Origin of the sequence: Lysinibacillus zambalensis, from assembly GCF_040183165.1 — a bacterium.
Classification (GTDB): Bacteria; Bacillota; Bacilli; order Bacillales_A; family Planococcaceae; genus Lysinibacillus; species Lysinibacillus zambalensis.
In genome coordinates this window covers 1-115,343 of record NZ_JBEGDG010000013.1, presented here as the reverse complement: position 1 = coordinate 115,343, position 115,343 = coordinate 1, and the positions used below count along the sequence as shown (strand labels likewise).

Below are 115,343 nucleotides of genomic sequence, written 5' to 3'. Positions count from 1 at the left end.
GTAGTAGCATCTGAAATACAGAAAATGTCGCAAAGTAGTACGGATAGTGCCGAAAGCATTACAAACCAATTAGAAAGCATTAAACAATCTATTGATCAAGTCAATGAATTTGCAAATCAAATCGCAATGTTTACCCAGCAATTTTCTGTGAGTATGCATGAATTAACAGATGCTTATAAAGGAATTAATAGCACAGCAGAAAAATTAATGCATATAAGCGAAGTAAAGGCCTAATAACTTCAAGCAATTATGCCTCAGCATAATTGAAAAGGATAATAGCAAATTAATCGCTATTATCCTCTTCGTCTAAATAATATTCAAAATTTCTTGTGGTGTAGCAACTTTGTAATCGGGTTCTTCTTGTTGCACAACTTCAAAAGAGTCATATCCCCAACCAACCCAAATAATAGGCACTCCCGCTTTTTTGCAGGCTGCGATATCTCTTTGTTCATCACCAATGTATAAAACTTCTGATGGTGTAATGCTTGTGTCCTTTAAAAATTTCTTGATCACTTTATCCTTTCCAAAAATTCGGTTTGAACAAAGAACATCCGACACACAATGAATGCTATTCATTTTTAGAAATTCTAAAATATTCTCCTGTGAATTGGAGGAAATGATAAGTATTTTATAGCCTCTTTTATCAATTTCCATTAGGACTTCCTTCATACCGTTATAAAGATGAACATCATTTAATGACTGACGATATAAGCGATAAAATTGAGGTAAAATCATCGGCAATTTATACATAGGAAAGTCAAATAATTTACTTCGTTCCGCTATAGATAATTTTTTCAACGATTCAATTTCCTTTAACTCTATTCCTTTAAATTTATATTTTTGCGCAATTGTATTCCAAGCTGATGCTAACACTGCCGTAGAATCTGCCAATGTTCCATCAAAATCAAAGATAATATATTTCATGTAAACTAACTCCTTTATAATCTAGTTGTAAAGACGTTTATTTTTTGAAAATGTTACTGCCTATACTTAAAAAAATGACATGATTATACAGGATATGAAACAACGGAGTACAAATAACTCTAGATGAGCAATTTTTTCACTAATAATTATTTTTGGATCATCACCATAATTTGTGGTTGAATCGGGCGCTTTGTTGTTGTTGTTGCTGTCGCTACGCTTTCGAACAGAGCAAAGCTTCCTGGGCATCCGATGAGCTGCTTAAGGCAACAGATGTTTATTGTGCGAAAGTGAAGTGCTAACGTAACGACAGCAAAAACGGGATGGCCACAAAGGTCAGGACGTGATGTAGTCTAGTCCTACATGTGAATGGGGCATCATGACAGAAACTTACAATTAATTTTGAGATTTATCTGGATAAATTAATTAAGTAGTGGTATCGTAAGAAATAGCTAAATAAAAATATCCTTCAGGGTAGGGTGAAATTCCCAATCGGCGGTGATGAAGCAATTCAAAGTCCGTGAGCGCAAGCTGATTTGGTGCAAATCCAAAACCGACAGTTACAGTCTGGATGGGAGAAGGGTAAAAGTAAGACCTTTTTAAATTCGCTTGAGTTTATAAGGTTTATTTGATTATGCTTTTATGTAAACTACTTCCCATCGTTTAAGTTGGGAAGTTTTTTTATCTTCATTCAGTAGGTGTTTGGACACCCACTAAATAAAGATAAAGCCTCCGGTGGATATCACGGATTTTGAATTGTGCAGGCACAATTCAAAATCCGGACGTAATTACGCCAAGGCGAAATTGATTTATTATTTAGCTAACAAATTGAATAGCAGTAGTTCTTCGGGGTAGGGTGAAATTCCCAATCGGCGGTGATGAAGTAATTCAAAGTCCGTGAGCGCAAGCTGATTTGGTGCAAATCCAAAACCGACAGTTATAGTCTGGATGGGAGAAGAACGATGAGATGGTAGCCTAAGGAAAAATTTTGTATCCTTATGGTTTATTTGTTGACGTCTTATTTATATGAACTCCCAAACCCCTTTAATCAAAAAGGGGTTTTTTATTTGAACAGAAATTTTTGATTGAGGGAGGAGGTACATAGGGCTCCAAAAATGGATAGATAAACTTAGACCAATGAATGGAAGTGGGTGAAAAAATGTTTACAGGAATTATTGAGGATATTGGTACCGTAAAAACCTTGCAAAGCGATAGAAAAAGTATGAAAATCACTGTTATTTCAAAGAAAATGGTTGAGGATGTAAAGCTCGGGAATAGTATTGCGGTCAATGGTGTTTGTTTAACAGTCATATCTTTTAATGATCAGGAGCTTACGATGGATGTAATGCCTGAAACGGTAAAGGCAACAAATTTACAGCAGCTAGCAATAGGAGATCCAGTAAATTTAGAGCGCGCTATGTCAGCGAATGGGCGATTCGGTGGTCATTTTGTATCTGGGCATGTAGACGGAGTAGGGAAAGTAGTACGAAAGCGGCCGTTAGCAAATGCAGTTTATATTGATATAGAGCTATCAAAGGAGTTAACGAGCTTCTGTATTCCAAAGGGCTCCATCACAATTGACGGAACGAGCTTAACAATCTTTCAAGTTGAGAAAAATGGTGTCACAGTATCATTGATACCCCATACGTACAAGGAAACAATTTTAGGTATGAAGAAAATTGGTGATCTCGTCAATGTCGAAACCGATTTAGTAGGAAAATACATTTTACATCAACTTAAGTATGGTCAGGAACCGCCGGCCATCACAAAAGACTTCTTAGCACAAAACGGATTTTAACCAACAAGGAGGTGGCGAAATTGCTACATTCGATTGAAGAAGCAATTGAGGATTTAAAGCAAGGAAAGATAATTATTGTAGTAGATGACGAGGATCGGGAAAATGAAGGGGACTTACTAGCACTTGCGGAATTTATGACACCTGAAACGATTAACTTTATGGCTACCTATGGAAGAGGCCTTATATGTACGCCAATTTCCCAGCAGCTAGCACAAAAATTAGCATTAAACCCTATGGTTAGTGTGAATACAGATAATCATCAAACAGCATTTACCGTTAGTATTGATCATGTTGACACAACTACTGGAATTAGCGCCTTTGAACGGGCAATGACTATACAGAAAATGCTCGAACCACAAGCTAAAGTTGCGGATTTTCGTAAACCAGGCCATGTATTCCCACTAATAGCAAAGGAAAATGGTGTATTAGAGCGTAGGGGACATACGGAAGCTACAATAGATTTGGCAAAGCTTTGTAATAGCGTTCCAGCAGGAGTTATATGTGAGATTATGGGCGACAATGGCAAAATGCTACGCTTTAATGATCTCGTTAAATATGCAGCACAACATCATCTAAAAATGATTTCAATTGAAGCGTTGGCAACATATCGTCAACAAATAATGGAAGAAAACACAATGACTATATAAAAAAGGTTATCACCAAAAGTTGTGGATGATTTTTGTTAAAAACGTATAAAGTTAATCTTCGTTCTGGCTTGTTAACTCCTTGGGAATCAACGAAGGCTAAAAGAATCACGTCCTGTGATAAGACCTTCGAGACGAACCTCGGTGCCGCTGCACGAAAATCAACCACACGAAATGGTGATGAGCCATAAAAAAGGAGAAAAGAAAAATGGTTAAAACATTTGAAGCACAATTAATTGGTACGGATTTAAAAATAGCAGTAGTAGTAGGTCGTTTCAACGAATTTATTACAAGTAAATTATTAGACGGTGCATTAGATGGTTTAAAGCGTCATGGTGTTGATGAGAATTCTATCGATATTGCATGGGTTCCTGGAGCATTTGAAGTTCCATTCATCGCTAAACAGTTAGCTGAAACAAAGAAATATGATGCAATTATTGGGTTAGGTACGGTTATTCGTGGCTCAACAACACATTATGATTATGTATGTAATGAATCAGCAAAAGGAATTGCAAATGTGTCACTAACTACAAATGTACCTGTTATTTTTGGCATTGTTACTACTGAAAATATTGAACAAGCAATTGAGCGCGCAGGGACTAAATCAGGAAATAAAGGCTATGACGCAGCAATGTCAGCTATTGAAATGGCAAATTTAAAGAAGATGATTGGATAAATCTTTCTAATAATAGGTTGGAAATTGCAACGCTAAATTATTCTGACAAAGCATTTTAAACAGTATATATTCTTGAATATTTTTTTAAAGCATGGAGAAAATATCCGTAAGTGTATTTATGTTATTTTTTATAAATGTACTAATTTGGAGCTGGCTCAGTAGGAGATGAGGGATATTTCTTCGATAGAACAAGAATTAAATTTGAAATCTTTGAAGTCACTATTTCAACGCTCTGCTGATGTGGTATTTCAGGAGTATTTCTTTCAGCAACATAAAGTACATTTGATAAAATGCGAAGAGATGATTAATGAACGGTTACTGCAGACCGTTATTGTGCAACGAATACAATCTTTATTTACTGCAACATCGGATGAATTGTTAGCGGAGCATATACAAAATCATTTACACATTCCCCATCTTCAGAGAATAACAAGTAAAGATGAGGCCATCACGAGAGTCTATAAAGGGCATGTTTTACTATATTTCGAAGATATGAATTTGCTGTATTCAAGTTATATCGCAAAAAAACCAAATCGAGAGCCTAAAGAAACAACTCTTGAATTGGTTATCAAAGGTCCGAGAGATGATTTTATTGAGGATGTTTTAATTAATATTGCTTTAATACGAAAACGATTACCGACTAATTCATTAAGTGTTGAAACATATGAACTTGGCACACGATCCAAAACAACCGTAGCTGTACTTTATCTAGAAGATGTCGTAAATAAAAAGATGCTTGAGAAAATAAAAATACAGCTCCAGCGAGTTGATGCGGACGTTATATTTAGCGGGGATATATTGATGGAAAGGATTGAGCAGAGCGATAAAATTCTGCCTAAGCATGATTATACTGGACGTCCGGATTTTGCTGTACAAGCTTTAAGTAGAGGGCGTATTATCATCGTAGTTGATGGAGTCCCTTATGCGATTATTACACCTGTTAATGTAATGTTACTTTTTAAATCTGGTGAGGATAATGAGTATCCGATTATTGTAAGTTCTATGGAGCGTTTACTAAGAATAGTTGCCATTTTAATAAGTGTACTTTTACCAGGCTTATGGTTTGCACTTACAACCTTTCATCAAGAGCAATTGCCATTCATCCTATTGGCAACAGTTGTTGAATCAAGAACGGGGCTCCCATTTCCATCTATTCTTGAAATATTAATGATGCTATTTATGTTTGAATTATTTCGGGAAGCTAATATACATCTACCTAATGTTATCAGTGGTTCCATAAGCGTTGTTGGGGGATTAATTATTGGAGATGCAGCGATTAAATCGGGGGTTACGAGTCCTTCCATGATTATCGTTATAGCTACTTCAAGTATTGCAGCTTTTACACTCGTCAATCAATCCTTTGCATCAGCAATGAGTATTCTCAGGATAATCGTTATTTTAGCATCTGCCTTTTTTGGATTATTTGGATTCTTCATTTCGGTGTTTTTCATACTTCTATATATTGCAAATTTACGAGTATTAGGTGTTCCATACTTAAATATGGGAGCGAATTTAGATTGGCCGGACATTAAAAAATCTTTAGTTCGCCTTTCTCCTTCAGGTTACAGTAAGCGACCAAAATTTTTAAATGTACAGGATGAGACAAAGACATCGAGTAGGAAAAAATAAATACTTAAAAAGAAAAGATCAGGTTTTTATAGGCCTGATCTTTTTTCATTTCCCAACAGACCCCCATTTCAACGATGAGAAGGACATAGCCCAAAAGTAGGAGGCGAAGGTTGAGATAGTCAAAACGGGCTTGAGATGATAAACTAAGAACCAATATTCTTATTTAAGAATCCTGAATCGTATTTCTGAACAGTGTGTTTAGGAAGGATGTACAGGGGGGAGATAGCCATTGTCGTTCAAACTTCTAAATATCTTACTTCTCTTCATCTGATTATCGACAGGAAGAGCATTTCACTACGCAAATAAATGATTTTTAAACAACCATAAAAAAAGAAGTATATTGTAGTATAATAGGGTTGTTGGATATGAAATTGTTTTCTAGGATGAAAGTATGAGATGATGTCAACTACGACTAACAATTATTATGGAATGCGAAAGCCAAGCTCAATTAAATTAAGATATTATTCATGTCAATAGATGAGGAAGTACCAGTTTGTATGAAAACACGAAAAATAAAACTAATTTTAATACTATCAACTCTCTTATTAGTATTGTTTACAAGTTTAAACATCTTTACATCCTATGTAAAAATGAAAAAGACAGTAGAAGAGTCAATAGCGAACCAAAGTCTGAAAGCGGCTATTTCTATCGCATCTACTATTGATGTAGAGGCGTACAAACAATTTTTAGAAAACCCCGAGGAAAATGAGTATTATTGGCAAATAAGAAGCTACTTAAACGATGCAAGAGTAAAAATAGGTGCTTTATTTGTTTATACATTAGATATTGAAAATCCGAAGGTATCCAAAGCAATGATCATGGGTTTACCAAGTGAAGTTAAAGGCTTTTATATCGGAATGGACTGTACTGTACCCGAGACACAAGTGCAAAAAGCTTATAATGGAGAAACATTTATAACAGATGTAATACAAGATTCTATATATGGTTCCTACTTAACTGTTGGTGCACCGATTAAGGATGAAACAGGGGAGGTTATTGCATACATAGGCATTGATATTAGTGCAGACACATTAAATGACATTAAGGGAAAAGTGATCGAAGACAATCTTTTAGTCTTTATTTTTAATGGTGTACTCATTTTAATGGTTACCGGCTCAGTTTTCTTCTTACAGAGATGGTATCAAAAAGAAGTAGCAGAAGAAGTTGAAGCGACAGAAGATACATATCAAGCGGAAATTAAAACTTTAATCACTTCCGTGTCTTCTTTAAGACATGATTTCACAAATCATATACAAGTATTGCATGGATTCCTACAATTAGATGAACCTGATCAGGCAAAACAATATTTATCTTCATTGTATAAAGAAGTTCATGATATTAAGTCTCTTAAATTAAATATTGATCATCCTGGATTGGCGATTTTATTGCAAACAAAAAAACTAACGGCTCAAAATCATAATATTGATATGGATTTCACAGTCTCTCAGGATGCGTTTAATAAAATTAGAACAACGGATCTAATTAAAATCTTATCGAATTTAATAGATAATGCGATTGATGCTGCAAATGAATTATCGGAAGAACAACGTAAAATAACAATTAGCTGTGAAGCTGATGACACGCAATATAAATTACAGGTTACAAATACTGGACCAAATATTGTAGAAGCAGGGCAAATATTCAAGCGAGGATTTTCTACAAAGAAACCGGAAAATGGTAAAACAAGAGGGCAAGGCTTGTTTATTGTGAATGAAATAGTCAATAAGTACGACGGTCAAATTTCTATCGATTCATCAAAACATCTAGAGACAACCGCTATAGTAACTATTCCAATAAAGTAAATTTCGAAACTTCCTACAGAAAATTGTAGGAAGTTTTTTTGTTTCTTTAAACTAAGTTCGATATAGGCAAAGTGAAATATATGCCAGTGGAATGGCTCCTTCTCTATTCGAAAAGCAGTTTCAACTTTTAGTTTTACATTTTTTGAGTAATTCATTTCATATAGTACTAATAATCGATGGTATTCTATTAGGGGGGAGTTGAAATATTTGGATAAATCAATCCTTGATCTATTGAGAAAGGGTGGATTTGTTTTGTATGCAAGGCATGGTCAAGCAACTGTCGGAGTAGATCAGCCATATTTAAATTTCCAAGATTGTGTTACGCAAAGAAATTTGTCTGAATTTGGGCGGAGGCAGGCCGTTTACTTTGGACAACTGTTACGTCATTTACAAATTCCGATTAGTTCACCAGTAGTCGTAAGTCCTTTTTGTCGTACAGTTGAAACGGCACAGCTCGCATTTCCTTATTCTTATATTCAAATTGACCCAATTGGTTATGAAATATATAAATTGGGTGGGGCTATTCCTTTTGTTGAAAAAAGTAATATTTTATCAAATGCGCAATCAGTGTTAGAAAGAAAGCCATCGCAAGGAATGAATCAAGTGATCGTTGCCCATAGTTTTCCTGAAGATGTTGGACTAGGGGAGATTTCGAATATGGGAATGGTTATTGTTAAGCCAAATGGTCCTGGAAATGGTTATGAAATAATAAAAAAATTAACTTTAGAAGATTTATCACTTTTAAATTAACGTAGGGATGGGAGAAAAATATGAAAATAAAAACAGTCTCACAGTGCACGTTAAATGAAACTTTAAAAGCTTGGAATAAAGGCTTTGAGGGGTATTTTGTACAAATAGAAATGAATGAAGAGGTGTTTTTAAACCGACTAGTTGGGGAAGGACTATCGCCAGAGCTTTCAATCGTCGCATTTGATCAAAATAATCCTGTCGGTATTGTATTAAATGGCTTTAGACAAATAGATGGTAAGAAAACCTCTTGGAATGGAGGAACAGGTATCTCTCCAGACTTTCGCGGTAAAGGTGTTTCTCGTGTTTTAATGGAAGAAACCATCGCCATCTATGAAAGAGAGAATGTGGAAGTTGCAACGCTGGAAGCTATTAAAGAGAATAAGGTAGCAATTTCGCTATATGAGAAGTATGGCTATACCGTTACAAATCAATTGCTCTTTTTAAGTGGCGAATATGAAGAAAAAGTAGAGAAGCCAGTCGACATTCATGTGGAAACTATTCGGCCAGAACAGCTACCGCATTTATCTTTTTATCAGGAAGATGTTCCTTGGCAATGTAGCTGGCAAAGCAATAAACACGGAGAAGCTAAAGTTTTTTATAATGAGAATAATGAAGCAATTGGCTATATGTTATATAAAACTGTATGGAATCAGGAGGGAGCCATCGACAGCATAGTGCTGTATCAATTAGAGCTATTAGGGAATGGTAATGTTGAGCATATTCCACACTTTATCGCAAGCATTACAAAACACAAGGTAAAACTGGCAACAGTTAACTTTTTAGCAAGTAATCCAGCTACGAGTTATTTGATGGAAAATGGGCTAGAAGTGAAGACGGAGCAAGTGCAGATGAAGAAGAAAATGGATTCGTAGTTTGCGAGATGAGAAGAGTCAATTTCGATGTGAAGCTATGTAAAATGATGTTGCTTAAATTTGGGGAGTTATAGATGTGAAGAATTTATATTGAACCTTAATTGTTCCAAGTAGTTATAAAAAGAAGGTGTTATTAGTTATGAGGAAAATACTCATATGTAATTTACTAATATTGGTGTTGGTAGGTTGTACATCGACTATAAATACCACTCCCACTGCAAAATCTATTCTTACAGAACATTCTCAAGCGGATATTCTTCAATATAATAATTTGATCTACATTAATACTACAAGTTTGGAATCGATGAAACAATTAGAATATACGAAATATGAGATTATAGGGGAAATTATTAAAACTACAAATTCCTCTAAAAATTTCAATGATTTTTATGCTACTAAATTGGAAAGTGGAACAAAGATTTTCTCTACAAATGGTAAAAATACGGATACTATCATTGCGGATTTAAATGGGCAATATATACTTTATACGGTTTTGCTTGAAGGCTAGGTTGTAAACAATTGAGAATTCCAGTATACTAATCCGATAAAGAATGAAAATAAAGGATGAATTTAAATGACGTTTGAAGAAATTTTACCTCGCTTAAAGGCGGGCGAAAAAGTAATTCGTAAAGGTTGGGGCGGTGCCGAATTATATGTGAAGCTTGTTGGACAAAGCGAACATGATGGCGAGACTTTGAATCCTTATTTTTTAATTAATGTACGCGGTGAGGGCTATACAATGTTTACGCCGACTGTCTGTGATTTATTAGCGGAAGATTGGATAATTGTCAATTAATAGGAAGAGCCATCTCAAATGAGGTGGTTTCTTTGTTTTTAGAGGAGAGAGATCGATGACGTTTGAAGAATATAAGGGCAAGGCGGTATTTGTGACGGGGGCTGGTTCAGGTATTGGTCAAGCTCAAGCTATTGCATTTTTAGAAAATGGGGCAAACGTATTCGGGCTTGATTTACATGAGCAAGGGTTAGGAAAACTATATCACCAATACCCTGAACAATTTGCCTATAAAGTAGGTAGTGTATGTAATAAGGACGATGTAGAGCAAGCATTTGTAGCTGCAATTTCAAAATTTAAGCAGGTAGATATTTTATTAAATACCGCGGGCGTTTTAGATGGTTTTGCAAAAACACTGGATACAGATGAGGCGCTTTGGGATAAAATTATGAATACCAATGTTAAGGGTACTTTTTTTGTAACGAATACGGTATTACCTCATATGGTAAAACGAAAATCAGGCGTCATTGTTAATATGGCATCTATTGCAGGACTTGTTGCTGGCGGTGGTGGTGCAGCGTATACAGCATCTAAACATGCGATTGTCGGCTATACGAAACAGTTGGACTTAGATTATTGTCGTGAAGGAATTCGCGCCAATGCCATTGCACCTGGGGCCATTCAAACACCGATGAATAAGGCGGATTTTGAAGGTGATGGAGAAATGGCTAAATGGGTCGCTAATGAAACGCCTGCTGGACGCTGGGCACAACCACATGAAGTAGCGAATTTAACACTTTACTTAGCAAGTGCGGCTGCTGATTATATTCATGGAGCTATTATGCCAATCGATGGTGGCTGGCTAACGAAATAAGATTGTTCAATCGTAAATTCTTCTGATATAATACGCAAGTAAGCAAAATCTGCTTGCACTACGGCACTTCAGATAGGGCGAAAAGCTCTCTTCCTTTGGCCGTAGTTATTACTAAAATAGCGGATGTGCTATTTTACAAAGGAGAATAAAATTGAATACATCTATTGTAAAAGATTCAAGCCGTACTTCTGTAAGCGAGCTTACAAAGATGGCACTTGTTGCAGCTTTATATGTGGCTGTAACTGTTTTATTGTCAGTCATCAGTTTTGGGGCAGTTCAATTACGTCTATCGGAGATGTTTAACTACCTGGCCCTCTACAACAAACGCTATGTAGTAGCCGTGACTCTAGGAGTAGTACTCGCTAATTTCATGTCACCAACGTGGATATTAGATGTACCCATTGGTGGAATTGCAACATTCCTCGTTTTAGTACTTTGCCGAAGAGTAACGAAAAATATAACAAATGATCTTGTGAAAATGGTTATAACTGCATTGATTTTTGCTATATCAATGTTCACCGTTGCAGGACAATTAACAATTCTCTATGATCTTCCGTTTTGGGCAACATGGTTTACGGTTGGAATCGGAGAGCTATTGTCAATGACTGTTGGTGGTATGACTATTTATTTATTAAATAAAAAAATAGATTTATCGAAATAGTTTAATGCATAAAAAAGCGAGTCTCTTTTATGAAGTAAGGGTGCTCAGTTTTGACCACAATTTTACCTAGTACACCTTGGGTAAGTTCATCAGCTCAAATACTTCAGCCTGAATCAGACAATATAAACCTCATCGCCCGGATTCTTACTGGTATATCCCAACACAAGATCCGGGCGATGATTCTTTTCGAAGAGGATCACGACTCCCAGTTCTTTAGCAATATTCCACAGCCGTTCATTAAACACTTTTGGACCCCGCGCCTCCACAAATTGTATTTTACTCATCACTAAACTACCTTTTTCATAAATCTATGTCTACATTTCCCTAGATTTTAGTACTATTGTTTGTCTTATTATTGTCCATCAACTGATTATCTAAGTCAGTATAGACCAGACATTCCTAGAAACAGTCGGAGGGCACATGAGCTGTGCACAACAAGAAGGGACTCCTCTGATGGCCCATGAAGCACCACCTGAGGAGTCCCTTTTTGTGAAAAAGTATTGCTTATCTCTTAAGATTGAGTGTCAGATGGGGCAGGCTTTACCTCTTCTGGCGGAGTATTATCTTTTTTAGCCTGAAGTTTGAACTGAGGAGACGGTTCAGATAATATATTATAATTATCTCCCATTTTGGCTAAGGTCATTACTACGGCATGATAATAAGTAGACGTATTGATTTCTTTACCGTATACATCATTTATTAAGTCTAATGAATATTCACTGATTGTATTTATGTTCAACGGGATTGAAGTGTAATTCTCTAAATTGACTGTATTCGCAAAAGAAACCTTGAAATCTACTACTTTATCTGTAGGAACCAAGAATACTCGATATCCTGTTACGTTATTTTCATTGCTTCCTTTATTAAAGCTAATCCGGATATCTTTATATGTGCCAGTATTCCCCACGTTTGAGAGTCTTACTTTAGTTACCGCTTCTACTGCGGCAGAATTGGTTAACGTAATTTCATTCGAAACACCAGACAATGCAAATGTGCCGGTTGCACTGTTTCCAACTGACAATACGTAGACGTTATACGACGTACCATTAGTGATAGAATTCCCATCTATATCTGTTGCCTTAATGTCAAGAACCCGGTTAGTACTGCTGCCAGAAGTTCTTACGGCTGTATAATTTGAAGTCTGAATGTTGCTTGCTATTGAAGCATTGAAAGGTTTATTTTTAGGAACAACCATAATTCGATATTCACTTATATTCGATGCATCAGATGCATGATTGAACGATACCCGTAAATCACGGCCATCTCCAAAATCACTCACATCACTTGCAGTAACATTGCTGACCGCTTGAACTGCTTTGTTCTTAGTAAGCGTAATCACCGACGAATCAGAAGATAAAGCATTGACGCTTGAAGAATTTCCATTCGCTACAGTTAGTACATAGATACGGTAGCTTGTGTTCTCCGTAATGTAATTACCGCGAACATCTCGAGCCCTATCTAATGTTCTAGTTAACGACTTGTTTCCGCCTTTGCTCTCTGTGATGTAATAAGAGCTGCTATTGGCTTGTGATAAGTTGAAGCTGCTGTAATAAGCTGTCGGTACGACAAAAATCCGATAGTGATTGACATTTGTTTCATCGGAAGGCTTCGTGAACGTTACCTGCAAATCACTACCATCCCCATAATCATTTACATCAGCAACATTTAGATTGGTTACAGGCTGCACATTGATGTTCTTACCGAGCGTAATCGTAGACGTTGGCGAGGACAGCGCATTGCTGCCGGAATAATTGCCATAGCCTACCGAGAGAACATAGACACGGTAGCTAGTTCTATCCGTGATATAATTGCCGCGAACATCCCGAGCATTTCCCGAGAGCGTCATCCCGTAATTGTTATTTCCTGACTTGTTCACAGTTGTATAATTACTGCTGGATACATTATTAGCATCCGACAGACTGAAGCTACTGTAATAAGTTGTTGGCACAACCATGATGCGATAGTGACTAATATTAGACTCATCTGCCGCTTTAGTGAAAGATACATTGAGATCACGACCGTCGCCATAATCATATACATCGCTGGCGTTGAGATTCGATACTGCACCTACATTGCTACTATATAGCGTAATCGTATTGGAAGCCGATGATAATACGTTTTTCCCTGAGTTTTTAGCTACGGCCATAACGAATACACGATAGCTGACCCCATTCTGAATGGCATAACCGTCTGTATCTCGAGTCCCTGAAGAGAGTACTTGAGAAATATTGTAGCCCGTCTTGTTCACTTGTGTGTAATTAGAGCTGGACAGACTGTTCGCCTTGGTCAATGAAAAGTTCGAATAGTTGTTTGCTCTTACAACAAAGATCCGGTATGCGCTAATGTTAGACTCATCGGATACTTTGTTGAAGCTCACTCTCAGATCGCGTCCATCTCCATAGTCGTTGACATCATCAACTTGAGTAATAACAGGAGTAGCCGCTGTATTTGGACGTAGTGTTACGGATAAAGAAGGGAATGACAGCATATTAACAGCTGAATCAGTGCTGCTAACTAACAAGACGAATGCTGTATAAGGTACGCCGTTCTTAATGAAATCACCGGCAGAATCACGTGCTGAGGAAGACAGAGTTCCTGTCACCGTACCGCCGTTGCTTCCCGATTTATTCATTGTCGTATAGTAGCTACTGGATAAATTATTCGCAGTAGTAAGACCGAAATTGTCAGCGTCTTTACTCTTTACGATAATTACACGGTAACTCGAAACATTGTTGTCATTCTTCGGACGAGTGAAGCTAATCGAGAGATCGCGTCCGTCGCCGAAATCGCTAATATCGCTAATTTTCAAATTTGTTATTTCTACGATTGGAGACATGCTCGTTAAGGTAATCTTCTGAGAAGATTTCGATAATACGCTGGAATAAGAACCTTTTCCAACTGCAAGTACATACGCTACATAAGGCTGGTCATTTCTAATATAGTCACCGTCCACATCCCGCGAACTTTGATTTAATACGATAGAACGATCCGAGCCGGCAGGTGATACTTTCGTATAATTTGAAGCGGAGACCTTCAGGGCCGACGCCTGATTCAAGCTTTTTGAAGCCTTCACAACGAGAACCCGGTAATGATCCACAAGTGATTCAGTAGACGAATGGGAGTAGGTAACCTCGAGGTCACGCCCATCTCCTTGATTACCAATATCTCTAAGCGACACATGGCTCACTGGAGAAATACTGATATTGCTCGGAGTATCAGATTTAATAGATACGATCTGATTATACGAGTTCCAGTCAACTTCCTGATCAAGCGCTTCACTCACAAAGCGTACTGGTACCATTGTTCTGCCATTTATGATCTGTGCAGGTACATCAAGCGTAACGCTCTTGGCATTAATAGTAGCTACCTTCGATTTAATCTTGAGAACTACCGTTGAATCTCCTTTAATTCCTGTAACGGTTTGATTTTTTTGATCCCAATACACTCTTGCATCCAATGCCTCAAAAATTGCTCTAAGCGGTAGCATAACGCGCCCTTGAACCATCACTGGCGGTTGATCGGTCTTTAATTGAACCCCGTCTACAAAAATCGTGATGGCCTTTGCCGCTTGAGCGGTCGCTGGTTGCAGCAATAACGGTACAATAAGTATTGCTGCTAGAAATAAAGTCCATATTTTCTTCATAAATTCCACCCCTCCCGATGCCCTTATATTAATCTGGCAATGATAAATATCATTGTATAATTAGTACGCACAACAGATAAAAAAGTTTCGTATTTTTACCTAAACAAGAAAATTTAACCATGATAGTGATGTCACATCAGTCTTATTGGGCATTTTCCTATAAGAAATAATAAATGTACCTTCGTTGTGTCTTTTTCGACGTATTATTCATAGTACGAATGGAGAGGAAGTCATTTTTGTGATAATAAAACGAATCATTATGTAGGTATGATAGCTTCCTTCATAATATGGGGGTCAGGTAAACGGAGACAGATTATTGCCGTAGTGAAAGCGCTGCCTATTATCTCGGTAAAGCAGGTAGACCAGAACAATAGCAATACGACTGCAAACAAAAAGCTTGTCGCAAAGATTAGCGACAAGCATTGCCGAGGAGTACCTTTTAAAATCTGACTCGCTTTTACCGTTTTATTCCACCGTCACTGATAGCTCCTTCACAAGGAGGGAAGGGGAGCCATACCCATCTGGTAGGAAGAAAAGCTCTGAGCTAATTTCTTCGATAGCATTTAAGAAATCAAAGAAGTTTCCGGCTATTGTCAATTGCTTCACGGGTGATGCAATTTTGCCATCTTGAATATGGAAACCTTTTGCTGCGACTGAAAAATCTCCAGAAACCGTATTCGTACCAGAGTGAAGGCCAGATAATTCGGTACTAAGTACTCCTTCAGAGACTAAGGTCATTAACAAGTAAATTAATATATATTCTAATGAAGACGTTTTATGATAGGAGCGTTGGTAGGTAGGGAAGATTTTTAATGAACATCTATACGAAAATCAAATATTAATTATAATTTACTGCTTCTATCACCAAACTAATGGAAAATCAGAGGAAGGTGATGGAATGATGCAGCAATATAATGTAGGGGATATTGTTTATATTTTTTATCGTCATCCATATTTTCAAGAAGTTGCGAACATACAGGAAGCGGCAGTTGTGAATAATCCGAATCATCCAAATGAACTGGCGCTTTTTCTATTTGAGACATATTATCCGCTAACAAACGATATTCTAATATTTACAAGCGAAATGGCTGCTGAGCAAGCTTATCATCAGTATTTTCATTGATGAATCTTATATTCAAATGCTTTTCAACACGCTAATGAGAGAAAACAAATTATACTTGTTAAATAAGTTTTCTCTCTAAAGCTTATTTTAACACTAACTGTGATACATAAGGTTCAATATATCTACTATCGATTCCACTTGGTAAATTTAATAGTGAGAAATATTGCATTGTCTCTGATTCTTTATAATCAATTACTAAATCACCTTTAACATTTCTCGTATAATAGACGGCTGTAACGGAGTAGAATTCATCTCCATTAGAAACTTTAAGGTAATATTCTGGACCAGAAAAAATATCTAATAACTTCATGTCCTCTATTATCAAACCTGTTTCCTCTAACACCTCTCTTTTTGCGGTATCTTCTAAGCTTTCCCCTAATTCCATCAAACCACCTGGAAGCCCCCAACCTCCATCATATCTCTTTTGTAACAATAGCTCATTCTCATTATTTAAGATTAATACAACAGCACCTGGCAAAATAATAGGTTGGTGACCAACATATTGACGTAAAAATTTATAGTATTCCATCGTTTCACTCATTTCTAATTGAATAAATTTATCTGTCCTTGTTTTAATTACACAAATACCAGGGATTTCCTTCTTTAAATATTAATCATGCGGATCTTCATTTACACATTGTCTGTATAATCACAGTTTTGATGGTAACGCTAAGCCGAGATAGTCATTCAAAAAGGGGAGAATCTATTTGTACTCATTTCAACCGAATTGTTGGTCGGAGCATGATGAACTTAAGGTTGTTATGCTTTGTGCACCTTCAAAATTAGATGTAACAGATTTAACAATAGCTGAAAATGTAGGATGGGACGCTACTGTCAATCATGTGAAAGCAATGGAGAATTTCATGGAATTTAAGACAACGCTAGAAAATGCGAGTGTAGAGGTTATAGATTATTCGAAAGAGCTACCGAATGATATGAAAACTTTAAGTGAGCAGCTTATTAATAGGTACTTTGTACGCGATCTTGCTTGTGTTATAGGAAATAGTATTTTCCTTGGTGAGGCAGGTAGTTCACTAAGACGTCCAGAGTATCCACATGCGCACTCATTATTAGAAAAGTGGTTTCCAGAAAAAAATTTGAAAGTTAAACAACCTTCTACTGCATTAGAATGTGGAGACGTGCTCATTTTAAATAAGGATGCTGTACTTATTAATATTGGAATGAGAACAACGTTAGAGGCTGTTGAAAGTATCAAGAATCGTATCTTCCAAGAAGGATTTTCGGAAATTGCAATCATTGATTTGCCAAGACGCGCCGATACACTTCATTTAGATATGAATTGTAATGTAACGAACGCTAATCTGCTAATAGCTAAAAATTTTATGCGTTATTTTCCTGTACAAGTGTTCACGCCTCAAACAAGTCGTTTCGAAATGACCGAGCAATTTTTAAATCATCATGGCTTTGATGTCTACTGGCTTGAAAAATATAATACAATCCCTGATATCAATTTTATCAATCTTAATCCTGAAACACTGTTGATTAGTAAACAAGCAACGAAGCAGCGATGGACGAAGCATCCATTGTTGCAAAAAAAGAACTTAATAGAAATTGAAGTCACAGAACTTGAAAAAGGCGGTGGTGGCATTCGTTGCATGACATTGCCACTGTTAAGAAAGTAAGCAAAAGTCAGGAGGGTTGATCAAAATGACATCGAAAACAAGTAAAGGAAGATTGTCTTGGTGGCAGCTTTCGCTTCTCGGTATAGGTTGTACATTAGGAACAGGATTTTTTCTTGGGACAAGTATGGCCATTCATAAAAGTGGTCCTGCTGTTTTAATTCCTTTTTTGTTAGCGGCGATTGCTACGTACATTGTCTATGATGCTCTTGTTAAGATGTCAGTTGATAATCCAGATAAGGGATCATTTCGTACTTATGCAAAGCAAGCTTTTGGAAATTGGGCAGGATTTAGTAATGGTTGGATTTACTTGATTTCTGAGATGCTTATTATGGGCAGTCAATTGATGGCGCTTGGTATTTTTACAAAGCTTTGGTTTCCAATGCTTCCATTATGGGTTGCTGCATCTATTTATGCAGCACTTGGATTAGTCGTTATTCTTATGGGCATGAAAGGCTTTGAAAAATTTCAAAATATTTTTGGGGCGTTAAAGGCTGCAGCGGTTGTCATGTTTATAATAGTAGCGGTTGTAGTAATAATAAAAGGATTTAATACGGAAACTACTACACTCGATGCGCTGTATGCAAATTACGAGGAATTTTTCTCTCAAGGTGTGAAAGGAATTTGGCTCGGACTGCTATACGCCTTTTATGCATTTGGAGGAATTGAGGTTATGGGTTTAATGGTCATTGACTTAAAAAATCCTAAAGAAGCGCCGAAAGCTGGAAAAGTGATGATTATTACTATTACTGTCATTTTTATAATAGCTATTATGCTTGCCTTGGCACTTATTTCTTGGAAGGACTTTACTATTGAGGAAAGCCCATTTATTACAGCGCTTACTGGTTATCACATACCTTTTTTTGCAGATATTTTTAATGGTGTGTTAATTATTGCAGGTTTTTCAACAATGGTAGCATCTTTATACGCGGTCATAACGATTCTCATTACACTCGCAGAGGATCATGATGCTCCAGCTTCTCTGGCGAAGAAGGGGAAAATGAAGATTCCATTTCCTGCATTTCTCTTTTTAGCTAGTGGTTTAATCGTAACGATTGTTATAGGCTTCCTCATGCCAGAAAAGATATTTGAATATTTGGTTACAGCTGCAGGCTTAATGCTAATTTATAATTGGCTCTTTATATTAGTGACCTATATGAAGCTAATGGAGCTGTCAAAGTGGGAGCATGTGAAGAATGGAATAGGGATGTTACTCATTGCGGTGACAGTGTCTGGAACGTTAGGGGAAAAAACAAGCAGACTCGGTTTTTTCGTGAGCCTGCTTTTTATCATCTTAATAGGGATTGCGACTTGGATTGTAATGAAAAGGCAAAAACAAAGTAAGAAAGCTTAATGTTCTTTGTTCTGTGGAAAAATCAGAGAATTTTGCATACGTAAAAAAGGACATTTCGATGGACTATCATTATCATCGCTTAAAAAATACTGCTTCCATTCATTACTTCCTTTTTGCCCATACCATTTTAAATCAGGATGAGCAGGAATATCATCGTATTCGTTAATGCGTTGCCGAATAAGTTTCTTTAATTTTCGACCAAATGCAGTAGAGTCGTTTATTTCTTCAAATATCCAGCGTGGCTGGAATGCCATTAATAAAGTAGAGAAATGCCGACTCTTTCTTAATTTGTGTGCGGGCGTTGCACAAGACACAAAATAAGGCTCGCCGTTAAAACAAAATTCCCATTCATTATGTGATGGATCGGTTGGAATTTCCATTGGCCAATCAATATCATCGAATTTAGTTAAATTGTTTAAAACTGACCAAAATAAATTATTATAATCCGCAACTTCGAATTTATGCATATCATCGGGCGTTTTAAAGAAAATGGTATGTGTTGTATAGTTGCCGAATGTTTGACAGTGCTTATTGTATTCCTTTAAGCAAAGTGCTAATGTCCTTATCGATTGTTCCTCTCGTGGATCTCCGATAAAACTGTAGCGAAGATGGTTCGATAAGAAACCTTTTCTAGCTGGAATACAGGGAAACGAATTTGCTTCATCTGCAACTATGGCAGCGAAGTCGGTATATGCTGTCTGTTGCCATAATGGAAGTGTTTCAAAATGTTCTTCTATCCACTTCTTGTCTAACACTGCTACTTCCACTTGAGTCTCCTCCTTCTATACATCTTTATATTATTAAATAAAGTGCAGATGAGTGACGATGTATTTGCAAACTAAATAGGCTCATTACCATAATGTGTGGTTGATTTCTGTTCCGACTGAGCGCTTTTCCGCTGCTGCTTCGCTTTCGCACAGAGCAAAGCTTCCTGAGGACGTCCGATGAGCGCCCTGCTACTCCAATCAACCTTCGTTTTTTAACAAATATCATTCTCTATTTTTGGTAAAAAGTAAATAAACGGTCTCGATTTTATTTATCATAAAAAACATGATTAATGATATGATATAGTCCTAATATTTCAATTGTTTAACGTGAAGATTATTTACTAAGTGTTATAAATTAAGAAGTTGAAAAGAATCCAAGAAAGGGTGGTCAGGCATTTGATTTCAACTAATATAAAATTAACAAATCGTATGTTAAGGATTATAAAGAATGCAGAAGAAGAAGCTTCCTCCTCACAACAAAAATTGTTACGACCTATTTATTTCCTGCTTGCTTGTTTCAAAGAAAAAGAGGGAGCACTTGGTGAATTAGTATTAAAATGCACTATGGATGAAGCGTCTTTAAGAAAATTGGTGAATGAATTTGATCAAAAACCAGAAATGAAAGCTACAAGCCATAGCTTATTTTCTGTTCCAATATCAAATGATGTTTTAACAGTATTGGAACAAGCAATTTGCTATATGCAAAACTATAACCAAGTTTATTTAAATGAAGGTCACTTTCTTAAAGCACTTATAAAGACGAAAATGCTTGAGGAATTCGTTTCAGAAGAGGATACAAAACTGATTTTAAAGCTTGCTACGACTTCGCGGGATATGGTTACTCATCTTCGCCATTACAATTTCCCTGATGCGATTTCTACTAATATTCGTAGAGTCAATCGAGATGATAAGAACAAGCTCATTCATTTTGTAGAAAGTCATTTTTCTCAAGAGTGGTCAGAAACGATTAAGCGTGCATTTTTAAATACTACACCTCCCATATATGTAGCTTTTGATAATAAGGGAGATCTTGTCGGATTTGCTGGATTTGACATTTATCAAAATAAAAAATGTTATTTTGGCCCAATGGGTGTAGCAAAAACTAATCGAGTGAAGGGGATAGGATATTCCCTCCTCCATTATTGTTTAAAAGATATGAATGAGATGGGATATGAATATGCAATTATCGGAGGAGCGGGGCCAATCGAGTTTTATGAAAACGCTTGTCATGCTGTTGTCATTCCTGCTCCCAATTTTTAAGGAGATAAGAGATGAATATAGTTCAAGCAAGCACTATTTCTCCAGCTATTAGAAAACTACTTTCATTTGCAACTTCGGATAAAAAAGTTCAACAAGAGTATGAAAAATATATACTTTTATCGAATAGGACTTTATATAGCTTCGTAGTTGAGGGTGAAATAGTCGGTTGTATTGGGATAGAACATATCAGTTTATCAGAGTGTGAGATTAAACATATCGCCGTTTTAGTTGATCAAAGAGAAAAAGGTATTGGCAGTAAAATGATAAATTTTATGGCATGTAAGTACTCATCAATTGTTGCTGAAACGGATTATGAGGCTGTAGATTTTTATCGTCGCTATGGTTTTTTCATAACTAGCCTTGGGGAGAAATACCCTGGTGTGGAACGCTTTCTATGTCAATATAATAAATAATGAAAAAACCTGCAATGCTTGTCTTATAGTGAAAAGCAATGCAGGTTCTTTTTATAATTTTGGATTAAAGACCTTTTCGTCAAGAATGTTTAATGCATGATGAATATCCTCTAAATCATTTGTAGATGCATGTTGAATAAGTTGATGAAAGCGTTCTTCAATACAGGCGAATGCTTCCTCCATTATTTTTTCTCCATCCTCTGTAAGGCAAATATAGTGCTTTCTTCGATCCTCAGTATCGCTAATTTTTTCAATAAACTTTCTTTCCTGTAGTTTTCGTAATTCACGACTTGTATTAGGTAAGGACATATGCAGACAATCACTAATTTCAGTAGGTGTAACTGGCTGGCTTACTTTTATATATTCTAAAATTTTATATTGTACAGGTGTAATATTATCGATTTTAACGTTTTGAGTTAGTTCGTGCGTTACTTGGTGTACCGCTGCTGTAAATGCCACGAACTGATGAAATAATTGTTTTTTGTCCAAATGGGTTCACCTCTTACTGACAAGATAACAAAAAACTTATCTTAAAACAATTATCATTTGACAACTAAAATTAAATAGTTTACTATTTTGTTATCAAATGATAACTAATGGAGGCGCTTAATGAATACATTAATTATTTATACATATCCCAATCATAAAAGTTTGAATTATGCTTTTTTGCAGGAGGTTATTAAGGGTTGTCATGACAATCCTTCCATAAAGGAGACTCAAGTTTTAGATTTATACGAGGAACAATTTAACCCGATTTTAGAATTTCATGAACATAAACGTCGTCGTGATATGTTTCGTGATACAAAGCTTGAGAAATATCGTGAACAAATTAAGTGGGCTGATAAAATCATTTTTGTTTATCCGATATGGTGGGGAAGACCACCTGCAATGCTGTTAGGTTATATTGATCAATTGTTTGCGGCCAATTTTGCTTATAAAGATAAAAAGGGGCTATTTCCTGAGGGGCTTTTAAAGGGAAAATCAGTAGTGTGTATTTCAACAATGAAGGGGCCAACAAAATATCCACTCCTATGGCTGAATAATGCGCATAAAATATTAATGAAAAGAGCGTTATTTAATTTTGTTGGCATTAAACAAGTGAAGTTTTTTGAGTTTGGCAATATGGAAAGTAAGAAGGGGAGACAAAGAAAAAAACTCGAAAAAGTTTATCAATATTTTAGAAAAGTAGCTTACTAGTGCATCTGCCTAATAGACTCGTGCAAACGAAGTAGGAATCTCCTATTCGTTTGCACGAGTCATATTAATTTCTAGTGGCAGTGTTACAAAAAATGTTGTGAATTCAGCAAGCTTGCTTTCAACAGTAATTGTACCGTTATGCATATCGACGATTTTCTTGACAATAGATAGTCCTAAGCCACTTCCACCATTCTCAGCTGTCCTCGATTGATCCGCCTTATAAAATCGTTCGAATATATGATTTTGTTGTTCTTCTGTTAAACCAATTCCATTATCATGAATGGCAATAGTAATCGTATCTATTTGCTTCGTCATAGATATTGTAATAATGCCAGCAGCTGGCGTGAATTTAATGCTGTTGCTTAATAAATTCATCCATACTTGATTCATTAAGTCCTCATCCGCCATTATCGAAATGTTTTCAAGTTGAAGATCCATGTCGATATTTTTAGCTAGCCAATTTGGCTCTAGCGTTAATACGACGTTGCGCAGTTGCTTATCGAGCCGGTAATGACTTGGCTCGAAGGGGTGATGTTGTGATTCTAATGAAGTAAGCTTTAGTAAATTGTCACTTATTTTTGATAGTCGATTACTTTCCATCTCAATGATTGCTAAATAATGCTGTCGCTTATCCTCTGGTAGGTCAATGTTTTTCAATGCTTTAGCAAAGCCATTAATAGAAGTTAGAGGTGACTGAATTTCATGCGATACATTCGAGATAAATTCTTGGCGCATTCTTTCCATTTCACCTAACTCAACCGCCATATGGTTGATGCCATGTATTAATTGACCAAATTGATCTTCGTCATCTGCTTTAAGATCTAATTTGACAGTAAAATCGCCTTTAGCAATACGACTTAATGCATCTACAATCGTATTCCAATAGTTCCGTTGTTTTTTTAGCCCAATTAAAAAGGTGATGATAACAGTGCAAGCAAAAAGAACAAAAACACCGACTACGGTCCATAATTGGAGCAAGAAACCTTGTGGATGCTTGCCTAACCAATCATAAATCCAGGACGTTATGTGGTAGGAAATAAAAGCAAATACGATGCTAATGGTAAGAAGAAGCATTAAAATTAAAAAAAGCTTTAAACTATTTTTTAATCTTTTCATGAAACAAGTTCCAATCGATAGCCTAGGCCTCTAATTGTACGAATAACAAATCCACTTGTATCTTGTGGGAAACGTTGACGAAGTCTTTTAATGTGAACATCAACAGTACGTTCATCACCTTCATAATCATAACCCCAAATTTCTTCGATTAACTGTTCACGGGAAAAGGTTTTTCCAGCATAGCTTGCTAATGTAAATAATAGTTCAAATTCCTTTAAACGAAGTGTTAAAGATTTACCGTTATACAAGACTTCATGTGTATTACGATTTAACTTAATATTGCCGGCCTCCACAAGTTGAGAAAGGGAGATTTGGTATCTTTTAAGTATTGATTTCACACGAACAATCAGCTCTGCTGGCTCAAATGGTTTAACAAGATAATCATCTGTTCCAAGATTAAAACCTTTTACTTTTTGTGAAGTTTCTCCCTTTGCAGTTAACATCAAAATCGGTAGATTATCATTAAATGAACGTATTTCTTCGCATAATTCCCAGCCATCCATATTTGGCATCATAATATCCATAATAATCATATCCACCTTATCAGAATCCAATTTGGACAGTGCATCCACACCGTCCGTAGCTTCAATTACTTCTAAACCTTCATTTTGTAAAAATATCTTTATCAATTCTCGAATATGGGCGTCATCATCTACAACTAATAATTTTGTCATGCTAACAAATCCCTTCATTAATCCTCTTTAATACGTAATTGTTGTTTGGCAAACTCTCGGTACATATCATGCGTCTCAAATAAAGTCTCATGTGTGCCACTGCCTGTAATATGTCCTTTCTCTACAAAAAGGATTTGGTCTGCATCTACTACTGTTGAAAGGCGGTGTGCAATGACAAGCGTTGTTCTACCTTGCATTAAATTATCCAATGCTTTTTGAACATAGATTTCCGAATTACTATCTAGACTAGATGTTGCTTCATCTAGCATTAATATTTGAGGGTCGCGTAAAAGTGCTCTGGCGATCGAAATTCGTTGTCGTTGACCGCCAGAAAGCTTAATGCCGCGTTCTCCAACTTCTGTATCGAATTGTTCTGGTAGTTCATTAATAAATTGATCAGCATAGGCCATTTTGGCAACTTTTTCAAGCTCTTCATCCTGCACCTCTCTGTCAATACCGTAGCAAATATTTTCGCGAATCGTACCTGACAGCAGTGCACTCTCCTGAGCAACATAACCGATTTGGCTTCTCCAAGAATGTAGGGAGTACGTGTTGATAGTGGTTTCTCCGAGTGTAATACTTCCGTTAGTAGGTTGATAATATCTTTCTAACAGAGAAAATGTTGTTGTTTTTCCTCCACCACTAGGCCCGACGATAGCCGTAACTTTACCAGGTTCAATTGTAAAATTAATATTCGATAAAATCAGTTCTTCTCCATAAGCAAAGTCAACGTTTTTTACATAAATCGGCTGATTTACTTTTTCTAATGTTTTTCCTTCGAAAATATTCTCTTCTTCATGCTCAAGTAAAGCACTGATTCGCTCTGTAGCACCCATTGCTTTTTGAAGCTGTGTAAAGAACATCGTTAATTGAGTCATCGGCATAATAATTTGGATTAAATATAAAATAAATGCTACCATGTCGCCAGCTGTAAGTTCTCCTGAAGAAACTCGTACACCACCATAACCAATAATGGCTACAAGGACTGACATTAATACAAACGAAATTAATGGTGAAATAAGTGCATGGATTTTTGCTTCTTTTAAGCCAAACGTAAAGAGGTTTGTAATGCCCTTTTTGCCACGCTCATATTCAATATTTTCGGCATTTGAAGCTTTTACTAATCGTGTTTCAGGTAAAACTTGATTGAGCACCGACGTAAATTTTGCTGTCTCATCTTGCATTCCTTTTGAAATGACAAACATACGTCTTCCTAGAAGCATTAAAATAACCATAGCAAGCGGAACAGCAATTAGCATCACTAATGTCATTTTCCAATCTAAGATTAATAGAATGATGATGGAGCCAATAATGGAAATAACACCAGATAAACAGTTTGCAAGGTGTTCTGTAATAAGCTCCTTAACGACAGCTGTGTCATTCGTAACACGACTTAATGTTTCACCTGTATCGTTCTCATCATAATAAGGGATAGGTAAATGAAGAAGCTTTCTCCAAAGTTGATCGCGTAATTTCGCGACAACATGATGTCCGACACGATTTAAATAATAGATTGAAAGTCCACTCGCGATAGCTTGCGCGATAAAAGCAATGCCTAATATAATAATTTGCCAATAATCAAGTGATTCTAATGAAAAGCCATCGACTAATTTTTTTGTGAATAACGGAACGATAAAGCCAACGCCTGTAGTCGCTAAGCTCATAATTAATGAAATAATTAAAAGCCACATCGGTGGCTCAGCCTGTCTGACTAAGCGAACAAAGCGTCGCCAATCCTTCGTTTTAGTAGTATCTTTTAATGTCTCTTGCAACGTTAAAATCTCCCTTCAATTTCTTCAACTAAAATATGAATCCTTTATGTTTCTTACTATAACATGACTTTATGAACTGAATATGAAATGAGGTGGGATAATAAGGAAAAAGGTTACTCAAAATTCTGAGTAACCTTTTGTGTGTTCATGATGTACTTATAAGAGCATTTTAAAACACTCATTTTATTAAACTATTAACCAGTAAAATCCTCCTTATAGTTACTAAGAAATATAAGCAGTATTCACCCCGCACTAACTCCCCTTAAATGATTAAGTGTCACTTTATCCCGCATTAACGGGCAGTAGGACTCCCCTATTAAAGTTCAGCGCAAGATAAGAAGTAAGATATAAGATAAACTGCCCGTAAAAGCCCGATTGGTGAAGACTAATAATCAGTGGGGGGAAAGAAACCCCACTGATTAAGTTTCACTTTATTTGCTGGTGCTTCTGATTACCAATTTTAATCTGAATGAGGATCATGGCAATGACGATGACCAACATACCAATAGTTGCGGCTGTAAAACTGCCTGTATAATCTCGGACAAGACCAACAAAAAATGGGCCAAGTGCGGCAAAAATGAAGCCGACCGATTGAGTCATAGCTGCTAAAATACTTGCTTCCTTAATGTTTTTGGCTTCATCAATTGGTAATGTTAATCCTAATGAGAATAAGCCACCTGCACCTATGCCAATGAAAAGACTACTGAGCCAAGGGTTTACGGAAAATAGAAGCATGGATAGACCGATTAATTCTAACAATGAACAACCCACTAACCATACAGCTCTATGTTGAAAACGATTATTTAAAATCGGTACAAAAAAAGTTGCAGGCATTTGGGCAACCGTTAATAGTGTCAACATCATGCCAGCCTGTTGTTTACTATAACCCATATCTTCTACTATAGGTGGCAACCAGGCCATGATTGTATAAAACATGAAAGCCATTAAGCCAAAAAAAGCAGTTAATAACCAAGCTTTTTGATCTGTAAAAAGTTTCTTTAAATTATTATCAGAACCTGAAGCGTCTGAGCCAGTGTTAGTGAATGGCTCTTTCTCAATTGGTTTCCACCAAAAGAAAACAGCGATGATAGCAAGAATAGCCCATGATGCAGCAGATGCTTGCCATGTATGAAAAAGGGCGCTTAAAGGTAAGGAAAGCCCTGAGCCAAGTGAAGCTCCTACAACTAATGCTAACGAATAAATACCAACAATACGAGAAGGATTCGTGAAATTTTGTTTAATAAAGCCTGATAGTAAAGGCCCTGCAATAGCGATACCAATACCAGCAAGAAAGGCTGTTAGTAGCATCACCCATGCAGAGTAGGCAAAAAACCTTGCAGCTGTTGCCAGCCCAATAAGAATAAGTGAGTAAGCAATGGCTCGTTCGATGCTAAAGCGATTGGCAAGTTTTATTGCAAATGGTGCAAATAAGCCCATACATAGTACTGCTAGTGATGTTAATAAACTTGCAGTAGCGGCGCTCATTTGTAATGACTCTCGTATGGTTCCTAACAAAGGCGAAACGGAAGTTATCACGGGTCTTAGATTAAAGGAAGCTAAAATAATAGCGATAATTGGTATAATCGTTCGTTTTACATTCATTCTCTTTCAACTCCATCTATAGCTAATAATAATTACAAATTGAAGTCTATAACAATACAAATGATTGAACAATACTATTATTACTATTATGATGATAGCTACAAACTATGATAGGTAGTGATATAGTGGAAATTCGTCATCTTCATTATTTTATGGCTGTTTGTGAGGAGTTACATTTTACAAAAGCAGCTGAAAAACTTGGTATTTCCCAGCCGACTCTAAGTCAACAAATTCGCGTACTTGAAGACGAGGTTGGTATGCCGCTGTTTGATCGGATTGGCAAAAAAATTGTACTCACTGAGGCAGGCTCAATGCTATTAATTTATGGAACAGAAATATTAGATACGTTGCAAAATGTCAAAGACGCCATTAAAGATTTACAGGATATGAAAAGTGGTCATATACGAATAGGAATTATGCCATCTGATCTAGACTATCGAATTACACAGCTTGTCATCGATTTTCACCAAAAGTTTCCTAAAGTTAAATTAAAGATTATGTCGTCCATCGAAATTGTGCGACAAGTTCTTGAAAATGAAGTTGATATTGGCATTGGTATTAACGTCCTACCAAATGACCGACTCGTTACGATTCCTTTATGTAGGGAGCAGTACGTGCTAACTGTATCGAAAGAGCATCCAATGGCAAATCGAGAAAGCATAGATATAGCAGAGTTGAAAAATCTACCAGTGATAATGTATCCAGAAGGTTTTTTTGGGCGTGAAATTGTGGAGGACACTGTAAAAAAACATGGTTTTCAATTAAATTCTGTGCTAGAGACATCTTCAGTTACGTCGATTATTAATCTTGTTAAAGCGAATATAGGTGCAACTGTACAGCCCTATCCGTTAATAATAGAGATGAATGATCCTACCTTGCATATCATACACATTCAGGACGACGCACCAAGCCGTAGTTTATCGATTATTTATCGAGTAGATCGTTATGTAAGTCAAGCAACAAAAGCTTTAATTGAACAAATTGAAGTTTATTTCCAAGGCTAGTCCGAAAGTGGGCTAGCTTTTTCTATTGTTTTGAATAGTGAATGCTCTAGGAAAATGAAAAATAAATAAAAAATGTGTTCCTTTTTTTGGATAGGTACCATATTATACTATAAACCGACAGTCGGTCTATTAATATAAACATCTCTTGCTTTTCATAAAATAGTCACCATGTTGACATTTTAAAAGTCGTTACGTATTATTTAGTAAACATGATGACTAAATAGAGAGGTGTTCCATATGGATTTAAATCAATTATTAAAAGAATTACATTTCATGCAGCAAAGTTATGCGACATTGTTTTCAGTAGTCAATAAAGTTCAAATAAAAGGAGATGAATATTTAGATATATTAACTTCGAGACAGCATATGGCTCTTATTGCCATTGCCCATTTACCAGTAGAAAATACAACACTTGTAAATATCGCTAAAAAGCTTGGTACAACTAAGCAGACTGCGAATAAGTTAATAACGAGTCTTGCGAAAAAAGGATATGTCCAAACGATACCAAGTAAATTAGATAAAAGAGCCATCAATGTCGAGATTCCTTCAGAGGGAAAAATAGCATTAATTGCTTGTTCGGAAAAATCTACTTACTTTTTAGCAGATATCTTTAAAGACTTTACAACTGAGGAAATTGAAACATTGTGGAAGCTATTGCAAAAGCTATATCGTTTTGATGGTGAGGAACTTGATGGATATGAAAAAACAGTAAATATGGAGGTAGAGGAACCAGAACAGATTTCGGACTTCCAAGAGAGAGTATTAGCGGAGTTATTCAAACGACGATATGGAGATGAAGAACGCCATGATTAAAGGAGACACATCATTTTTTTATACTCAAAAAACAAAAGATGCTGAGCAAAAGTTAAAAGAAAAAATCCCACTTATGAAACGGAAAATAAAGAAATCTGCGTATGACATTAAGGAAAAACTTCGTCGGAATTCAAAAATTAGTCGTACTGGAAATTATGTCTCCATTATTACGGGGATCTTATTACTAATAATGTCTTGGAGTTCGCAAATTGAGTGGCTCATTTGGTTAAGTTCGATAAGTATTGTTAGTAATGTCTTTCTTCTTACAATACAAAACTATTCTACACTTTCAAAAAGGTCATGAATGTTAAAGAAGGGGGTCTAATGAATGGAATCACAGATAAAAAGAAAAAGCTTTTCAAAAGATTTTAACCTGATGGTGATTGGGCAAATTATTTCTATTTTAGGTTCTGCACTTTTAAGGTTTGCCTTATCACTTTATGTATTGGATATTACAGGACGTGCAGATCTTTTTGCAGTACTGTTTGCGATATCAAGCGTTCCAATATTATTAGCACCGCTTGGAGGAGCCATTGCTGACAGGTTCAATCGACGCAATTTAATGGTGATATTCGATTTTGCGAGTAGCATAATTGTGTTTGTTTTCTTTGCAATGCTAGCGATTGGTAATAGTTCTGTTTTGCTTATTGGTGTTGTGATGGTACTGCTTTCCCTTGTTAGTGCTATGTATGCACCTGCAGTGATGGCCAGTATTCCGGTTCTTGTAGAAGAGGAAAAGCTTGAGCAAGCTAATGGAATTGTTAATGGTATTCAAGCATTGTCTAATGTAGCTGCTCCTGTATTAGGTGGAATACTATACGGTTTGATTGGCTTAAAAGTGCTAGTTGTGGTGAGTGGTGTGTTCTTTTTCCTTTCGGCCATATTAGAGATGTTTATTCATATTCCATTTATGCAACGAAAGCAGAACGGTCATATTATTCCGACGCTGGTAAATGATTTAAAAGAGGGCTTTAGTTATGTTGTGAAGCAATCTTTTATCTTCAAATGTATGATTTTAGCGGCATTATTAAATTTATTATTAACACCGCTGTTTGTCGTAGGTGTACCGATTATTCTCCGTGTTACAATGCAAAGTAGTGATACATTGTACGGAGTAGGGATGGGGTTAATCGATTTTGCTACGATCTTAGGAGCTTTATCTATGGGGTATTTTGCAAAAAAAATGGGTATCACTAATTTGTATAGTTGGATTTTCATTACTGCTTTATTGATTGTCCCGATGGCTGTAGCCGTTACGCCTCTCCTGCTGAATATGGGCTATTATCCATCTTATATTTTATTTGTTTTGAGCGCACTTTTAATCGCTATGATTATGACAATCATCTCCATCTATGTTATTACGCTTGTACAAAAAGAAACCCCAAATGAAAACTTAGGGAAGGTCATGGCTATTATCATTGCCATTTCACAATGTATGGCACCAATTGGGCAAATAGTGTATGGCTTATTATTCGAAGCATTTAGTGTTAAAGTCTATGTTCCTATTTTAATGATATGTATTGCCATGGTAGTGATGGCAATTGCCACAAAAAGGATTTTGCGATTTGAAAAGAGCGAGGCAGCAAATTGATTCTCGCTATCCACCTTTTCTTTGAGATTTTTAATATGTATTCCTTATTAAGGAGCTTCACTTGAACAAGCGATTAATGATATAGGGGAGCAAATAAAGGGCATTGATGAATAAAAAAACCGCAGTAAAATCAAATTTATAAATCTTGATTTACTGCGGTTTTATTTTGTACAATTCTTACTAAAAAAATAGTTTTCGACTTATGCCCCGGCTTTAGATTTGCAGCATTAAAACCATCTTCTCCGATGCCTAGGTGATATTCTTTGTAGTGTTTGGAACTCAGCAGACGAGTGGGGTGGCTGAGGGATACGTTCAATATTAGAAACTTTATGATGTTCTGAGTGTTCTTTTTTTGAAAAAATGATATTTTTAGTATTGTTCAAAAATGGTGTAGATAGCTGATTATATTCCACATGGTCTTCTATATAAGCTGATTCAGTAGAGTGAGTAATATTTTGAGTACTAGTTAAGAAAGGAATAGTTTGCGGATTAAATTCGATATCGTCTTCTAAATATGTTGTTTGTAAAGAAGAGGAAGAGTTTTCTACTATTTCTTCTGTCGGAGTATTGTTTTGAATGTTATTAAGGAGCGGTACGGTGTGTTCATTATTACCTGTAACAATAGGAGAGTCGTTTTGACTTTGTACTGATGAATGCTCTATTTCATGTGGGATTTCAGCATGTGGCTGTTGCACAGGGTGAACGTCCTTCATAACGAGTATTGGTCTCATCATATCATGATCTTCATGCTCTAGGAAATGGCAATGCCACATATAGTGGCCCACATGATCTTTCCAATGCATAATAATTTTTGTCATCTTCCCAGCTTCCGCTTTTACAGTATCCTTCCAACCTTGCTCATAGTCATGGGGTTCTTCAGGTGGACCTATAAATGTAAGTTTGCCTTCATTTTGATATAGCTCCATATCGAAAGGGCGTCGTTCTAGTATTTTAAATTGAATTAAATGTAGATGAATAGGGTGATCAAACGGTGTGGCGTTAATAAAATTCCATATTTCTATACTATCAAGTGTAGGCTTTTCAGTAGCAGGGTCATGATACATACGATTATTTAATAATAACATTGGTCGACCAAAATTATCTGTTGTAGCTGTTAAGGGTAAATGTCTTTCGATATGTGCATCGTGTGCATGTAAATCCATTGATGTAGCAAGTCTTTCTGGAATTTCACTAGTATCCTCACACAGTAGAGGAAGACACACTTTAAACTGCATGATGACGCTTGTATGTTCATCAATAAAATCCTCATCAGAGTTAACTAACGTTATTTCTTGACCTTCGCATTTTGAAAAATCAACAATGACATCTGTTCGTTCTGCCGGCAATAACTCAACAGATTGAATTTCATGAGGGGCTGATAAAAAGCCTCCATCTGTTCCGATTTGTATCATATGATCTCCATTTGAAAGGCTAATGAGATAACCTCTTCTATTGGAGCCATTGAGAAAACGAAATCTATATTTACGAGGTTCGACATTTAAATAAGGCCAAACCTTCCCATTTACGACGATAGTATTACCAACAAATCCAGGTGTAATAGATGGATGTACAGGGACTGGGAATGGTGGTTCATCAGGATAGAATAGAGAGCCATCTTCATTAAACGATTTATCTTGAATTAAGATGGGATACTCATAGTCACCACAAGGTAAGTTAGAACGTTCTTCTAGTGAATCCCGAAGTAAATAAAAGCCCGCTAATCCCGCATACACATTTAAACGAGTAAGCGCCATTGCATGATCATGATACCACAGTGTTGTGCCAGGTTGATGATTAGTGTATTCGTGTATTTCTTTATTGAACTTTGGGCCTGTTTGCGCATAATCTCTTGTATACCATGCCTCGGGATGTCCGTCACTTTCCCAATCGACATTTGCGCCATGTAAATGTGTAACAGTTCTTACTTCCTGCGAATCGTTTGCCGCATGAAGTGTAAAATCGATTGGTAAAAAGTGCTTTAAGGGCAATTGATTTTTATATCTAACATAAATGCTCTTGTCTTTTTTAGCTTCAATAGTTGGTCCGGGATAAAGCCCGTTATAGCCCCATATAATTGATTTTGGGAAATCGGTGTGGAAACAATGCTCTGCTTGCATCATTTTAAGTTCATAATAATCTTTTCTTTGTTGCCCTTTATAGTATTTTGGTTTAGCGGTCACCGGTTTTGGTAGTTCATTCACAAATTTTGGTATTGTTGTTGGATCGGTAGGATTAACTTCTTTAGTCAAAACATCACGTCCCTTTATTAATTCTTAAAATTGCTAATTACCTCATAATATGGGTAAAAATAATGGGCGACAAGGACAATAATGGAGATAATTTTGCGAATAAAAAAATACTGATATTTAAGCATCAGCAGGAGTTCGATATTCCAAGCAAAGAAAGGGTGTTTGAGCAACTGTGAAAAATTTCAAAATCCAGTTGAGCAAGTAGATTGTAAGTGGTATGCGCTAAATCAGGACGCAGTGCGAACTGTGTTATATATGAATTAGCGATGGTTCAAAGCTATAATTTTACTTTCTCTTTGCAATGGTGAATAGGAATTTTTACATTAAAAAGATTACCTTTTTTTAAGGCTGAACGAAAAAGAGAAAAATTGCTACCCGAATCATTTGAAAACGGTATGTTATCAACGTACAATATATGAAATTAAGAAACACGACAGCACAAAATTGTTGTATAATGTTGTGGTATGAGGAAAGAAAGCAGGTTGACAAAAATGGAAAGCAAAATGAATGTATACGCAGTTATAAACATGCAAAAGCATCAGGCATTCGTGTTAAAGAATAAGCTAGATGTGAAACATAAGGTGAATATATGAAAAACTGGTTGATTTTCATTGCTGTCTTTATGGTTTCGTTGTCACTTGTCATTAGTATTTTAGTACTCTGGAAAGCCGAGGCTCCATTCGATTCAATTGAAGAACAGGCTGAACAGTTGGCACTTGATGCCAAAGCCCTCGCAATTGTCTCGGAGTCCTACACATATAATGGCAAACATTCGTATGTCACTGTGTTCGGGGTAGATGAATATGGTGATAAAAAAGCTGTCTTTGTTCCGACGAATCTAAAAGCTGATTCGATTAAGGATGTATATTTAAAAGATGGTATTACGGAAAAGGAAGCATTATCGGTTTTAAAAAAGGAAGGAAATGTACAAAAAGTCCTCAATGTGAAATTAGGCTATGAGGAGCCAGGTGCTGTTTGGGAAATTTCATATCTAAACGATCACGATAAGCTCAACTATGTCTATATTATGTTTAAGGACGGCGACTGGTGGAAGCGCATTACGAATTTATAAGAGGAGTAGATCCCGAATGAAAAATTTATTAGCAAACCGTGTAAAAACTTTAACACCATCTTCAACTTTAGCCATTACTGCAAAAGCGAAGGAGTTAAAAGAGCAAGGTATTGATGTTATTGGCCTAGGCGCTGGTGAACCAGACTTCAACACGCCACAAAATATTTTAAATGCTGCCATTGACTCAATGGAAAAAGGCTTAACAAAATATACACCTGCTGGCGGTCTTCCGGTACTCAAGAAAGCTATTATCGATAAACTTCAACGCGACAACAATCTTACATACAAGCCGAATGAAGTAATTGTAGGTGTTGGGGCAAAACATATTCTTTACACTTTATTCCAAGTTATTTTAAACGAGGGCGATGAAGTTATTATTCCGATTCCTTATTGGGTATCTTATCCAGAGCAAGTTAAATTAGCAGGCGGTGTACCAGTTTATGTGGAAGGCACACGTGAGCAAGGCTATAAAATTACTGCTGATCAATTAAGAGCTGCTGTGACAGATAAAACAAAAGCAGTAATTATAAACTCTCCTAGCAATCCAACAGGTATGATTTATTCCCGCGAAGAGCTAGCTGAAATTGCTGCAGTTGCAGAAGAAAAAGATATTTTAATCGTGTCAGATGAAATTTATGAAAAGCTTGTATACAATGGTATTGAGCATTTTTCAATTGCACAGCTATCTGATGCAGTGAAAGCACGTACAATCGTTGTAAACGGTGTTGCCAAATCTCACTCTATGACAGGCTGGCGTATCGGGTATGCTGCAGGGGATGCGGACATTATTAAACCAATGACTGACCTTGCATCACACTCTACTTCGAACGCAACAACAACTGCACAATATGCAACAGTGGAAGCCTATAATGGATCACAAGACGCTGTAGAAGAAATGCGTCAAGCATTCGAAGCACGTCTTGAAAAAATCTATCCACAGTTAAGTGCAATTCCTGGCTTCAACGTATTAAAACCACAAGGTGCATTCTACTTATTACCAGATGTAGCAGAAGCTATGGCTCATACTGGCTATGATTCTGTAGATGCATTCGCTGCGGATATTTTAACAGAAGCAAACGTAGCAGTGATCCCAGGTTCTGGCTTTGGTGCACCAACTACAATGCGATTATCTTATGCTACATCTTTAGACTTATTAGAAGAGGCAGTCCGTCGAATTGATACATTTGTAAAATCAAAATGGCAAGACTAATCCTTTTAACCAATTTTGGAGGATTTCTATGAAAAAAATTATGATTCAAGATATGCCAAAGCATATCGGCGAAACAATCAAGCTAGGTGCTTGGTTATCTAACAAACGTTCAAGTGGTAAAATTGCCTTTTTACAACTTCGTGATGGTTCTGGCTTTGTACAGGGCGTTGTTGTAAAAGAAGAAGTAGGCGAAGAAATTTTTGCAATTGCAAAAGGTATGTCTCAAGAAACTTCCATGTACATTACAGGTGAGGTTAAAGCTGATGAGCGTTCAAGCTTTGGTTGTGAGCTTGTTGTAACGGGTATTGAAGTACTACATGCTGCAACTGATTTTCCGATTACGCCAAAAGAGCACGGTCCTGAGTTTTTAATGGATAACCGTCACTTATGGTTACGTTCTCGTAAGCAACATGCGATCATGAAAATTCGTAATGAAATTATTCGCGCAACTTATGAGTTCCTTAACAACAAAGGCTTTACAAAAATGGATCCACCAATTTTAACGGGTTCAGCACCTGAAGGTACATCTGAGCTATTCCATACAAAATATTTTGATGAAGATGCATTCCTTTCTCAATCTGGTCAGCTTTACTTGGAAGCGGCTGCGATGGCTTTAGGTAAAGTATTCTCATTCGGTCCAACATTCCGTGCTGAAAAATCTAAAACACGTCGTCACTTAATCGAGTTTTGGATGATTGAGTTGGAAATGGCATTTGCTGAATTTGAAGAAAACTTAGAAGTACAAGAACAATACGTGGAGCATATTGTGCAATCTGTTCTGGCAAATTGCAAATTAGATTTAGAGCGACTTGGTCGTGATACGTCTAAACTTGAAAATATTAAAGCGCCATTCCCGCGTATTTCTTATGACGATGCTGTAAAATTATTGCACGAACAAGGATTTGATGATATTAAATGGGGCGATGATTTCGGTGCACCACATGAAACGGCAATTGCTAATTCATTTGACAAACCTGTATTCATCACTTGCTACCCAGTAGGCATTAAACCATTCTACATGCAACCACATCCTGACAGAGATGATGTAGTATTATGTGCAGATTTAATTGCACCTGAAGGTTATGGTGAAATCATTGGTGGTTCTGAGCGTATCCATGACTTTGATTTATTACAATCTCGTCTTGAAGAACATCATTTATCTTTAGACGCTTATGCGTGGTATTTAGAGTTACGTAAACAAGGTTCTGTACCACATTCAGGCTTCGGTCTAGGGTTAGAACGTACAGTAGCATGGATTTCTGGCACGGAGCACATTCGTGAAACAATCCCATTCCCGCGTTTACTAAACCGCTTATATCCGTAAGCTATAACTAGTTTGTTTTAGGTTTTGAAAGTGTAAAATTAAAAAAAAGTCGCGTAGTGATATGTCTACGCGGCTTTTCTACTTACGATGGAAAAGGAGTCAAGTATCATATGAGCGCAAATAATAATAGACTCCGTACATGGACTGAGCAGAGAATGATTCAAATTCCTCAGCTTTTTTTTCAGTTTTATAAGGAGTTAAAAATTGAGGATGATGAGGCATTGATTGTTATGCATTTACTTGCATTCTACACGGAGGGTAATGATTTTCCAACGCCTAATGATTTAATGAATCGTCTAACAATGCCTAGCAGTGATATTACTTCACATCTACAGCGATTAATGCAAAAGGGTTTCCTTGAAATAACAAGTGACGTCGACGCAAATGGCAAACTATATGAAAAATACTCGGTATACCCACTTTGGGAGCGTATTATGCAGATTATTGAAATGAAGGAACAGCAAAAATCAGCAGCATCACTCCGACAAGAAGAGGGTGAGATTTTTCGATTATTTGAAGAGGAAATGGGACGTCTTTTATCTCCTTTAGAACTAGAAAAAATAGGGTCTTGGTTAGATGACGATAAGCATAGTCCTGCGCTTATTAAAGAGGCGTTGAAGGAGGCTGTATTTGCTGGCAAGTTAAGTATTCGTTATATTGATCGAATACTACTGGAGTGGAAAAAGAAAAATATTACGACACCACAGGCTGCGCAGAAACAAAGCGAGCAGTTCCGTGAAAAGCAAACATTTAAAAGACCGTCAGTTCGTACAATGCAGCAAGAATCGCAGTCGACAAATAAGGTACCATTTTATAATTGGTTAGAAGAAAGAGAATAGGGGGGCTTCCGACATGTTAACAAAAAAACAATGGGAACATTGTCTAGCAGAAATGGATCGTATGTTCCCTGATGCACATTGTGAGCTGGTGCATGACAATCCGTTTGAACTTACTATTGCTACGCTATTATCTGCACAGTGTACGGATGTACTTGTAAACAAAGTAACGAAAACATTGTTTCAAAAATATAAAAAGCCTGAAGATTATTTAGCTGTACCTTTAGAGGAGCTGCAACAGGATATTCGCTCCATCGGCTTGTATCGAAATAAGGCGAAGAACATTCAAGCATTATGTCAACGACTATTAGAGGAATACGGGGGAGAAATACCAGCAAATCGTGAAGGACTAGTTACGTTGCCGGGTGTTGGTCGTAAGACGGCTAATGTCGTGTTGTCTGTAGCTTTTGATATTCCTGCACTTGCAGTGGATACACATGTGGAGCGCGTGTCTAAACGATTAGGCCTTTGTCGCTGGAAGGATTCAGTATTAGAAGTCGAAGAAACAATTATGAAAAAAACACCGATGGACAAGTGGTCGAAAACACATCATCAGCTAATTTTCTTCGGTCGTTACCATTGTAAGGCTCAAAATCCTGGCTGTCACACATGCCCTTTATTTGATGATTGTAGAGAAGGGCAAAAGCGTTTGAAAAAAGGGCTGGTGAAGGAATCGTGAATGTAGAGGCAATCGCAAAAGAAAAAATAGATGCTTGGTTTGCAGAATGGATGGAACTTGAAGCCAAAATTCATGCAGCACATGATGCAAGGAATGGTGAAGCAAAAGGATTGATGGAAGAGGCCATTGTATTGTTTGAGCGTTTAGTACAGGAAGCAGGGGATGAAGTATTACCCATTAACGGTGTCGAACGACTAAACTTTATAAAAGCAAAGCCTAGCCAATATGCTTGTTATCGTCAGCTTGATGAATTATATAAGGAAACAAAAAAACGAACAGCGCGACTACGTTTGCAGGCTACCAAAATTGATAGGAACTAAAATTGTTCCGATAAAATCATATTATGTTTCGATAAATCTTCAAAGTATTCCTATAAAAATGAGCTCATCAGCATGAGTAATAAAAGTTTTGCCGAATAATCATACTTTATTTAATCTCTAACAACAATAAAGCAGAGTAGCGTTAAGCTACTCTGCTTTATTTTATTCAGTACTACCGGTACCATCATCCGGAGCGGTTGGGTCAGTTGGCGTTGTTGGTGGCTGGCTACCATTATTGTTGCCATTGTTACCTGGCTGGGTACCGCCATTTCCCGCATTGCCGTTGTTACCATTCTCACCTGCATTGCCGTTGCCATTGCCGTTGTTGCCATTGTTATCATTTCCGTTACCATTGTGGTTACCGTTGTCCTCGGTATTGCCATTTTCGTCCGGTTCCGTTGGTTCCTCAATATCAGGTTCCTCAGGAGTATCTGGCTCTTTATCTTCTTCAGCCGTACCTGTTACTTGGAAAGTAGTTGTACCTGGTTTACTGCGTGTACCATCTACAACTGCTACGACAGAAATCGTGTAGTTGCCATCTTCCAATTTGTTGCTAACTGTTAAACCTTTGCTATCCGCTGTACCAAGAGAAATAGTCTCTCCACCTTCTTTTTTAGCGGATACTTCGAAGGTTGTTGGTAGCGGTTCATTTGAATCCGGATTAAGCATTGCATCATGCTCCCAAGAAATATTGATAGATTGACCTTCTAAATCTAGGCTTGCACTTACATTGTAAGGTGTAGAAAGCTCTGGTGCAGCATATTCATTTGAAACTTCATTAGGCTCTGAACCACGTACAAATAGCTCTGTTCGACGTAACTCATTCGGAGTAAAACTACTTGCTAATTTAAGTGGCTTTGATCCTACTTCAATTGTAGCTTCAACAACTGAATTTGGCTTTTTGAAACGTGGTGTTTCAACGTTCTCCGAAATATCTTGCATAATTTGTTTAAATAAAGTTTGCGGTAAACGACGCTCATCCCAAGTTGTAATTGGATCAAAGTGTTCTTCATAACCACTCCAAATAGCGATTGAATAGTTTGTAGTGTACCCAGCAAACCATGAATCCGGTACACTTGTATCCGGTAAATTATGCTTGCTAAAATCTGCAGCTGCGTAGTTTGTTGTACCTGTTTTACCTGCGATATCTAATCCAGGTACATTTGCGTAAGTACCTGATGCATCCGGCTTATTGCCGACAACATCACGTAACATATCTGTCACCATATAAGCTGTATAATCGCTCATTGCTACATTAGACTCTGGTGTGTAGTCTTTTGTTGTTTTACCGTCACGGTAAACGATTTTTGTAATTGAATAAGGATCAGTGTAAACACCATTATTTCCAAATGCTGCAAAGGAAGCAGCCATTTGAGTAGGAGACATTGTAATATCCCCACCACCGATCGCATCAGATTCATAAATATTTTTAGCATTAATACCTAAACGACCAATAAATTCTTTAGCTTTATCAATACCAACTTCTTGTAATGTTTTAACAGCTGGAACGTTACGTGAAGCATATAAAGCTTTACGTGCTGTTATAGCACCCATATATTTATTATCCCAGTTTGTAATCGTTTGACGCGAGTTAGTGTAGTTCATTGGTTCGTCCACAAGTGTTTGACCTGTTGACCATTTTAAATTTTCGATTGCTGGACCATAATCTATTAATGGTTTCATAGTTGAACCTGGTTGATGATGTAAGTCATATGCATAGTTCCAACCACGTTCAGCCCCGTAATTGCGTCCGCCACCGATTGCTTGAATTTGACCAGTTTTCGTATCAATGACAGCTACACCCGATTGGATTTCTTCTGTTGGGAAGTTACTTTCATCATTCATAGTATTTTCAACAATTTGCTGAGCATTAGGATCAAGTGTTGTGTAAACTTTAATACCTTCTGCCATTGCACTACCATCACCGTTATCCTCTAGTTCATTAATAACGACATCAAGGAAGGCATCGAATTTAGAGCCAGCAAATTTTTGGCGTGTCGCATCGTCAGCTAGACCAGCCTGAACGTTTACTTTCTTTGCTTCTTCCATCTCGGCTTTTGTAATTTTTTTATGTTGATACATTAATCCTAGAACGGTATTACGGCGTTTTTCCGCAAGTTCAGGATTTTTTAATGGATTGTAAGCATTTGGGCGCTGTACTAAACCTGCAAGTAATGCTTCTTCAGCTAAATCTAAATCTTTTAGTTCTTTCCCATAGAAATATTGGGCTGCTGTTCCGAAGCCATAAACACGACCTGACATCAGCATTTTGTTAAAGTACATTTCAAAAATTTCTTCTTTTGAATATTTACGTTCTAATTGGAAGGCTAACCAAGCTTCCTGCGCTTTACGTTTTAATTTTTTCTCATTTTGTAAAAATGAGTTTTTAACAACTTGCTGTGTTAATGTAGAGGCCCCTTGTGCCCCGAAGCCATCACGGAAGTTAGCGAGTATTGCTCCACCAAGGCGATAAAAATCCATACCACCGTGCTCGAAAAAGCGTACATCTTCCGTTGCAAGGATTGCATTAACCATATCCTTTGGTATATCTTCATATTTTACATATTTACGGTTTTCTGCACCAATTGTGGCAAATAATTCACCGTTTTTATCATAGAACTCAGAAGAAACGGGGTCCTTCAGTAAGTTTTCATCTAATTCAGGTGCGGTACTTGCGTAATAGGCGAATAACCCAGCACCACCAATCAAACATGCAGCCATAATTGCTACAAGTGTTAGCGTAATGCGCTTAAACCATTTTTTCTTCGATGGTTTCGGATCGCTTTTTTTATTTTTTTGAGCGAGAGCTTTTTGATGCTCACCGCGTGTTGGACGACGTTCAGTCATTCTACTATCTCCTCACTTTCAGAACCATGACTTTGTACTTCAATGAGCTGTTGGATAATCGGTAAATAATCGATACGTGGATAATAGCTTGTAGGAACTTCAAAAGCTTCCTTTTCTATAGTTGAAAAGGGAATCGATTTACGTTCACCGTTTTCCATCGCTAGCCAGGCCTTTTGTAAAACATCGTATGGCACGATAAAATATCGTTCAAAAGCCGAGAAACGAACGATAATAAAGGCCACACCATTTTGTTCCGTCACTTGCTGCATATGTGTCATTTGATGTAAGTGAATATTCTTTAGGGGAAAACTGGTCTTTGAAGCTGTTTCCTTTGCATCAAAATCAATATAACGCCCGTTCCAAACACCGTTGTAATCTGTTGTTGACGGTGTTCGAAAATAAGCCTCACGAATAACTGCAGCACTTCGTGATGGGTACTCTACTTTGACGATTTGCACGGGAACAGGTTTCTTATGAATGATAGCAAGTCGTCTTTTTACATAATAATCGTTTGCTTCATCAATTTCATCTTCTAGTGTTTTACCTCGATTACTAAAAGAAAAATCTTTTTCTTTCCCCTTTTTTACCGTTTTTTGAACAGTAGGATTGGGGGAATACAATTTCCCATTCGGATAACGAATTGTCATTTAGTTCACCCTCTATAATACTGCTATTATACAATAGTTTACCACGATTAAGTAGCAGTTCTCTACTTCCATTAATAGTCTGATTGACGCTAGATTTTTTATAGTTAAATTTACCCGCAGATGATCAATCTTTGGGCAATTTTCGCCTCTTAAAGTCGAAAAATAGCAAGTAATTTAATTAGCTCTTTCACGCGAATCGCCAAAATAACTGATGAAATTTTCAAGCGGATTTTATAGAAAACACGGTATGCCGCGCTAACTTCTCTACTTGATTCCAAGTTTCAAGACAAGAGAATTTACTAGACTAGGTCAACTAATTTTTATCGAAATACTTCTTCTTTCAGCTAACTTACGCTTATTTTGTCACGCATGAAGGTAATTTTATACATACGAGGAATACATAAATTAAAGCAAAGGAGGCGTTATTTTGAACAAGTTAAAACAATTAGTTGCGCAGTTGGATCTGGTCAATCAATTACTGTTAACAAGAGTGTCTTTGGAAAACAATGCACAGAGTATGCATTTTTTTGAACAGCTCAAATCTGTTAGCCAGAAAGTAAGCTTAGCAGAAAAGAACTGGCAAGTAAAGAATGCTTGTTCGCCTATTAGTAGTGAAAAATGATAGACTTTGGTACACTTATCTCATATGCAGTGTAAGTAACTCAATATGAGCATTTTTCATACAGTATTTGTCACCTAGAGTGATATGTTTTGATTAGACATTTACTGAAACAGGGGACTCCTTGGTCAAAGATGTGAGTGGGACGAGGGCTAAAAAGCATACGTTTTGTGATAAAGGCTTCGGGATTGTGGAACGAAAATCAATCCCGCGTTATGGTGATGAGCCAGAAATAAAGACTTCTATCTATTGTTGGGAGAAATTACTCATATAGCATAAATTATTTTGTAGATGAATTTTAAAATAGCAGGTTCGAAACTAGCTTATAATGAGATTATGCGTTTATATTAATGTAGTTCAATCTGTATTTTAAGTAGTACCAACCTAATAATAAAAATATATTTTAACGCTCATTGCCAAAAATTTTGGGAGACATTTTTTAATGTATGCCGTGGTATAAGGCTTGGAACACCTATAGAGGAACAAAGTGTGACTAATGCCCAAACGGCTTATCAAATGTCCTTAGCAAGTGCCCAGTTGGAACGGAAATCCACCCATTTTGGTGATGAGCCTTAATTGAATAAGAAGAGGTGCGAAATTTGTTATTATTACAGCAAACTTCCAAATTAATAGATGAATGTGAAAAATGTGTTTCACGCTTCTGGCAAATGCGTGAGGAGGATCGTACTCCCGACTTTTTTGAGGAGGTTAAGCCACACGCAGATATCATTCACCAACTTTTAAAAGAATGGCAACAAGAGGCGAATGAGTGGATTCAAAAAAATCGACCAAAATATATCCATACACAACAAATTACTTCAGCGGCAGAATCGATGGAGCAATTTGTTGTGCAATCCTTTTATAAGGAAACAAGTAAAAAGCGTTTTTTAGATGCGATTCATTCAACCTCATATACGTTGGAAATTTTAGAACGGGTAGTGAAGGAGACACAATCAGATGTTATCGAAAAAAAGGACCATTAGTGAACTGTTAAGCGAGTGGAGTTATGATGAGGAATTGAAGGAACGCATAGTACACTGGCAAACGCTTGAAGGGCGAGAGGCTAAGTATGCACCTTTCCCTGCAAACTTACATCCTTCACTTGTAAAGGCTCTTCAATCAAGAGGAATTGAACAACTGTATACTCATCAACGTCAGGCATTTGATTACGCAATGGAAGATGTTTCATTTACTGCTGTAACGCCAACTGCGTCTGGAAAATCATACTGCTACCATTTACCGGTACTTCAAAAAATATTAGAAGATAAAAATTCACGTGCTATTTATTTATTTCCAACGAAAGCTCTAGCGCAGGATCAAAAAAATGATTTAAATGAATTAATCGAACAAAGCGGTGAAGAAATATTAAGCTATACGTATGATGGGGATACTGCGCCAGGCATTCGTCAAAAAGTACGTAAGGCAGGGCATATTGTGATGACAAACCCGGATATGCTTCATTCGGGGATATTGCCACATCACACGAAATGGGTTTCACTATTTGAAAATTTACAGTATATCGTCATTGATGAGTTGCATACATATAAAGGTGTGTTTGGCTCACATGTTGCGCATGTTATTCGAAGGCTGAAGCGTATTTGTGAGTTTTATGGTAGTAAGCCGATTTTCATTTGTACATCAGCTACCATTAAAAATCCAAAGGAGCTGGCGGAAGCTTTAACAAATGAGAGTCATGCCTTAATTAGTGATTCTGGAGCGCCTGTTGGGAAAAAGACTTTTCTTTTTTATAACCCACCGATCGTCCATAAAACATTTGGCGTACGTCGAAGTGCTGTTTTGGAGGTGAGTGACCTCGCTAAAAGATTATATACAGCAGGTATTCAAACCATTATTTTTGCGAAAAGTCGTGTGCGAGTAGAAATGATTGTGACGTATTTAAAGGAGCTTACACGCAATAAGCTTTTAGATGAATCAGTGCGAGGTTATCGAGGTGGTTATTTACCCTCTGAGCGACGTGTTATTGAACGAGGGCTTCGCGACGGTACTATTCAAACCGTAGTGAGTACAAATGCGCTAGAATTAGGCGTCGATATTGGCCAATTACAAGCATGTATTATGACAGGGTATCCGGGAAATATCGCAAGTGCGTGGCAGCAAGCGGGTCGTGCTGGCCGTCGTCAGGACGAGGCGCTAATTATTTATGTAGCACAATCAGCCGCACTTGATCAATATGTAGTGAACCATCCACTCTTTTTACTTGGTAGTGCACCTGAGGAAGCGCGTATTTATCCTGAAAATATGTTAATTTTAATGGATCATTTGAAATGTGCAGCGTTTGAGCTACCATTTTCCACGGATGATACGTATGGTGAATATGAGATTCAGGAGTTACTTGACTATTTAGCGGAGGAAGGCGTTGTTTTTAAAACGAGTGAGAAGTGGCATTGGATGAGTGACCGTTTTCCAGCACATGATATTAGTCTTCGATCTGCTTCACAAGAAAATGTTGTGATCATTGATATGACTGTCCCTGCACAAACAAAGGTTATTGGTGAAATGGATCGTCATAGTGCGATGACATTACTACATGAAGAGGCTATTTATTTGCATCAGGGCATTCAATTTCAAGTAGAAAAGCTTGATTGGGACGAAAAGAAAGCCTTTGTACGAGAAGTAGATGTCGATTATTATACTGACGCTAATCTAGCAGTTGAGATGAAGGTGCTAGAAGAAGATCGGAGCCGAGAATATAAAGGTGGCATTATTAGCTTCGGTGATGTTGGCTTAGTCGCACAGGCAACGATATTTAAAAAAATACGCTTCGGTACACACGATAATATCGGTTCTGGTCCTATTCACTTACCACCAGATGAAATGCATACGAATTCATCGTGGCTATCACTTCATTTGTCTGAACAGTGGTCAGAGGCGGAATTGACTGAGACAATGACTGGAATAGCCTATGCAATGAATGCTTTTATTCCTTTGTTTATTCAATGTGATAGTAGTGATGTCGCTGTTGTGCCTCAAGTCAAAGCATCCCATAATGAGCTGCCAACATTTTTTGTATATGATAAGTATCCAGGCGGAATTGGCTTGAGTGAAAAGGTCTATGATCTATGGGAGGGCTTATTAACAAAAACACAGGACCATATCATAAGCTGTCCTTGTGAAGCAGGTTGTCCGTCTTGTATCGGCCCAGAAGAATCACTTGTTGATATAAAAAGCAAAGTCGTGAAACTACTTCAAATGATAAATAATAATTATTAGTTAAGTATAGAGGGCGGGAAGATATAAACTGAAATCTTCAATCCCTCTTCTTTGATTAATTTATAAATCATTTACGATTAATATGAGTCAATACCTCTCATTTCTTATCATTAACATTTGGTTTTTGCTAATTATTGTATAATCGTATGTAACCTTTCGTTCGATTAAATCTTGGATAGTTTTGAGTTGTTCCAATTTAATACGATTTTCATCCAGTCTCTCCTTTGATCATGTTCTAATGACTTATTGTTTGAAATACAATCAAAATCATTCATTTTTTAGTTAAAATGAAAGTCAAAAACCTTTTAGTTGATTTTCAAACGACAATTCTTTCTTTCGGTTCATCTAGCATAATGCATCTGTATCTATCTGAATAAAGTTGTTTCAATTACTTGTATTGTTACTTTTGTAAAATTTAATTCTTTATTTTCTTCCATATATATTAGTATTCTTCTACTAATCCTTCTAGAAATTTTCTTCAGCAGTTTGAAATCCCCGTTTTGAAATTCAATTTTTTTAGCTTTATAACTTTCATCACCGATTTTCGCTATCATTGCTTTCTCTTCTCCAAATCAAATCGTGCAATTATTACTGTGTAATTTTTTACTGTAATCATCTGCTCTAAAAGATTGCATTTTTATGTATTTATTTTTTGCACTGAACACTTTCTGCTTCTTAGTGGAAGAAAGTTACTCATCCTGTGAGGAAAAAGACTTCATTCTTATAAAGGGATATATCTGTAATTCTTACTCTCTACGTGTTAAAAAAGAAATCGTCCATGATAAATTAAGGAAACCTACTCAAATTAATAATTATGGATGTCTGGGCATTGAATATTACTTTTATGATTTATTTAATTAGATATTTTTGAACACGCTCTAATTCTAATAAATTATAAACTTAAACTTTATAAGATACCCATAACAAAAGGTACTAAAGGGTAAAATTTCCAACTTAAGTAATTATTTGTTTCTATTTACCGAAAAATGTGATATATTGTAAAAACAAATGGAGAAATATGGTTATAAAGAATTGCGAATTCTATTAGAAAACACAAATGGGAATATGTTAGTTGAGCTTATTAAGAAACTAAAACATTTTATAGAGGAGGACAATCTTTATGTTTAATGCCCGTGATGTAAAAAATACCCATTTAAATAAATTGAATGGATTTAACGATGAGTAAGCAACAATTTGACGTCATAATAATAGGTGCTGGACTAGGAGGTCTTACCTCAGGGGCTTTATTAGCAAATCAAGGTGTGAAGGTCTTGATGCTTGAACAGCATAGCGTCGTAGGAGGGTGTGCTAGTTCATTTCGAAGAAAAAAATTTGTATTTGACTCTGCTGTTCATTTAATAGGAGGATTAGAAGAGGGCGGAATCCCTTATGAAATTCTTAATGAGTTGAAAATACAGAATAATCTTGAAATATGTCAACTGTCTAGTATGTATACGATTCAAGTTGGCAAAGAAAAGATAGAATTACCTAAAAATATAGAAATACTAGAACAATTCCTAATAAGCATTTCTCCATCTGATGAAGAAGCAATCATAGATACGCTTCAGGAAATAAAAGAAATAGGAAGTTCACTTTTAACAATGAAACTAACGAAGCGTTCCCATGGTCTTATTATGGCCATACAAAACCTCTCTATTAAACAATATCTAGCTGACCGATTTATTAACGCAAAAATTGAATTTATATTCTTATCGTTATTCCCATATATAGGAGCTGTCCCAGAACAGATTCCTGCTCCATTCTATATGGCAACCTTCATGTCTTACAATGGTGGAGGTTATTATGTAAAAGGAAGTTCTCAAGCGTTATCAAATGCTTTAAAAACCTCGTTTGAACGAGGTGGTGGCCAAATTCTTATGCGAAGACGTGTAGAAGAGATTTTATATAGAGATAACAAGATTGTTGGAGTGCGGGACCATAAAGGGAATGAATATGAAGCTCCACATGTTATATCAAACATGGATGTTCGCAAGACACTCCTATCCATGATTGATCAAAAAAATCTTCCTTCAGCATTAGTTAAAGAAGTAAAGGAAGTCATCCCTTCAATATCAGGAATCATTTTGTATGTTGCTATTGAAAATGATGGTTGGGAAAGAAATTTACCACATGAAACCTTTATTTTCCCAAACTACAAAAATCATCAAAGCTGTAATGCGTATAACCCATTAGACTCTGACAGTAAGCCTTGGCTTACTGTCAGTTGTACGACCCATATTGATCCGTCTCTGGCACCTGAAGGTCATTCAATCATTTCTATCTTGGCTCCTTGTGAAGAAAAGGTGATAGAACAAATACGTGAAGAGAAAGGAAAAGAATTTATCGAAGAGCGATTCTGGGAATTGCTAGATTTCTATATACCTGGTCTTAGAGAACGAGCCGTTTTTTATGAAATGGCCACACCTAGAACAGTGGAAAGGTATACTGGGAATGGGAATGGAGCGATATATGGTTGGAAAAAGTCAATTGATCAACAAATGAAGATAGAATCCATATCTCGTCTACTAATACCTGGACTACATATAGTAGGGCACTGGAGTAAATATGGACATGGAGTGTTTGGTGCGATGAATGGTGGTAGGTTACTAGCTACTGTATTAAAGGAAGCGATAAGCAGTCAAATAAGTCCTGTAAGCTAGCTGGACTTATATTGATTGAAATGCCTTATGCAAGAAGAAAGTACAATTTGATGAGGAACTGCTGATGAAAATCTTTAGGCAGCTCAAGCAACACCAAAGCTTGACCTACAGCAGAAGGATGACACGGAGAAGCCGTCATTTCCATTTTACTAGAGTCTCTAATGGAACATCTCCAACCTTTGCCTTATGAATAGACCGAACGAAGGAATGTATGCGCAAGGACCCAAAAGACATGGTGGGGTACGTCATCATAAGTAACTCAGAGATCCACAAGTGTGTCATATAATAGAAATAAAAGTTAATTTTAACCAATTAACTTTAGCGAAGTGTGCTTTCGGATCACAAAAAATGTTATAAATGTATGAAGTTGAGAAGTTGTGGGGGAGTATTTTTTTATCACTCTTAAAAACAGGTTAAGTCTTTGAAATATCACATTTATAAAGGGAGGAATCTTTTTGTCAAAGGTCATAAAAGAAAAAAGAGAGCCTATTGCAGTGGTAGGAATAGGTTGTAGATTTCCAGGTGGAGTTACGAATCCAGAATCCTATTTTGATTTGTTAGTAAAGGAAACTGATGCAATTACAGAGGTTCCAGAGGATCGTTGGAATCTGCAAAAATATTATGATGCTAACAGAGATTTGCCGGGCAAAACCTATACTCGTCGAGGAGGATTTTTAGACAAAATCGATGAGTTTGATGCTCAATTTTTTGGGATATCGCCAAGGGAAGCATCTTTAATTGATCCGCAACAAAGATTGTTATTAGAGGTATGCTGGGAAGCTTTTGAAGATGGCGGACTAAAAATTGACGACTTTAAAGGGAAGACAGGAGTTTTTGTAGGTGGTTTTACACTGGACTATAAATATTTGCAGTTCCAGGAAAGTAATAGAGAGTTGTTCGACTCTCACTCAGCTACAGGAGCTATGATGACCTTATTGGCGAATCGACTTTCTTATGTTTTTGACTTTCAAGGTCCTTCGATGGCGATTGACACTGCGTGTTCCTCATCTTTAGTAGCTGTGCATCTTGCTTGCCAAAGCTTATGGAATGGTGAATCTGACCAAGCTGTAGCGGGTGGTGTTAACATCATGTTAAAGCCTGATATTACCATTGCTGAGTCAAAAGCAGGTATGTTATCGCCAGACGGTCATTCAAAGGCATTTGATTCACGTGCTAATGGATATGTACGTGGTGAGGGAGCGGGGATTGTCCTTTTAAAGCCACTTTCTGAGGCTAAAAAAAATGGTGATCAGATCTACGCTATTATCAGAGGGACCGCTTGTAATCAAGATGGCCAAAGCTCTGGTTTGACGGTTCCACGTGGAGATGCGCAACAGGCTCTATTACGTGAAGCCTATGCAAATGCAGATATTGAGCCTAAAGATATCCAATATGTTGAAGCACATGGTACGGGAACACCTGTAGGTGACCCGATAGAAGCGAACGCCTTGGGAACGGTTCTCTCTGATGGCAGAGCAGAAGGTGACATCTGTTATATGGGTTCAGTTAAGACTAATTTCGGCCATACGGAGGCGGCAGCAGGGGTCGCAGGGTTTATTAAAGCTGTTCTTTCTCTTAAGCATGGTTATATCTTTAAACACCTGCATTTAATAGAACCTAATCCAAAAATCGACCTAAAGCAATTGAAGATGAGAATCCCAGATCAGTTAACAGAATGGCCAGCAAAGCCAGGAAAGAGAATCGCAGGAGTTAACTCTTTCGGATTTGGTGGGACAAACGCACATATTGTTTTACAGGATTATGTATCACATGCTGCCCCTTCCGAAGAAGATGGAATGTTGAGAGTAGTTCCGCTTAGTGCAAAGAATAAGGATGCTCTTAAGAATTCTGCACAAAGATGGGTAGAAAGTTTAGGGGAAGAAGGACTTTTATATAAAGCTTCATTAACCAACCTAGCTTATTCAGCAAGTGAACATCGTGATCATCATGCATATAGATTATCGGTTGTAGCAAAGTCCAAAGAAGAACTGACAAATAAACTTCAAGCTTATGTCAATGAGGAAACGAGAGCAGGTCTATCAGAGGGTCAAGCGAAAGAGAACAAAGTTGTATTTGTCTATACAGGAATGGGTCCTCAGTGGTGGGGGATGGGACATCAACTCTACAATGAAGAACCTATTTTCCGTAAGACATTAGATACATGTGATGAGTTATTTAAAGGTATTTCAGGTTGGTCATTATTAGAAGAAATGTTAAAGGACGAAACAAGTTCTAGAATGGCAGAAACTGAAATTGCTCAGCCTGCAAACTTCTTTATCCAAGTGGGGCTAACAGAGCTATGGAAATCTTACGGAGTGGTACCTAGTGCCATAGTTGGACATAGTGCTGGAGAAGCAGCATCAGCGTATGTAGCTGGAGCGATGTCCCTTGAAGAAGCGGTGAAGGTCATCTATCATCGTAGTCGATTGCAACAATTAACCACAGGTAAAGGGAAGCTTGTAGCGGTAAGTATTTCACATGAAGAAATAAACACCTACTTACAAGGCTATGAAGATCGTGTGTCCATTGCTGCGATCAATAGTCCAACTTCAGTCACATTAGTAGGTGATCCTGAAGCATTAGAAAATGTTGTCTCTCATTTACAAGAAGCAGGTGTATTCTGTAAATACCTGTATGTAAAAGTTCCTTATCATAGTCACTATATGGATCCACTGAAGGACGAGCTACTTGAAGTATTAGCTGATGTGAAGCTAGAGGAAACAACAATCCCACTATACTCCACGGTGACGGGGAAGCAAATTGCTGGGACAGAACTAGATGCTCCTTATTGGTGGCTGAATGTTCGTGAATCGGTTTACTTTGCAGATGCTGCGGAGCAAATGATTAAAGATGGGTATCGTGTATACGTAGAAGTTGGTCCTCATCCGGTCTTAGCTGCTTCGATTAATGAATGTATAGGGATAACCAACCAAACAGGAATAGTGGTACCTTCACTACGCAGAGGACAAGATGAAAAACCTATTTTACTAGACTCAGTAGGGAAGTTATTTACTGAGGGAGTTAAGTTAAATTGGTCTCAAGTGAATGGAAATGGTCAATTTGTGAAGCTTCCTACATATCCATGGCAACGTGTACGCTATTGGCATGAATCAGAAGCATCACAAAAAGATCGAATAGGACAAAATCTCCGCCCATTGTTAGGAGTGCGCCTACACACACAGCATCCTACATGGGAGACAGAAATTAGTAAAACACAGGTACATTATTTAGAGGATCATCAAATCCAAGGATCAATCGTCTTCCCAGGTGCATGCTATCTTGAAATGGTCAGTCAAGGAATTACGGATCTACATGGCGGAAAACCTGGTATTGCCTATGAAATCATAGATGGAGAATTCCATAAGGCTTTATTCTTGAACCAAGACAGAAATTGTACATTGCAATTATCTATTGATTCTAATGATGGAAAATTCAGAATTGTTAATTCTTCAAAAAAAGAACTGCCTCTTCATTCAAGCGGAAGTATACGTATAAACAGTCGATATTTTGCGCCTATGTTTGATTTACAAGAAGTACAGTCAAGGATGAAAAATGAAATTTCAAAAGATATGTGTTACCGACGATTTAGACAATTAGGTCTTGAATATGGTCCAACATTCCAAGGGATAGAGCAAATTTGGCAAAGCGAAAATGAAGCCTTAGCCAAATTAAAATTGCCTGAGAGTATCTCTAATGAAAAAGAGGACTATAATGTTCATCCGATTGTCGTCGACCTTATGTTCCAAGCCTTAGCTGCAGCCTTGCCGTTCGATGACGAAGAAACTGTCTATATGCCAACAGGAGTGGAACGAGGAATAAACTACGGTTCTTTTGAAGCGTCAGAATTATGGGTGCATACAACGATTAAAGAGAAGAATGACATGGAGATGAAGGGGGATATTCGTCTCGTTAATGAAAAGGGAGTTACCTTAATAGAAATCTTCAATTGTCGTGCGAAGTCCTTGAAGGATGACACACAAAATGTCATAGGTGCAGCTCCAATGACGTATAGCGAACTCTTATGGAAAGAGCAGGAACTAGTAACTGACACGGAAAGTGAGAAGAGTGCAGGAATATGGATAGTCTTATCTGATAGTCAAAAAGTAGGGAGTGGATTAGTAAATAAAATGATGGCTAGTGGAAAACAAGTCATCGTGGTCGAGTGTGGCGCTTGTTATGAAGAGGTAGAGCAAGGTAAGTTATATAAGATTAATCCAAGTTCTGAGGAAGATTATACTCGCCTGCTGTTAGATATAAGCCAAGGACTACAAAAAGCTCAAGTGCTCTCTGGTATGATCCATATGTTTAGTTTAGAAGTCGCTTCTTCAGAAGGTACTTCAAACGAAATGTTAGAACAAGCTGAGGTGTATGGGTGTAAGAGCGTCCTTTATTTAACGCGAGCAGTAAACAATACAGGATGGGATAAGCTACCACAATTATGGTTTGTGACCTGTGGAGCACAATCTGTAGATGGGGAAGAAATCTATAGTGTTGGCCAAGCTCCGTTATGGGGGATGTCCCGAGTTATTGGACATCAAGAGCATCGTCAAATGTGGGGTGGTATCATTGATTTAGATCCTTTTGAGGATAAAGAGCAATTGGCTAGTTTGTTAGAACAAGAGATTGATAATAAGAAGCATGAGGATCAAGTAGCGTTCCGCAATGGCAAGCGTTTCGTTGCTAGATTAAAAGAATATAAAGATGTAAAAGTACCTATGACAACTAGCTTGCGTACCGATGCCAGTTATATGATAACTGGAGGCTTTGGCGCGTTAGGTCAGCTTATGGCCAGCTATTTAATTGAGAGAGGTGCTCGCCATATTATCCTTGTTGGACGTGAAAATTTACCGTCACGCTCTACATGGAAGCAGCTTGAACCCGGAAGTCGATTGGCAAGTCGATGCGAGATGGTGAAAAAACTCGAGTCATTAGGTGCTCATGTACATGTGGCAGGGTTTGATATTGCTGACCAAGATGCTCTTGCTCAATTTATATCTGGATATGAAAGAGATGGATGGCCAGAGATACGAGGGGTTATTCACTCTGCTGGAACATCTAAACCACAGATGCTGATGTCAATAAGTGGAGAAGAATTCTCATCCGTACTTCGCCCGAAAGTACAAGGTGGATGGAACTTACACAATCAATTTAAAGAGAAAGAGCTTGACTTCTTTGTCCTGTTCTCATCTGTGGCATCACTCATTGTTTCACCAGGTCAAAGTAATTACTCGGCAGGAAATGAATTCTTGGATGCCCTTGCTAGATATCGCTATTCATTAGGGTTACCTGCATTAAGTATTAACTGGGGACCTTGGGGAGAAATAGGGATGGCTACACAGCTTGATCTTGTTGAATTCTTCGTAAAACGAGGAAACTATCCTATTTCAACGGTAAAAGGAATTGAAGCCTTTGCTAATGTTATGAGTTACAACAGACCACAAGTGATAGTATCACCGATTGTTTGGTCTTCATGCTGCCAAAACAATTATTCCATGGGTGAATATCCAGCGATGCTTGAGGATATTGCAATCTCTTTAGAGGGTGAGCAAGATAGTCAAAGTGTTCAATCGACAGAAGTCAACATGATCGAACAGCTAAAACAATTTAAAGGAACCGAAGAGAGAATCCAATTCATTGAGGCACAATTACAAGACATCGTTGCGCGAGTGATGCTATTAAATCGTTCGGAATTAACGCCTGAACATTCACTGACCTCATTAGGGCTTGATTCTATGTTAGCTCTAGAACTGAAAGCGCGTTTGGATAAAGCGTTTCAAGTTAATATTCTTGTTGTAGATTTAATGCGCGATCCTACTATTTCAAATCTTGCAAGGCAATTACTTGAAAAAGTATCTATAGATTTAGATATGACTGAGGAAACAGTAGAACTACTTACTGAGCTAGAAAATATGTCAGAAGAAGAGATTGCTCAGATTTTAGTTCACAGTGTAGCCGCTTCAGAGGAATTAAAATAATCGGATACTGTTTTAAGTAATAAAGATCTATCAATTCGCCAAAATATGGAGAGGAGGGAAGTAGTGATGAATGATTCATCACCAGTTCAAAATTCATTGTGGAAAAATCAAACGTTTACAAGAATGTTTACTTCATATAGCCTTTCCAGTTTTGGCGATTGGTTTGATTTGACTGCTTTATTTATATTATTTAGTTTCGTTTGGAAAGCGGAGCCTTTTATGTTGGCTCTCGTACCTATCACAGTCGCCGTACCCAGTATATTCTTAGGACAGGTTGCAGGAGTTATCGCTGATAGGATGAACAAAAAGCGTCTAATGATAGCAACTGATTTTCTAAGGGCAGGATTAACCATCGCCTTGTTTTTTGCCCCAGGCCCCTATTGGGCTTTACCGATCATGTTTGTACGTGCTACTGCTGGGATCTTCAATACACCTGCACAACAAGCTTTGTTACGTACAACGGTCGAGGAAGAAGATCTTTTACAAGCAAATACTTTTATTGGAATGGTATTTCAAGTCTCTAAGATAGTAGCTCCATTTTTAGGATCGTTTGTTGTTTCACTCTTCTCATTACAAACGTGTTTTATTATTAACGCTATTACCTTTACGCTATCTGGAATTATACTTTTGACTATAAAACGAATTCCAGAAGAGGAGAAAAACATTGCTGAATCAGTTAGTAAATATAGTGTTATCCAATCTTGGTTGCAAGGCTGGAGAGCCCTTCTGACAACCAAAATGTTGTTATTTGGGATCATTTTCTATTTATTCGGTTATGCAGGTCTATATTTAGTCGAAGCACAATTATCTATTCTCCTGAGAGAAGTAACCCCTAACCTTCCAGAAATAGTAGGCTATGTTATAGCTACTGTTGGATTAGGAACTTTTATTGTAGGTGGAATCATGACTCGTAAAAAAGAGATTGTCTCCTATGGACTACCTATTGCTGGAGGCAATTTATTAATAGGTATGGCTTTTATTGGATTAGGTTTGTTTAAGACAGGAGATTTAATCGTTTGGTTATTTGCTTTTGGACTTCTCATCGGTTGTGGGACGGGAATGTCAATGATTGCTTTTAGTTATTTACGCCAAAAAGAAACGCCAGTGGAAATGGTGGGGCGTATCACTGGGATTACAAACTCACTAATTAGTACAGTGATTATTATTGGTCCAATTAGTGGGAGTTTGTTGGTTCAACATTTTGGTGTAAGCACTGCCTTTGTTGTAGCAGGAGGTTTTCTACTTCTTTTAGGGACGGTCGGTCTTATTTTTAGAAGTATGATTTGGGAGAAACAATCGAATGTGAGTAAAGATGAAAATAAAGAGATGATGGGAGGGAAGGCATGAACCAAAGTTTGGAAGGGGTTTTTGGAGAAACAGGACCATTTTCATCAGCCGGATGTATCAACACAATCTACAAGCAAAATCAAAGTGAGGTAGATCAAGAGAAACCTAGACTTGGTTTATTTTCGGACCTAAGTATTCAAGATAGAACCACAGGTATTCAGAAGGATGAGAATGAATTCATTGACAAGAACTTAGCTTTGTTATGGGAGAAATTACAATTATGTGAGGTTGATTATGTCATCTTGCCATGTATGACCTCTCATTATTTTGTTCGTCAATTTCCAATGGGAATTGACGAACAAATGATTAGTTTAATTGACCTAACGATTCGTGAAGTGGAAGGTTCATATTCAGAGTCAATACTATATCATGAAGAATTACTTTCCAAAAATCTCAATCCATTGCTCGTTGTAGCAAGGAAATGGTCAATGCTGACAGAAAAAAGTACTGCAAAAATGGAGGAATGTGTCTCATGAGTGAACAACCTCAATTTATACAAGAATTATTTAACGAACAAGTAAAGAAATACCCACATAAAGTAGCTGTAAAATGTGGTGAAGAAAAGTTGACATACGAGGAGTTAAGTAGACAATCAAACCAATTAGCTAACTGGTTACGTGAAAAGCAAGTAGGTAAAAGTGATCCTGTCGTAATCATAATAGAAAAAAGTATTGAAACCATTATTTCAATACTTGGTGTATTAAAGGCAGGTGCGGCTTTTGTTCCACTTGACCCAAAGGAACCACTGGAAAGACTTACAACGATTGTTTCGGAAATTTCACCACGGTGGATTATTATGCAAGAAGAGTATCTAGATAAAGTCCAGTCTATGTCTGTACAAACGACCGAAGGACAACCCCAGATACTATTAATCAATTCACAACAGGATTATACTTATGACTCGTCCATCTATTCGTTTCATGAACTACACTCCTATTTAGCTCAAGAGCCTGAAATTATAAATAATGAGAAAGATCTTTGTTACATATTCTATACTTCTGGTTCTACGGGAACACCTAAAGGGGTCATGGGCTGTCACAAAAGCTTAACTCACTTTATTCAATGGGAGATTTCTGAATTTTTAGTCAAGGAAAGTGATAAAGTAAGTCAATTTGCCGCTATTTCTTTTGATGCTTGTTTGCGGGATATATTTGTACCACTTTGTTCAGGGGGTACGGTTTGCCTGCCATCTTTAGAGGTTGTACTCGATCATCAAGAACTAGTAGGGTGGATTGAAAAAGAAGAATTGTCCATTATTCACTGTGTTCCAAGTATCTTTCGCCAATTACTTGCAGCTTTAGAATCAAATCCAGCTGATCCAGCAACATTATTTCCACACCTACGCTATATCTTAATGGCGGGAGAGGTCTTAGAGGTGAAACATGTTCGTAAGTGGATGAACATGTTTGGCACACGAATAAAACTGGTTAATCTTTATGGTTCAACAGAGACGACGATGATTAAAATGTTCCACGTTGTGGACAAGCTTCCTCCTGAAGGCAAACCTATTCCAATTGGGAAAGGAATGAAGGGGGCGGTCCCTCTTATTCTTAATGAGCATCAGAAGTTATGTGGGATAGGTAAAGTAGGAGAAATATATATTCGAAGTCCGTTCTTAGCCCTTGGGTATTACAAGAAAGAGGAACAAACTAAACAAGTGTTCATTCAGAATCCGTTACAGTTAGAGGAACCTGAGCTTGTGTATCGTACAGGTGATTTAGGAAAATACCTGTCAGATGGAACGGTTGAATATGTAGGGCGACATGATCATCAGGTAAAAATACGAGGGATTCGTGTAGAACTAGCCGAAATTGAATCGATTCTACTTGAGCACGACGGAATTCACGAAATAGCCGTCGTTGATAGGAAAGATGATGAGGGAGATTATACACTTTACGCTTTCTTTACAGGTCAAGACAAGTTGAAGGTGGAAGAGATCTATGAATATTGTAAAGCAAAACTACCAACTCATATGATTCCTGCACAGTTTAAGTGGCTAGATAAAATGCCCCTTTTACCTAATGGAAAGATCGATCGGAAGCTTCTTTCTGACATGAACATAGAGTATAAGCTTCTTGATACCAGGGAATATATAGAACCTAATACAGAAACGGAAAAAGCCTTGGTCGAAATATGGAGAGAAGTGTTATCGATAGAGAAGATTGGGATCAAAGATAATTTCTTTGTACTAGGTGGACATTCTCTTCTAGCTATGCAGGTTCGAGCTAGAATTTCAGAACAATTAAAAGTGAATATGAAACTAAAAAATTTATTTACTTACCCTACGATCCAAGAGCTTGCCGCTCACCTTGACGAATTATGTCCTGAAAAGGGCAGGGAGGTCAAAGTATTACCAAAGCAAGAGTTATATCCACTCTCACATGGGCAAAGTCGATTATGGTTCCTGCACAAAATGGATCCAAATCAAGTTTCTTATAACATGCCTTATAGTGTCTCTTTTAAAGGGAATATAGATTTAGAAGCATTTAAGCAAGCACTACAGAAAATGGTTGAACGCCACTCTATTCTTAGAACTGTATTTATAGAGGAAAAGGGTATTCCTTATCAAAAAATCTTAGAGCATACACATATTCCATTATCATATGATGATCTATCAGAGATGCTAATGATGGAGCAGCAAGAAACTTACATGCAAAAGGTAATGAATGAAGATGGGAGACTACCATTTCCACTCACGAAAGGTCCTCTTTTACGAGCCAAGCTATTTCGCCTTGGAGAGCAGGATTATCATTTCTATATCAACATGCACCACATCATCTCTGATGCTTGGAGCTTAGGTGTACTTATTCGAGATTTTACAGAAGCCTATCAAGCTTACTTAGATCAAACTGATATAAAATTTGATCCACTTGAATTACAATATGTTGATTTTGCCTCATGGCAGAACGAACAGCTAGAACAGGGTGCTTTAGATTATGAAAAAGAGTATTGGTTAGAGACATTAAGAAAACCACTACCAGTTCTTAACCTTCCACTTGATTTTGAACGCCCGCGAATAAAGAGTGATGTAGGAGCTACTTTCTACTGGCAAATGGATACGAGCATTATAGAACAAGCTCGGCGTTATGCTGAAAAAGAGAATGTAAGTTTGTTTATGGTTCTCTTTACCATCTATAGCCTTCTACTACATAGGCTAACAGGTGATGAGGATATCATCGTGGGTACACCGACAGCAGGAAGAACGAAGAGTGAAGTGGAGTCGCTTATTGGGTTATTTATTAATGTCTTACCCATCCGTATGAAGTTTAAAGAAACAGCGACAATAAGTGATGTCCTTCATCAAGTAAGAGAGCGTTGTTTGGAAGCCTTTGATCATCAGTCCTACCCTTTTGACTTATTAATAGAGCAGCTTCAACCAGAGCGTGATCTTAGCAGAACACCGATTTTCTCAACGCTTTTTGTCTTGCAGAATGCTCCTTTTGAACTACAAATTCCAAATGTAGAAGTGAAAGAGAGTCAACTTCATCGTAACGCAAGTAAGTTTGATGTGGCAGTCAAAGCAACAGAGAATGAACAAGGGATTGAGCTTTGTTTTGAATATAGTCCTGAGCTCTTTATGGAAGAAACCATTCAAAATATGGCTGACCAATTTGAGAAATTGCTTAATTCAGTAATCAATCAACCAGAACAAGGGTTATATGATACCCCAATTCTAAGTAGTAGAGACCAGAAAATAATAGACGAATTAAATGCAACAACAAGAGAGTACAACCTTAGTCAAGTGGCCTATGAAGCCTTTATCCAGCAAGCGGAAGCATTCCCTGAACGAACCGCTTTAACTTTTGAAGGAGCTTCTATGTCTTATGGGGAGTTACACATTCGTTCAAATAGGTTAGCGCATGCCATTAGGCAGAGTGGGAACAAAAGGAATCAATTTATTAGTATCTTAATGGATCGAAGTGTGGAATTTATCACAGGAATTTATGGCATTATGAAGGCTGGGTCGGCTTATGTTCCGATCGATCCAGACTACCCTGAGTGGCGTATTGAATATATGCTTGAGAATTCTGAAACGAGAATTTTGTTAACGAAACAATGTTACCTTCCTTATCTACAAACTATTTGTGAAAAGCTACCTAAGCTTGAAACGATTATTTTAATCGATCAGGAGGAGGAGGGCACACAAGAATTTATTGGTAGGAAACTGATAGGCTGTCCAACAACCCTTCCTACGGAGACACCAGAGATTATCAATCGAGCGGATGATATTGTCTATATGATTTATACATCAGGTTCCACGGGACAGCCTAAGGGAACCATGATTTCTCACCGGGCCTTAGTGAATTGTATGCATTGGTGGCAAGAACAGTTCCCTATAGATGAACAAGATTGTGTTGCACAAAAAACATCTGTATGCTTTGATGCTTCAGTATACGAGTTATTCTGGCCGCTTCGTCATGGTGCAAAACTAGCAATTATTCCGACAGAAACAGTGATTGATGCCTACAAATTACATGAAAAATTAAAAGAAGAAAAAGTTACCGCTATCAAATTTGTTCCAACCTTGTTTAATAGTTTTGTCTTTGGTCTGGAGAAAATGGATAGAGAACATCTAGCTCTTCCAAGCTTACGTTGGATATTTATTGGTGGGGAGATGCTTTCGAACAAAACCGTTAATGTATGGTATGAACTATTTGGTCAAGGTGTAGAGATTGTTAATCAGTATGGACCTACGGAGGCAACCATTGATGTAACGATCAATAAAATGAACGATGTTCAACAAGGTGTCGTTCCTATTGGAAAGCCAATGGCAAACAACCAAATATATATTTTGGATAAAAAATTAAACCTTTGTCCTGTTGGGGTTATTGGTGAAATCTACATTGGTGGATATCAGTTGGCTGAAGGGTATTATAATGATCAGGCAAAGACAGAGGCTGTATTTATTACAAACCATTTTTTAAGTGATCAAGGTGAAAAGCTTTATCGTACAGGGGATTTAGGGCGTGTTTTACGTAACGGAACTATAGAGTGTGTTGGTAGAGCGGATAGCCAAGTGAAAATTCGTGGATATCGTATGGAGCTTGGGGAAATTGAAGATGCCTTCCTTTCACATCCGCAAGTAGAAAGTGCAGGAGTAATCACGATTAGTGGTGCAAATGAGAATAAACAACTCGTTGCCTTTTTCACCTCAATCCAAGAGGATACAGAAGTCGACCTAAATGAGTTAAAGGGTTATCTGGGGGCGAGATTACCAGCTTATATGGTTCCTCCTTTCATAAAGCAAATAGAAGAAATGCCTCTAACTCCTAATAAAAAAATTGATCGTAAAGTGCTAGGACATATTGCACTGCAGGAAGATTTTAAAGTCTTTTATCAGTATGTAGCACCTGAAACAGACATTGAAAAGATGGTAGCTCTCATTTGGGAAGATATTCTAGGAGTAAAACAAGTAGGACTCGGCGACCATTTCTTTGAACTTGGTGGGCATTCCCTCTTATTAATGCAAGTACATAGTCGTATCAGAGCTGATATGTCTATCTTAGTCGACATGAAAGACATGTTTACATTCCCTGTCCTTAAGGATTTAGCTCATCATCTGGAAATCCTTGAATCATCAGCAGATGAAGAGACTAAAGAGAACTTATTGAAGGTAGATAAGGCGCCGTTAAAAGAGTTTTATGAGCTTTCACACGCGCAAAAACGATTATGGTTCCTTCATACGTTAGACCCTAATAATACAGCATATCATGTGAACCGGAACCTTACTTTGCATGGTGAAGTGAAGGTTGAAAGTTTTGAAGAAGCATTTCTTCGAATGATCCAGCGTCATAGCTCTTTGCGCACGATATTTAAGGAAGTGGATGGAATACCACGACAATGTATTCTAGAGAGTGTGCCGTTTTCATTAGAATATGAGGACATCACTCGTCTACCTGCGATTACTCAAGAAGAGAAGGTGCATCATGCACTTCGAGAGTTGGAATCTAAGCCATTTGATTTAACGAAAGGGCCACTTTTACGAGCCTCAATCCTTCGACGGAGTGACAGTGAATCGACACTTCTATTACAAATGCATCATATCATTACGGATGGTTGGAGCCGTAGTGTTTTCGTTCAGGAACTATTAGAAATCTATTCCGCCTTAATGAAGGGCAAAGAACCAGATCTATCTCCAATAGAATATCAGTATGTTGACTATGCCGAATGGCAAAACAGTATGGAGTCTGAGCAGCTTCTAGTAAAAAGTGAAGCTTATTGGCTAAATAGTTTGGCGAAACCACTTCCAGTACTAGATTTACTTTTAGATTATCCGAGACCTCCTATACAAACTTACCGTGGAGGTGTTGTTTCTAAAGAAATTTCGGTACCTTTTACCGAAAGCTTACATTCTCTTGCTCGTAGAGAGAATGTCACGATGTTTATGTTATTATTTTCTACTTATATAAATATGCTTCATCATGTATCAGGGAATAATGACTTGATCGTTGGAATCCCTGTTGCTGGGCGAATAACGAAAGAATTAGAACCGATAATTGGTTTTTTTGTTAATACATTAGCTATACGCGTTCAATATGATGATATAAAGTCTCCGTTTGATTTGCTTCAGCAAGTCAAGAAAAAATGTTTAGAAGCTTATAATCATCAATCCTATCCATTTGATTTATTAATGGAACGTTTGAATCCTGAGCGTGATATGAGTCGTCCACAGGTATTTTCAACGATGTTTCAGTATGAAGGGGATATGTCGAATCAATTACAAGGTGACTATTTTACGATAGAAGTAGCTGAAGATCAATCAGTAGAGCCGAATGTAAAGTTCGATTTAGATGTTTTGTTATTTGATAGCAAGGATCATGGATTGAGACTTTATATCCAATATAATATGGATTTATTTAAGGAAGAGACTGTAAACAAGTTGGCCGATCTTTTTATACAATCTATGGAGATGTTTGTACAAAATCTGACTACTCCTTTTGGAACAAAGAATTTACTGACAGAAGCGGATCTGAACATTATCACTGATATCAATCAGAATGATAAGCCATATCCTAATCAGCACCTTATATTTGAAGAATTTGTGAAGCAAGCAAAAGAAAATCCAGATAAAGTCGCTTTGTATGATGAGCAAACGAGCATGACTTATGGAGAACTTCACCAGCGGTCCAATCAAGTGGCTCACTTTCTACGTTCTCAAGGTGTACAGCCAAATGAATTGATAGCCATTATGATGGAACGTAGTGTTGATATGGTAGTAGGTCTATATGGGATCTTGAAAGCGGGCGCAGCGTATGTTGGAATCGACCCTGAGTATCCAGCACAGCGAATACAATATATGCTACGGGATTCTGGTGCCAGAGTTCTATTATCTAAGAGCCACTTTATTCCAGAGATAAAGTCTAGCCTTGAACAAGAACAGGATATTCAATCGTTGAAGTGTGTTCTATTCATAGAACAAAGTCATGCTTCTTCGCCGTTCATAGATGGTATAGAAGTCTATTATTATAACGATGTTGAGGTCTTTTCGACTCATAATCTACAACCGTTGAATTCACCTCAAGACGTTGCATATATGATATATACGTCTGGTTCAACTGGACAACCTAAGGGGGTAAGAGTATCTCATGCTGCCATCCTTAATAATTTGAATTGGCATCAAGATACTTTCCCACTTCTGCCAGAGGATGTTGTGACACAACGAACAACGATTTGTTTTGATGACTCGGTTGTTGAATTGTTTTGGCCTTTACGAACGGGAGCTAGCTTAGATATTGTAAGCCGAGAGCTCATTACAGACCCTGAAAGGCTCATTCAGGAAATTCATGATCGGAAAATTACCTGTATGATTTTTGTTCCATCCTTATTTAATCTTCTCGTTTCTCATTTACTTGAGCTACCTGAGGAGAAACGTCCTGAGCTTCCCCTTAACATGGTATTTCTAGGTGGAGAAGCCTTACCTGTTCAATTGGTTAATCAATGGTATTCATTGTATCCAAACGGTGCAAAAATCATTAATTTATACGGGCCAACAGAAGCCGCAGTAGATTCAACATGTGCTGTATTTGAAGGTCCAATAGAAAAAGGCACTATTGGAAGACCAATTGCCAATACGAAAGTCTATATTCTAAATTCGTATGGTGGATTATGTCCTGTGAATGTTGCTGGGGAGTTAGTAATTGGAGGAACTCAGCTTGCTATGGGTTATCATAATAAACCTAAGCAAACAGCAGAAGCGTTTATATCGAATTATTTACCTAACACGTCAGATAATCGTTTATATCGTACAGGGGATTTGGCTCGACTTTTACCAAATGGACAGATTGAATACCTAGGAAGAAAAGATAATCAAGTTAAGGTCAGAGGATTTCGAATTGAATTAGGAGAGATAGAAGAAGTAATTAGTAGATATGAAGGTGTGGATCAAGCAATAGTCGTTGCCTATGAACAAGAGGATGGTAACAATGCTCTTTGTGGGTACTACACGAAAGCAAAAGAGATCAATGTGTCTCAGTTAAAGCGTTATTTAAGTACACAATTACCATATTATATGGTGCCACCTTGTTTGCAAGAGATTAAAGGGCTTCCGCTTTTACCTAATGGTAAGATTGATCGTCAATCCTTGTCTCATCTTGCTAAAGAGGATGGATATATAAGTGAGTCAGAATATGTAGCACCAAGAAATGAAATAGAAGAAAAGCTTGTAATGATTTGGGAGAACGTACTACACCATGAAAACATAAGCGTATTGGATCATTTCTTCGACCTTGGTGGGCATTCACTCATAGCGATTCAAATTTTAAATAGAATTCGTAAAGAATGGGAGATTGAGATTGATTTAAAAGATCTATTTATGTATCCGAGATTAGAAGAGCTAGCGGAACAAGTTGGATGTTTATTAGAAGAGCAGAGTTCAAGAGGAAGAATGGTAATAGAGGCAAGACCAAAGCAGAAGCATTATACCCTATCACGAGCCCAAAGACGTTTATGGTTTATGCATCAGTTGAATCCACATAGTCCTATTTACAATGTACCACAAGAGATTATCATTACACAGACACTTGATGTATCTGTGTTTAAAGAAGCCTTACTCTATCTTGTGATGCGTCATGATGTTTTGCGGACAATTTTTGTTGAAATAGAAGGCGAACCACGCCAAATCATTCAGTCAACTTCATCAATCGACTTGTTTTATAAGGATTTGACAGCAAAGGGTGAAGAGGAGCAGACTCAGTTCATCCGCAACATGATTCGATTAAGTGAAGATAGACCATTTAATCTAGAGAAAGGTCCGCTAATACGTCCTTTATTATACAAATTAGCAGAAGATAAGTATCATTTCTATTTAAATATGCATCATATTATCACCGATGGATGGAGTGTAGAAATCTTACTCCGTGAGTGGATCACAGTTTATCAGGCACTAATTGAAGGAGAAGCGCCCAATCTGGCACCCCTCCCTCTACAATACGCAGATTATGCGGAGTGGCAAGAGCAAGAACTAGCACGCGGTCGATGGGATGAAGAGGGTGAATACTGGTTACAAAAGTTAGCTAAACCATTACCTTATTTAGAGTTTATCTATGACTACCCGCGTCCAGAAGTACCTTCGTACCAAGGAGATGCGGTTTGGTTGCGAATCTCTAGGGATGTAACGAAACATTTGAAAGAACGGGCTGCTTCTGAGGGGATGTCGATGTATATGCTTCTACTAACAGGGTATATCTTGTTTCTACATCAGCAGACTCATTCAGAAGATATTATTGTAGGAACACCAGTGGCAGGGAGAGCAACAGAAGAGCTTGAATCTATGGTTGGTTTCTTTGTCAATAACTTAGCTATTCGTACTCAGTTACATGATATTCAGACAGTGGATCAGCTAATGAAAGAAGTCAAAAAGCAATGTATGGATGCCTATGCTCATCAAATGTATCCTTTCGACTTATTAATAGAGAAGGTAAATCCAGAACGTGATTCTAATCGTTCACCTATCTTTTCAACGATGTTCACCTATCAACCAAGTATAGTGGATACATCTGCCTTTAATTTTGAGCCATACCATAACATGGAACATCGTGTAAGTAAGTTTGACTTAATAGCGAATATGACAGAGGTTGAAGAGGAGCTACTGCTTAGAATCGAGTACAATACAGATCTTTTTAAGAAGGAAACTATTAAACACTTTGCATCTCGCATGGAGCATGTGTTAAAGGCATTGGTTGATACACCAAATGAACCGATTCACAAGCTGGATTTGCTTACAGATGAAGATCATGAAATATATAAAGAATTGAATGATACGTATGTCCTTCATAAGGAAGGAACGATTCATGCATTGTTTGAAGAACAGGTGACGAAGAACCCTCAACTTCCAGCCGTTTCGTGCGGAGAGGAGACATGGACCTACCATGAATTGAATACTCGTGCCAATCAAATCGCCCACCTATTACATCAAAGGGGAGTGACGAGAAATAGTAGAGTAGCCATCATGATGGACAGGGGAATCGAAACGATAGCCTCGATGCTTGGTGTCATGAAAGCAGGAGGAGCCTATGTACCTATCGATCCAGAATATCCAGTAGACCGTATCACTCACATGTTAGAAGATAGTGGAGCACTTTGTTTGATTACTCAGCAGCACTTACAAGATCTATTACCTCATGAATTTGTAGAGAAGAGGATTTATATAGAGAATATATCTAGCGAGCTGCCTACCGACAATTTTCTAGTAGAAGTCTTTGATACGGATTTGGCTTATATGATTTATACCTCAGGATCAACAGGAAAACCAAAGGGAATTCTTGTTAAACATAAAGGGGTTCCAAGCCTCATCCAGTGGAAAGAGGATGTCATTGAGCATGGTCAGAACGAAGTGACGATTCAATTTGCTTCCTTCTCATTCGATGCGTCTATCTTGGAAATATTCGGAACTTTATTAAATGGAGAACAACTTCATATTCTTGTCAAAGATGAACGTATATCTCATCAAGCCTTTGCTGATGTTGTAGAGAAGCTTGGGGGAACATTCATGTTATTGCCAACCGTATTCTTTAAGATGTTAGCCACATATCTTGATGACGAAGATATCCAGAAGCTATCCTCCGTGCATACCATCATTGTAGCTGGAGAAGCTCTTCCACCAGAAGCTGTAAGAGCTTGGCAGAGACGATTTGGAACTTCTATTCGAATCCTTAACTTTTATGGGCCATCAGAAATCACCGTTGGTTGTACTGCGCATATTATGGATGACTACCTTTCAGAGGTACAAAGTACAGTGCCTATAGGTAGACCATTCCACAATTGTAAAGTATATGTCTTAAACTCATGGGGGCAAATCTGTCCAATCAACGTGGTAGGAGAAATCTATATCGATAGTGTTGGTTTAGCAGAAGGCTATATCAATCTACCAGATAAAACAAAAGAAGCTTTTGTACCGAATCCTTTTTCAAAAGAAGAAAATGCGAAACTATATAAGTCTGGTGACTTAGCTCGTATCCTGCCAGATGGCACTATAGAGTATATGGGTAGAGCGGATCATCAGGTGAAAGTCCGAGGATTTCGAATTGAAATAGGAGAAATTGAGGAGGTCCTTCTTAAAACTAAAGGAATTGAGTTTGCAGCCGTTGTTCCTTACAAGGACCATGATGAAAATACATTGCTGTACGCTTATTTTACGATGAATGAGACAACAGAACCTTTAAGTGAGCAGATTCATCAGATTAGAGAGTATCTTTCAGAGAAACTACCAGACTATATGATTCCAGCCATGTTTGAACGATTAGATACGATGCCATTATCACCGAGTGGTAAAGTTGATCGAAAAGCGTTAGCTGAACGTGGTAAACATGTAGCAAAGAAAAAACAAATACAAGTAGTGGAGCATAGCCTTCATGAAAAGTATGATGAAATCTACTCTATTTGGTCTGATATTTTGCAACACGATCAATTTGGTATAGAAGATAACTTTTTTGATATCGGTGGACATTCGATGCTAATAGCTAAAGTTCATAGTGAATTGAAGAGTAGAGGCTATTCCATTCAGATGCATCTCCTTTTCCAATATCCAACCGTTAAAAGTCTAACAGAGCAATTACATGGGGGCAAAGTGCAGGAGAATCCTGAAGTGAAGGTGCAAGATACCAAGCGTGTGGATAAGGAAGATGAAGAAGCTGTAGCTATTATCGGAATCGGACTTCGTTTTTCTGATGCAAATAATCCTGATGAATTTTGGCAGAATTTACGCCAAGGAAGAGAATCTGTAAGAGAATTTCCATTTGATGAGTTGGAAATTCCAACTAACCAACAGATGCAATATGACCCAGAACAAATCGATCGTTTGGTACGTGTCACGGGTCTATTAGAAGGAATTGATCAATTTGACCCTGAGTTCTTTGGTATGACTGAGAGAGAAGCTAGACTGATGGATCCTCAACATCGACTCTTTTTAGAATGTGCTTGGGAGGCCATTGAGGATGCAGGGTATAACGTAGATGAAATAGAAGGCAAGGTAAGTTTATATGGTGGAGTAAGTAACAATGACTATTTGCCTCGAGGAATCAGTATTCCGAATCTAACGAGAGCCGATATTTTCCAAGCCAATCTGATGTCTCAACCAAGATATATCACTTCTCGTGTTTCTTACAAGCTGAATCTTACAGGAGAAAGTTTGCTTGTTGACGCAGCATGCTCAACGTCTCTTGTCGCCGTTCATCTAGCATGTCAAAGTCTATTAAATCATCAATCGGATTATGCACTTGCTGGTGCTGCTTCGATTCAAATACCGCAGAAATCGGGGTATATCTACGAACCAGGACTAATCATGTCACCAGATGGGCATTGCAGGGCTTTTGATAAAGATGCCAATGGTTCAGCGAATGGGAATGGGGTAGCTGTTGTATACCTTAAACGCTTATCTGACGCCATTCGTGATAGAGATCCAATCTATTCAGTGATTAAAGGATCAGCTATCAACAATGATGGAAATGTAAAGGTTGGTTTTACCGCACCGAGTCAAAATGGTCAAGTGGATGCCATTAAACAAGCATATAAAGCAGCGGGGGTTAGACCGGATGAAATTTCGTATGTTGAAGCACATGGAACAGCTACGAATATGGGTGATTTGATAGAAGTAGCTGCTTTAACAGAAGTATTTCGCAGTCAAACAGAGCAAAAACAATTTTGTGGGTTAGGTTCTGTGAAAACAAATCTTGGTCATCTTGGCCCAGCAGCAGGAATGGCAAGCTTAATTAAAACAGCGCTTGCTTTGAAGAATAAGGAGATACCGCCAAGCTTGAATTTCCATGAACCGAATCCCGAAATGAAGCTTGAAGAAGGTCCGCTCTATGTCAATACGAAGCTTACACCATGGTCCGTTGAACAAGGGCGTTTTAGAAAGGCAGGGGTTCATTCTTTCTCTGTAGGTGGTACGAATTGTCATATGATTTTGGAAGAAGCACCTTAAGAAAGAAGCATTTGATAGAAAACATTGACTCCACAGTACACTAATAGAAAGTACTGTGGAGTGATGGTATGTAGAGGAGGGAGTATGTGAAACAGGAACAGATTGTAAAAGAACGTCCTTTTCACTTAGTTATATTGTCAGCAAGAAGTGAAGATGCTTTGAGACAAGCAGTTCTACAGCTTGGGAAGCATCTTGAAAAAAATCCGAATCAATCAATAGGGGATTTAGCTTTTACTTTAGGAATAGGTCGTAAGAGCTTTGAACACCGACTTTCTCTTGTTGTCTCAAGCGTAGAGGAACTCAAGGATCTTTGTTATAAGGTGGTAGAGCAAACATGGGATGAGCTACAACACCATTTTTTCATCGATTACAATCAGTATCTAGCGTCTCAGCCCTCTCAAGTTTCTTTTAGCTTTTCAGACAAAGGAACACCATGTCAAGGGATGGGTCTTGAGCTTTATGATAGTTCATCAGTATTTAGGGCAGCAATCGATGAATGTTCGTCTATATTGGATGCATTTGTCCCTGTTCCGTTTACCCATTATTTCTTTGATCCGATATTTGAATCAGAATTCAAGCAAACAAAGATAAGAACAGCAGCCTTATTTACTTTACAGTATGCGTTAGCACGATTGTACATTTCTTGGGGGATAAATCCAACCTACGTAAGTGATAGCGAATTAGGTAAGGAAATAGTCGCATGTATAACAGGATTTAAGAGGCTCGATCACGCTCTTCGCTCTATCTTTGAGATGAATGACTTTGTTTCACATAATAATCGTGTTTCTGAAGTAAAAGATAATCTCAACAGAGAGGATATACAGCGATCAATAGATGTTCAATATCTAGAACTGGATATGGACTTTATACTTGGAGAGGCAGTCAAGTTAGAAAAAGCTATCCATTCAAAGCGTGAACAAGATGATTCTAGTGATATTCTCTTTCAAACGATAAGTCAGTGGAGAATCCTTCTTAGAATGTTAGGTAGACTCTATACTCAAGGAGTTAAGGTAGATTGGAAGTCATTTGATAGAGATTTTGCTAGAATGCGTGTCCATGCACCAACCTATCCGTTTCAGCGGAAGTACTACTGGATAACTGATAATATTGAACTTATTCCAAATTTCTCTATAGCATCAAAGGAAGCTTCTGTGACCACAGATGTTATAGAAGCATCCAACTCAAAGATAACTTATGCGAATCATTCGACAGAAGAAATCGTCAGGCTTATTTGGGAGAACCTATTGGGTCGTAAAGAGATTCAGGATCATGACAATTTCCTCAGTTTAGGTGGAGATTCTTTAACTATGATTCAAGTGAAGTCTCAAATTTCTAGTATTCTGAAGCTCGATATCTCTATTAAAGAATTGTTCAAGTATCCGACCTTCAAAGATTTTGTAATTTACCTTGAGAATGTTAGAGGTGATAAGAGCGAGAGAGAAATTGGGTTTCCTAGAGCAGAGGAGAAGGAGTGGTACCCACTATCACATTCCCAACGAAGACTTTGGTTCCTCTATCAAGTTGATCCACATTCAAGTGCTTATAATGTACCTTTGCACTTTCGGTTAAAAGGGTTGGTCAAACCTGACTTGTTAAGGGAAGCCCTACATTACTTAATGGAACGTCATACGGCCTTACGAACGATCTTCAAAGAAGTGAATGGAGAGGCGTTTCAAAAGGTTTGTGAACATCCAGCACTATCCTTACAATATCAAGATCTTTCAAATAAGAACGTTGATGAGCAACTTGAAATCATACAGAAGAGAATCCACCATGATCAAGTAGAACCTTTCGATTTAACAAAGGGCCCTAATTTCAGGGTGATTCTATTCAAATGTGATGATCAAAACTATCATTTTTACTTTAATCAGCATCATATTCTGACTGACGGTTGGAGTATGGATGTATTAATGGAAGAATTAGCAAACGTTTATATGGCTCTAGCTGAGTCTAAAACGCCAAACTTAAAAAAACCTGTACAATTTATTGATTATATCGAATGGTTTGATAATGCCATGAATGCTGGTAAATGGGAACGTGAAAGGGAGTATTGGCTTAACGATTTAGCGAAGCCTTTACCAAACTTAGATTTACCTATTGATTTCCAACGACCTGAGATTCAAACCTTTGAGGGAAGAGTTCGAAAGCTTCAACTCCCAAAAGAACTCATCTTTGCTATACGTTATATAGCTACTCAAGAGGGTGTCTCTTTATATATGCTAATGTTTACAGCTTATAAAATTCTTCTTCACTATTTTAGTCAGGAAGAAGATATCATCGTTGGTACTCCTGTTGCCGGGCGTACCGAGCAACCTTTAGAGTCAACAATTGGTTTCTTTGCCAATTCAGTTGCCATCCGCACGAATGTACAGGGTCATCAATCCATCGGAGAGTTGTTGCGAAAGGTTTCACAGAAATGTATGGACGCTATTGAATATCAATCCTATCCTTTTGATTTACTTATCGAAGAGATTATGCCTGAAAGAAATCTTAGCCGAACTCCTATTTTCTCAACTTTCTTCGTTTATCGAAATTCGGAAACTGTGAAGAAGAGAACCGATCAACTGATTCAATTTGATGTAACAAGCCAATCCCTAGAGGATATGGATGCAACAAGCAGTAAATTTGATTTAACTCTTAATATCGTGAGTAAAGAAGAAGGAGATCTGAATATATTTTTCGAATATAATACGGCTCTTTTCAGAGATTGTACAGTAGAGCGGATTACAGAAGTTTATCGTCGGATATTAGAAGAGTTAGTGCGTGATTTGAATACGCCTATTCGAGACCTTCAATTAATGAGTGCAGAAGAGAAGCTTCAATATGAATCTTTAAATCAAACAAATAGAGACCACCCAAGGGATAGAGTGATTCCAGAGCTGTTCTATGAGCAAGTCGAGTTATACCCAGAGTTACCTGCTATATCCGACGATAACCACATTCTCACGTATCTTGAGTTAAATCAACGGAGTAACCAGCTAGCTTATTGTCTTAGACAAAGAGGCATAGAGAGGGAACAAGTGGTTGGAATTTTGATGGAGCGTAGTGTAGATGCTGTTATTGCAATGTTGGCTGTATTAAAAGCTGGAGGCGCCTTTGTTCCTATTGATCCTAATTATCCTGAACAGCGTGTTCGTTACATGATAGAAGATAGTCAAGCTTCACTTCTCCTTACTAAGAGAAGAAATTTGGATGAATTAGGACTTGAACAAACAGAACATATTCTGTTTGTAGAGGAGATACCAAGTGAAGAACTCCCTTCTACGAATATGGAAGTGACAAGCAGACCAAGTGATTTAGCCTATATAATTTATACATCTGGTTCAACAGGAATACCAAAAGGAACAGAGCTTGAACACATAGGTGTCATGAACCTTGTCCATTGGAAGAAAAGAGAATATGGTTATGCCCAGAACGATACAGTATTGCAGTTTGCTTCCTTTAGCTTTGATGCATCTATATGGGAGATTTTCCCTACAATTCTTAATGGCGCCCATCTTTATATATTAAACGAAGAAGAACGAAGGTCTCCTGATGAGTTGATTAACACAATTCATGAGCAAAAGGCTACAACAATTACTGTACCAACTGTATTTTTTAATCAATTGAGCCGAGCGATATCTGAGAAAGATCTTACAAAACTCGTTTCATTAAAACGGATCTTTGTGGCTGGTGAAGCTTTAAAAGGTGAAGTAGTGAGAAATTGGCAAAAGCTTGTTGGGCAGAATATAACGATTATTAATGCCTATGGTCCAACCGAGACGACAGTTTGTGCTACTGTGTATCCGATCGACCATATCGTAAGCGAGGAACAAACCTATATCCCAATAGGTCGTCCGATTGACAATACTAGAGCATACATATTAAAGGAAGATCTTTCTCCTTGCCCAATGAATGTGGTGGGTGAACTGTTTATTGAAAGCATTGCTCTAGCAAGAGGATATCGAAATCAAGAAGAGAAAACGAAGCAAGCATTTATCGTTCACCCTTTCTCTACGAATGAAGAGGTGAGGTTATACCGTACGGGAGATATGGTTCGTTTGTTACCAGAAGGGAATCTGGAATACATTGGACGTAAGGATGACCAAATCAAAATAAGAGGCCATAGAGTAGAAATTGGAGAAATTGAAGAGTGTCTAATGAAGCATCCAGCTGTAAAGGAAGGAGCAGTCATAGCTATACAATTGCTGAACGATTTGTATCAGCTATATGCATTTGTAACCACAATGGACGCTTCTTCTAAATTGGAAGATATTCGCGGATTTGTGGCCACGTATTTACCAGATTACATGGTGCCAATGTACATGACTCAATTAGACCAAATGCCACTTACTCCAAATGGAAAAATAGATTACAAGCAGCTTCAAAAGCTAGAGGTTGTGGACTCTACTACTCAGTACAAGGAGCCTGCAAGAGAAATAGAGAAAATAATACAAGGTATTTGGATAAAATGTCTAGGAAATAAGAGAATCGGGATAACTGATAACTTCTTTAGTGTTGGAGGAGATTCTATATTGAGTATGCAAGTGATCTCTTTCCTTCAGCAAGCTGGATATATTGTCAAAGTACAAGACTTATTCCAACATCAAACAATTGAGGAGCTAGCCACATTTATAGAATCGACAGGAGTAAGAGTAGAAAAGAAAAGTGAGAGGGAAGAGTCTGTTGTTGGTGAAGTACCTCTTGCACCTATCCAGCATTGGTTGTTTAATTCTCGGGATGTAAATAGTGAGTATTATTTTATGCCTATCGCGGTAGATATACATGTACCGATAGATATTGAGCATCTCAGGAAAACCCTACAGATTCTAATCAATCATCATGATATGCTTCGTGCTATCTATGTAGAGGAGGATGGAGAAACTGCAAAACAATATATCCTCCCTCCCGAGGAAGTACAACTTCAATTAGTGGTCCATGACCTCTCAAGTCTTAGTGAGATGCAAAGTAAGAAAGAAACGGAACGAATAGAAAGTGTAATGAAAGAAAGCATCAGATTTGAAAAAGGAATACTCATGAAAGCGGCTCTCATCAAGTACTCTCCAAACAACCATCGCTTTCTTTGGGTCTTACATCACTTAGTGGTAGATGTCGTCAGCCTTCATGTTCTTAACATGAATTTAGTTCAAGTCTATGAAAGTTTACAAGAGGGGCTAGATCCTCTTAATTTAAGGAAAACAAGCTCCTACAAAACGTGGGTTGAAACAGTGACAAAGCAAATAAATGGGTTTGAAGGAGAAAAGGCGCTCCTATACTGGACTCCTATTCTAAAAGAAGATACTTCTATACCTATTCCTCTCGATCATCCAGAGGGCTCGAATCATATCGGAGATAGATTCATGCTTAAGGTCTTTATTGAGCAAGACAAGACAACAAAATTACTTACGGATATCACAACTTCTCAAGGTACATCTATAAAAGAAATATTACTAACGCTTGTCATGAGAGCTGTTGCCAAATGGTCAGGAAATCAGAAGGTGGGGCTATCAATTGAAGGTCATGGACGGGAGTCAATAGATAAGAAAGCTTCTCTTGATTTAACTCAATCTGTGGGTTGGTTTACAAGTATTTATCCTTTTTATGCTGACATTCCTCATAACCAAGAGGTGGGGGATACCATTCAACACATTAGTAGGAACTTAGCTGAAGTTCCACATCAAGGTGCTTCTTTTGGCATGTTACGTTACTTGCATGAAGATCCAACGATCAAGAAGATGTGTAATGATTTTAATATGCCAGAGGTCTCTTATAACTTTATGGGACAGCCGACTTATCTACAATCTAATTCAGAGAAATGGACAGCAGGGCAACAGTATGTATTAAATAATTCACCTGAGAGCGTTCGACCTTTTGAAGTACAAATTGTTGGGAGCATTTCACATGGTCAATTGATGATGAGCTTTGAGTTTTCCGAACATAGGCATCAGAAAGAAACAGCTGAGAAGCTAAGTAAACTATTTGTTCAGGAAACGGAGGAACTTCTATCTTCTTATACGAAAAATTCAAATAAAATAGGTGGAAACAGATAAACGGAGGAGATACGAATTGAATAAGAAAATCTTAGAGAAATTAGCTTCACTCTCTCCCGAACAGCGAGCCTTGTTGGAGAAAAGGTTACTAAGTAGGAGCACCCAGGATAGGGGGAGACAATCAATTCCAGCTATTTCAAGAGACAAAGATGCCTATTCATTATCCTATACTCAATTTAGAATGTGGTGGCTTGATCAGGTAGAACCAGGGAATCCAGCTTATATTATTCCAGTTGCAGTGCGAATGAATGGAAAAGTCGATTTGCGAGTATTAGAGCAAAGCCTTCAAACAATGGTCCAAAGACATGAATCCTTTCGTACGACATTCCATCAAGAAGGGGACACTCCTATTCAGAAGCTACATGTTACTCTAAAACTCCCTCTTCATGTCCTTGATCTTTCGGCAATGGAGGAGAGTGAGAAGAGAGAAAAGGCTATTGAAATATCGCGTAAAGAACTAAGACGTCCATTTCAGTTACATGAACTTCCACTTATACGCTCTAGCATCATTCGATTAGATCAAGAAGAGCATTTGTGGGTCGTTGCCATCCATCATATTGTCTTTGATGGTTGGTCGGTGGGTTTATTTTTGGAGGAAATTGGTCAATTATATCAATCTGCTATTCAAAAAAGGGAGTTCAAATTACCAGAATTCAATATTCAAAGTATTGACTATGCCGAGTGGGAAAAGAAACAACTGAATGAAGAGCAGATGCAAGGTCAGTTAACCTATTGGAAAGACCAAATGAAAGGTCCTCTTCCAGTGCTTGATCTTCCTGTCGACTCCCCTCGTCCTTCTAACAGGTCTTCAAATGGGAAGCAGATCAATATAATGATGTCCAAGGAAGTACATGATTCATTACAGGAAGTATGTCGTGTAGAAGAAGTGACACTGTTTACGGCTTTGATGACAGCGTATATCATCCTTCTCCATCGTTATTCACAGCAAGATGATATCATCGTTGGTTTTCCAATATTAGGAAGAGGCCATTCGGAAGTTCAGCAGGTGATCGGAGCATTTGTAAATACTCTCCCATTAAGGTGTCAACTTACTTCGGAGATGACTTGTCGAGAAGTTTTACAACAAGTGAAGAAGCTGACAATGGATGCTTTTACTCATCAAGATATCCCATTTGAAATGTTGATAGAAGAGATTCAGCCTGAAAGGCGAGCTTCCTATAACTCTTTGTTTCAAGTGATGTTTAATCTAAATAAACCAGTTCCTGAGATGGATATGGACGGATTATCCATGAAGTATGAGTTGATTGATCATCATACATCAAAGTTTGATCTTAATCTGGAAGTAAGGTTAAGTGATCATGGTGATTTTTTATGTACGTTCGAGTATAGTACCGATCTATTTAAAGAGGAAACCATTCAATTTTTTGCAGAACATTATAGAAAACTACTCCAATCCATGTCCGAGTCTATCGATGGAAAAATAGCAAACATGGATATGATGACAAAGCGAGATCAGTTAAAACTGACGGAGTTAAATGATACACATAAGTACTATCATTTGGATGCATTTCTTCAGGATTCTTTTGTTCAGCAAGCAGAATTGAATCCTGAACGTATCGCTCTGTTTGATCAGGACAAAACCATGACATATGGTGAATTACATGAACGTTCCAACAGAGTCGCTCATTTTTTGCATGAACAGGGCGTTGGGAGAAATCAACTGGTGGCTATCATGATGGAACGAGGCATCGATTTAATGGTAAGCTTATATGGCATTCTAAAAGCAGGAGCAGCCTATGTGCCCATTGATCCTGAGTATCCAGTTGACCGAATCGAATATATGATTCATGATTCCAATTCACATGTCATCATAAGTAAGCATAACTATTCAAATAGTATTTCTACATTCATAAAAGACGATTCACATAAAATGACTGTTTTATTCATGGATGAGGAGATTCATGTTGTTCCATCTGATATTGGCATAAAAACATATAGTTGGTCAGATCTTTCAACCTATTCTACACAGATACCAGAGGTAGAGGGTAGCCCAACGGATATGGCTTATATGATTTATACATCTGGTTCAACTGGAAATCCTAAAGGTGTACCGATACAGCATAGTGCGATTGTAAATAGATTGCAGTGGCATCAAGAACAATTTCAAGCGACTTCAGAGGATGTTATTGCCCAGCGTACATCCATATGCTTTGATGTTTCTGTATGGGAACTTTTTTGGGCGCTATCCTACGGGGCAAAGCTATCTATTGTTCCCTCAGATGTAGTCAAGGATCCTGAACGTTTATATGATCATCTTATAGAAAGAAATATCTCAATCATTCATTTCGTTCCATCCTTATTCAGTACATTTATTTCCTATTTACAAGATTTAGAGATCCGTCGTGCTATTCCATCTTTACGCTGGATTGTGACTTCAGGAGAAGCTCTACCTATTAAACCAGTGAATCAGTGGTTTGCTATGTTCTTTACACAGACGAAGATAGCCAATTTATATGGTCCAACAGAAGCTGCTGTTGATGTAACAAGCTATATTATTGAAGGGCCTGTCACTCATATACCAATCGGAAAGCCCGTCGCTAATACACAACTATTTGTCTTAGATCATGAAATGAAGCCATGTCCAATTAATGTGCCAGGTGAGCTCTACATCGGGGGTGTACAATTGGCCTTGGGTTATTACAAGCAAGAAGAGAAAACCGCTGAATCATTTATACCTAATCATCTGCCTTATTTCTCTGGAGAACGCTTGTATCGTACAGGCGATCTAGCTCGAGTTAAATCAACTGGAGATATAGAGTATCTAGGAAGAAAAGATAATCAAGTTAAGCTTCGTGGTTTCCGAATCGAATTGGAAGAAATTGAAACCCTTTTAGGTTTGCATCCTAAAGTCACACAAGTAGCTGTTGTTATTAGGGAATTATTGGATGACCAAATTCTACTTGCTTTTTATACCCAATCAAGTAAAGAAGTGAATGGGAAAGAGTTGAAGGATTATCTGGCTCAAAAAGTTCCTAGGTATATGATCCCTAGTCATGTTATTCAGTTAGATGAGATGCCATTAACCCCCTCTGGTAAGATAAATAGAAAGTTACTAAAAGAGACACAGCTGACAGAATTTCTTCATGAAAGAGAAGGAAGGTTAACAGCACCTACTACAGTAACCGAAAAAGAAATAGTAGTGATCTGGAAAGAGATATTATTACATGAACAAATTGGGTGTGATCAGAATTTCTTCGATTTGGGTGGACATTCTTTAATGGTTACCAAAATCATATCTAGAATAAGAAATCAATATGGATTGGATGTATCTATTCGAGACTTTTTCGAGAATCCAACCATTCGGGAATTCGCACGCATAGTTGATAACCTGAAGCAAAGTGGTGCACAGGAAGAGAGAAATTCTATTACGATTCCACAAGCTGAGAAGAAAGAATATTACACGCTTTCTAATAGTCAAAAGCGATTGTATTTTGTCTACCAGCTTGATCCTGAAAGCAACTCCTACAATATGCCTGGATGTCTCCATATACGAGGTGAGTTAAATATATGCGCCTTTAAGCAAGCTTTTCAGCTACTGATAAGTAGACATGATATTTTACGTACTCGCTTCATAGAAGTAGATGGAACGCCTATGCAAGATATTAAGAAAGAAATTGACTTTACCATACAAGAACATGATCTGACTGTTTATGCAGAGAGCGAACGTCAGAAAATCATGCAGGATAATATGTACGTAGATCAAACGCAGCCTTTCCATTTGGAAGAAGGTCCCTTACTACGAGCAAAATTGTTTGTTTTGAATGATATTGAATATCGCTTCTATTTAAATATGCACCATATCATATCGGATGGGTGGAGCATAGGAGTCATGGCAAAGGAAATCTGTAATCTATATGAAGATCTTTCTAAAGGCAATCATCCTTCTCTGGCAGACTGTGAGCTTCAATATGTTGATTATGCAGAATGGCAAGAAAAGAACTTGCAGAATGGCAGGTGGTTTGATCAGGAGGAGTATTGGTTAAGAACACTTTCGGGGCCACTACCTGAGCTTAAGTTACCTTATGATAAGAAGCGTCCACTTGACCAGGCTGTACGTGGAGAAGTCTATCCTTTTGTTATCTCAGAAGAATTAGCGCATCAGCTGCGTACATTTAGTCAAGAAAATCAGTATACTTTATTTATGGTTTTATTTGCTGCTTATGCTCAAGTTCTCTATCATCAAACAGGACAAAGAGATTTTATCATTGGAGTCCCGATTGCAGGGCGCTCAAACCAATCATTGGAATCGCTTATTGGACTATTTTTGAACAATTTAGCTATTCGATTGCAGATCCAACCAAGCTTTACACAACATGACCTTTTGGATCTAGTCAAAAAGCAATCATTAGATGCGTTCCAAAATCAAATATATCCTTTTGATTTACTTGTTGAGAAGATTAATCCAGAAAGAAAACTAAATCAGCCGCCCATTTTTTCTACCATGTTTAATCTGCAAAATACGCCTCTTGAAATTAGTTTGAGGAACATGGATGTTTCGCTAGAGTTAGGTATTACTGAGAGTATTAAATATGATATGCAACTTAGAATGTCAGAAGAAGACAACCGTCTTATAGGTCACTGGTGTTACTGTGCAGAATCATTTGAAAAGGAAACCATAGAAGAGATGGTTCATGAATTCAAAATAATAGTAGAACAATTTGTACAGACACCAGATATATTACTAGATGAATTAGATCTGCGTTCTGAAAAGGATCACAATTTAGTCGCTTCTTTGGGACTGTTTGATTCACTAGAGTAGATATTGTTCCCCACAAAGAATATTACTTTTCTTTGTGGGGATTTTTATTTGTATACTTTGAAGACCCCTTGTTGTGAAGCGGGTTCCGGAAAGCTTTTAAATATGGTCAGATCAGATGTGGGAAGGATTCTATGTCAGTTGTGTGTCACGCTCAGACCAAGAGGTTAGAACATAAGTATATTTTTAAAGCAAAAATAATAGTTTTACATCAGAAAAGCGCGATAAATCAACGTTTATAAATTGATTTATCACGCTTTTTAAGGTTTTTAAAGCCTCTCTGAATTTTATGTTATTACTTGTTAACGCCGCTTAATGGTGATACTTTTTCAGCCTTTCTACGTTTACGATATAATATCTCGAACACAATAGGCACGATGAACAAGGTCAAGAATGTGGAAGAGATAAGCCCCCCAAGTACAACAACGGCAAGGCCTTGTGAGATGACCATAGAGTTACCTATTCCAAGTACCATTGGTAGGATAGCAATCATTGTAGCGATTGCTGTCATAAGGATAGGTCTTAATCGAACAATACTTGCTGCTAGAAGTGACGCTCTTACGGATTCACCACTTTCCATTTGCTGTCCTACTCGATCTAATAGAACGATAGCATTTGAGACGACGATTCCTATAAGCATTAAGAAACCGATCATACCATTAAGTGACAGAGGCTGTTTGGCAATATACATGGCAACAAGTGATCCAATAACAGAGAATGGAATAGAGAAAAGAATAGCAAATGGAACCTTTCCTCCACCAAATGTTAAGACGAGAACCATATACACGACAGCTATTGCAACGATTATAGCAACTCCCATGTCCATAAGCATTTCATTAATTTGTTCATTTGACCCACCTAGGGAATAGGATGCACCTTCTGGAAGCTTCAGAGATTGTATAGTTTCTTTCACTTTCTTATTTACTGCGGACTTATTATCTCCAACAATGCTAGCAGTTACAGAAGCATATTCTTGACCATTTAGTCGTTGTAGAGACCCAGGTTGGTCTACTTTGGTTACTTTTGCAACCTCTTTGATTTGAATAGGCGTTCCTGCTGGAGTTAGCATCTGTAAGTTGGAGATTTCCTCAATATTATGAATACCCTTCGAATCAGCTAACTGCATAAATACAGGTGTTTCATCCTGGTCACTCAGTAATGTTGCTATTTTTTGCTCAGTAAAAAATGGACGAAGGATGTATCCGATTTGAGCTGATGTCAGTTCATGAGTAGTGGCTATGTCATGATTAACAATGACTTCGACCCCTTCAATTCCTTCTTGTAGGTTATTTGTTACATTTTCAGTGCCATCAATTTTGGCGATTGCTGCTGTCAATTGTGCAGCGGCTCGTTCAATGACATCTCGGTTTGGTCCATTGACTGTCACTCTAATATCAGGACCACCTGGTGTCATAACGATACGATAGACGTCAAGTAGTTTATTTTTCTCTTTTGGTTGTAATTCGTTTTTCTTATCTTTGATAAATTGTTCAATGTTCGTATCGCTTGATAATGTAATCATCCAGGTTGCAGCATTGTTTACAGACGCTGTTTTGGATTGACCGCTAGGACTTCCCACAATAAGCTGTGCATTCTCCACTCGGTGATCTTGTCTTAATTTCTGGTCTATTTCCTCAGCAGCATGTTGTACCTCTAACAGGTCAGTTCCACGAGGTAAAGTAAGTTGCATAGCTACAGCCTTATCTTCACCCTCAGGTAAAAAGTTAAAACCTATAAAAGCAACAATAGGTAAAGAACCTAAGAACAAGATGAGAGAGATGATAATCACAGATAATTTATGATTTAAAGACCAATTGAGTGCCTTTTGATAGCTTAATGCTAATTTTGATGGTGCTGCATGATGACTGATTGTCTTTGATTTACGCATAAGATAATAGGCTAATACTGGTACTACAGTAATAGAAACAAATAGAGATGCGAGTAAACAAATAACGACCGTCGTAGCAAATGGACCAAATACAATACCTATTGACCCATTAAGCATAGCAAGGGGGGCAAAGACAGCAATGGATGCAATTGTAGAAGATACAATTGCCTTAGATACTTCTTTTACTGCATTGTTTAAAAACTGAATACTCATTTTCTCTGTTTGGTTACGACGAATAATATTTTCAATAACAACAATCGAATCATCAACCACACGACCAGTAGCTACAACAATACCTGCAAGAGTCATAATGTTAAGTGGGATTCCTAATTGTAGCATGCAGATTAAAGTAATTAAAAACGACAACGGAATCGAAATAATCGAAATGAATGTTGCACGGAAGTTCCTAAGGAAGAATAAGATAATAAGGGATGCAAATAATGCCCCTAATGCTCCTTCACGAACTAATCCAGAAATGGAACTCTTAATATCATTCGCTGTATCATAAATGACGTGAAACTCCACTTTATCTGAATGGTTGCGTAGTTCTTTTTGGACTAACTCACTTACTTTTACCGTGTTTGAACCTTCAGATTTTAGAATATTAAATGTTACAGAAGGTTTTCCGTTTATACTTGTGATAGTTTCGGAAGAATTAGAATATTCTAAAGTGGCAATGTCTTTCAGTCGAACTTCAGGTTCAGTTCGTAGAGAAAGATTACTTAATTTTTCTTTTGAATGAAGAGAACCATTTAATGTAACTGTTTCATTTTTCTTATCTAATGTGACGGTACCTAATGGTCCATTTAAGTTTTGTTCTTCAATCATTTTTGTTACTTGCTGATAGCTTACTTGTTTTTCCATTAATTTATTAGGATCGACTTGAATCATAAGCTTGTTTGTCTTTTGTCCAAGAACTTGTATGTTATGTACCCCTTGAAGCTGTCTCACTGCAGGAATAATGGTATCTGTAAGTTCTTTTTGGAATTCAGCCTCACTGACCCCATCTTTAGCACTTAATGCACTATATAAAATAGGATTACTTTCTGCTGAATTCTTATGAACACGCTTAAACAATATATCGTTTGGAAGGTTTACCGAATTGACAGCTTCCTCTACTTTGGACTTTTTGGCATCTAGATCCTCTTCTGAGTCAAATTCTACTCGAATAAAAGTGAGTGCATCAGAAGTTGTTGAGGACATGTCTATAACTCCTTCAACACTTTGAATAGCACTTTCAAGTGGAGCCGTTACCTGTGCTAATGCCTCTTTAGCTGATGCGCCAGGGTACACGACATTAACATAGACAACAGGTGCGGAAGTATCAGGCATGGCTTCCAGGTTTAATTTTGTACTTGAATAGACCCCTCCAAATAAAAGAAGAAAAATTAAAATGAAAATTGCAAGGGGATTTTTAAGGGAAAAGCTAGTCAGTTTGCTCATCATAAAACGTCATCTCCTAACTGTTAGTACTTTATTGTTTTAGTATCTTGTATTCCAAGGTTCTAATGCTATAATAAATTATATTGGAAAAAAATACAATATATTTACAGTAATTTGGTACAGAAAAACCTATTTTTGTTAAAATTTGTTGACAAATTCCATTTATTATTACTAACATTATTAAAAGAACGAGGTGAACTATCAATAAATTATGGAAAATATCCAATTGAAGAAAGGTGTTCTTGAATTATGTGTACTAATGCTAGTGAGGAAAAAGGATCACTACGGTTATGAACTAGTGATGAGTATTTCTAAATATTTTGAAATATCAGAAGGGAGTATCTACCCTCTTCTCCATAGAATGACAAAGGAAACCTTGTTCACTACATATTTATTGGAGTCAAAAGCAGGTCCTCCTCGAAAATATTATAAGATAACGGAAAAAGGTGTACAGAAGCTTGAAAAGTTAGTAGATGAGTGGAAACTCTTTGTTTCTAGTGTTCAAGATATTTTAGATGATTGGGGTGACGAGAATAGCAGTGAGAAATGACTTTATTAACCAATTGAGTAGTAATCTAAAGAACATGATTCAACAAGAAGAACTAGAAGAAATATTAGAATCATATCGGATGCATATTGATTCAGCACTTGAAGAAGGTAGAGATGAATTGGACGTTTTAAATGAATTAGGAGATCCGAAAGAAATAGTCATGGAAGTCCGAGCACAATTCATGTTCGATCAAGAGATTAAAGAGCCAAGGATGAAAAATTTAATGAAAGTTTTATTTCTTTTTGGAAGTCTTAGTTTATTTAATCTTATTTTAATGTTAGTTCCTTTTCTACTATTAGTAGGTTTTGTAGTTCTACTATATGGATTGTTGGGTGCCTTCATTGCATCTCCAATCATCTTTCTACTATTAGATGGGATACCACAAGGAGTTGCAGAGTGGTTAAATATTTTAACAGGAATTCTCTTTAGTGTCATTGGTCTTCTTCTATTAAGGAGAGTGGTTCAGTTTACAAAATGGTTGTACGTACTTGTTCTAAAATATATACGCTACAACACACATTTATTGAAAGGGAGAGTATGAGAAAATGAATAAGAAGAAAAAAAGGTGGGTGGTTTTTATGTCAGTTCTATTTACTACTTTGGTATTGAATACAGCGTGTAATGCTAAAGTGACAGGTAATAGTGTAAACCTTGAGGGTCAATTTGATGGAAAAGCAATCGATAATATTTCAGTTTATTCACCTACAGCCAAGGTCTTTCTTGAAAAATCTAAGGATGATAGCATTCATGTTAAATTAAGCGGTACATTTAGTGGTAGTAAAGAAGAAGAAGATAAATTAATATCTACTATGGTAAATGGTTCAGAACTAATTGTTAAGGTTGAGAATGCAGGAAGTAGGCTTTGGAAGCAAAATAAATTACAATTAGATATTCAAGTGCCTGATAAGGACTACGAAAAATTTGTAATAGAAACATCTAGTGGAGATATCAAGATGGACAAGCATACCGTCAATATATTGGATTTAGAAGCATCCTCTGGAGATATTGAAGTTCCTAGTTTTCATGGTTTAGAATTTAAAATAAAAACAGACTCAGGCAACATTGATGCAAAACATTTAATGGGTAAAGGCGATGTCAAGGCATCATCAGGTGATGTAAAAATTTCCCTTGATGATTTTTCAGAATCTGTATCGGTAGAAACAAGCTCAGGAGATGCGAAAGTGTATGTTCCTGAAAATGCAGCCTTTCATATAGAAGCTAAGACAAAATGGAAAAAAGCATCAATTAATCTGCCTGTTACCATCGTAAAGAACGAAGATGAAAAGGTTATTGTCGGTAAGGTAAATAATGCTGAAACAGCTCCGACATTACATATCAAAACATCTTCAGGTAAATTCTTACTTGATAAAAGTAGTAAGTAAAGGAGGAGGAGAATATTCGGATGAGAGAATTAATAAATAATAAACCAAAGCTAATATGTATACCCTATGCTGGGGGAACAGCCACTTCTTATCAACAGCTTAGTACATGTTTGGGAGAGCAGTGGGAGATTGTAGTTACTGATCCTCCAGGGCATGGTTCAAATACAATGCCACTAATAGATAATCTAGAATCTTTAGTATCTTATTATCTCGAACTCTATCAAGAACATTTTACCTCTTCATTTGCTTTATTTGGGTATAGTATGGGGGGGAAGATTGTCCATCGAATGGCACAAGAATTAGAGGAAAGGGATGTTCATCCTCTAGCTGTGTTTATATCAAGTATGTACTCTCCAAATATTGTTCCACAGAGACTTGCACATTTGGAGAAAAACTTGTTTTTGAAACACTTATTATCACTTGGGGGCATTCAAAAGGAATTGCTAGAACACGAGGAATTTGTAAACTATTTCTTACCTATTATAAGAGCAGATTTTAAGGCGGTTGAAGAACATCTTTATGAGAATAAACATATTTTAAATACACCTATGCATGTTTTTGTTGGTTTACAAGATGAAAGAGCAACCCCTGATTCTGTACATGACTGGACAAAATGGGCACATCAAATAAGCTTCAGCTATTTTGATGCGGGACATATGTTTTTATCTGAATATGCTGATTTAATTGCTAAAAAGGTCAATGATGTTTGTGCTTTGAAGAGTGATAAGGTCGCTATTAATTGAAGGGCAACTGGTGAAGGAATCGTAAGGTTGAAGCCTTGTGTTAATGAATCAGGTAATAAAAAAATCACTTTAAACGATTCAACAGGAAACTAAATAGCTAATATTTCATGGAAGTAACAATTCAAGTAGTTGTGAAACAAGAAGAAGACGTAAACGCGTCCATGGAACAAATGTCTGCAGGTACCCAATTCATCAGAGGAGTGGCAAGAATAGCTACATGAAGCATCTGTCTCTTCGCAGGTATCAACATCTGCTGAAGAATAACAAGGAATAAAAGTAATGCATCCTCTCTCAAGGATTAGGAATCAAAAAGTATCCGCTGAGAGGATGATTTTTTTTGGAAGAGCTATTTATTGGTATTTTATACATAAACCATATGTGCTCAGGAGTACCTTATAGGTACACAAATACGTAATACGGTGTTATATATTATACTCGTCCTGAAATCTCTACTTTTGGGAGCTATGCGAACAACGGATTCATCAGAAAAATTCATGCCTGGAGAACCTTTTAGCGCACCCAATGAGCGAATCAGATTGATATAGGGGATATAAAAAAGTACTAATGGAGGGTGACTATGAAAATATTTCTTTTGGAATTACCGGAACATTTAGAAGTTGATGCTGAAAGTTTTTTTGTGAGATATATAGATAAAAAAAAAAGAACAATTAAATAAATTCTTTTATAAAGAAGACAAGTACCGATCGATATTAAGTGATGTTCTAGTTCGATATATATGTTTAAAGGAGCTTAAAATAAGGATTAGTGAGCTAGAATTTGAAAAAAATCTATATGGGAAACCTTATCTAAAGAACAATAGTGACTTTCACTTCAATATTTCTCATTCTGGCAAGTGGATTGTTTGTGCTGTTGGAAGTACCTCTTTAGGAGTAGATATTGAAGAAATAAAAGAAATTGACTTGGGTATAACTAAATTTTTTTCAGAATGGGAAAATAACTATATACATGATGGAAATGACATTGAGAAATGGGAAAGGTTTTTTGATATTTGGACTCTTAAAGAAAGTTATATTAAAGCGGTTGGAAAAGGTATGAGTATTAACTTAGACTCATTTACAATAATGTACGATGGTATAATACCGAGATTAATTAGCAGTGTTTCCGAACAGGAAAAATATTATTTTAAACAATACAACATATCGATTGCTTATAAGTTAAGTGTGTGTTCATTGAGTAATAAGTTTCCTAGAGAAATAGAGTATATCGACACCTCACAAATCTTTATGTATCTTAAAAACGTTGAAGGTTAAAATCGATTGCTTTAGTGATTACATACTTCGCTATTGTTTAATATTGTGTTAGTAACAATCTGAGTTTATTTTTTAATCTGGCAACATAGTCTGTTCAATCTAATAACAGAAACATAAAACTTCATTAAATAGTAAACTCTTAATCTCTCTTGCATCAGCAGTAAAAGTAGCTCCAGTATTTTTGTAACGAAATAGGTTGCCTCATTTACAAAAAAATTGCTTCCTTTAAGGGGAGGCGGTTGAAGTAATAATTGTTTGTCAAGTTAGCGATGTAACAGTTGTCCAACAGATAAAGGCAACTCATAATGAGCAACCGACATTTTTTGTCTATGATAAATATCCTGGTGGCATAGGCTTAAGTGAAAAGGTATATGATTTATGGGAAGATTTATTAACTAGGACATTGGAGCATGTAGCAGGCTGTGCTTGTGAATCAGGTTGCCCATCATGTATAGGGACTCAAGATACCTTTGAACAAGCGAAGAAAAAGTAATAGAGTTACTTTGAATTTTAAATTAGAGATAAAAGAGGGCATGAGAGGAAAAAAGTCTAGCACTATTCCTTCAAGCCCTCTCCCAGTTTACGAGCTTGGAAGGATGCTTTAACGCAACTGGTTTATAAAAAAATACAGAGCAGCACCACGTAAAATGATGTTGCCCAATACAATTCAACCTAATTACTTTGTTGTAATATATACAGCGCCATCAAACGTAATACCTGCACCTAGTGCTTCGCTTACAAAACGTAAAGGCACCATAGTTGTTCCTTTATAAATTTCAGCTGCATGATTTAAATTAATTGTAGTTGTAACGCCGTTTGAATTAACGTAAGCTTTTTTATTTCCAATGCCAATGACAATTTTTTTATTATCTTTGTGTGCCGTCACTTTTTTTGTTGCGTTGTCATAAGTAACAGTTGCCCCAAGTGATACAAAAATAGCTTTCATAGGAACTAAAGTTGTTCCGTTTTTAATATAAGCACTTGGGTTGTAATATTGCTTAACGTTATTGATATATACATCTACCGTTGTAAGCACTGGTTCTGGTGTGCTTTGATATGTTGGTTTTTTCTGATTTATATTGGTAGAAGGCACTGGCTCGTTGGCTTTATTATGATAATGATAACCTGAGCAAAGACCTTTTTCTTTAGACTTATCAGAACAGTTATGACCACCATTACTATCAAGACGACCCGGGTGTGCATCAGCCGTTAAGGATGTCGCCATAAACAAAGACAACACTGTAATAAATAAAACTAATTTTTTCATAAATATCCTCCTATTAATAAAATATGTAATTATTATACTGTTAAATGGGTTATATTTACAATATTTTACTACGAATATTAGTTTTCATATGGAAGAAATCTATTAAGCGATGATCTAATCAAAGTTAACGTACTCGTATTTGATAAAAGAAAATAGACAACAATAATATTACAGAAGATTTTGGCGTATATGTATCATTTAAAATGACGGCACAGTATGGTATAAATCTGAAAACCTCTTTAATTTCCCCATTTCTTATTTATTTTTTCTTTTCCTATGCATGTGTGCAGATAATTTGAATATCTTGTTTTTATGTTCCTTAATCCGGTTGTGCTAATTAAGTGTCAATTTCGTGAGTATTAGTGACAATTTCACTATTTTCAATTATTCATTGTATTCTAAAACATCCTAACTGTACCGTATAATCACATCATCCACTTGGTTTCATATGTATAGCCATTTAAATCTACACGCGGAAAGCTGCTATGAAACGAAAGAAAAGTGATAAGAACACTCGTCTAGCCTTACTACTTTTACCTTCTTTTTGTGCAGAAGCTAAAAGATGAGTTATGATTGCAATAAGTGAAGAAAAAATACTATAAGTTAAAGCAATATAAAATGCAGAAAATGAGTGAATGTAATGTCTTACGAAAATAAAATTTTACAAATGAAAAAAATGCTCGGTAAAAAAACGACAACAACTATAAAAAAAGAGGCTAAAACTGCTTTTCAAAAACCTGTATCTCCAAGCTATACAGAGCAGTGGGAAAAAGCGGGACTGACAGTTGTAGAAAATGAATTCGGTATTGTATTTAAACGGCAAGTACGTTATCCATTTAGTTATCAGCACGGTCATTATAAATTGCAGTCATTTTTTGATGCGTTAGTAAAATGGAAAGAGGCAAAGTTCGAACATCCATATGCGTTAGAAATAAATGAAAAAGTATTGTTTTTTGATACGGAAACGACTGGCTTAAAGGGTGTAGGCACACAAATTTTTCTACTAGGTTTTTTAGAAGTGTCAGAGGAAGATGAAAGTTTTATTTTAACTCAATATCTTTTAGCGGATCCTGCTCATGAAGCAGCGTTACTTTTTGAATCAAAGCTTTGGCAAAAAACTGCGACGGTTATTACTTACAATGGAAAAAGCTTTGACTGGCCACAACTTGAAACACGTTGGACGCTCCACCAAAAAGAATTACCTAAGCTACGTACACAACGTCAAATCGATTTATTGCATAGTTCGAAGCGTTTATGGAAAAATGATATGGAACGAATGAAATTAAAATCTGTGGAAGAAGAGAAGCTTGGTTTTTCCCGCATTGGAGATATACCTGGATATCTTGCACCTATAATATATTTAGATGCCATTAAAAGCGGTGTTCCAGATGCACTGATGAAAGTCCTTCTTCATAATGAATGGGATTTACTTTCACTGATTACGCTTTATGTCCATTCTACAAATTTGCTATTTGAAGGGACAAGCGAAGAATCGGCCAAAACGTTTACAAATATCGGTAAGTGGTATGCCGATTTAAAAGAGAGTTCGCAGAGTGTAAAGGTTTTAGAGAAAGTTACGACCCAATTTGATGCACTTGAAGCGGGAAATGCACAATATTATTTGGCCATACAGCATAAAAGAAATAAAAAGTTTAGTGAAGCAATCGATGCATTTGTGGCTTCTCTACATTTTGTTGATCAACGAAAAAAGTTGCACGTATTAGAACAGCTAGCTATGATATATGAGCATCAAATGAAAGATTATGACCAAGCCCTTTATTATACGCAAGAGGGTATAAATTTAATAAAGAAGAATGAGCAATGGAGAGTAGATCAAAAGCAAAAATGGGGAATTTCTTGGGAGAAGAGGTTGCTCAGGTTAGGAAATAAGAAATAATTTCCTGGGTAAGCGCAAGAAACGACAAGTTTTGCCTTACATTTGATGTTTTCAGACGATATAATGTGATGAAGTATGCTATAATTAAACGACGTAGTGTGAGGAAGGGCGATGTGAATGGATATTAAATTAACGTCAAAAATGATCCTTGAAAAGGAATTTAAGAAAAACTTTAAAGGCTACAATGTAGAAGAAGTCGATTCATTTCTTGATGAGATAATACAAGACTATGAAACGTTCGAAAAAGTGGTGGCCCAACTTCGTGAAGAAAATAAACAGTTAAAAGAAGAAATTGATAATACACCTAAGAGACAACCTGTCGCATCGACAGCTGGTACGACTAACTTTGATATTTTAAAACGTCTTTCTAATTTAGAGAAACACGTCTTTGGTAGTAAGTTGTACGAATAAATTTTTATCAATAATGTTGTATTTATCATAAAACTCTAGTATAATCTTTTTATCATCATGAAATTCTGGTAATCGCTGCGGCGCTAGACGTCGTAGAGGAAAGTCCATGCTCGCACGGTTCTGAGATGACCGTAGTGTTCGTGCTTACTGAAAAAATAAGGTAAGGCAGCTGTAAAAGCTGACGGCGGAAGGAAAACCTAAGTCTTTATGATATGGTTGAAACTTCCTGAAAGTGCCACAGTGACGTAGCTTGTTTGGAAACATGCAAGGTGGAACGAGGTAAACCCCACGAGTGAGAAACCCAAATTATGGTAGGGGCACTCTCTAAAAGGAATTGAACGGATAGAGGGACAGAGTTCGCTCTGTAGATAGATGATTACTACCCGGTCGTACGAGGCGATAGCTGTTTGAGTACTCGGGAACAAAACATGGCTTATGGAATTTTTTTGATGCTTATTATGAAATGACAAGCGCTCTCCAATTTGGTGGAGAGCTTTTCTTTTGACTATAGTAAGAAATAATTACTTGTGAAGCATGTCTAAACATGCGCGATATACGTTTGAGAATAAGGCTGTACACTGTTGGTCATGCCTCTGTCGCTACGATTCGAAACAAAAACATCTAGATCAATTATGTCTTGGCATAATTGTGTCCGGAATCGGCTTTGTGCTTAGGCCTGCACGAGGGCCGACACGATGTCGGTCATTTCGATAATGCCACAGGATGTGGCGTTTTTACCGATGCAGGTCAGTTAGCCGTTATCGCATGGATGCGATGATTTTAGGCTAACATCCCCTAAGAACTCCTTACCGATTCTGTGACATCCGCCGGAGGCTTTAGGCCAACATGAAGTTGGTCACTCAGTCGTTGCCACAGGACGTGGCGTTATTAGACTGAGTTCCTCTATTTCAGCGGTTGTTTGGACACACGCTGAAAAGTAGCTTAAATTGGCATACATCTCATCACCTATAGAGGTGGGAGACTTCTGTAACGGACGTTTCGCTACAGAAAATATTTGTAGCTGACGTTTCACTTTCGCTACGAACACATTTGCTGAAAGAAGTTAAACTGTTATCGCAACGATGTACATATTGTCTACATATGAGTAGACTGGCGCAAAAGCGCTTTTCTAAAAAATGAGGGTAGTATAGAGAGATAGGATGGAGCGGAATCATGAGCGGAGTGAACGATAGTCTGGAGAAGCTAAATTCGATTTCCAAATATCCTACTGCCTTATTGACAAAAATCTTCGAAAATGTATCTGAAGGGATTATGATCACGGATAAACATAAAAGAATAGAATTGGTTAATCCTGCATTTGAATTTGTAACTGGCTATAAACGTGATGAAGTGATGGGTAAAACACCAGCCGTTCTACAGTCAGGTGTACATGAATTACAATTTTATTTAGATATGTGGCAAATGATACGACAAGAAGGCACTTGGCAGGGGGAAATATGGAATCGTCGTAAAACCGGAGATGTATATCCAGAATGGTTAACAATTGTCGGTGTAGCTGACGATGAGGGTGAGATTACAAATTACTGTGGCATTTTCTCGGATTTGTCTGAAAGAAAGATCGTAGAAAATGAACTAGAAAAGCGTTTGTTAACGGACTCATTAACGGAAGTATCAAATCGATTTGCGTATATTGAAAGAATGGATAATTTATTAGAATCAACTTCTACTATCTCTCATTCAGTACAGCATGCAGTCTATTTTTTAGACTTAGATCGATTTAAACAAATTAATGATACGTTAGGTCATGCTGTTGGAGATACGATGCTAGTAGAAGTAGCAAAACGCTTAAAAACATTGTTGAAAAATAAAGATATCATCGCTAGATATGGCGGTGATGAGTTTATTATAACGTTGACAAACGTAAAAAGTGCTAAAGAAGCTGCAAATTTTGCTGAACAAATTATAGGTATTATTGAACAGCCTTTAGATATTAATGGCCAAGATATTTTTATTTCTACAAGTATTGGTATCAGTATGTATCCAATTGATGGTGAAACAACAGAGCAATTGATTCATTGTGCTGACAAGGCGATGACGTATTCCAAAAAGAATGGTCTTAACGACTATGCATTTTATTTTGATGAATTGAAGACGGACTCTCAGCGTGTTTTATTATTAGATTCGGAACTTCGGAGAGCCATTGAAAGCCGGGAATTTGAGCTGCACTTCCAACCTAAAATATCTATGGAAAATGAAAAGATACAAGGGGTAGAGGCACTTATTCGCTGGAAAAGTGAAAGTCTAGGATTTGTCTCTCCAGCAGAATTTATTCCTTATGCGGAGGAAACAGGATTAATCATACCTTTAAGCGAAGTAATTTTAGAAAAAGCCTGTGAAGCAGTTATAGAGATGCGTCAATCTGGCTATAAGACTCCAGTTGCCATCAATATTTCCAGCATTCACTTTAAGCAACAAAACTTTTTAGACTCTGTTCAAGCGATATTAGAGCGTTACAACACACCTGCTAACAATTTTGAAATCGAAGTTACAGAACGAACAGTGATGAACAGTGCAAATGAAACGGTTAGCAAGCTTGTGCGACTAAAGAAAATGGGCTTTAAAATTTCTATTGACGATTTTGGGACAGGCTATTCGTCTCTTAGTTATTTAGTTCGTTTTCCCCTCGATTATTTAAAAATCGATCGAAGTTTCATTCAGCATATTGGCTCACTCGATGAAAAACAAGCAGTAGTGGATGCGATTATTCAAATGTCGCATCGTTTAAAAATGAAAGTTGTTGCTGAAGGTGTAGAACAAGCACAACAAGTGGATATACTACGTAAAATGAACTGTGATATAATCCAAGGCTATTATTACAGTAAACCTTTACCACTTCATGAACTTATGGAGTTTCTGGAGTATTGGGAAATTGAACATCAAGGAAGGAATTAGTGTATGGCAAACTATAAATTAGTAGCAACTGCTGCAATGGGATTAGAGTCGATTGTGGCACAAGAGGTAAAGGCTCTAGGCTATGAAACAACAGTCGATAACGGTAAAGTGTATTTTGAAGGTGACGAGGCGGCCATTGCACGAACAAACTTATGGCTACGTGTAGCAGACCGAGTAAAAATTGTTGTAGGTCAGTTTCCTGCTAAATCTTTTGAACAATTGTTTGAAAGTGTAAAAGCGTTACCTTGGGAAAAATATTTACCCGTTGATGCAGCTTTCCCAGTATCGGGGAAGTCTGTAAAATCAAAATTATTTAGTGTACCAGATTGTCAGGCTATTACTAAAAAAGCAATAGTAGAGCGCATGAAACAGCATTATAAGCGTTTAGGATTTTTAGATGAATCTGGTGCAACTTATAAAATTGAAGTTTCAATCTTAAAAGATGTGGCTACACTTACTATTGATACATCGGGTGTTGGCTTGCATAAGCGTGGGTATCGTCAAGCACAGGGTGAAGCACCATTAAAAGAAACATTAGCAGCGGCACTCGTACAAATTTCAAAGTGGAATCCAAATCGACCATTCGTTGATCCATTTTGTGGTTCAGGCACAATTGCTTTAGAAGCAGCAATGCTTGGACAAAATATTGCACCAGGCTATAATCGTGAATTTATTTCAGAGGAATGGCCATGGATGAAGGCAAAAATTTGGGATGCAGTGCGAGATGAAGCTGATAGCTTAGCGAACTATGATCAACCATTAGAAATTTTTGGGTCAGATATCGATCATCGCATGGTGAGTATTGCACAAGAAAATGCACTAGAAGCGGGCTTTGGTGATATGATTAAGTTCAAGCAAATGCAAGCACGTGATTTTACAACACAGCTAACAGATGGTGTTATGATTGGTAATCCACCATATGGGGAGCGAATTGGGGACATTGAGATCGTGGAGCAGGTAATTCGTGATTTAGGAAAAGTCATGAAAAACTATCCGACTTGGTCTGTGTACATGTTATCCTCAATGAAAAACTTTGAGGAACTGTACGGTCATCAATCGACAAAGAAACGTAAATTATTCAATGGCTTTATTGAAACGAATTATTACCAGTTCTGGGGACAAAAGTCTAAAAGAGATTAACGAATGATAACGGAAGATAAGATTTTTTCTTATCTTCCGTTTCGTCGCGTATAATAGGACCAGATAGTTAGAGGGGGAGCGTCAATTGCGTAAATCTTTACCATTTGTATTAACGAAGGACCGCTCATTTTTTGAGTCATTAGGTGACTGGATGGGGGACGTCCTTTACGATGAATTACCTGAAAAGGGCTTTGAATGCCGTGATGAGCAAATCTTTATGGCTTATCAAATCGAGCAGGCTTTAAAAGAGAAAAACGTGCTTTTTGCAGAGGCAGGGGTAGGGACTGGTAAAACAATTGCCTATTTACTACCGGCTGTATCTTATGCACGCTATACTGGTAAACCAGCCCTTATCGCATGTGCTGATGAAACTTTAATTGACCAGTTAGTAAAAGAGGGCGGCGATATTTATAAGCTACAAAAAATGTTAGGTCTTGAAATCGATGTCCGCCTAGCAAAGTCACGTGACCAATATTTATGCTTAAAGCGTTTTGAGGAAGCTGAGAAAGTCGAAACTGATGAATGGATTGATGATATTTCGTTTTCTATACCTGATGGAGTGTATGCACAGGGCTCGATGATTGCAATACAACCCTATGGTGAACGAAGCGATTATCCAACAGTCAGTGATGAAGATTGGCAAAAAGTAAATTACAACTCGATTATGCAGTGTTCAGTATGTGACCTACGTAATCGATGTGGTCAAACATTACATCGTGCACATTATCGTAAATCAGCGGATCTCATTATTTGTTCACAAGACTTTTTGATGGAACATTTAGCTACAAAGGAGTCACGTGAACGTGAAGGGCAATTAGCTTTATTGCCGGATGTATCAATGATCGTGCTAGACGAAGGTCATTTATTAGAATATGCTGCACAAAAAGCAATGACGTATAAAGTACAGGCGACAACTATTGTTCAATTGTTAGAGCGTTTAATGGTAGATGGTGTGCGAGAACGTACATTATATGCGATGGAAAAATTACAAGATGACCATGAGCTATTTTTTGACCAACTGCGAGACGATCTAGTCGCTTCTGAAGAAGAGCGTAAACGTATTAACAAATCGCCAAATCTATTGAAATACGGGAAACAGCTTATTCAAGATGTCGAAACATTACTTGAGGAATTTGTTTTTGAATCTGAAATGTATATGATTCCGGAGTATGAATTAAATATGGCAGAGGAGTATTTAGAACAATACGAGGCTTCTTTACGTATTTTTATAGCACAGGGAGATGCAGTAGATTGGTTAGAGGAAACTGATGGGGAAGAAACGCTTGTCATTATGCCGCGTCTTATCACAGAAGTTTTAGCAGAAAAACTATTCTCTAAAAAACTTCCAATCATATTTTCTTCAGCAACTTTATCAGTGAAAAAAGATTTTTCATATATTGCCTATAGTTTAGGAATTCGTGATTATCAATCGTTTTCTGTTCCTTCTCCATTTGATTATGAAGAAGTTATGCGAATTTATTTACATGAACTTTCTCAAAAGGAGAAAACGTCGCGGGTTCAACAACTATTACGTGACGGTGAAAAAACTTTAATTTTATTTAAATCCAAACAAGCAATGTTAGATTTCAAAGCGGAACTACCTCTTATGGAACGAATGTATGTAGCGTTTGAAGGGGATCGTGAACTGTCAGGAATTGTTCGTGATTTCCAAGAAGGCACGATTAAAACATTATGCTCCTATCATTTATGGGAAGGTCTAGATTTGCCGGAGGAGGCATTAACACGGGTTATTATTTTTGATTTACCGTTCCCTCCACACGATCCATTATTTGATGCGAAACGTACATTTGCAGAAAATCCATATGAAGAAGTGGAATTACCATTTATGCAACTTCGTTTGCAGCAAGGAATGGGGCGTTTAATTCGTACTTCAAACGACCGCGGAGATATCCATATTTTAATGAATGAAGAAGAGGCAAAGCAGCGTGAAACATTTGAAGATATATTAGCTGTTACCCCAGAAATAAAGTAGAAAAAAGCGAGTTTGCACCTGTTGCATTCTCGCTTTTTTTATATATTAAAATAACTTTTTTATCGTGGGATAATGTTGGGTTTGAAAAAAGTGTTGAATATTTCTCTTTTAAGCTATATAGTTCTTTGTAATGCAATGAAATTTAATAAAATAAATTATTTTTTTTATTGAAAATAATTTTGCAAAAGGTTTATAATGATGACAAGAAATTTTAGAATAATCAAATTTAATATTTAATTATTCTGTGATAGGGGGCATGAACCTGTCGAACATTCAATCATTGTGTCGAAAATATACGAGCTTATCTGCAACAGATGTAGAGAAGTTAATAGAACTTGAAATTACATTATCGTATTACGCTGAGTTGACAGATTGTTATATGTTCATAGATTGTATGCTGGAAAACTTGCCACATGCAATTGTTGTGGCAGAGGCATTCCCAAAAACAGAAAGAGGCTTATACGAAAAATCTGTAATTGGCAAATTTGTCTTTGAAAGCTTTGAGCCAGCAGTATTTGCTGCTTTTAAAAATAAAGAAAAATCGTCAATGACTAGAGCAATCACTCAGGAAGGCATAACGGTTGAACAAAACGTTGTCCCTCTCTTTAATGACCAACAGCAAGTTATTGCTGTGTTAATCCAGGAAAAAAAGGTGGAAATGAAAACAACACCTAAAGATGATTTCAGGCAAATGCCTTTTGCATTAATTGAGCATATTGTTGAGCCGAACTCTCAACCGATTCCAGTTGTTTCTGATTTGCTAGTGGAATCGATTATTCTTACAAATCATGAAAACAAGGTCATCTATAGCAATCCTGCAGGCTACCGATTTATATTGGAGCTATCCGGACTTGAGCGTTTTGACAACGTTGCTTTGGATGAAATTTTACCTTTTTTACAGGAAATCTATGATAAAGGCGATGATGTCTTTTTCTTAGAAATTACGATTGATCGTAAATCCTTTATTGTAAAGAAAATTCCTATTCGTGATCAACATAATAAAGTGACACTTCTCATAATTCATGATCTTACAGAGCTTAAGCTGAAAGAAAATGAATTAATGATGAAAACATTCGCTATAAGAGAGATCCACCACAGAGTGAAAAATAATTTACAAACAGTTACGAGTCTATTGCGCTTGCAAATGCGAAATGACTTGTCAGCTTCCAGTGCGAGTGCTTTTCAAGAGGCATTAAATCGTATATATAGTATTTCATCTGTTTATGAACTTATTTTAGAAAATGAGGATAACGCTGAAGAGAAAGTAGATGTTATCGCGTTATCTAAAAAGATTGGTCATAAAATGGTTGGCACATTCAACACATCATCTATTCAATTAACCTTTCATCACGATAATATACAGTTATTTTGTCATTCTAAAAAAGCTGTTTCGCTCGCATTAATCATTTGTGAGCTACTGCAAAATGCACTGAAATATGCTTTTATTGGTCGTGAAGAGGGAACAATCGATATCCAATTTGAAAAAGATGCTTCTTCTATTTCACTTCATATTTCTGACAACGGCGTTGGAATGCAAGAGGTGAAGGCATCGTTTGGAATGGAGATTATAACGAGGCTTGTTGAACATGATTTAGCTGGCATATTTTCAATTATCCCTAGTGAACAAGGTACACATACTCAAATCCAGTTCCCTGTAAGTGAGGAGGTATTTATCCTAAATGACTAGGAAAGTTATGATTGTCGAAGATGAGTCCCTTATTGCAATTGATTTAAAGTTTATGTTAGAGGATAATGGCTACGAAGTGGTAGCACAAGCGAATAATGGAGAATCAGCAATTGAGTTGGCTTTTACACATAAGCCACAGTTAATCTTAATGGACATTAAAATGCCAAAGCTAGATGGTTTAAAGGCAAGTAAAATTATTGAACAGCAGCTCGGTATACCAGTGCTTTTTATATCAGCTTATAGTGAAAAAGAATTGTTACTGTACATGAAGCAGGATAATATTTTAGGCTATGTTATGAAACCGTTTTCTGAGAAGAATGTCCTTCCAGCGTTGGAAGTGGCATTTCACCAGATTGATAAGTTCAACCGTTTAAACGGGGAATTACTGCATAAACAGACAGAATTAGAAAAGCGAAAAATAATCGAACGAGCAAAAGGTTTGCTCATGAAGTCAGAGAACCTTAGTGAGGACGAAGCTTATAAAAAAATTCGAAGTGAAAGTATGCAGACTCAACAGGAAATGGCGCTTATTGCAAGGCGCATTATCAATACTTTACAAGTAAATATTTAAAGCAAAGACGCTTTAAAGAGATCTCCTCTTTAAATGCGTCTTTTTTTTATAAACAGAAAAATAAAAGGGGTGATGAGAAGGATGGCAATGATAGGAACGGTTATCGTTTATATTATTATGATTTGTGCAGTTTTAGGAGCAATTGGAGCAATTCGAGATGCTGAATATGGAATCGGTAAAGAGTTTATGAATGGTATTCATACGGTTGGACATATTTTCGTACCTGCTGCAGGGATCATGGCAGCTATACCTTACTTAACGTGGTTTATAAGTCATTTTATTAGCCCGATTTTTGAATGGATTGGTGCTGATCCAGCGATTGCGGCGACGACAATTTTAGCGTCGGACATGGGAGGCTATCAATTAGCAAATGCGTTAAAAGAGTCCTATGAAGGATGGGTCATGGCTCTAGTTGTCGGATTTATGTCCGGTGCAACAATAGTGTTCTCTATTCCAATGGGGCTTGCCATGTTAGATAAGCGAGATCATAAATATATGGCTTTAGGTATTATGGCGGGTGTTTTAACAATTCCGATTGGAGCATTTATTTCTTCTATTTTGATCGTGATGTTTAATACGGAGGTTCGTGAAGTAATTAGTACAACAGCGGCACCAACATATGTTTTTGCCATTTCTGTTTTACAAATATTAATTAATTTATTGCCATTATTTATTTTTGTCGTGTTAATTGCGTTAGGTCTAAAACTAATTCCAAATGGCATGATCAAAGGCTTCATGATTTTTGGACGTGTGATGGATGCTGCAATCAAGCTTGTGCTAGTGTTCTCGATTGTAGAAATTTTCACAGGTATTTTTACGAAGGTTTTTGGTGCATGGGGCTTTGATCCGATCATGGCAGATAAAGCCGATCAGTTCCGGGCACTTGAAACAGCTGGATACATCGGTATTATGCTAGCGGGTGCATTCCCAATGGTGTACTTAATAAGAAAATATGCATCGAAGCCTCTAGAGGCAGGAGGTAAAAAATTAGGCCTATCATCAGTAGGGAGCGCAGGTATTTTAGCGACAATTGCTAATATTTTAGCCATGTTTACACTTGTTCGACATATGCCACCGAAAGATAAGGTCATTAACATTGCCTTTGGAGTTTGTTCAGCATTCCTTCTAGGAGATCATTTATCGTTTACAGCTAACTTCCAACCGACCATTATTTTACCGGTTATTGCAGGTAAGTTTTTAGCGGGTGTTATCGCAATTATATTTGCTTATAAGCTATCTGTTCCAACAGCTTTAAGGCTAGAACAAGAGGATCGCAAGGCGGGCATTATTAAAGAAGGAGAATATTTAGAGCAAAAGTCTTGATTAAATGAACGATGAACTTGAAAGAGGTGATGACGTGTGAGTGAAGAAAAGAAACGGTTTATTCAGGAGTTTGTGCCAGGAAAGCAGCTAACATTAAGTCATTTAATCGCAAACCCTGACCCTGATATGTTTCAAAAGCTAGGTATCCAAGAAGCAGGTGCACTTGGCATCATGACATGTACACCAAGTGAGACAGTTATTATCGCAGGGGATTTAGCAACAAAGTCAGCGAACGTAAAACTTGGGTTTTTAGATCGCTTTACCGGCAGTCTCGTAATTGTTGGCAGTGTCTCCGAGGTTGAAATGGCGATGTTAGAGATTAATCGTTTTCTATCAGAGAAACTTGGCTATACGCCATCAAAAATAACGAAGTCATAGGATGTGCCGTATGAAAAATCGAGTAATGATTATAGGTGGTGTGCAAGCAGGGAAGTCGACATTGATGAATGCGCTATTAGGAAAAGATAGACAAGCCAATAAAACACAAGCGCTCGTTTATGATGACTGGATTGTTGATACACCTGGAGAATATATAGAAAATCCAATGTATTACAAAAACATCATGGCAACATCGCTTGAAGTCACACATGTGATTTATTTGCAGGATGCCACGTCATCAAGGAGTGTTTTTCCTCCGCAATTTAGCTTAGGAATTCCCAAAATACAAATTGGTGTTATTACAAAAATTGATGCACCTCTTGCAGATGTAGAAAGAGCGACAGCGTTATTACAAAATGTCATGACACGTGGTCCTATTGTGAAAACCTCTTCGTGGCAAAAGCTTGGTATTGAGTTTATTGCGCCACTTATTCAGCTCAATTGTGACGAAGAAATTCGCCAATTTGTGAAGGATCGTGATAGTCCTTATCTCATGTATAGCCCGTAGTGGCAATCGGGGGGGAGTAAGTTGAAGACAGAAAAAATTTATAGTGCAGGCATTGATATTGGAACAAGTACAACAAAAATGGTCGTCAGTAGTTTTCTATTGAAAAACGTTGCAGGAGTAACGCATGTGCCTCGCATAGAAATTATTGAAAAAACGGTTTTACATCAAAGCCCGATTATTAAAACACCATTTATCAATAAAGAAATTATCGATATGGAAAAAATCGAGCAATTTATTTTTCAGCAATATCAATTGGCCCAAATTGCACCAGCAGATATTGCAACAGGTGCCATTATTATTACAGGCGAATCTGCAACAAAGGAAAATGCTAGCGAGGTGGTTCATGCGATTGCGGATACAGCTGGACACTTTTTAGTTGCTACCGCCGGACCCGATTTGGAAGGAATCATTGCAGCAAAGGGCGCGGGTACTTTACAACAATCTAAAAATACGGCCAAAGTTATCGCTAATATCGATATCGGTGGTGGTACAGCAAATATTGCGGTAATGCAGTACGGTGAAGTAATTGGTACGTGTACATTGCATGTCGGAGGGAGACTCATAGAATTTCAGAATGGCATTGTCCAATCGATTTCACCACCCATTATGAAACTAATGGAAAAATGGTCAAAGCCATTAAAGGTGGGTGATGCAGCAGAGGATGTACGTGTCACACAACTAATCCAAGAAATGGCGGATATAGTCGCGATGACACTCAGCGGACAATTGACAGATGAACAGCATCCGTTATTGTTAGGACATTTGCCAACTTGGAATAAACCAGTTGAAGCAGTCGTTTTTTCCGGTGGCGTAGCGGCTTGTATTTATGAACAGGCATGTACAAACCGTCAATATGATGATATCGGCGAAAAATTGGCGACATACCTTTTGCAGCACGAACAGTTACAATCCTTTTTATGGCTAAAACCAGAGGAAACAGCACGGGCAACGGTGACTGGTGCAGGTACCCAAACAACTGAGATTAGTGGTGCAACGATTCAAGTAGACGCGGAAGTATTGCCTTTAAAAAATGTGCCTGTTTTCGATTGCCATATGGATACGAACAGCCAAGAATTCGACTATGTGGTAAAAATAGCGGTTGAACGAGCCGATGCTCTATTTTCTATACAGGAGAATCGCTCACCGTTTGCACTCTATTTTAGTCAGTTACCCTATTTAAGCTTCCAGGATGTCCGTACTTTATGTGAAGCTATTTTGAAACACTTAGCGACAATAAGCTCCAAGGAACTACCAATTATCATAGTCATTCAATCAGATTATGCAAAAGTTATTGGGCAAACGATACAAGCGATTAATCAAACAGTTCCCATCATTTGCATCGATCAAATCAAAGTGGAAACAGGCGATTACATTGACATTGGGGAAGTACTGCCATCTGGAGTTGTCCCAGTCGTTGTAAAAACACTTGCTTTTCACTCAAAGTAAGGAGGATGAATGTGAATCTATCGGTGATATTTGGTAGAGAAAAATATAATTTTAAATCATTGAAGGATGTAATGGCCAAGGCCAATGAAGAAAAATCAGGAGATCAGTTAGCTGGAATTGCTGCTGAATCTGTACAACAACGAATTGCGGCAAAGGCCGTTCTAAGTGAGCTGTTAGTGAAAGATATAAGAGAAAACCCATTAGTTTCTCCCGAAGAGGATGAAGTGACACGGATTATTGAAGGAGATATTAATGAGCAAATTTATGGAGAAATTAAAAACTGGAGTATCGAGCAACTACGAGAATATATTTTATCCAATGACACAGGCGATCGGGAATTAAAACGCTTAAGCAAGGGTATGAATTCAGAAATTATTGCGTCCGTTACAAAGCTAATGTCCAACTTAGATCTCGTCCATGCTGCCAATAAAGTGGAAATACTGTCAACTTGTAATAGTACGATTGGACAAAAGGGCACACTTTCCTCAAGATTACAGCCGAACCATCCAACAGACAATATTGACGGTATTATTGCTTCATTAAAAGAGGGTCTGTCCTATGGTATAGGTGACGCGGTCATTGGGATTAATCCAGTAGATGATTCAGCTGAAAGTGTGAAAAAAGTATTGCAAGCAACAAAGGAGTTTATCAATGATTGGTCGATTCCTACACAAAACTGTGTATTAGCACATATTACAACACAGATGAAGGCTATTAAACAAGGTGCACCTGCCGATATGATTTTCCAAAGTATTGCAGGAACAGAAATTGCTAATCGTTCGTTTGGTATTTCTGCTGACCTAATAAGAGAAGCAGAGGAGCTTGTGAAAAAGCAAGGAACAGGAACTGGACCGAACTTATTCTATTTTGAAACTGGACAAGGCTCGGAGCTATCTGCTGAGGCACATATGGGTATTGACCAAGTAACACTTGAATCGCGCAATTACGGATTTGCTAGACATTTTAATCCGTATATTGTGAACACGGTAGTTGGCTTTATTGGACCTGAGTATTTATACAATAACAAACAAGTTATACGTGCAGGGCTAGAAGATCACTTTATGGGCAAAATGCACGGAATTCCAATGGGCGTTGATATTTGTTACACAAACCATATTAAAGCAGACCAAAATGATGTTGAAGATTTAAGTGTTTTACTAACAGCTGCTGGTGTCAACTTTATTATAGCTGCACCAATGGGCGACGATGTCATGTTGAACTATCAGTCAATGAGCTTCCATGATGTCGCTACATTACTTCAAACGTTTGGTAAAAAACCAGCACCTGCATTTCTAGCGTGGTTAGAAAAAATGGGCATTTATGAAAATGGTCGTCTATCTGCAATAGCTGGCGATTTATCTATATTTGAAAGGTAGGTGAGTCCATTGAATGAACAATTAGTATCGATGATTACACAGCTCGTAATAGAAAAGATGGGCAATCAAACGCCCGACGAACCTTCTCATGAGACGGCTGTACCAATAGAAGACCATAAGGAAATACTTATTAAACTTCAAGCTAAGGAAACTAGTGAAGCTAATATAGTAGCAAGTCCGAGCGCAATAGAACGGTCAAATGAACCATTAATTAAACTTTATCATTCTGAATCACATAACCATGAACAATTGTATTACAGCGCAAGTAATAATGAACCAACTGACACTATGGCACCTATTACAGCTTTTAAATTTGAAGAGGATGAAGTGTCTGAAAGTGTTCAAGCTGCTAAAAAGCATACACCTGCAAGAATAGGTGTTGGGAGAGCTGGGACAAGGCCAAAAACAAAAACGTGGCTAAAGTTCCGACTCGATCATGCGGCGGCAGTAGATGCGGTGTATGGGGAAGTGACTGAAGGGCTCCTACAAAAGCTTGACGTCTTTCAAGTAACAACAAGAGTGACAGATAAGGAAGAATACATTACTAGACCTGATTTAGGTCGTCGTTTATCAGATGAATCAAAAACACTTATCCAATCGAAGTGTGCAAAAAATCCAAAGGTACAAATCATTCTATCTAACGGATTAAGTGCAAGTGCGATAGAAGAAAATGTGCAAGATGTTTATTTAGCGTTACAGCAAAGTCTCAATAATTTAAATATAGAAATAGGAACGACTTTCTATATTGATAAAGGGCGTGTAGCTCTTATGGATGAAATTGGCGAGCTTTTACAAGCAGAAGTGATTGTTTATCTAATCGGTGAGCGTCCGGGACTTGTATCAGCCGAGTCAATGAGTGCCTATATATGCTATCAACCTAGAATTGGCACAGTAGAAGCTGATCGAATGGTCGTTTCGAACATTCATAAAGGTGGTATCCCACCGTTAGAGGCTGGAGCCTATTTAGGAACAGTCGTGCAAAAAATATTGCATTACAAGGCAAGTGGAGTTGGTCTTGTGGCAAAAGAAGGTTAGGGAGACAAACGATGAATCCTCAAAAAATCATGGCAGAAATTTTAGCAATGCAAGTCATTCCAAGAGTGAATAGTGAACTAGCCGAGCAATTAGATTTAAAGCCATATCACAATAGCATTGGACTCGTAACACTAACAATAGATGATGTTGGCTATGTAGCTTTGGACGAGGCTACGAAAAAAGCAGATGTCGATGTAGTGTATGCGAAAAGTTTTTATGCTGGCTCGGCACATGCATCTGGCCCATTATCTGGTGAAGTCATTGGCATCATTGCCGGTAGATCGCCTGATGAAATACGCAGTGGTTTAGATGCGATTCGGCAGAAAATTCAGTTTGATACGTATTTTGAAGCGATCCTTCAAAATGAAAACCACGCTCTTTTTGCACATACTGTAGCAAGCTGTGGTACGTATTTGGCAGAGCTAGCAAACGTTAAGATTGGAACAGCCCTTGCTTACTTAATCGCACCGCCACTTGAAGCTGTCGTTGGTTTAGATGCTGCATTAAAGGCGGCAGAAGTAGAGCTAAAGGTTTTCTTTGGTCCACCATCTGAAACCAATTTCGGTGGAGGTTTAGTAAGTGGTAGCCAATCTTCCTGCCAAGCTGCTGCAAATGCTTTTAGAGAAGCTATTGAAAATTTAACAAGAAATCCAGTTGTTTAGAAAGGTGGGTCTTTATGTCCACATTAGATAAAGATTTATTAGCCATTCAAGAAATGAGAGACGCCGTGATACGTGCCAATATTGCACAGGCTGCGTATATGCAGTATTCACAGCAGCAAGTAGATCATATCGTCAAGGCTGTTGCGGATGCAGCATTTAAAGAGGCAGAACGTCTGGCAAATATGGCCGTTCAGGAAACAGGGATGGGTGTTCCTAATCATAAAAAGATGAAAAATGAGGTTGCCTCTAGAGATGTCTATGAAGATATTAAAGATTTAAAGACTGTCGGTGTCGTAGGTTTCGATCGAATGAAGAAAGTGACAGAGATTGCTAGTCCGTTTGGCGTAATTGCGGGCATTGTCCCAACGACAAATCCAACATCAACTGCAATTTTTAAAACACTTATTTCATTGAAAACTAGAAATGGTCTTGTTCTAAGCCCGCATCCATATGCAGTTGAATGTACAAAGGAAGCTTTAGAGATTTGTAGAGTAGCAGCAGAAGAAGCGGGAGCACCAGAAGGATTGCTTCACTGTTTAACACTGTCTTCAATGGAGGCTACGCAGCAACTAATGAAGCACCCCGATATCCACTTAATATTAGCGACTGGTGGGGGTGCGCTAGTAAAAGCAGCCTATAGTTCAGGTAAACCTGCTTATGGTGTAGGACCAGGGAATGTTCCAGCTTATATTGAAAAATCGGCAAATATATTCAAAGCTGTTCGCCAGCTTGTCCAAAGTAAGTCTTTTGATAACGGTACGATTTGTGCTACAGAACAATCGATTATTGTAGATAAAGCTATCGCCGAGCAAGTTTTATCAGAGTTAAAGAAGAACAATGCTTATATTTTGAGCGATGAAGAGAAGGTGAAGATGGAGAAGTTGATTTCTCCTGTCCCTGGGAAAGTAAATCCTCAAATTGTAGGCAAGTCAGCAGCTTGCTTAGCAGATTCTATCGGTGTTACCGTGCCGGAAGATACAAAAGTACTTGTTGGTATGGAAACGATGATCGGCAAGAACATTCCATTTTCACTGGAAAAACTGTCCCCGATATTTGCGTTATACACAGTTGAGGACAGTACAGAGGCAAAACAGGTAATGATTGATTTGCTAAACATAGGTGGACGCGGACATACATGCTCGATCCATACAGAAAATACAGCTTTAGCTGAGCAATTTTCTGTTGAATTACCAGTGTCCAGAATTGTGATCAATACATTATCATCTATTGGCGCTGTTGGTGGAACTACAGGTTTAGCACCATCTTTCACATTAGGATGTGGCACGTTTGGTGGCAATATTACGTCCGATAACATTACAGCGAGACATTTATTGAATATTAAACGTATGGCATACGGCATTAAAGATGTAGAGGTGCCAAAACCAAAGTTCTTAACAAAACCAGTAGTAGAAAATATTAAGGCACAAGATCCATCGCTGGATACAGCGGTGGTTCAACAAATTGTTGATCAAGTATTAAAACAAATAACATTACAAAATAAATAATTTGGAGGAATGACAAATGAGTACAGCATTAGGAATGGTAGAAACAAAAGGATTAGTAGGAGCAATTGAAGCAGCAGACGCAATGGTAAAGGCTGCTAGTGTTAATTTAGTAGGAAAAGTACATGTTGGTGGCGGAATCGTCACTGTATTAGTTCGTGGTGATGTAGGAGCGGTAAAAGCAGCTACTGATGCAGGTGCAGCAGCGGCGCAACGTGTTGGAGAACTGCTATCAGTTCATGTAATCCCACGTCCACACCATGAATTAGAATTAATTTTACCAAAAGCAGAAGCTTAATTTTATTTCAGTCCGAATAAAAGCGACGAAAAGAAGAGTCCAAATGACGGAAAGAATCCTCGAAGTGACGGAAAGAAAAGCCGAAGCGACGGAAAGAATCCTCGGAGTGACGGATAGAAGTCAAAGCGACGGAAGGAAGAGCCGAAATGACGGAAAGAATCCCCGGAGTGACGGATGGAAGTCAAAGCGACGGAAGGAAGAGCCGAAGTGACGGAAGGAAGAGCCGAAGTGACGGAAAGAATCCTCGAAGTGACGGAAAGAATCCTCGGAGTGACGGATAGAAGAGTCGAAGCGACGGATAGAATCATCGAAACGAAGGAAAAACCCGCCCGAAGCGACGGATAAAACAACCTAATTAGAAGGGCAGGATGCTACACATCATAACTCATCCTGCTCATTCATTTTCAACAGTAATAAAGATATAGAGGTGGCTAACGTGAAAACAGCGACAAAGATATTTCCTGTGGCCATTTCAGCTCGTCATATACATGTCAGTGAAGAGGATTTACAAGCACTTTTTGGTCCAAATGCAACGCTAACGAAGGATTTTGATCTTTCACAGCCAGGACAGTTTGCAGCCAAAGAGCGTGTCTCTATTGAGGGACCAAAAGGTGTTCTTCACAATGTGCGTGTACTAGGTCCTGTAAGAGCGGCAACACAGGTGGAAATTAGTCGAACAGATGCAATGAAACTAGGATTAACTCCTCCTTTAAGGCAATCGGGAGATATCGAAAGTTCAGCAAGCATCAAATTAATTAATCAAGAACAAGAAATCATAATTAAGCAGGGAGTTATTATTGCACAAGCACATATTCATATGAAGGAAGAAGATGCAATTGCATTGGACGTACAAAATAATGAATTAGTATCTGTTGAAGTAGAAAGTGAGCGACCTGTGACGTTTCGTGGAGTTGTAGTTCGTGTGTCAAACGATTTTAGTTTGGAGATGCATATTGATACAGATGAAGCGAATGCAGGCTTTATTGAACAGCAAGCACAAGGGAGAATTATCAGATCATTAACGTAAGGAGGAGGTTAGATGCAGGAAAATTTAGTCCAAAAAATTGTCGAAGAAGTATTGCAGCAAGTTTTAAAAAAACAGCCTTCTTCTCAATATGACGGGAAAATCCCTATTGGTGTTTCAGCACGACATGTCCATCTTGCTCAAGCTGAAGTAGAGAAGCTTTTTGGCGAGAACTATCAAATAACACCTAAGTTTGAACTTTCACAGCCAGGACAGTTTGCTGCTGAAGAAACCGTTGTTATTGCTGGTCCTAAGGGTTCCATTGAGCGAGTGCGAATATTAGGCCCAGCTCGTTCATTATCTCAAGTAGAAGTAAGCTGGACAGACGCGATGAAATTAGGGATGAAGCCACCATTAAGAATTTCAGGAGATATTAAAGGTTCCAGCCCTGTCACACTTATCGGTCCAAATGGCAGTGTCGTGCTAAATGAAGGGCTCATTATTGCGCAAGCACATATTCATATGTCACCAGCTGATAGCGCTCGGTTCCAAGTAGCAGATGGACAATCGGTACAAATTAAAGTAGAGGGTATAAGACCGATTATTTTATCCAATGTAATGATTCGTGTTTCGGATCGTTATCGATTGGAGATGCATATCGACACAGATGAAGCAAATGCAGGATTAATTCAGCAAGGTGCACTTGCTGAAATTATCTATGTACAAGCTAACGAACAAATGGATGTCAAAGAAATTCCTCCAGTCTTTAAACAAGCTGAAAGACCATCCAGCTATCAATTTGATAAGAAGCTACTTTCGCAAGTAGAAGTACTTGAAATAGAAGCTCGGGAAATTATTGTTCCTAAAAACACAATTGTTACGGCATTGGCTTATGACAAAATACGAGAGTTAAATAAGACGTTAACAATTCGCTCGGAGTAATTAGAAAAGTCCATTCAGGATAAAGTAGGTGAAGTTCATGCAAATGGGAAAAGTGATAGGCAGTGTATGGGCAACACGTAAGGAAGAAGGGTTGAATGGCTTAAAACTTTTAATTATTCAACCAATTGACTCCAAACAGCAGCCGGTTCGTTCAGAGATTGTAGCAGCAGATCGTATCGGGGCAGGAATCGGCGATGATGTGCTTATTACAAGTGGTGGATCATCACGATATATTATGCAAGAAAATCCATTGCCTATCGATGCAGTTGTTATAGGTATTATTGATTCTACGGAAGTTATGAGAGGTGAAGAGAATGGGTAGCGCTATTGGAATGATAGAGACAAAAGGATTAGTAGGCTCTTACGAAGCTGCTGATGCAATGATTAAGTCATCAGATGTAACAATCGTCAAGCAAGAGTTCGTTGATGGTGGGATTGTGACAGTCGTCGTGAAAGGTGATGTTGGTTCTGTCCAGGCAGCAGTAGAAGCTGGAAAAGCCGCTGCAATGCGTGTTGGAGAACTATTAGGCGCTCACGTAATTCCGAGACCGGATGAAGATGTTTTTCAAATGATTAAAGGAACGGAAGCACCAAAGAAAAAAACAGCAACAACATCAACGCGTACTAAAAAAACGACGGAAACTACAGCAGCTACTGATCAACGAGGTGAGGCATAATGTCTTTTCGAAAAAGTAAAATTGCTGTAATTGGTGCTGGTCATACTGGCGCAACTTTAAGTTTATTTTTGGCACAAAAAGAGCTAGGAGATGTTGTCCTGTTAGATATTCCAGAAGCGGAGAATCCGACAAAAGGAAAGGCGCTAGATTTATTACAAACAGGACCAATCGAAAAGTTTAATGTTTCTATTAAAGGAACGTGCAATTATGAGGATATAGCAGGAGCAAATATTGTCGTTATTACTGCTGGTATTCCTCGTAAACCAGGCATGAGCCGAGATGATTTAGTGACGACGAATGCAAAAATTATTCAACAAGTCTCTAGACAAATAAAACATTATGCTCCAAACAGCATAGTTCTTATATTAAGCAATCCAGTCGATGCCATGACCTATGTTTGCTACAAGGAAACAGGCTTTCCGAAAAATCGTATCATTGGTCAATCAGGTGTGTTAGATACAGCGCGTTTTAATACATTTGTAGCACAGGAACTACAAATTGCCCCAGAGGATGTGTCAGGATTCGTCTTAGGTGGACATGGCGACGAAATGGTCCCCTTAATTCGATATTCCTATGCTGGGGGTATTCCATTAGAAAAACTAATTCCCTCAGACAGATTACAACAAATCGTAGAACGTACACGTAAAGGTGGCGGAGAAATTGTTGGTTTGTTAGGGAATGGCAGTGCTTATTATGCGCCAGCTGCTGCCTGTGCACAGATGGTCGAAATCATCATGAAAGATCAACGCAAAATAATTCCTTCAATTGCCCTTTTAGAAGGTGAGTACGGTTACCACGAATTATTTTTAGGTGTACCGACAATATTAGGCGGCAATGGTATAGAATCAGTTATCGAATTGCACCTGACAAATGAAGAAAAAATGGCACTTCATCAATCAGCAGAAGCCGTCAAACAAGTATTAACGATTTGTCAAAACATAGGGTAATCAGACCCTATGCAGCAATAAGATATGTAGGATCCCCAACTATATATCTGTTGTAAAAACCTTTAGCTCTTAAAAATGTTTGATTGGAAACCGAACATTGCACGTGAAATCTAGTTAAAATTCCCCCTTATTTATATAGAATATGAAGCTCTCTTTGAACGTGAAAGTTCGAAAAGAGCTTCTTTTTGTTGAAGAAGACGCCACTGGATAAAGTTAGCTTTATCGTTGACTTTGTCCTTAGGGGAAGGTGTATAAATGAATGGTAGCAGGTAACAAATAAATGAGTGAGGTGGTATTGTGCTATCAATAGGAGAGTTCTCAAAAATATGTGGTGTCTCTACAAAAACACTTCGATATTACGATGAAATTGGATTAATAAACCCAGATGAGATTAATGCTGAAAGCGGTTATAGGTATTATTCCATCGACCAACTAAAAAGGATGCTCTACATCAACCGTTTAAAATCTTATCATTTTTCACTTGAAGAAATTAAAACGATGTTGGAATTAGAAGAGGATCAATCCGAAGAAATGCTTTGTTCTGCGCTAAATCATAAGAAAAATGAAATTCAAGAGAAACTAAAGGCTTTTGAATATGTTGTAAAACAATTAAATCAAGATATTTCAAATTTAGAAAAGGGGGTGCCAATCATGTCGTACCTTGACGACTTCGAAGTACAACTAGTAGAAACAAAGCCAATAAATATCCTTTATAAGCGATTAATATTGAGCAGTGATGATTATGCATCGGGATATGGTCGTTATTTTAGCGAGTTATATGAAAGAATTGCGAAGGAGAAGCTCACTTTACTTGGTCAACCGATGACGATTTACCATAGCCCTGAATTTAATCCTGCTGGCAATGATACCGAGTTCGCCATTACAATAGCTGAGACTGTCAAAGGAACGAGAGATTTGCCTGGTAGCCTCTGTGCTAAATCTGTTTTAAATGGGGCATATCCAGAATTGACATCCGTCTACGCAAATTTGATGAAGTGGATTGAAAACGAGGGATACGAGCTAATATTGCCACCATATGAAATATATGTAACAGACCCAAATCAAGCAATCGACCCTGAGGAGTATGTTACTGAGGTATATTTTCCTGTAAAGAAAAAATGACAATAAGAGGTTCCTATGCAAACAACAATAAATTGGGAAGCCGTAAAACCTGAAAGCATATATATGAACAATGAAAGTCTTTCTAAGCTAGAACAGACGATAAAAAGTGATTATCACAATATTAATGGCATTATTATTATTAAAGATGGTCATTTAGCATATGAAAAATATTTTAATGGCAAAGGTCCTGATCATTGTCACCATGTAGCATCTGTAACAAAAAGTGTACTCTCTGCACTAATAGGCATCGCAATTGATAAAGGCTATATAAATAGCGTTGAAGAAAAGGTGTTGGGTTTTTTCCCAGAGTATACGTTTGCTTCTAATCAGCAGAAACAACAGATTACTATACGACATCTACTTTCTATGACAGTTCCTTATCCATTTGAGGATTGGCATGAGCCACTAGATAAGCTATGTCAACAGCAGGATTGGATAAAATACACACTTGATTTAATGGGTGCAAATGGGGATATAGGTGCTTTTAAATACTCTACAGCTGGAGCACATGTATTGTCGGCAATTCTTACTAAAAGTACTGGCAAGAGTGCACGAGCGTTCGCCAATGAACATTTGTTTACACCGCTTGGCATGAAAGAAATTCCGAACTACCAAATGAATGCCTATGGGTTTGATGATTTATTCGGGAAAAACGTTAAGGGGTGGGTCCATGATCCAAATGGTCATTCGACAGGTGGATGGGGACTAACATTAACTACTCGTGATATGGCGCGATTTGGCTACCTCTATATAAACAATGGCATGTTGAATAATAATAGGGTCCTCTCAGAGACATGGATTCGAGAATCAACGGAGATGAACTATCACAATTACGGTTATTTATGGTGGCTACGCCGAGATGATGGACTATTTACATATTCAGCAATAGGGGATGGAGGCAATATGATTTGTTGTATACCGAAATTGAATATGGTTGTGGCAATTGGTTCAGAATTCATCATGAATCCACGAGATAGATGGCCGTTAATGAAAGAGTATATAATCCCAGCGGTTAAAAATAATCAATAATTTTAATAGTTCAAGTGAGGGGGGATAATTCCTTTCCAATTAGGTGGATGCACGCTTGCTTCAAGTTCATCGGTAAACTATCCCCCCAACGTATTTCACAGTCTCGATCCCAATCAACTTATGACATAGGTAAAATTTCGATCCCATCAAATTAGACAATAGGCTATAATAAATAGTCTGTTATCTAATTTGATAAAGTGATCTTTATGATGAAGTGAATTGAAAGTTCCCCTTTCTGAAGGTCGTGCTCACTATATCTTCAGTTTGAGGTTAAATTATACTTTTTTAAATAAAGTGAGGGAAAGAAATGGTTAGCTACTTGGTCGTCTTTATTGTCATTGTCCTTATAATGTTAAAGGAGAAACAAGTTAGACCAGCACGATTGTGGGTCATACCAGTTTTGTTAATTGGTGTAGTGTTTTCTACTATTTCCAGTATTAAATTAACGCCTTTAAGTATGATGATGTATATCAGCTGTTTAATGGTTGGATTGGGTATAGGAGTATGGAAAGGAAAACTAGAAAAAATTCGAAAGAATCATACTAGAGGAATCGTTACTACAAAAAGCTCTATTGCTGGAATTATTTTGTTTTTCGGATTTCTTCTTGTAAGGATACTGGTAGGTCATTGGAGTAGAGAGCATGCATTGCTATCATTAACAAATGCTCTTATGTTCATACCCCTTGGTAGTATTTGTTCTCGTCGCTATATTATCTACTTGAGATACAAACAACTTATGGGTGAGTAAATCAAAGACTAGACATAGTGATTTTTATTCTGTATTCATCTTTTTTTAAGTCATCTAGTCATCTAGTATATTTAGTGGGAAAAAGCAATTTCTTGCTGGAATAATTTAGTCCTAAGTTGGATTGATCCAGCCTTCGATTGTCCATGTTTGGTCAAAGTAGACAAAGTTGTATTTTCTTTGTCTACTTCCTCAATAAGTATTTTTCGCCAGATACATAACAACTTAATGATGTAACCTCGCCACTCATCTAGTACTGCAGCATGATAATCTCCTGAACGCATTATAGAAAATCCAATATCCCCTTACACCTTTTTTTACATAGCCTTAAATTTTTGTAGAATCAATATTTAATTTAAGTAGAACTAGAAAAATACTAAAAGTCCATAATATACAAAATTTTCGAAAATATGATAAACTAGTAGCGTGAAAAGGAGGATGTTAGCATGACTATACAACAATTTACTGACTATGTGAAAAAAATGCAGCACTACGGAGAAGCGCTGAGTGTGATTTATTGGGTAACTAAACTGTTACGATAAATTTAGATAAAACTATACAAATCTGTATAGAAGCATATATTTCTAACAGAATACCCTTCGTATCAAGCGATTGGTGCGAACTCCACGTTAATTGCTTTTAACTCCTAAAGCCTTGTGACC

General features: G+C 37.5%; 86 protein-coding genes, 1 other RNA gene and 2 riboswitches (1 of these 89 running past the window's edge). Of the genes, 69 read left to right on the top strand and 18 right to left on the bottom strand.

All coding sequences use genetic code 11. The features are described from left to right. Positions 1-234: the end of a methyl-accepting chemotaxis protein gene (locus tag ABNX05_RS16940; protein WP_349660792.1), read on the top strand. 591 nt of this gene lie to the left of the window's left edge; the window shows 234 of its 825 coding nt (coding positions 592-825); the start codon falls outside the window, past its left edge; its stop codon occupies positions 232-234. A 72-nt stretch (positions 235-306) separates the two neighbouring features. Here the strand turns inward: ABNX05_RS16940 and ABNX05_RS16935 are convergent, their stop codons facing one another. Continuing rightward, positions 307-924: an HAD-IA family hydrolase gene (locus ABNX05_RS16935; protein ID WP_349660791.1), complete on the bottom strand. Its 618-nt coding sequence runs from the start codon at positions 922-924 to the stop codon at positions 307-309. A 458-nt stretch (positions 925-1,382) separates the two neighbouring features. Next, positions 1,383-1,508, top strand: a riboswitch (FMN riboswitch). Between the two features lie 251 nt (positions 1,509-1,759). After that, a riboswitch (FMN riboswitch) is annotated at positions 1,760-1,885 on the top strand. A 195-nt stretch (positions 1,886-2,080) separates the two neighbouring features. Here ABNX05_RS16935 and ribE point away from each other — a divergent pair. The 11 genes from ribE to ABNX05_RS16880 all read left to right on the top strand — a co-directional run bounded on the left by ribE (position 2,081) and on the right by ABNX05_RS16880 (position 11,360). Beyond that, positions 2,081-2,719, top strand: a complete 639-nt coding sequence (ribE, locus tag ABNX05_RS16930; RefSeq protein ID WP_349660790.1) for a riboflavin synthase — start codon at positions 2,081-2,083, stop codon at positions 2,717-2,719. A gap of 20 nt (positions 2,720-2,739) precedes the next feature. Then, entirely contained in the window at positions 2,740-3,366 is a 627-nt protein-coding gene (gene ribB, locus ABNX05_RS16925) for a 3,4-dihydroxy-2-butanone-4-phosphate synthase (RefSeq protein WP_432760156.1), read from the top strand. Between the two features lie 205 nt (positions 3,367-3,571). Continuing rightward, positions 3,572-4,039, top strand: coding sequence for a 6,7-dimethyl-8-ribityllumazine synthase (gene ribH, locus ABNX05_RS16920; protein ID WP_349660789.1), 468 nt, complete (start codon positions 3,572-3,574; stop codon positions 4,037-4,039). A 165-nt stretch (positions 4,040-4,204) separates the two neighbouring features. Continuing rightward, positions 4,205-5,668 (top strand): spore germination protein, encoded by a 1,464-nt coding sequence (locus ABNX05_RS16915; protein WP_349660788.1) that lies wholly within the window; start codon positions 4,205-4,207, stop codon positions 5,666-5,668. A 497-nt stretch (positions 5,669-6,165) separates the two neighbouring features. After that, positions 6,166-7,470 (top strand): GHKL domain-containing protein, encoded by a 1,305-nt coding sequence (locus ABNX05_RS16910; protein ID WP_349660787.1) that lies wholly within the window; start codon positions 6,166-6,168, stop codon positions 7,468-7,470. 207 nt (positions 7,471-7,677) lie between these two features. Next, a complete protein-coding gene (locus ABNX05_RS16905; RefSeq protein WP_349660786.1) occupies positions 7,678-8,220 on the top strand; it encodes a histidine phosphatase family protein in 543 nt (180 codons plus the stop codon). A 20-nt stretch (positions 8,221-8,240) separates the two neighbouring features. Continuing rightward, on the top strand, positions 8,241-9,092 hold the full coding sequence (locus tag ABNX05_RS16900; RefSeq protein ID WP_349660785.1) for a GNAT family N-acetyltransferase: 852 nt from the start codon (positions 8,241-8,243) through the stop codon (positions 9,090-9,092). Positions 9,093-9,231: 139 nt separating this feature from the next. After that, the gene (locus tag ABNX05_RS16895; RefSeq protein ID WP_349660784.1) at positions 9,232-9,600 is read left to right on the top strand and encodes a hypothetical protein; all 369 of its coding nucleotides are present in this window, start codon (positions 9,232-9,234) and stop codon (positions 9,598-9,600) included. Positions 9,601-9,666: 66 nt separating this feature from the next. Next, positions 9,667-9,888, top strand: a complete 222-nt coding sequence (locus ABNX05_RS16890) for a DUF2829 domain-containing protein (RefSeq protein ID WP_323646632.1) — start codon at positions 9,667-9,669, stop codon at positions 9,886-9,888. A 55-nt stretch (positions 9,889-9,943) separates the two neighbouring features. Beyond that, a complete protein-coding gene (locus tag ABNX05_RS16885; protein WP_349660783.1) occupies positions 9,944-10,699 on the top strand; it encodes a 3-oxoacyl-ACP reductase in 756 nt (251 codons plus the stop codon). Positions 10,700-10,850: 151 nt separating this feature from the next. Beyond that, positions 10,851-11,360, top strand: coding sequence for a QueT transporter family protein (locus ABNX05_RS16880; RefSeq protein WP_349660782.1), 510 nt, complete (start codon positions 10,851-10,853; stop codon positions 11,358-11,360). Between the two features lie 113 nt (positions 11,361-11,473). Here the strand turns inward: ABNX05_RS16880 and ABNX05_RS16875 are convergent, their stop codons facing one another. From ABNX05_RS16875 to ABNX05_RS16865, 3 genes are all read right to left on the bottom strand, one after another. After that, positions 11,474-11,644 (bottom strand): hypothetical protein, encoded by a 171-nt coding sequence (locus ABNX05_RS16875; protein ID WP_349660825.1) that lies wholly within the window; start codon positions 11,642-11,644, stop codon positions 11,474-11,476. Between the two features lie 227 nt (positions 11,645-11,871). Then, on the bottom strand, positions 11,872-15,003 hold the full coding sequence (locus tag ABNX05_RS16870) for a stalk domain-containing protein (protein WP_349660781.1): 3,132 nt from the start codon (positions 15,001-15,003) through the stop codon (positions 11,872-11,874). A gap of 465 nt (positions 15,004-15,468) precedes the next feature. After that, the gene (locus tag ABNX05_RS16865; protein WP_349660780.1) at positions 15,469-15,741 is read right to left on the bottom strand and encodes a metallopeptidase TldD-related protein; all 273 of its coding nucleotides are present in this window, start codon (positions 15,739-15,741) and stop codon (positions 15,469-15,471) included. Positions 15,742-15,901: 160 nt separating this feature from the next. Here ABNX05_RS16865 and ABNX05_RS16860 point away from each other — a divergent pair, with 160 nt between their 5' ends. Continuing rightward, the gene (locus ABNX05_RS16860) at positions 15,902-16,126 is read left to right on the top strand and encodes a transcriptional regulator SplA domain-containing protein (protein ID WP_349660779.1); all 225 of its coding nucleotides are present in this window, start codon (positions 15,902-15,904) and stop codon (positions 16,124-16,126) included. An 82-nt stretch (positions 16,127-16,208) separates the two neighbouring features. On the opposite strand, the gene ABNX05_RS16855 is transcribed toward ABNX05_RS16860, so the two are convergent. Then, positions 16,209-16,667 (bottom strand): NUDIX hydrolase, encoded by a 459-nt coding sequence (locus tag ABNX05_RS16855; RefSeq protein ID WP_349660778.1) that lies wholly within the window; start codon positions 16,665-16,667, stop codon positions 16,209-16,211. Positions 16,668-16,833: 166 nt separating this feature from the next. Between ABNX05_RS16855 and ABNX05_RS16850 the strand changes: the two genes are divergently transcribed. Beyond that, positions 16,834-17,769, top strand: a complete 936-nt coding sequence (locus ABNX05_RS16850) for an arginine deiminase family protein (RefSeq protein ID WP_349660777.1) — start codon at positions 16,834-16,836, stop codon at positions 17,767-17,769. A 25-nt stretch (positions 17,770-17,794) separates the two neighbouring features. Next, the gene (locus ABNX05_RS16845; protein ID WP_349660776.1) at positions 17,795-19,120 is read left to right on the top strand and encodes an amino acid permease; all 1,326 of its coding nucleotides are present in this window, start codon (positions 17,795-17,797) and stop codon (positions 19,118-19,120) included. Here the strand turns inward: ABNX05_RS16845 and ABNX05_RS16840 are convergent. Further along, positions 19,117-19,887, bottom strand: coding sequence for a YqcI/YcgG family protein (locus ABNX05_RS16840; protein ID WP_349660775.1), 771 nt, complete (start codon positions 19,885-19,887; stop codon positions 19,117-19,119). The genes ABNX05_RS16845 and ABNX05_RS16840 overlap by 4 nt on opposite strands. Positions 19,888-20,250: 363 nt before the next feature. Between ABNX05_RS16840 and ABNX05_RS16835 the strand changes: the two genes are divergently transcribed. Both ABNX05_RS16835 and ABNX05_RS16830 read left to right on the top strand, forming a co-directional pair. Then, positions 20,251-21,147 (top strand): GNAT family N-acetyltransferase, encoded by an 897-nt coding sequence (locus ABNX05_RS16835; RefSeq protein ID WP_349660774.1) that lies wholly within the window; start codon positions 20,251-20,253, stop codon positions 21,145-21,147. An 11-nt stretch (positions 21,148-21,158) separates the two neighbouring features. Then, positions 21,159-21,560 carry a GNAT family N-acetyltransferase gene (locus ABNX05_RS16830; protein WP_349660773.1) on the top strand — a complete coding sequence of 134 codons (402 nt, stop codon included), beginning with the start codon at positions 21,159-21,161 and terminating at the stop codon, positions 21,558-21,560. Between the two features lie 51 nt (positions 21,561-21,611). On the opposite strand, the gene ABNX05_RS16825 is transcribed toward ABNX05_RS16830, so the two are convergent. Next, positions 21,612-22,049 carry a MarR family winged helix-turn-helix transcriptional regulator gene (locus ABNX05_RS16825; protein ID WP_349660772.1) on the bottom strand — a complete coding sequence of 146 codons (438 nt, stop codon included), beginning with the start codon at positions 22,047-22,049 and terminating at the stop codon, positions 21,612-21,614. A 120-nt stretch (positions 22,050-22,169) separates the two neighbouring features. Here ABNX05_RS16825 and ABNX05_RS16820 point away from each other — a divergent pair, with 120 nt between their 5' ends. Further along, a complete protein-coding gene (locus ABNX05_RS16820; RefSeq protein WP_349660771.1) occupies positions 22,170-22,757 on the top strand; it encodes an NAD(P)H-dependent oxidoreductase in 588 nt (195 codons plus the stop codon). Positions 22,758-22,799: 42 nt separating this feature from the next. Here ABNX05_RS16820 and ABNX05_RS16815 read toward each other — a convergent pair whose 3' ends face one another. From ABNX05_RS16815 to ABNX05_RS16800, 4 genes are all read right to left on the bottom strand, one after another. Further along, the gene (locus tag ABNX05_RS16815) at positions 22,800-23,873 is read right to left on the bottom strand and encodes a HAMP domain-containing sensor histidine kinase (protein WP_349660770.1); all 1,074 of its coding nucleotides are present in this window, start codon (positions 23,871-23,873) and stop codon (positions 22,800-22,802) included. Next, entirely contained in the window at positions 23,870-24,547 is a 678-nt protein-coding gene (locus ABNX05_RS16810; RefSeq protein ID WP_349660769.1) for a response regulator transcription factor, read from the bottom strand. Before ABNX05_RS16810 ends, ABNX05_RS16815 begins: the two co-directional genes overlap by 4 nt. A 17-nt stretch (positions 24,548-24,564) precedes the next feature. Beyond that, the gene (locus ABNX05_RS16805; protein ID WP_349660768.1) at positions 24,565-26,319 is read right to left on the bottom strand and encodes an ABC transporter ATP-binding protein; all 1,755 of its coding nucleotides are present in this window, start codon (positions 26,317-26,319) and stop codon (positions 24,565-24,567) included. A gap of 426 nt (positions 26,320-26,745) precedes the next feature. After that, positions 26,746-27,921: an MFS transporter gene (locus tag ABNX05_RS16800; RefSeq protein ID WP_349660767.1), complete on the bottom strand. Its 1,176-nt coding sequence runs from the start codon at positions 27,919-27,921 to the stop codon at positions 26,746-26,748. Between the two features lie 125 nt (positions 27,922-28,046). Between ABNX05_RS16800 and ABNX05_RS16795 the strand changes: the two genes are divergently transcribed. From ABNX05_RS16795 to ABNX05_RS16785, 3 genes are all read left to right on the top strand, one after another. Further along, positions 28,047-28,925, top strand: coding sequence for a LysR family transcriptional regulator (locus ABNX05_RS16795; RefSeq protein WP_349660766.1), 879 nt, complete (start codon positions 28,047-28,049; stop codon positions 28,923-28,925). A gap of 237 nt (positions 28,926-29,162) precedes the next feature. After that, the gene (locus tag ABNX05_RS16790) at positions 29,163-29,738 is read left to right on the top strand and encodes a MarR family winged helix-turn-helix transcriptional regulator (protein WP_349660765.1); all 576 of its coding nucleotides are present in this window, start codon (positions 29,163-29,165) and stop codon (positions 29,736-29,738) included. Between the two features lie 328 nt (positions 29,739-30,066). Beyond that, the gene (locus tag ABNX05_RS16785; protein ID WP_349660764.1) at positions 30,067-31,329 is read left to right on the top strand and encodes an MFS transporter; all 1,263 of its coding nucleotides are present in this window, start codon (positions 30,067-30,069) and stop codon (positions 31,327-31,329) included. Positions 31,330-31,556: 227 nt separating this feature from the next. On the opposite strand, the gene ABNX05_RS16780 is transcribed toward ABNX05_RS16785, so the two are convergent. Then, a complete protein-coding gene (locus ABNX05_RS16780) occupies positions 31,557-33,578 on the bottom strand; it encodes a multicopper oxidase family protein (protein WP_349660763.1) in 2,022 nt (673 codons plus the stop codon). Between the two features lie 589 nt (positions 33,579-34,167). Here ABNX05_RS16780 and ABNX05_RS16775 point away from each other — a divergent pair. The 6 genes from ABNX05_RS16775 to ABNX05_RS16750 all read left to right on the top strand — a co-directional run bounded on the left by ABNX05_RS16775 (position 34,168) and on the right by ABNX05_RS16750 (position 39,019). Next, complete coding sequence (locus tag ABNX05_RS16775) at positions 34,168-34,650, top strand: cell wall elongation regulator TseB-like domain-containing protein (RefSeq protein WP_349660762.1); 483 nt, start codon at positions 34,168-34,170, stop codon at positions 34,648-34,650. A 16-nt stretch (positions 34,651-34,666) separates the two neighbouring features. Beyond that, positions 34,667-35,860 (top strand): pyridoxal phosphate-dependent aminotransferase, encoded by a 1,194-nt coding sequence (locus ABNX05_RS16770; protein ID WP_349660761.1) that lies wholly within the window; start codon positions 34,667-34,669, stop codon positions 35,858-35,860. 28 nt (positions 35,861-35,888) lie between these two features. Then, on the top strand, positions 35,889-37,184 hold the full coding sequence (gene asnS / locus ABNX05_RS16765) for an asparagine--tRNA ligase (RefSeq protein ID WP_349660760.1): 1,296 nt from the start codon (positions 35,889-35,891) through the stop codon (positions 37,182-37,184). Positions 37,185-37,294: 110 nt separating this feature from the next. Continuing rightward, positions 37,295-38,023 (top strand): DnaD domain-containing protein, encoded by a 729-nt coding sequence (locus ABNX05_RS16760; protein ID WP_349660759.1) that lies wholly within the window; start codon positions 37,295-37,297, stop codon positions 38,021-38,023. 13 nt (positions 38,024-38,036) lie between these two features. Continuing rightward, positions 38,037-38,699, top strand: a complete 663-nt coding sequence (gene nth / locus ABNX05_RS16755; protein ID WP_349660758.1) for an endonuclease III — start codon at positions 38,037-38,039, stop codon at positions 38,697-38,699. Further along, a complete protein-coding gene (locus tag ABNX05_RS16750; protein WP_349660757.1) occupies positions 38,696-39,019 on the top strand; it encodes a YpoC family protein in 324 nt (107 codons plus the stop codon). Before nth ends, ABNX05_RS16750 begins: the two co-directional genes overlap by 4 nt. Before the next feature lie 162 nt (positions 39,020-39,181). Here ABNX05_RS16750 and ABNX05_RS16745 read toward each other — a convergent pair whose 3' ends face one another. Both ABNX05_RS16745 and recU read right to left on the bottom strand, forming a co-directional pair. Next, the gene (locus ABNX05_RS16745; RefSeq protein ID WP_349660756.1) at positions 39,182-41,866 is read right to left on the bottom strand and encodes a PBP1A family penicillin-binding protein; all 2,685 of its coding nucleotides are present in this window, start codon (positions 41,864-41,866) and stop codon (positions 39,182-39,184) included. After that, positions 41,863-42,513: a Holliday junction resolvase RecU gene (recU, locus tag ABNX05_RS16740; RefSeq protein WP_349660755.1), complete on the bottom strand. Its 651-nt coding sequence runs from the start codon at positions 42,511-42,513 to the stop codon at positions 41,863-41,865. The genes ABNX05_RS16745 and recU overlap by 4 nt, the downstream gene beginning before the upstream one ends. A gap of 427 nt (positions 42,514-42,940) precedes the next feature. Between recU and ABNX05_RS16735 the strand changes: the two genes are divergently transcribed. The 3 genes from ABNX05_RS16735 to ABNX05_RS16725 all read left to right on the top strand — a co-directional run bounded on the left by ABNX05_RS16735 (position 42,941) and on the right by ABNX05_RS16725 (position 46,363). Next, a complete protein-coding gene (locus ABNX05_RS16735; protein WP_079560000.1) occupies positions 42,941-43,135 on the top strand; it encodes an endonuclease in 195 nt (64 codons plus the stop codon). A 596-nt stretch (positions 43,136-43,731) separates the two neighbouring features. Continuing rightward, on the top strand, positions 43,732-44,115 hold the full coding sequence (locus ABNX05_RS16730) for a YppE family protein (RefSeq protein WP_349660754.1): 384 nt from the start codon (positions 43,732-43,734) through the stop codon (positions 44,113-44,115). Further along, the gene (locus ABNX05_RS16725) at positions 44,090-46,363 is read left to right on the top strand and encodes a DEAD/DEAH box helicase (protein ID WP_349660753.1); all 2,274 of its coding nucleotides are present in this window, start codon (positions 44,090-44,092) and stop codon (positions 46,361-46,363) included. Before ABNX05_RS16730 ends, ABNX05_RS16725 begins: the two co-directional genes overlap by 26 nt. Before the next feature lie 365 nt (positions 46,364-46,728). Here ABNX05_RS16725 and ABNX05_RS16720 read toward each other — a convergent pair whose 3' ends face one another. After that, positions 46,729-46,917, bottom strand: a complete 189-nt coding sequence (locus tag ABNX05_RS16720; protein ID WP_349660752.1) for a hypothetical protein — start codon at positions 46,915-46,917, stop codon at positions 46,729-46,731. A gap of 612 nt (positions 46,918-47,529) precedes the next feature. On the opposite strand from ABNX05_RS16720, the gene ABNX05_RS16715 reads away from it, so the two are divergent. The 7 genes from ABNX05_RS16715 (at position 47,530) to ABNX05_RS16685 (ending at position 80,574) form a co-directional block, all read left to right on the top strand. Beyond that, entirely contained in the window at positions 47,530-49,023 is a 1,494-nt protein-coding gene (locus ABNX05_RS16715; protein ID WP_349660751.1) for a phytoene desaturase family protein, read from the top strand. 455 nt (positions 49,024-49,478) lie between these two features. Beyond that, positions 49,479-54,998, top strand: a complete 5,520-nt coding sequence (locus ABNX05_RS16710; protein ID WP_349660750.1) for a type I polyketide synthase — start codon at positions 49,479-49,481, stop codon at positions 54,996-54,998. 66 nt (positions 54,999-55,064) lie between these two features. Next, positions 55,065-56,345 (top strand): MFS transporter, encoded by a 1,281-nt coding sequence (locus ABNX05_RS16705; RefSeq protein ID WP_349660749.1) that lies wholly within the window; start codon positions 55,065-55,067, stop codon positions 56,343-56,345. Further along, the gene (locus ABNX05_RS16700; protein WP_349660748.1) at positions 56,342-56,821 is read left to right on the top strand and encodes an aspartate/glutamate racemase family protein; all 480 of its coding nucleotides are present in this window, start codon (positions 56,342-56,344) and stop codon (positions 56,819-56,821) included. The genes ABNX05_RS16705 and ABNX05_RS16700 overlap by 4 nt, the downstream gene beginning before the upstream one ends. Beyond that, entirely contained in the window at positions 56,818-69,765 is a 12,948-nt protein-coding gene (locus tag ABNX05_RS16695; protein WP_349660747.1) for an amino acid adenylation domain-containing protein, read from the top strand. The genes ABNX05_RS16700 and ABNX05_RS16695 overlap by 4 nt, the downstream gene beginning before the upstream one ends. A gap of 86 nt (positions 69,766-69,851) precedes the next feature. Beyond that, positions 69,852-75,794 carry an amino acid adenylation domain-containing protein gene (locus ABNX05_RS16690; RefSeq protein ID WP_349660746.1) on the top strand — a complete coding sequence of 1,981 codons (5,943 nt, stop codon included), beginning with the start codon at positions 69,852-69,854 and terminating at the stop codon, positions 75,792-75,794. 16 nt (positions 75,795-75,810) lie between these two features. Beyond that, positions 75,811-80,574, top strand: a complete 4,764-nt coding sequence (locus ABNX05_RS16685) for an amino acid adenylation domain-containing protein (protein ID WP_349660745.1) — start codon at positions 75,811-75,813, stop codon at positions 80,572-80,574. 292 nt (positions 80,575-80,866) lie between these two features. Here ABNX05_RS16685 and ABNX05_RS16680 read toward each other — a convergent pair whose 3' ends face one another. Next, the gene (locus tag ABNX05_RS16680) at positions 80,867-83,905 is read right to left on the bottom strand and encodes an efflux RND transporter permease subunit (protein WP_349660744.1); all 3,039 of its coding nucleotides are present in this window, start codon (positions 83,903-83,905) and stop codon (positions 80,867-80,869) included. Between the two features lie 208 nt (positions 83,906-84,113). On the opposite strand from ABNX05_RS16680, the gene ABNX05_RS16675 reads away from it, so the two are divergent. The 6 genes from ABNX05_RS16675 to ABNX05_RS16650 all read left to right on the top strand — a co-directional run bounded on the left by ABNX05_RS16675 (position 84,114) and on the right by ABNX05_RS16650 (position 88,341). Continuing rightward, positions 84,114-84,452 (top strand): PadR family transcriptional regulator, encoded by a 339-nt coding sequence (locus ABNX05_RS16675; protein ID WP_349660743.1) that lies wholly within the window; start codon positions 84,114-84,116, stop codon positions 84,450-84,452. After that, the gene (locus ABNX05_RS16670; RefSeq protein ID WP_349660742.1) at positions 84,442-84,993 is read left to right on the top strand and encodes an HAAS signaling domain-containing protein; all 552 of its coding nucleotides are present in this window, start codon (positions 84,442-84,444) and stop codon (positions 84,991-84,993) included. Before ABNX05_RS16675 ends, ABNX05_RS16670 begins: the two co-directional genes overlap by 11 nt. 4 nt (positions 84,994-84,997) lie before the next feature. Then, positions 84,998-85,834: a DUF4097 family beta strand repeat-containing protein gene (locus ABNX05_RS16665; protein ID WP_349660741.1), complete on the top strand. Its 837-nt coding sequence runs from the start codon at positions 84,998-85,000 to the stop codon at positions 85,832-85,834. A 20-nt stretch (positions 85,835-85,854) separates the two neighbouring features. Further along, the gene (locus ABNX05_RS16660) at positions 85,855-86,577 is read left to right on the top strand and encodes a thioesterase II family protein (protein WP_349660740.1); all 723 of its coding nucleotides are present in this window, start codon (positions 85,855-85,857) and stop codon (positions 86,575-86,577) included. Positions 86,578-87,227: 650 nt separating this feature from the next. Next, entirely contained in the window at positions 87,228-87,848 is a 621-nt protein-coding gene (locus ABNX05_RS16655) for a 4'-phosphopantetheinyl transferase family protein (RefSeq protein WP_349660823.1), read from the top strand. Positions 87,849-88,095: 247 nt separating this feature from the next. Beyond that, on the top strand, positions 88,096-88,341 hold the full coding sequence (locus tag ABNX05_RS16650; protein ID WP_349660822.1) for a Zn-binding domain-containing protein: 246 nt from the start codon (positions 88,096-88,098) through the stop codon (positions 88,339-88,341). A gap of 183 nt (positions 88,342-88,524) precedes the next feature. Here the strand turns inward: ABNX05_RS16650 and ABNX05_RS16645 are convergent, their stop codons facing one another. Then, on the bottom strand, positions 88,525-89,115 hold the full coding sequence (locus tag ABNX05_RS16645; RefSeq protein WP_349660739.1) for a copper amine oxidase N-terminal domain-containing protein: 591 nt from the start codon (positions 89,113-89,115) through the stop codon (positions 88,525-88,527). A 640-nt stretch (positions 89,116-89,755) separates the two neighbouring features. Here ABNX05_RS16645 and ABNX05_RS16640 point away from each other — a divergent pair. The 3 genes from ABNX05_RS16640 (at position 89,756) to rnpB (ending at position 91,864) form a co-directional block, all read left to right on the top strand. Further along, positions 89,756-91,012, top strand: coding sequence for a ribonuclease H-like domain-containing protein (locus ABNX05_RS16640; protein WP_349660738.1), 1,257 nt, complete (start codon positions 89,756-89,758; stop codon positions 91,010-91,012). Between the two features lie 117 nt (positions 91,013-91,129). Then, positions 91,130-91,423 carry a cell division regulator GpsB gene (gene gpsB, locus ABNX05_RS16635; protein ID WP_323646594.1) on the top strand — a complete coding sequence of 98 codons (294 nt, stop codon included), beginning with the start codon at positions 91,130-91,132 and terminating at the stop codon, positions 91,421-91,423. 60 nt (positions 91,424-91,483) lie between these two features. Further along, positions 91,484-91,864, top strand: an RNA gene (gene rnpB, locus ABNX05_RS16630) — RNase P RNA component class B. A 415-nt stretch (positions 91,865-92,279) separates the two neighbouring features. Here rnpB and ABNX05_RS16625 read toward each other — a convergent pair. Then, a complete protein-coding gene (locus ABNX05_RS16625) occupies positions 92,280-92,471 on the bottom strand; it encodes a hypothetical protein (protein WP_349660737.1) in 192 nt (63 codons plus the stop codon). A 125-nt stretch (positions 92,472-92,596) separates the two neighbouring features. Between ABNX05_RS16625 and ABNX05_RS16620 the strand changes: the two genes are divergently transcribed. The 23 genes from ABNX05_RS16620 to ABNX05_RS16510 all read left to right on the top strand — a co-directional run bounded on the left by ABNX05_RS16620 (position 92,597) and on the right by ABNX05_RS16510 (position 114,684). After that, positions 92,597-94,336 carry a putative bifunctional diguanylate cyclase/phosphodiesterase gene (locus ABNX05_RS16620; protein ID WP_349660736.1) on the top strand — a complete coding sequence of 580 codons (1,740 nt, stop codon included), beginning with the start codon at positions 92,597-92,599 and terminating at the stop codon, positions 94,334-94,336. A 3-nt stretch (positions 94,337-94,339) separates the two neighbouring features. Then, positions 94,340-95,476, top strand: a complete 1,137-nt coding sequence (locus ABNX05_RS16615; RefSeq protein WP_349660735.1) for a THUMP domain-containing class I SAM-dependent RNA methyltransferase — start codon at positions 94,340-94,342, stop codon at positions 95,474-95,476. A gap of 85 nt (positions 95,477-95,561) precedes the next feature. Next, complete coding sequence (locus ABNX05_RS16610; RefSeq protein WP_349660734.1) at positions 95,562-97,469, top strand: ATP-dependent DNA helicase; 1,908 nt, start codon at positions 95,562-95,564, stop codon at positions 97,467-97,469. 256 nt (positions 97,470-97,725) lie between these two features. Next, the gene (locus tag ABNX05_RS16605) at positions 97,726-99,156 is read left to right on the top strand and encodes a sensor histidine kinase (protein ID WP_349660733.1); all 1,431 of its coding nucleotides are present in this window, start codon (positions 97,726-97,728) and stop codon (positions 99,154-99,156) included. Continuing rightward, positions 99,149-99,727: an ANTAR domain-containing response regulator gene (locus ABNX05_RS16600; RefSeq protein ID WP_349660732.1), complete on the top strand. Its 579-nt coding sequence runs from the start codon at positions 99,149-99,151 to the stop codon at positions 99,725-99,727. The genes ABNX05_RS16605 and ABNX05_RS16600 overlap by 8 nt, the downstream gene beginning before the upstream one ends. Before the next feature lie 81 nt (positions 99,728-99,808). Continuing rightward, positions 99,809-101,050, top strand: coding sequence for an ethanolamine utilization protein EutH (gene eutH / locus ABNX05_RS16595; protein WP_349660731.1), 1,242 nt, complete (start codon positions 99,809-99,811; stop codon positions 101,048-101,050). A gap of 36 nt (positions 101,051-101,086) precedes the next feature. After that, a complete protein-coding gene (eutS, locus tag ABNX05_RS16590) occupies positions 101,087-101,428 on the top strand; it encodes an ethanolamine utilization microcompartment protein EutS (protein ID WP_283871719.1) in 342 nt (113 codons plus the stop codon). Positions 101,429-101,438: 10 nt separating this feature from the next. Next, positions 101,439-101,936: a EutP/PduV family microcompartment system protein gene (locus tag ABNX05_RS16585; RefSeq protein ID WP_349660730.1), complete on the top strand. Its 498-nt coding sequence runs from the start codon at positions 101,439-101,441 to the stop codon at positions 101,934-101,936. 21 nt (positions 101,937-101,957) lie between these two features. After that, positions 101,958-103,382 carry an ethanolamine ammonia-lyase reactivating factor EutA gene (locus tag ABNX05_RS16580; RefSeq protein WP_349660729.1) on the top strand — a complete coding sequence of 475 codons (1,425 nt, stop codon included), beginning with the start codon at positions 101,958-101,960 and terminating at the stop codon, positions 103,380-103,382. Positions 103,383-103,387: 5 nt separating this feature from the next. Continuing rightward, positions 103,388-104,758, top strand: coding sequence for an ethanolamine ammonia-lyase subunit EutB (locus ABNX05_RS16575; RefSeq protein WP_349660728.1), 1,371 nt, complete (start codon positions 103,388-103,390; stop codon positions 104,756-104,758). 9 nt (positions 104,759-104,767) lie between these two features. Next, a complete protein-coding gene (eutC, locus tag ABNX05_RS16570) occupies positions 104,768-105,793 on the top strand; it encodes an ethanolamine ammonia-lyase subunit EutC (RefSeq protein ID WP_349660727.1) in 1,026 nt (341 codons plus the stop codon). Positions 105,794-105,804: 11 nt separating this feature from the next. After that, on the top strand, positions 105,805-106,455 hold the full coding sequence (eutL, locus tag ABNX05_RS16565) for an ethanolamine utilization microcompartment protein EutL (protein ID WP_349660726.1): 651 nt from the start codon (positions 105,805-105,807) through the stop codon (positions 106,453-106,455). 14 nt (positions 106,456-106,469) lie between these two features. Then, on the top strand, positions 106,470-107,960 hold the full coding sequence (locus tag ABNX05_RS16560) for an aldehyde dehydrogenase family protein (RefSeq protein WP_349660725.1): 1,491 nt from the start codon (positions 106,470-106,472) through the stop codon (positions 107,958-107,960). Between the two features lie 16 nt (positions 107,961-107,976). Then, positions 107,977-108,255: a BMC domain-containing protein gene (locus ABNX05_RS16555; RefSeq protein ID WP_053482447.1), complete on the top strand. Its 279-nt coding sequence runs from the start codon at positions 107,977-107,979 to the stop codon at positions 108,253-108,255. A 174-nt stretch (positions 108,256-108,429) separates the two neighbouring features. Then, entirely contained in the window at positions 108,430-108,600 is a 171-nt protein-coding gene (locus ABNX05_RS16550; RefSeq protein WP_349660724.1) for a hypothetical protein, read from the top strand. A gap of 91 nt (positions 108,601-108,691) precedes the next feature. Then, positions 108,692-109,282 (top strand): phosphate propanoyltransferase, encoded by a 591-nt coding sequence (gene pduL / locus ABNX05_RS16545; RefSeq protein ID WP_349660723.1) that lies wholly within the window; start codon positions 108,692-108,694, stop codon positions 109,280-109,282. Between the two features lie 12 nt (positions 109,283-109,294). Then, positions 109,295-110,161 (top strand): phosphate propanoyltransferase, encoded by an 867-nt coding sequence (locus ABNX05_RS16540; protein WP_349660722.1) that lies wholly within the window; start codon positions 109,295-109,297, stop codon positions 110,159-110,161. 37 nt (positions 110,162-110,198) lie between these two features. Beyond that, on the top strand, positions 110,199-110,483 hold the full coding sequence (locus ABNX05_RS16535; protein ID WP_349660721.1) for a EutN/CcmL family microcompartment protein: 285 nt from the start codon (positions 110,199-110,201) through the stop codon (positions 110,481-110,483). Continuing rightward, on the top strand, positions 110,476-110,838 hold the full coding sequence (locus ABNX05_RS16530; protein WP_349660720.1) for a BMC domain-containing protein: 363 nt from the start codon (positions 110,476-110,478) through the stop codon (positions 110,836-110,838). Before ABNX05_RS16535 ends, ABNX05_RS16530 begins: the two co-directional genes overlap by 8 nt. After that, positions 110,838-111,785 (top strand): malate dehydrogenase, encoded by a 948-nt coding sequence (gene mdh, locus ABNX05_RS16525; RefSeq protein ID WP_349660719.1) that lies wholly within the window; start codon positions 110,838-110,840, stop codon positions 111,783-111,785. The genes ABNX05_RS16530 and mdh overlap by 1 nt, the downstream gene beginning before the upstream one ends. A gap of 297 nt (positions 111,786-112,082) precedes the next feature. Continuing rightward, a complete protein-coding gene (locus tag ABNX05_RS16520; protein ID WP_349660718.1) occupies positions 112,083-112,907 on the top strand; it encodes a MerR family transcriptional regulator in 825 nt (274 codons plus the stop codon). A 15-nt stretch (positions 112,908-112,922) separates the two neighbouring features. Continuing rightward, on the top strand, positions 112,923-113,936 hold the full coding sequence (locus tag ABNX05_RS16515; protein ID WP_349660717.1) for a serine hydrolase domain-containing protein: 1,014 nt from the start codon (positions 112,923-112,925) through the stop codon (positions 113,934-113,936). Positions 113,937-114,243: 307 nt separating this feature from the next. Then, positions 114,244-114,684, top strand: coding sequence for a hypothetical protein (locus ABNX05_RS16510; protein WP_349660716.1), 441 nt, complete (start codon positions 114,244-114,246; stop codon positions 114,682-114,684). Positions 114,685-115,343 lie beyond the last annotated feature (659 nt).

What these genes read in the sequence shown, in the direction of transcription:
- ABNX05_RS16810 (WP_349660769.1), bottom strand. Translation starts at nt 24,547, where the DNA reads ATGACAAAATTATTAGTTGTAGATGATGACGCCCATATTCGAGAATTG.
- ABNX05_RS16620 (WP_349660736.1), top strand. Translation starts at nt 92,597, where the DNA reads ATGAGCGGAGTGAACGATAGTCTGGAGAAGCTAAATTCGATTTCCAAA.
- recU (WP_349660755.1), bottom strand. Translation starts at nt 42,513, where the DNA reads ATGACAATTCGTTATCCGAATGGGAAATTGTATTCCCCCAATCCTACT.
- ABNX05_RS16550 (WP_349660724.1), top strand. Translation starts at nt 108,430, where the DNA reads ATGGAAGTCAAAGCGACGGAAGGAAGAGCCGAAGTGACGGAAGGAAGA.
- ABNX05_RS16830 (WP_349660773.1), top strand. Translation starts at nt 21,159, where the DNA reads ATGAATATAGTTCAAGCAAGCACTATTTCTCCAGCTATTAGAAAACTA.
- ABNX05_RS16535 (WP_349660721.1), top strand. Translation starts at nt 110,199, where the DNA reads ATGCAAATGGGAAAAGTGATAGGCAGTGTATGGGCAACACGTAAGGAA.
- ABNX05_RS16760 (WP_349660759.1), top strand. Translation starts at nt 37,295, where the DNA reads ATGAGCGCAAATAATAATAGACTCCGTACATGGACTGAGCAGAGAATG.
- ribE (WP_349660790.1), top strand. Translation starts at nt 2,081, where the DNA reads ATGTTTACAGGAATTATTGAGGATATTGGTACCGTAAAAACCTTGCAA.
- ABNX05_RS16935 (WP_349660791.1), bottom strand. Translation starts at nt 924, where the DNA reads ATGAAATATATTATCTTTGATTTTGATGGAACATTGGCAGATTCTACG.
- mdh (WP_349660719.1), top strand. Translation starts at nt 110,838, where the DNA reads ATGTCTTTTCGAAAAAGTAAAATTGCTGTAATTGGTGCTGGTCATACT.
- eutL (WP_349660726.1), top strand. Translation starts at nt 105,805, where the DNA reads ATGAATCCTCAAAAAATCATGGCAGAAATTTTAGCAATGCAAGTCATT.
- ABNX05_RS16605 (WP_349660733.1), top strand. Translation starts at nt 97,726, where the DNA reads ATGAACCTGTCGAACATTCAATCATTGTGTCGAAAATATACGAGCTTA.
- ABNX05_RS16865 (WP_349660780.1), bottom strand. Translation starts at nt 15,741, where the DNA reads ATGACCTTAGTCTCTGAAGGAGTACTTAGTACCGAATTATCTGGCCTT.
- ABNX05_RS16515 (WP_349660717.1), top strand. Translation starts at nt 112,923, where the DNA reads ATGCAAACAACAATAAATTGGGAAGCCGTAAAACCTGAAAGCATATAT.
- ABNX05_RS16715 (WP_349660751.1), top strand. Translation starts at nt 47,530, where the DNA reads ATGGATTTAACGATGAGTAAGCAACAATTTGACGTCATAATAATAGGT.
- ABNX05_RS16915 (WP_349660788.1), top strand. Translation starts at nt 4,205, where the DNA reads ATGAGGGATATTTCTTCGATAGAACAAGAATTAAATTTGAAATCTTTG.
- ABNX05_RS16640 (WP_349660738.1), top strand. Translation starts at nt 89,756, where the DNA reads ATGTCTTACGAAAATAAAATTTTACAAATGAAAAAAATGCTCGGTAAA.
- ABNX05_RS16885 (WP_349660783.1), top strand. Translation starts at nt 9,944, where the DNA reads ATGACGTTTGAAGAATATAAGGGCAAGGCGGTATTTGTGACGGGGGCT.
- ABNX05_RS16775 (WP_349660762.1), top strand. Translation starts at nt 34,168, where the DNA reads ATGAAAAACTGGTTGATTTTCATTGCTGTCTTTATGGTTTCGTTGTCA.
- ABNX05_RS16540 (WP_349660722.1), top strand. Translation starts at nt 109,295, where the DNA reads ATGCAGGAAAATTTAGTCCAAAAAATTGTCGAAGAAGTATTGCAGCAA.
- ABNX05_RS16695 (WP_349660747.1), top strand. Translation starts at nt 56,818, where the DNA reads ATGAGTGAACAACCTCAATTTATACAAGAATTATTTAACGAACAAGTA.
- ABNX05_RS16660 (WP_349660740.1), top strand. Translation starts at nt 85,855, where the DNA reads ATGAGAGAATTAATAAATAATAAACCAAAGCTAATATGTATACCCTAT.
- ABNX05_RS16785 (WP_349660764.1), top strand. Translation starts at nt 30,067, where the DNA reads ATGGAATCACAGATAAAAAGAAAAAGCTTTTCAAAAGATTTTAACCTG.
- ABNX05_RS16680 (WP_349660744.1), bottom strand. Translation starts at nt 83,905, where the DNA reads ATGATGAGCAAACTGACTAGCTTTTCCCTTAAAAATCCCCTTGCAATT.
- ribH (WP_349660789.1), top strand. Translation starts at nt 3,572, where the DNA reads ATGGTTAAAACATTTGAAGCACAATTAATTGGTACGGATTTAAAAATA.
- ABNX05_RS16530 (WP_349660720.1), top strand. Translation starts at nt 110,476, where the DNA reads ATGGGTAGCGCTATTGGAATGATAGAGACAAAAGGATTAGTAGGCTCT.
- eutH (WP_349660731.1), top strand. Translation starts at nt 99,809, where the DNA reads ATGGCAATGATAGGAACGGTTATCGTTTATATTATTATGATTTGTGCA.
- ABNX05_RS16745 (WP_349660756.1), bottom strand. Translation starts at nt 41,866, where the DNA reads ATGACTGAACGTCGTCCAACACGCGGTGAGCATCAAAAAGCTCTCGCT.
- ABNX05_RS16675 (WP_349660743.1), top strand. Translation starts at nt 84,114, where the DNA reads ATGGAAAATATCCAATTGAAGAAAGGTGTTCTTGAATTATGTGTACTA.
- ABNX05_RS16555 (WP_053482447.1), top strand. Translation starts at nt 107,977, where the DNA reads ATGAGTACAGCATTAGGAATGGTAGAAACAAAAGGATTAGTAGGAGCA.
- ABNX05_RS16790 (WP_349660765.1), top strand. Translation starts at nt 29,163, where the DNA reads ATGGATTTAAATCAATTATTAAAAGAATTACATTTCATGCAGCAAAGT.
- ABNX05_RS16855 (WP_349660778.1), bottom strand. Translation starts at nt 16,667, where the DNA reads ATGAGTGAAACGATGGAATACTATAAATTTTTACGTCAATATGTTGGT.
- ABNX05_RS16600 (WP_349660732.1), top strand. Translation starts at nt 99,149, where the DNA reads ATGACTAGGAAAGTTATGATTGTCGAAGATGAGTCCCTTATTGCAATT.
- ABNX05_RS16615 (WP_349660735.1), top strand. Translation starts at nt 94,340, where the DNA reads ATGGCAAACTATAAATTAGTAGCAACTGCTGCAATGGGATTAGAGTCG.
- ABNX05_RS16800 (WP_349660767.1), bottom strand. Translation starts at nt 27,921, where the DNA reads ATGAATGTAAAACGAACGATTATACCAATTATCGCTATTATTTTAGCT.
- ABNX05_RS16860 (WP_349660779.1), top strand. Translation starts at nt 15,902, where the DNA reads ATGATGCAGCAATATAATGTAGGGGATATTGTTTATATTTTTTATCGT.
- ABNX05_RS16890 (WP_323646632.1), top strand. Translation starts at nt 9,667, where the DNA reads ATGACGTTTGAAGAAATTTTACCTCGCTTAAAGGCGGGCGAAAAAGTA.
- ABNX05_RS16845 (WP_349660776.1), top strand. Translation starts at nt 17,795, where the DNA reads ATGACATCGAAAACAAGTAAAGGAAGATTGTCTTGGTGGCAGCTTTCG.
- ABNX05_RS16560 (WP_349660725.1), top strand. Translation starts at nt 106,470, where the DNA reads ATGTCCACATTAGATAAAGATTTATTAGCCATTCAAGAAATGAGAGAC.
- asnS (WP_349660760.1), top strand. Translation starts at nt 35,889, where the DNA reads ATGAAAAAAATTATGATTCAAGATATGCCAAAGCATATCGGCGAAACA.
- ABNX05_RS16770 (WP_349660761.1), top strand. Translation starts at nt 34,667, where the DNA reads ATGAAAAATTTATTAGCAAACCGTGTAAAAACTTTAACACCATCTTCA.
- ABNX05_RS16900 (WP_349660785.1), top strand. Translation starts at nt 8,241, where the DNA reads ATGAAAATAAAAACAGTCTCACAGTGCACGTTAAATGAAACTTTAAAA.
- ABNX05_RS16585 (WP_349660730.1), top strand. Translation starts at nt 101,439, where the DNA reads ATGAAAAATCGAGTAATGATTATAGGTGGTGTGCAAGCAGGGAAGTCG.
- ABNX05_RS16725 (WP_349660753.1), top strand. Translation starts at nt 44,090, where the DNA reads ATGTTATCGAAAAAAAGGACCATTAGTGAACTGTTAAGCGAGTGGAGT.
- ABNX05_RS16665 (WP_349660741.1), top strand. Translation starts at nt 84,998, where the DNA reads ATGAATAAGAAGAAAAAAAGGTGGGTGGTTTTTATGTCAGTTCTATTT.
- ABNX05_RS16720 (WP_349660752.1), bottom strand. Translation starts at nt 46,917, where the DNA reads ATGATAGCGAAAATCGGTGATGAAAGTTATAAAGCTAAAAAAATTGAA.
- ABNX05_RS16575 (WP_349660728.1), top strand. Translation starts at nt 103,388, where the DNA reads ATGAATGTGAATCTATCGGTGATATTTGGTAGAGAAAAATATAATTTT.
- ABNX05_RS16510 (WP_349660716.1), top strand. Translation starts at nt 114,244, where the DNA reads ATGGTTAGCTACTTGGTCGTCTTTATTGTCATTGTCCTTATAATGTTA.
- ABNX05_RS16870 (WP_349660781.1), bottom strand. Translation starts at nt 15,003, where the DNA reads ATGAAGAAAATATGGACTTTATTTCTAGCAGCAATACTTATTGTACCG.
- ABNX05_RS16910 (WP_349660787.1), top strand. Translation starts at nt 6,166, where the DNA reads ATGAAAACACGAAAAATAAAACTAATTTTAATACTATCAACTCTCTTA.
- ABNX05_RS16815 (WP_349660770.1), bottom strand. Translation starts at nt 23,873, where the DNA reads ATGAAAAGATTAAAAAATAGTTTAAAGCTTTTTTTAATTTTAATGCTT.
- gpsB (WP_323646594.1), top strand. Translation starts at nt 91,130, where the DNA reads ATGGATATTAAATTAACGTCAAAAATGATCCTTGAAAAGGAATTTAAG.
- ABNX05_RS16895 (WP_349660784.1), top strand. Translation starts at nt 9,232, where the DNA reads ATGAGGAAAATACTCATATGTAATTTACTAATATTGGTGTTGGTAGGT.
- nth (WP_349660758.1), top strand. Translation starts at nt 38,037, where the DNA reads ATGTTAACAAAAAAACAATGGGAACATTGTCTAGCAGAAATGGATCGT.
- ABNX05_RS16645 (WP_349660739.1), bottom strand. Translation starts at nt 89,115, where the DNA reads ATGAAAAAATTAGTTTTATTTATTACAGTGTTGTCTTTGTTTATGGCG.
- ABNX05_RS16820 (WP_349660771.1), top strand. Translation starts at nt 22,170, where the DNA reads ATGAATACATTAATTATTTATACATATCCCAATCATAAAAGTTTGAAT.
- ABNX05_RS16700 (WP_349660748.1), top strand. Translation starts at nt 56,342, where the DNA reads ATGAACCAAAGTTTGGAAGGGGTTTTTGGAGAAACAGGACCATTTTCA.
- ABNX05_RS16705 (WP_349660749.1), top strand. Translation starts at nt 55,065, where the DNA reads ATGAATGATTCATCACCAGTTCAAAATTCATTGTGGAAAAATCAAACG.
- ABNX05_RS16875 (WP_349660825.1), bottom strand. Translation starts at nt 11,644, where the DNA reads ATGAGTAAAATACAATTTGTGGAGGCGCGGGGTCCAAAAGTGTTTAAT.